102 protein-coding genes and 1 pseudogene (2 of these 103 only partly in view) are annotated in these 113,899 nt (G+C 72.1%); 56 read left to right on the plus strand and 47 right to left on the minus strand.

The genetic code is table 11. The features are described 5' to 3' along the window. A protein-coding gene (locus OG514_RS28260; protein WP_266899583.1) for a polysaccharide deacetylase family protein crosses the window boundary here: on the plus strand, window positions 1–837 show its 3' portion. 30 nt of this gene lie to the left of the window's left edge; only the last 837 of its 867 coding nucleotides appear in the window; its start codon lies off the left edge, out of view; it ends in the stop codon at window positions 835–837. A 59-nt stretch (window positions 838–896) separates the two neighbouring features. Here OG514_RS28260 and OG514_RS28265 read toward each other — a convergent pair whose 3' ends face one another. Further along, window positions 897–1,559 (minus strand): class F sortase, encoded by a 663-nt coding sequence (locus OG514_RS28265; RefSeq protein WP_266899585.1) that lies wholly within the window; start codon window positions 1,557–1,559, stop codon window positions 897–899. A 413-nt stretch (window positions 1,560–1,972) separates the two neighbouring features. On the opposite strand from OG514_RS28265, the gene OG514_RS28270 reads away from it, so the two are divergent. Then, window positions 1,973–2,491: a hypothetical protein gene (locus tag OG514_RS28270; protein ID WP_266899587.1), complete on the plus strand. Its 519-nt coding sequence runs from the start codon at window positions 1,973–1,975 to the stop codon at window positions 2,489–2,491. 120 nt (window positions 2,492–2,611) lie between these two features. Here OG514_RS28270 and OG514_RS28275 read toward each other — a convergent pair whose 3' ends face one another. The 3 genes from OG514_RS28275 to OG514_RS28285 all read right to left on the minus strand — a co-directional run bounded on the left by OG514_RS28275 (window position 2,612) and on the right by OG514_RS28285 (window position 4,878). Continuing rightward, the gene (locus OG514_RS28275) at window positions 2,612–3,169 is read right to left on the minus strand and encodes a hypothetical protein (RefSeq protein ID WP_266899589.1); all 558 of its coding nucleotides are present in this window, start codon (window positions 3,167–3,169) and stop codon (window positions 2,612–2,614) included. Window positions 3,170–3,336: 167 nt separating this feature from the next. Beyond that, a complete protein-coding gene (locus tag OG514_RS28280; protein WP_266899591.1) occupies window positions 3,337–4,101 on the minus strand; it encodes a DUF4239 domain-containing protein in 765 nt (254 codons plus the stop codon). A gap of 51 nt (window positions 4,102–4,152) precedes the next feature. Beyond that, window positions 4,153–4,878, minus strand: a complete 726-nt coding sequence (locus tag OG514_RS28285) for a hypothetical protein (protein ID WP_266899593.1) — start codon at window positions 4,876–4,878, stop codon at window positions 4,153–4,155. Window positions 4,879–5,432: 554 nt separating this feature from the next. Here OG514_RS28285 and OG514_RS28290 point away from each other — a divergent pair. Next, entirely contained in the window at window positions 5,433–6,245 is an 813-nt protein-coding gene (locus tag OG514_RS28290; protein ID WP_266899594.1) for an SAM-dependent methyltransferase, read from the plus strand. Continuing rightward, window positions 6,242–8,407 carry a bifunctional diguanylate cyclase/phosphodiesterase gene (locus OG514_RS28295; RefSeq protein ID WP_266899596.1) on the plus strand — a complete coding sequence of 722 codons (2,166 nt, stop codon included), beginning with the start codon at window positions 6,242–6,244 and terminating at the stop codon, window positions 8,405–8,407. The genes OG514_RS28290 and OG514_RS28295 overlap by 4 nt, the downstream gene beginning before the upstream one ends. A gap of 140 nt (window positions 8,408–8,547) precedes the next feature. On the opposite strand, the gene OG514_RS28300 is transcribed toward OG514_RS28295, so the two are convergent. Continuing rightward, window positions 8,548–10,725, minus strand: coding sequence for a hypothetical protein (locus tag OG514_RS28300; RefSeq protein WP_266899598.1), 2,178 nt, complete (start codon window positions 10,723–10,725; stop codon window positions 8,548–8,550). 86 nt (window positions 10,726–10,811) lie between these two features. Then, a complete protein-coding gene (locus tag OG514_RS28305; protein ID WP_266899600.1) occupies window positions 10,812–11,723 on the minus strand; it encodes a LysR family transcriptional regulator in 912 nt (303 codons plus the stop codon). 196 nt (window positions 11,724–11,919) lie between these two features. Here OG514_RS28305 and OG514_RS28310 point away from each other — a divergent pair, with 196 nt between their 5' ends. The 5 genes from OG514_RS28310 (at window position 11,920) to OG514_RS28330 (ending at window position 16,792) form a co-directional block, all read left to right on the plus strand. Beyond that, complete coding sequence (locus tag OG514_RS28310) at window positions 11,920–12,546, plus strand: succinate dehydrogenase (protein ID WP_266900991.1); 627 nt, start codon at window positions 11,920–11,922, stop codon at window positions 12,544–12,546. Window position 12,547: 1 nt separating this feature from the next. Then, entirely contained in the window at window positions 12,548–14,491 is a 1,944-nt protein-coding gene (locus OG514_RS28315; RefSeq protein ID WP_266899602.1) for a fumarate reductase/succinate dehydrogenase flavoprotein subunit, read from the plus strand. Then, on the plus strand, window positions 14,488–15,234 hold the full coding sequence (locus OG514_RS28320) for a succinate dehydrogenase/fumarate reductase iron-sulfur subunit (protein ID WP_266899604.1): 747 nt from the start codon (window positions 14,488–14,490) through the stop codon (window positions 15,232–15,234). The genes OG514_RS28315 and OG514_RS28320 overlap by 4 nt, the downstream gene beginning before the upstream one ends. 314 nt (window positions 15,235–15,548) lie before the next feature. Beyond that, window positions 15,549–15,941 (plus strand): tyrosinase cofactor, encoded by a 393-nt coding sequence (locus tag OG514_RS28325; RefSeq protein WP_266899606.1) that lies wholly within the window; start codon window positions 15,549–15,551, stop codon window positions 15,939–15,941. Window positions 15,942–15,964: 23 nt separating this feature from the next. Beyond that, window positions 15,965–16,792 (plus strand): tyrosinase family protein, encoded by an 828-nt coding sequence (locus OG514_RS28330; RefSeq protein WP_266899608.1) that lies wholly within the window; start codon window positions 15,965–15,967, stop codon window positions 16,790–16,792. A gap of 16 nt (window positions 16,793–16,808) precedes the next feature. Here OG514_RS28330 and OG514_RS28335 read toward each other — a convergent pair whose 3' ends face one another. Continuing rightward, on the minus strand, window positions 16,809–19,169 hold the full coding sequence (locus tag OG514_RS28335) for an excinuclease ABC subunit UvrA (protein WP_266899610.1): 2,361 nt from the start codon (window positions 19,167–19,169) through the stop codon (window positions 16,809–16,811). A gap of 36 nt (window positions 19,170–19,205) precedes the next feature. Continuing rightward, a complete protein-coding gene (locus OG514_RS28340; protein ID WP_266899612.1) occupies window positions 19,206–20,231 on the minus strand; it encodes an LLM class flavin-dependent oxidoreductase in 1,026 nt (341 codons plus the stop codon). Between the two features lie 112 nt (window positions 20,232–20,343). Between OG514_RS28340 and OG514_RS28345 the strand changes: the two genes are divergently transcribed. The 3 genes from OG514_RS28345 to OG514_RS28355 all read left to right on the plus strand — a co-directional run bounded on the left by OG514_RS28345 (window position 20,344) and on the right by OG514_RS28355 (window position 21,661). Then, the gene (locus OG514_RS28345; protein ID WP_266899614.1) at window positions 20,344–20,832 is read left to right on the plus strand and encodes a hypothetical protein; all 489 of its coding nucleotides are present in this window, start codon (window positions 20,344–20,346) and stop codon (window positions 20,830–20,832) included. Next, window positions 20,832–21,356, plus strand: coding sequence for a GNAT family N-acetyltransferase (locus OG514_RS28350; protein ID WP_266899616.1), 525 nt, complete (start codon window positions 20,832–20,834; stop codon window positions 21,354–21,356). Before OG514_RS28345 ends, OG514_RS28350 begins: the two co-directional genes overlap by 1 nt. An 86-nt stretch (window positions 21,357–21,442) precedes the next feature. Beyond that, a complete protein-coding gene (locus OG514_RS28355; protein WP_266899618.1) occupies window positions 21,443–21,661 on the plus strand; it encodes a dodecin in 219 nt (72 codons plus the stop codon). A 97-nt stretch (window positions 21,662–21,758) separates the two neighbouring features. On the opposite strand, the gene OG514_RS28360 is transcribed toward OG514_RS28355, so the two are convergent. Continuing rightward, complete coding sequence (locus OG514_RS28360; protein ID WP_266899620.1) at window positions 21,759–22,799, minus strand: vWA domain-containing protein; 1,041 nt, start codon at window positions 22,797–22,799, stop codon at window positions 21,759–21,761. Window positions 22,800–22,903: 104 nt separating this feature from the next. Between OG514_RS28360 and OG514_RS28365 the strand changes: the two genes are divergently transcribed. From OG514_RS28365 to OG514_RS28380, 4 genes are all read left to right on the plus strand, one after another. Continuing rightward, the gene (locus tag OG514_RS28365; RefSeq protein ID WP_266899622.1) at window positions 22,904–23,740 is read left to right on the plus strand and encodes a hypothetical protein; all 837 of its coding nucleotides are present in this window, start codon (window positions 22,904–22,906) and stop codon (window positions 23,738–23,740) included. A gap of 207 nt (window positions 23,741–23,947) precedes the next feature. After that, window positions 23,948–25,198: an extracellular solute-binding protein gene (locus OG514_RS28370; RefSeq protein WP_266899624.1), complete on the plus strand. Its 1,251-nt coding sequence runs from the start codon at window positions 23,948–23,950 to the stop codon at window positions 25,196–25,198. A gap of 138 nt (window positions 25,199–25,336) precedes the next feature. Beyond that, window positions 25,337–26,227: a GNAT family N-acetyltransferase gene (locus OG514_RS28375; protein ID WP_266899626.1), complete on the plus strand. Its 891-nt coding sequence runs from the start codon at window positions 25,337–25,339 to the stop codon at window positions 26,225–26,227. Next, a complete protein-coding gene (locus OG514_RS28380) occupies window positions 26,224–27,132 on the plus strand; it encodes a 1-acyl-sn-glycerol-3-phosphate acyltransferase (protein ID WP_266899628.1) in 909 nt (302 codons plus the stop codon). The genes OG514_RS28375 and OG514_RS28380 overlap by 4 nt, the downstream gene beginning before the upstream one ends. Here the strand turns inward: OG514_RS28380 and egtD are convergent. The 4 genes from egtD to egtA are packed head-to-tail and all read right to left on the minus strand — an operon-like array spanning window position 27,027 to window position 31,322. Then, the gene (gene egtD / locus OG514_RS28385) at window positions 27,027–27,992 is read right to left on the minus strand and encodes an L-histidine N(alpha)-methyltransferase (protein ID WP_266899630.1); all 966 of its coding nucleotides are present in this window, start codon (window positions 27,990–27,992) and stop codon (window positions 27,027–27,029) included. The genes OG514_RS28380 and egtD overlap by 106 nt on opposite strands. Beyond that, window positions 27,989–28,741, minus strand: coding sequence for an ergothioneine biosynthesis protein EgtC (gene egtC, locus OG514_RS28390; RefSeq protein WP_266899632.1), 753 nt, complete (start codon window positions 28,739–28,741; stop codon window positions 27,989–27,991). Before egtC ends, egtD begins: the two co-directional genes overlap by 4 nt. Further along, window positions 28,741–30,066, minus strand: coding sequence for an ergothioneine biosynthesis protein EgtB (gene egtB / locus OG514_RS28395; RefSeq protein ID WP_266899634.1), 1,326 nt, complete (start codon window positions 30,064–30,066; stop codon window positions 28,741–28,743). Before egtB ends, egtC begins: the two co-directional genes overlap by 1 nt. Next, entirely contained in the window at window positions 30,063–31,322 is a 1,260-nt protein-coding gene (gene egtA, locus OG514_RS28400; RefSeq protein ID WP_266899636.1) for an ergothioneine biosynthesis glutamate--cysteine ligase EgtA, read from the minus strand. Before egtA ends, egtB begins: the two co-directional genes overlap by 4 nt. Before the next feature lie 253 nt (window positions 31,323–31,575). Here egtA and OG514_RS28405 point away from each other — a divergent pair, with 253 nt between their 5' ends. Together OG514_RS28405 and OG514_RS28410 are read left to right on the plus strand one after the other, a co-directional pair. After that, window positions 31,576–32,409, plus strand: a complete 834-nt coding sequence (locus tag OG514_RS28405) for a TIGR02452 family protein (RefSeq protein ID WP_266899638.1) — start codon at window positions 31,576–31,578, stop codon at window positions 32,407–32,409. 77 nt (window positions 32,410–32,486) lie between these two features. Continuing rightward, the gene (locus tag OG514_RS28410) at window positions 32,487–32,657 is read left to right on the plus strand and encodes a hypothetical protein (protein WP_266899640.1); all 171 of its coding nucleotides are present in this window, start codon (window positions 32,487–32,489) and stop codon (window positions 32,655–32,657) included. 189 nt (window positions 32,658–32,846) lie between these two features. On the opposite strand, the gene OG514_RS28415 is transcribed toward OG514_RS28410, so the two are convergent. The 4 genes from OG514_RS28415 to OG514_RS28430 form a co-directional block, all read right to left on the minus strand. Then, window positions 32,847–34,265 carry a flotillin family protein gene (locus OG514_RS28415; RefSeq protein WP_266899642.1) on the minus strand — a complete coding sequence of 473 codons (1,419 nt, stop codon included), beginning with the start codon at window positions 34,263–34,265 and terminating at the stop codon, window positions 32,847–32,849. Window positions 34,266–34,348: 83 nt separating this feature from the next. Continuing rightward, window positions 34,349–34,579, minus strand: coding sequence for a hypothetical protein (locus tag OG514_RS28420; RefSeq protein ID WP_266899644.1), 231 nt, complete (start codon window positions 34,577–34,579; stop codon window positions 34,349–34,351). 14 nt (window positions 34,580–34,593) lie between these two features. Further along, window positions 34,594–35,301 (minus strand): alpha/beta fold hydrolase, encoded by a 708-nt coding sequence (locus OG514_RS28425; RefSeq protein WP_266899646.1) that lies wholly within the window; start codon window positions 35,299–35,301, stop codon window positions 34,594–34,596. Between the two features lie 42 nt (window positions 35,302–35,343). Further along, window positions 35,344–36,651 (minus strand): MFS transporter, encoded by a 1,308-nt coding sequence (locus OG514_RS28430; protein WP_266899648.1) that lies wholly within the window; start codon window positions 36,649–36,651, stop codon window positions 35,344–35,346. 155 nt (window positions 36,652–36,806) lie between these two features. Between OG514_RS28430 and OG514_RS28435 the strand changes: the two genes are divergently transcribed. The 3 genes from OG514_RS28435 to OG514_RS28445 all read left to right on the plus strand — a co-directional run bounded on the left by OG514_RS28435 (window position 36,807) and on the right by OG514_RS28445 (window position 39,667). Continuing rightward, window positions 36,807–37,841 carry a LacI family DNA-binding transcriptional regulator gene (locus OG514_RS28435; RefSeq protein ID WP_266899650.1) on the plus strand — a complete coding sequence of 345 codons (1,035 nt, stop codon included), beginning with the start codon at window positions 36,807–36,809 and terminating at the stop codon, window positions 37,839–37,841. 177 nt (window positions 37,842–38,018) lie between these two features. Continuing rightward, window positions 38,019–38,288, plus strand: coding sequence for a hypothetical protein (locus OG514_RS28440; RefSeq protein WP_266899652.1), 270 nt, complete (start codon window positions 38,019–38,021; stop codon window positions 38,286–38,288). Between the two features lie 191 nt (window positions 38,289–38,479). Beyond that, window positions 38,480–39,667, plus strand: a complete 1,188-nt coding sequence (locus OG514_RS28445) for a thiolase family protein (RefSeq protein WP_266899654.1) — start codon at window positions 38,480–38,482, stop codon at window positions 39,665–39,667. 142 nt (window positions 39,668–39,809) lie between these two features. Here OG514_RS28445 and trxA read toward each other — a convergent pair whose 3' ends face one another. Continuing rightward, complete coding sequence (trxA, locus tag OG514_RS28450) at window positions 39,810–40,175, minus strand: thioredoxin (RefSeq protein WP_266899656.1); 366 nt, start codon at window positions 40,173–40,175, stop codon at window positions 39,810–39,812. Window positions 40,176–40,290: 115 nt separating this feature from the next. Between trxA and OG514_RS28455 the strand changes: the two genes are divergently transcribed. Next, on the plus strand, window positions 40,291–41,739 hold the full coding sequence (locus OG514_RS28455) for an NAD(P)/FAD-dependent oxidoreductase (protein ID WP_266899658.1): 1,449 nt from the start codon (window positions 40,291–40,293) through the stop codon (window positions 41,737–41,739). Window positions 41,740–41,746: 7 nt separating this feature from the next. Here the strand turns inward: OG514_RS28455 and OG514_RS28460 are convergent, their stop codons facing one another. Continuing rightward, window positions 41,747–42,400, minus strand: coding sequence for a TetR/AcrR family transcriptional regulator (locus tag OG514_RS28460; protein WP_266899660.1), 654 nt, complete (start codon window positions 42,398–42,400; stop codon window positions 41,747–41,749). Window positions 42,401–42,553: 153 nt separating this feature from the next. Here OG514_RS28460 and OG514_RS28465 point away from each other — a divergent pair, with 153 nt between their 5' ends. Next, complete coding sequence (locus OG514_RS28465; protein ID WP_266899662.1) at window positions 42,554–43,969, plus strand: cytosine permease; 1,416 nt, start codon at window positions 42,554–42,556, stop codon at window positions 43,967–43,969. Between the two features lie 66 nt (window positions 43,970–44,035). Further along, window positions 44,036–45,709 (plus strand): amidohydrolase, encoded by a 1,674-nt coding sequence (locus OG514_RS28470; RefSeq protein WP_266899664.1) that lies wholly within the window; start codon window positions 44,036–44,038, stop codon window positions 45,707–45,709. A 113-nt stretch (window positions 45,710–45,822) separates the two neighbouring features. On the opposite strand, the gene OG514_RS28475 is transcribed toward OG514_RS28470, so the two are convergent. The 4 genes from OG514_RS28475 to OG514_RS28490 all read right to left on the minus strand — a co-directional run bounded on the left by OG514_RS28475 (window position 45,823) and on the right by OG514_RS28490 (window position 48,550). Then, a complete protein-coding gene (locus tag OG514_RS28475) occupies window positions 45,823–46,740 on the minus strand; it encodes a F510_1955 family glycosylhydrolase (protein WP_266899666.1) in 918 nt (305 codons plus the stop codon). Window positions 46,741–46,850: 110 nt separating this feature from the next. Continuing rightward, window positions 46,851–47,528 carry a DUF305 domain-containing protein gene (locus tag OG514_RS28480; protein WP_266899668.1) on the minus strand — a complete coding sequence of 226 codons (678 nt, stop codon included), beginning with the start codon at window positions 47,526–47,528 and terminating at the stop codon, window positions 46,851–46,853. Between the two features lie 92 nt (window positions 47,529–47,620). After that, window positions 47,621–48,031, minus strand: a complete 411-nt coding sequence (locus OG514_RS28485; RefSeq protein WP_266899670.1) for a DUF6153 family protein — start codon at window positions 48,029–48,031, stop codon at window positions 47,621–47,623. Window positions 48,032–48,202: 171 nt separating this feature from the next. Then, window positions 48,203–48,550, minus strand: a complete 348-nt coding sequence (locus OG514_RS28490) for a M48 family metallopeptidase (protein ID WP_266899672.1) — start codon at window positions 48,548–48,550, stop codon at window positions 48,203–48,205. A 120-nt stretch (window positions 48,551–48,670) separates the two neighbouring features. Between OG514_RS28490 and OG514_RS28495 the strand changes: the two genes are divergently transcribed. The 3 genes from OG514_RS28495 to OG514_RS28505 all read left to right on the plus strand — a co-directional run bounded on the left by OG514_RS28495 (window position 48,671) and on the right by OG514_RS28505 (window position 53,504). Further along, window positions 48,671–49,636, plus strand: a complete 966-nt coding sequence (locus OG514_RS28495; RefSeq protein ID WP_266899674.1) for a pirin family protein — start codon at window positions 48,671–48,673, stop codon at window positions 49,634–49,636. A gap of 965 nt (window positions 49,637–50,601) precedes the next feature. Beyond that, entirely contained in the window at window positions 50,602–51,912 is a 1,311-nt protein-coding gene (locus tag OG514_RS28500; protein ID WP_266899676.1) for an alpha/beta fold hydrolase, read from the plus strand. Then, a complete protein-coding gene (locus tag OG514_RS28505; RefSeq protein WP_266899678.1) occupies window positions 51,909–53,504 on the plus strand; it encodes an alpha/beta fold hydrolase in 1,596 nt (531 codons plus the stop codon). The genes OG514_RS28500 and OG514_RS28505 overlap by 4 nt, the downstream gene beginning before the upstream one ends. Here OG514_RS28505 and OG514_RS28510 read toward each other — a convergent pair. Then, window positions 53,494–54,483 (minus strand): DUF4436 family protein, encoded by a 990-nt coding sequence (locus OG514_RS28510; protein WP_266899680.1) that lies wholly within the window; start codon window positions 54,481–54,483, stop codon window positions 53,494–53,496. The genes OG514_RS28505 and OG514_RS28510 overlap by 11 nt on opposite strands. Window positions 54,484–54,659: 176 nt before the next feature. Here OG514_RS28510 and OG514_RS28515 point away from each other — a divergent pair, with 176 nt between their 5' ends. From OG514_RS28515 to OG514_RS28530, 4 genes and pseudogenes are all read left to right on the plus strand, one after another. Then, entirely contained in the window at window positions 54,660–55,715 is a 1,056-nt protein-coding gene (locus OG514_RS28515; RefSeq protein WP_266899682.1) for a magnesium and cobalt transport protein CorA, read from the plus strand. A 103-nt stretch (window positions 55,716–55,818) separates the two neighbouring features. After that, a complete protein-coding gene (locus tag OG514_RS28520) occupies window positions 55,819–59,328 on the plus strand; it encodes a hypothetical protein (protein WP_266899684.1) in 3,510 nt (1,169 codons plus the stop codon). A 67-nt stretch (window positions 59,329–59,395) separates the two neighbouring features. Next, window positions 59,396–60,130, plus strand: a complete 735-nt coding sequence (locus tag OG514_RS28525; protein ID WP_266899686.1) for a hypothetical protein — start codon at window positions 59,396–59,398, stop codon at window positions 60,128–60,130. A gap of 35 nt (window positions 60,131–60,165) precedes the next feature. After that, window positions 60,166–60,253 (plus strand): annotated as a pseudogene (locus OG514_RS28530). A gap of 467 nt (window positions 60,254–60,720) precedes the next feature. On the opposite strand, the gene OG514_RS28535 reads toward OG514_RS28530, so the two are convergent. The 9 genes from OG514_RS28535 to OG514_RS28575 form a co-directional block, all read right to left on the minus strand. Further along, the gene (locus OG514_RS28535; RefSeq protein WP_266899688.1) at window positions 60,721–61,176 is read right to left on the minus strand and encodes a DUF2690 domain-containing protein; all 456 of its coding nucleotides are present in this window, start codon (window positions 61,174–61,176) and stop codon (window positions 60,721–60,723) included. 272 nt (window positions 61,177–61,448) lie between these two features. Next, entirely contained in the window at window positions 61,449–61,922 is a 474-nt protein-coding gene (locus OG514_RS28540) for a PH domain-containing protein (RefSeq protein ID WP_266899690.1), read from the minus strand. A gap of 140 nt (window positions 61,923–62,062) precedes the next feature. Further along, window positions 62,063–62,251, minus strand: a complete 189-nt coding sequence (locus tag OG514_RS28545; RefSeq protein WP_266899692.1) for a CsbD family protein — start codon at window positions 62,249–62,251, stop codon at window positions 62,063–62,065. 24 nt (window positions 62,252–62,275) lie between these two features. Continuing rightward, window positions 62,276–62,824, minus strand: coding sequence for a type 1 glutamine amidotransferase domain-containing protein (locus tag OG514_RS28550; protein ID WP_266900992.1), 549 nt, complete (start codon window positions 62,822–62,824; stop codon window positions 62,276–62,278). Between the two features lie 311 nt (window positions 62,825–63,135). Further along, entirely contained in the window at window positions 63,136–63,495 is a 360-nt protein-coding gene (locus tag OG514_RS28555; RefSeq protein ID WP_266899694.1) for a hypothetical protein, read from the minus strand. Window positions 63,496–63,639: 144 nt separating this feature from the next. Beyond that, window positions 63,640–64,920: an MFS transporter gene (locus OG514_RS28560; RefSeq protein ID WP_266899696.1), complete on the minus strand. Its 1,281-nt coding sequence runs from the start codon at window positions 64,918–64,920 to the stop codon at window positions 63,640–63,642. Between the two features lies 1 nt (window position 64,921). Beyond that, a complete protein-coding gene (locus tag OG514_RS28565) occupies window positions 64,922–66,784 on the minus strand; it encodes a condensation domain-containing protein (RefSeq protein WP_266899698.1) in 1,863 nt (620 codons plus the stop codon). Continuing rightward, the gene (locus OG514_RS28570) at window positions 66,781–68,115 is read right to left on the minus strand and encodes a DUF6271 family protein (RefSeq protein ID WP_266899700.1); all 1,335 of its coding nucleotides are present in this window, start codon (window positions 68,113–68,115) and stop codon (window positions 66,781–66,783) included. The genes OG514_RS28565 and OG514_RS28570 overlap by 4 nt, the downstream gene beginning before the upstream one ends. Continuing rightward, window positions 68,097–69,200 carry a phytanoyl-CoA dioxygenase family protein gene (locus OG514_RS28575; RefSeq protein ID WP_266900993.1) on the minus strand — a complete coding sequence of 368 codons (1,104 nt, stop codon included), beginning with the start codon at window positions 69,198–69,200 and terminating at the stop codon, window positions 68,097–68,099. Before OG514_RS28575 ends, OG514_RS28570 begins: the two co-directional genes overlap by 19 nt. Before the next feature lie 491 nt (window positions 69,201–69,691). Between OG514_RS28575 and OG514_RS28580 the strand changes: the two genes are divergently transcribed. The 9 genes from OG514_RS28580 to OG514_RS28620 all read left to right on the plus strand — a co-directional run bounded on the left by OG514_RS28580 (window position 69,692) and on the right by OG514_RS28620 (window position 80,581). Continuing rightward, on the plus strand, window positions 69,692–70,549 hold the full coding sequence (locus OG514_RS28580; RefSeq protein ID WP_266899702.1) for a hypothetical protein: 858 nt from the start codon (window positions 69,692–69,694) through the stop codon (window positions 70,547–70,549). Between the two features lie 75 nt (window positions 70,550–70,624). Next, entirely contained in the window at window positions 70,625–70,858 is a 234-nt protein-coding gene (locus OG514_RS28585) for an acyl carrier protein (RefSeq protein WP_266899704.1), read from the plus strand. Window positions 70,859–70,871: 13 nt separating this feature from the next. Then, the gene (locus tag OG514_RS28590) at window positions 70,872–71,489 is read left to right on the plus strand and encodes a 4'-phosphopantetheinyl transferase superfamily protein (protein WP_266899706.1); all 618 of its coding nucleotides are present in this window, start codon (window positions 70,872–70,874) and stop codon (window positions 71,487–71,489) included. Between the two features lie 203 nt (window positions 71,490–71,692). Beyond that, on the plus strand, window positions 71,693–72,682 hold the full coding sequence (locus OG514_RS28595; RefSeq protein ID WP_266899708.1) for an alpha/beta hydrolase family protein: 990 nt from the start codon (window positions 71,693–71,695) through the stop codon (window positions 72,680–72,682). A 181-nt stretch (window positions 72,683–72,863) separates the two neighbouring features. Continuing rightward, window positions 72,864–74,339: a peptidoglycan DD-metalloendopeptidase family protein gene (locus OG514_RS28600; RefSeq protein WP_266900994.1), complete on the plus strand. Its 1,476-nt coding sequence runs from the start codon at window positions 72,864–72,866 to the stop codon at window positions 74,337–74,339. Window positions 74,340–74,368: 29 nt separating this feature from the next. Beyond that, entirely contained in the window at window positions 74,369–75,862 is a 1,494-nt protein-coding gene (locus tag OG514_RS28605) for a hypothetical protein (protein WP_266899710.1), read from the plus strand. A 91-nt stretch (window positions 75,863–75,953) separates the two neighbouring features. Beyond that, the gene (locus OG514_RS28610; protein ID WP_266899712.1) at window positions 75,954–78,002 is read left to right on the plus strand and encodes a family 43 glycosylhydrolase; all 2,049 of its coding nucleotides are present in this window, start codon (window positions 75,954–75,956) and stop codon (window positions 78,000–78,002) included. A gap of 363 nt (window positions 78,003–78,365) precedes the next feature. Beyond that, entirely contained in the window at window positions 78,366–79,163 is a 798-nt protein-coding gene (locus OG514_RS28615; RefSeq protein WP_266900995.1) for a serine/threonine protein kinase, read from the plus strand. Between the two features lie 77 nt (window positions 79,164–79,240). After that, the gene (locus OG514_RS28620) at window positions 79,241–80,581 is read left to right on the plus strand and encodes a serine/threonine-protein kinase (protein ID WP_266899714.1); all 1,341 of its coding nucleotides are present in this window, start codon (window positions 79,241–79,243) and stop codon (window positions 80,579–80,581) included. A gap of 82 nt (window positions 80,582–80,663) precedes the next feature. Here OG514_RS28620 and OG514_RS28625 read toward each other — a convergent pair whose 3' ends face one another. Beyond that, complete coding sequence (locus tag OG514_RS28625) at window positions 80,664–81,320, minus strand: hypothetical protein (RefSeq protein WP_266899716.1); 657 nt, start codon at window positions 81,318–81,320, stop codon at window positions 80,664–80,666. 172 nt (window positions 81,321–81,492) lie between these two features. Here OG514_RS28625 and OG514_RS28630 point away from each other — a divergent pair, with 172 nt between their 5' ends. Next, entirely contained in the window at window positions 81,493–82,563 is a 1,071-nt protein-coding gene (locus OG514_RS28630) for an AI-2E family transporter (protein ID WP_266899718.1), read from the plus strand. A gap of 55 nt (window positions 82,564–82,618) precedes the next feature. Here the strand turns inward: OG514_RS28630 and OG514_RS28635 are convergent, their stop codons facing one another. Continuing rightward, a complete protein-coding gene (locus OG514_RS28635) occupies window positions 82,619–86,347 on the minus strand; it encodes an FG-GAP-like repeat-containing protein (RefSeq protein WP_266899720.1) in 3,729 nt (1,242 codons plus the stop codon). 265 nt (window positions 86,348–86,612) lie between these two features. Between OG514_RS28635 and OG514_RS28640 the strand changes: the two genes are divergently transcribed. Together OG514_RS28640 and OG514_RS28645 are read left to right on the plus strand one after the other, a co-directional pair. Further along, complete coding sequence (locus OG514_RS28640; protein ID WP_266899722.1) at window positions 86,613–87,824, plus strand: serine hydrolase; 1,212 nt, start codon at window positions 86,613–86,615, stop codon at window positions 87,822–87,824. Window positions 87,825–87,970: 146 nt separating this feature from the next. Next, on the plus strand, window positions 87,971–89,617 hold the full coding sequence (locus OG514_RS28645; protein WP_266899724.1) for a glycosyl hydrolase family 8: 1,647 nt from the start codon (window positions 87,971–87,973) through the stop codon (window positions 89,615–89,617). Between the two features lie 6 nt (window positions 89,618–89,623). On the opposite strand, the gene OG514_RS28650 is transcribed toward OG514_RS28645, so the two are convergent. Further along, the gene (locus tag OG514_RS28650; RefSeq protein ID WP_266900996.1) at window positions 89,624–91,321 is read right to left on the minus strand and encodes an FAD-dependent monooxygenase; all 1,698 of its coding nucleotides are present in this window, start codon (window positions 91,319–91,321) and stop codon (window positions 89,624–89,626) included. A 143-nt stretch (window positions 91,322–91,464) separates the two neighbouring features. Here OG514_RS28650 and OG514_RS28655 point away from each other — a divergent pair, with 143 nt between their 5' ends. From OG514_RS28655 to OG514_RS28670, 4 genes are all read left to right on the plus strand, one after another. Further along, complete coding sequence (locus OG514_RS28655; protein ID WP_266899726.1) at window positions 91,465–91,830, plus strand: hypothetical protein; 366 nt, start codon at window positions 91,465–91,467, stop codon at window positions 91,828–91,830. A 68-nt stretch (window positions 91,831–91,898) separates the two neighbouring features. Next, window positions 91,899–92,390 carry an SAM-dependent methyltransferase gene (locus OG514_RS28660; protein ID WP_266899728.1) on the plus strand — a complete coding sequence of 164 codons (492 nt, stop codon included), beginning with the start codon at window positions 91,899–91,901 and terminating at the stop codon, window positions 92,388–92,390. 104 nt (window positions 92,391–92,494) lie between these two features. Then, on the plus strand, window positions 92,495–93,259 hold the full coding sequence (locus OG514_RS28665) for a response regulator transcription factor (RefSeq protein WP_266899730.1): 765 nt from the start codon (window positions 92,495–92,497) through the stop codon (window positions 93,257–93,259). Next, window positions 93,256–94,695 carry a HAMP domain-containing sensor histidine kinase gene (locus tag OG514_RS28670; RefSeq protein WP_266899732.1) on the plus strand — a complete coding sequence of 480 codons (1,440 nt, stop codon included), beginning with the start codon at window positions 93,256–93,258 and terminating at the stop codon, window positions 94,693–94,695. Before OG514_RS28665 ends, OG514_RS28670 begins: the two co-directional genes overlap by 4 nt. Here the strand turns inward: OG514_RS28670 and OG514_RS28675 are convergent. The 6 genes from OG514_RS28675 to OG514_RS28700 form a co-directional block, all read right to left on the minus strand. Beyond that, on the minus strand, window positions 94,658–95,170 hold the full coding sequence (locus tag OG514_RS28675; RefSeq protein ID WP_266899734.1) for an SgcJ/EcaC family oxidoreductase: 513 nt from the start codon (window positions 95,168–95,170) through the stop codon (window positions 94,658–94,660). The two genes, OG514_RS28670 and OG514_RS28675, sit on opposite strands and share 38 nt — an antisense overlap. Window positions 95,171–95,336: 166 nt before the next feature. Beyond that, window positions 95,337–96,677, minus strand: a complete 1,341-nt coding sequence (locus OG514_RS28680) for a carboxyl transferase domain-containing protein (protein ID WP_266899736.1) — start codon at window positions 96,675–96,677, stop codon at window positions 95,337–95,339. Window positions 96,678–96,766: 89 nt separating this feature from the next. After that, window positions 96,767–98,080: an alpha/beta hydrolase gene (locus OG514_RS28685; protein WP_266899738.1), complete on the minus strand. Its 1,314-nt coding sequence runs from the start codon at window positions 98,078–98,080 to the stop codon at window positions 96,767–96,769. 185 nt (window positions 98,081–98,265) lie between these two features. Then, window positions 98,266–98,718 (minus strand): DUF6114 domain-containing protein, encoded by a 453-nt coding sequence (locus OG514_RS28690; RefSeq protein ID WP_266899740.1) that lies wholly within the window; start codon window positions 98,716–98,718, stop codon window positions 98,266–98,268. A gap of 2 nt (window positions 98,719–98,720) precedes the next feature. Beyond that, on the minus strand, window positions 98,721–99,380 hold the full coding sequence (locus OG514_RS28695) for a DUF6230 family protein (protein WP_266899742.1): 660 nt from the start codon (window positions 99,378–99,380) through the stop codon (window positions 98,721–98,723). 196 nt (window positions 99,381–99,576) lie between these two features. Beyond that, window positions 99,577–100,251 (minus strand): TetR/AcrR family transcriptional regulator, encoded by a 675-nt coding sequence (locus OG514_RS28700; RefSeq protein ID WP_266899744.1) that lies wholly within the window; start codon window positions 100,249–100,251, stop codon window positions 99,577–99,579. 539 nt (window positions 100,252–100,790) lie between these two features. Between OG514_RS28700 and OG514_RS28705 the strand changes: the two genes are divergently transcribed. Then, complete coding sequence (locus OG514_RS28705) at window positions 100,791–101,456, plus strand: Tat pathway signal sequence domain protein (protein ID WP_266899746.1); 666 nt, start codon at window positions 100,791–100,793, stop codon at window positions 101,454–101,456. A 49-nt stretch (window positions 101,457–101,505) separates the two neighbouring features. Here the strand turns inward: OG514_RS28705 and OG514_RS28710 are convergent, their stop codons facing one another. Then, on the minus strand, window positions 101,506–101,964 hold the full coding sequence (locus OG514_RS28710; protein WP_266899748.1) for a Crp/Fnr family transcriptional regulator: 459 nt from the start codon (window positions 101,962–101,964) through the stop codon (window positions 101,506–101,508). 259 nt (window positions 101,965–102,223) lie between these two features. On the opposite strand from OG514_RS28710, the gene OG514_RS28715 reads away from it, so the two are divergent. From OG514_RS28715 to OG514_RS28735, 5 genes are all read left to right on the plus strand, one after another. Continuing rightward, window positions 102,224–102,919 carry an alpha/beta hydrolase gene (locus OG514_RS28715; protein WP_266899750.1) on the plus strand — a complete coding sequence of 232 codons (696 nt, stop codon included), beginning with the start codon at window positions 102,224–102,226 and terminating at the stop codon, window positions 102,917–102,919. Between the two features lie 190 nt (window positions 102,920–103,109). After that, complete coding sequence (locus tag OG514_RS28720; protein ID WP_266899752.1) at window positions 103,110–103,865, plus strand: amino acid ABC transporter ATP-binding protein; 756 nt, start codon at window positions 103,110–103,112, stop codon at window positions 103,863–103,865. Window positions 103,866–103,916: 51 nt separating this feature from the next. Beyond that, window positions 103,917–104,786 (plus strand): glutamate ABC transporter substrate-binding protein, encoded by an 870-nt coding sequence (locus OG514_RS28725; protein WP_266899754.1) that lies wholly within the window; start codon window positions 103,917–103,919, stop codon window positions 104,784–104,786. Window positions 104,787–104,796: 10 nt separating this feature from the next. Further along, complete coding sequence (locus OG514_RS28730; RefSeq protein ID WP_266899756.1) at window positions 104,797–105,462, plus strand: amino acid ABC transporter permease; 666 nt, start codon at window positions 104,797–104,799, stop codon at window positions 105,460–105,462. Continuing rightward, window positions 105,459–106,373, plus strand: coding sequence for an amino acid ABC transporter permease (locus OG514_RS28735; RefSeq protein WP_266899758.1), 915 nt, complete (start codon window positions 105,459–105,461; stop codon window positions 106,371–106,373). Before OG514_RS28730 ends, OG514_RS28735 begins: the two co-directional genes overlap by 4 nt. A gap of 94 nt (window positions 106,374–106,467) precedes the next feature. Here the strand turns inward: OG514_RS28735 and OG514_RS28740 are convergent, their stop codons facing one another. Both OG514_RS28740 and OG514_RS28745 read right to left on the minus strand, forming a co-directional pair. Further along, a complete protein-coding gene (locus tag OG514_RS28740; RefSeq protein ID WP_266899760.1) occupies window positions 106,468–107,223 on the minus strand; it encodes an anti-sigma factor in 756 nt (251 codons plus the stop codon). Beyond that, window positions 107,220–107,804: a sigma-70 family RNA polymerase sigma factor gene (locus OG514_RS28745; protein WP_030313081.1), complete on the minus strand. Its 585-nt coding sequence runs from the start codon at window positions 107,802–107,804 to the stop codon at window positions 107,220–107,222. The genes OG514_RS28740 and OG514_RS28745 overlap by 4 nt, the downstream gene beginning before the upstream one ends. 222 nt (window positions 107,805–108,026) lie before the next feature. Between OG514_RS28745 and OG514_RS28750 the strand changes: the two genes are divergently transcribed. After that, entirely contained in the window at window positions 108,027–108,656 is a 630-nt protein-coding gene (locus OG514_RS28750) for a fasciclin domain-containing protein (protein WP_266899766.1), read from the plus strand. Here the strand turns inward: OG514_RS28750 and OG514_RS28755 are convergent. Together OG514_RS28755 and OG514_RS28760 are read right to left on the minus strand one after the other, a co-directional pair. Continuing rightward, a complete protein-coding gene (locus OG514_RS28755) occupies window positions 108,649–110,778 on the minus strand; it encodes an MMPL family transporter (RefSeq protein ID WP_266899768.1) in 2,130 nt (709 codons plus the stop codon). The genes OG514_RS28750 and OG514_RS28755 overlap by 8 nt on opposite strands. A 248-nt stretch (window positions 110,779–111,026) precedes the next feature. Continuing rightward, a complete protein-coding gene (locus OG514_RS28760; protein ID WP_266899770.1) occupies window positions 111,027–111,521 on the minus strand; it encodes a MarR family winged helix-turn-helix transcriptional regulator in 495 nt (164 codons plus the stop codon). Window positions 111,522–111,669: 148 nt separating this feature from the next. Here OG514_RS28760 and OG514_RS28765 point away from each other — a divergent pair, with 148 nt between their 5' ends. Together OG514_RS28765 and OG514_RS28770 are read left to right on the plus strand one after the other, a co-directional pair. Next, on the plus strand, window positions 111,670–113,244 hold the full coding sequence (locus OG514_RS28765) for an SDR family oxidoreductase (RefSeq protein ID WP_266899772.1): 1,575 nt from the start codon (window positions 111,670–111,672) through the stop codon (window positions 113,242–113,244). 82 nt (window positions 113,245–113,326) lie between these two features. After that, window positions 113,327–113,899, plus strand: the 5' portion of a protein-coding gene (locus OG514_RS28770; RefSeq protein ID WP_266899774.1) for a deoxyribodipyrimidine photo-lyase. 801 nt of this gene lie beyond the right edge of the window; the window shows 573 of its 1,374 coding nt (coding positions 1–573); the start codon lies at window positions 113,327–113,329; the stop codon falls past the right edge of the window.

Raw genomic sequence — 113,899 nt, forward strand, 5'->3', positions numbered from 1 at the left:
CTCGCCGCCGCCCTCGGGGCCACCGCCACCGTCGGCGCCATCGCGGCGGACCGGTTCGCGCCGTCTGAAGGGGCCTCCGGAGCCGCCGCACCTCCGGCCCCGCCCGGGCGGGGAGGTGTCGGAGCGGGCCCGGCCGCCGGCCCGCAGGCCCAGGCCGCCCGGCTGCGGCCCACCTCGTACCGGCTCCAGCCGATGACCGCGTACGCGCCTCCGGCCTTCCGGCACGCGGTCCCGCCGGTGCGGCAGCGGCCCTTCCTCAGCATGTCCGGCGTCGGCCGCTCGATGGTGCTGAGCTTCGACGACGGCCCGGACCCCCGCTACACCCCGGGCATCCTGGAGACCCTGCGCCACTACGACTGCCGCGCCATGTTCTTCGTCTGCGGCGAGATGGCGGTCGAGAACCCGGACCTGCTGCGGGAGATGGCCGACGACGGTCATGTCGTCGGCAACCACTCCTGGTCCCATCCGCTCATCCCGAAGCTGCGGCCCTCCCGGATCCGCGACGAGCTCGGATCCACCAGCGAGGTCGTCGAACGGACCCTCGGCACGGCCCCGCTCTGGTACCGCGCGCCCTACGGGGCCTGGAACCGGCACTCCTTCGAGATCGGGGCCGCACTCGGCATGGAGCCGCTCGCCTGGACCGTCGACACCCTGGACTGGAAGGAACCCGCCGCCGCCGGCGCCATCGTCCGCCGGGTCCTCGGCGGCGCCGCCCCCGGCGCCGTCGTCCTCTCCCACGACGCCGGCGGCAACCGCGCCCAGACCGTGACCGCGCTCCGCCGCTATCTGCCCGAACTCCTCGACTCCGGCTACCACATCACCGTGCCCCGGCGCTGACCGTGCCACGGCGAAGAGCCCCGGCACCTCAGGTGCCGGGGCTCTTCGCCGTGGCGCGGTCAGCGAGAGCCGACCATGCGCGCGTACACGACGACGTTCCCGTCGTACCCACGCGCGCGCGTGTAGCCGCCGCCGCAGGTGATGACCCGCAGTTCGGGCTCACCGGTGTCGGCGTACACCTGCACGCCCGGGAAGTTGTCCTTCGAGTACACCTCGAGCCCGTAGATCTCGAAGACCGCGACCCGGCCGTCGTAGCGCTCGACCTCGATGTGCTGGCCCTTCTCCAGGGAGCCCAGGCCGTAGAAGACCGCGGGGCCCTGCGCGTTGTCGACATGACCGACGACGACCGCGGTGCCGCGCTGGCCGGGGGAGATGCCGTTCTGGTACCAGCCGGCGAGGTTGGTGTCCTGGGGCGGCGGGGCCGCCACCCAGCCGTCCGGGTCGAGGCCCACGTCCATGATCGGGGCCGCGACCTGGATCGCGGGGATCTTGATGCGGGAGGCGGGGGCGAAGGGCAGCGGCTCCAGCCCCTCGGTCGCCGCGTCCTGCGGCGGCGCGACGGGGCGCGCCACCGGACGGGCCGCCGCGGCGGGCTGCGGGGGCCCCAGCGCGACGTCCACTCCGTTGCGCATCATCGCGATCCCGGACAGCATGGCGAGGGCCAGGACGCCCCAGGGTTGGCGTCTCCTACGCTCGAAGACGCGGAAGTCCTTCGGGGGCATGGTTCTCCCTTCGTGGCGTCGTCAGAACGGTAAGGGCGACCTGACGGACCGTCGCGCCGGGCGGTGCGAACGGGTGGGGGCCGCCGCCGGACGGGTGTCGGAGCGCGGGTACGGGGGTGCGCCCCGTCCCCTGCCCCCGGGGCAGCGGGGAGCGCGCCCGGTGAGGCGGGCTGCCGACAGGTGGGTGACACGGGGCTGACCCATCCGAGTAATCGTCAGATAAGCGGCCCAGTCGGCTCTGACCTGCGGTTCTTCCTCCTCCAAGGGTCCGATTCCGGGCGTGTCGCCTCACCGGGGTGGACCAGTGCCGAAATGCACAGCTGGCCATGACTTGTGATGGTTCGTCATGGAAGGCGTACTCGTCGAAACTCCCGGAGCACCGCTTTGGGGCGTCTTCCACTGGAGGTTCAACCATGCGTGCTGCACGCACTCTGGCGGTGACCGCCACCGCGATCGCGGCGGTCGGCCTTGCGGCCCCCCTCGCCGCCGCCACCTACGGTCCGGGCAATGTGCTCAGCGGTGGCTCGAACAACACCCCGAGCAACGTCACCGTCAGCCCCTTCGAGGTCCACCCCGGGTCGACGCTCACCATCACCGCCAGGGGCTGCAACCGTGGTGGCACGGTCACGTCCAACGCCTTCCCGGACGCCACCCTCTCGGGCGGCAACGGCGTTTCCACCGCCGTCGCCCGCGTCTACAACAACGCCACTCCCGGCAACTACAACCTGGCCGTCAGGTGCAACGGCGGCTCCAACGTGGTCACGGAGCCGTTCCGGGTCCTCCCGGGCCGCGGCGCCCAGGGCGGCCTCGGCGGCTCGCTGGCCCCCAGCTCTACGGAGATGGCCGTCGGCGGCAGCCTGGTCGCCGCCGCCGCGCTCGGCGGCGGGCTCTTCATCGTCCGCCGTCGCCGTATGACCGGTGCGGGGGTCTGACCGGTCGAACCTCCCGGTCGGCCCACCCCGCCCGTCGCCCCCGGGTCCCTGCAGGGACCCGGGGGCGACGGGCGTCCGTGGACGACGGGCACCCGCACCGGACCGGGCCACGACGGCCGCTCAGTGGCGACGGGTCGAGCCGGAGCGGCGACGGACCACGTACACGCCTCCGAGGACCGCGGCGAGCACCAGCGCACCGCCGCCGGCCAGTTCGAGCGGCTCCAAGCCGCCCACCGAACCGCCCAGACCACCCTGTACCCCGCGCGGGGGAGTGAGGATGGTGGAGCTGATCGTCGGGGTGGCGGTCGGAACGCCGCTGATCGTCAGATCGACGGTGTCCGAGATCCCGCCGGTGCAGTTGAACGACACGGTGTACACGGCGCCTCGTCGGGCGTCCGCGTCCACGGTGGCGATGGCCGCCGAGCCCGGTGCGATGGTGACGGTGTCGAAGATGCCGGCCGAGGCCCTCGCCGTACTGGCGCAGCCGGGGGCACTGAGCGTCACCCGTCCGCCCGGGGAGACGAGCGAGGGCGACACGACGAAATCGCCCGGTGCCTTGGCTCGCGCTGCCCGCGGGTTCGGTGCGGGAGCGCCGTCCGCCGCGACGGCGGCGGGGGCGGCCAGGGCGAGGGCGGCCGCCCCCAGCAGGGCAGTGGTCGCGGCACGTATCGCGCGCATGGTGAATCCTCCGGGTCCCGAGGGGCAGCCGCGGAAGGGGGCTTCCGCGAAAGACCGTGCGTGCACCTCGATGTCCGAAACGCTAGGAGCGCACTACCACAGCCGCGATTCCAGACGTGCGAATGGGGCATGGATGTCCCCCGACCGGCCTACACGGGCGTGTCGCCTCACGGTGTGAGCTGCGGAAACAGATCGGTGAACGGCGCGGCGGTGGCCGAGATGCCCCGGCCGAACGGCGCGTCGAAGTCCCAGATGAGGAACAGCAGGAACGCGATCAGCACACTGAAGAGTCCGGCGAGCAGCAGTTCGCGCCCGGTTCTGCGGATCTGCAGGGTGAAGATCAGGCCGACCGTCACCAGGGCGCCGATGATCAGGCCGAACCACACCACCCCCGGCATGGTCGCCCCCGCGTTCTGCCCCCGGGACCCCCGGGCGTCGTCGGCCACGGCCACCTGGTCGACCAGCGGCTGGTACGCCTGCCCCTCGAAGTCGTTGGCCGGCTGGTAGTCGGTGACGCTGCGCCGCACCTTCTCCAGGAGCGCGGTGCCCTCCTCGCTCAGCTCGCCGTGCTCCGCCATGTACGTCCACTCGTCGTTGACCACATAGGCGACGTAGGCGTCGACATCGGCGCGGATGCGCTCGCGGACCACCTGCGGGTACACCTCGACGCGGGCCGAGATCTCGTGCATCGCCTGGGCCTCCTGCCGCACGGTCTCCTGGGCGGCCCCGCGGGCCTCCCAGACACCGGCGATGGCGAGACCGAGGACGATCGCGTAGATCACGCCGATCATCATCGTCATGTATTCGATGACGTCCGGGGTCTCGCTGGGGTCGTCGTCCTCGGGGATCCGGCGGTTGTTGATGACGACGATCGTGAGCACGACAGCGCACGCGGCAGCCATCGCAAGGGTGAGAACAAGCCATTCAGACATGGATTCCTCTTGCGGGATTCGGAGAGACGAAGGGGCCGATGGGTCGGCGGGTCACTTGGACCGGGGGCGCAGGATCGCCGTCGCGAGCACCGCGGGCGCGGTGATCATGAGGGTCGCGGTGACGACGGAGGTGCCGTTCTTCGGCTTGGTGTGCGTGGCGCGGCGGTAGTGGGGCAGTGCCACGGGGCCGGGTGCCGGGGTCCGTGGCCGCACGGTGGGCGGCGGCGTCGGGCTCGGGCTCGGCGGCGGGGGAGGCGGGGGCGGCGCGGGCGCGGGCTCCGGCGGCCTCGTGGTCGGAGGGGCGGGCGGCGGCGGCTCCGGGCGGGGTGCCGGCTTGGTGGCCGGTGGCTTCGGCGCGGGCCGGGGCGGGAGAGGGGTGGGCGGAGGCGGCTTCGGTGACGGCGAGGGCGTCGGGGACGGGGACGGGGAGGGGGACGGCGGTTCGGGCGTCGGCGTCGGCGTGGGAGTAGGCGTGGGCGTCGGCTCGGGCGTGGGGGACGGGCACGGCGGGGGCGGCTCGGTGGGGCAGGGCTTCGGGTGGTGATGGCCGTGCCCCTTTCCCTTGCCGTGGCCCTTCCCGTGACCCTTGCCCTTCCCTGAGCTGCCGTCGCCGTCGTGGTGGCCGTCGCCGGCGATCGCCACCGCGACGTGGGAACCGCCCGGGCCGGTCGAGGCGTAGGCGCAGGCGTCCGCGGCGGCGGGCACCGGGGTGGCGAGCAGCCACACCAGTCCGAGGGCCGCCAGCGGCCGCGCGAGGAGTGATCCGTACAGAGACACGCCGTCGAGCTTGATCACAGACGCGGCGCGCCGGGGCGGAATCGAGCGGGATTCGCCGGATGGAGCGGATCTCCGGAGGCGCCGGTTTGACGTTTCGCCACGATCGAAGGCGGCGGGGGCGACTCGACCGTCTCCATGCCCGCGTATCGCGGGGTAGATGGATTCCGGAAGGCGGCGGACCGGGTCCGTTCCGGCCTCGGATCGATAACTGTCCGGTTGTCGCCCTGTCGGACGGGAAGGTGAACGGGGCATCCTGCACCGGCGACCAGGCCCCTCCGGCAGTAACAGCCGAGGTACGGGCGGGACCTGGGCGTCCTTCGCGGGGAACCGCGCTCGGCCGAAAGAGCCGACGCACACTCATATGCACGTGAATTTGCACAGCCTGAAGGCGTGAACTCTTCGTTCCGGGAGCACGTGCCAATGGCGTGTGACCAAGAACGGACCGCGAATTTCCGTTTCTACTCGCTCTCTCGGCGGGCGATCAGTAGCCTCACCTCGAACACCGGCCGCGAACACCTGGCCGCATCCCCCATGGCGACTTGTTGGAGACATTGATGGAGCGTCCCGCCTGGGCTCCGCCTGGTATCGACATTTCGGTGCCGAGCGTGTCCCGTATGTACGACTTCTATCTGGGCGGCTCGCACAATTTCGAAGTGGACCGGGAAGCGGCGCGCAAGGCCATGGAGTTCATGCCTGGCCTGCCCAAGGTCATGCAGGCGAACCGTGCCTTCATGCGGCGCGCCGTCCGCCACGCCGTTGACAACGACGTCACCCAGTTCCTGGACATCGGCTCCGGCATACCCACCTTCGGCAATGTGCACGAGGTCGCCCGGACCGCCGACCCCTCCGCGCGCGTGGTCTACGTCGACCACGACCCGGTCGCCGTGGCCCACAGCCGCGCCGTCCTGGAGGGTGACGAGGGAGCCGCGGTCGTCGCCGCCGACCTGCGCAAGCCGGCCGACATCCTGTACAGCCCCGAGGTGTCCCGACTCCTCGACCTGGAGCGGCCGGTGGCGCTGCTCCTCGTCGCCGTCCTGCACTTCCTGGAGGACGAGGACCGGCCGTACGCGGCCGTCACCGAACTGCTCGATGCCCTCGCGCCCGGCAGCCTCCTCGTCCTCACCCACGCCTCGTACGAGGGCATCCCGCTCTCCGAGGAACAGGCCGGCGGCACCGTCGGGGTCTACCGGAACATCCGCAGCCCCCTGGTGATGCGCTCCGGCGCCGAGATCACCCGCTTCTTCGAGGGCACCGAACTGATCGAGCCCGGCCTCGTCCCGATGCCCCTCTGGCGTCCGGACAGCCCGGCCGAGGAGGAGGATCCCTACGCCTTCTCCGGTTTCGCAGGGGTGGGGCGCAAGGCGTGAAGGTCCCGTCTCAGCCGTCCGGCAGCGTTGCCGAAGCCGACGGCCCGGAGGACAGACTCAGGCGGTTCGTCACCATCTGGAGCCGTGCGATCTTCCCGGTGACCGCCACCTCGCTGACCCGCGCCGAGTTCGAGGGTCATCTGCTGCCGCTGGCCCGCACCCTGTACGACGCGCTGCACGCCCGGCCCTTCGACACGGCCCCGGCCCACCGCACCGGCGTGGCCCTCGTCGCCGCCCACTGCACCGACCCGGACGCCCTCGGCCGCAGCCTCGGGGTCGTCGACTCCTACCTGGTGCTCTACTGCGGTACGGAGTCGGACCTGCCGGCCGAGGAGCTCCGGGCCCGCTGCGCCCGGCTCCAGCACGCCATGGCCACCGGCTACGCCCAGGCCCTGCGCGAGCGGACCCGCGCCGAGCAGGAGGCCATCGCACGCTCCGCGCTCTCCGCCCGCAGCGCCGCCGAGATCGCCCTGCACGCCACCGAGAGCCGCTTCCGGGCGGTCTTCGACGGGGCGGCGATCGGCATCGGCATCGCCGACCTCGACGGCAACGTCCTGGAGGTCAACGAGACCCTCACCCGCATGTTCGGCGGGATGGAGGGCCCGCTGCGCAGCCGGAAGGTCAGCGAGTGGGTCCACCCGGAGGACGGCCCGCACGTCTGGAAGCTGTACGAGGAGCTCGTCCGCGGCGACCGCGAGCACTACCGGGTGGAGAAGCCCTACTACCGCGGTGACGGAACGGTTCTCTGGACCAACCTCACCGTCTCGCTCCTCCGCGACGCCGAGGGCAACCCCCAGTACCAGCTGGCCCTCATGGAGGACACCACCGAGCGGCGCCTGCTCCATCTGCGCCTGCGGTACGAGGCCACCCACGACGCGCTGACGGGACTGCCCAACCGCACCCTGTTCTTCGAGCGTCTGGAGAAGGCCCTCGCGCCCGGCGACAACGCCCGCTTCGGCCTCTGCTACCTGGACCTCGACGGCTTCAAGGTCATCAACGACAGCCTCGGCCACTCCACCGGAGACCGGCTGCTCGTCGAGGTCGCCGACCGGCTGCAGACCTGTGTCACCGGGGCCGGCGAGATGGTGGCCCGGCTCGGCGGGGACGAGTTCGTCGCCCTCACCACCGGCGCCGGCGGTGAGCGCGACGTCACCGAACTCGCCGACCGCATCCTCGCGGCCCTCTCCACCCCCCTCCGCATCGACGGCCGCGAACTGACCGTCCGCGGCAGCCTCGGCGTCGTCGAGGGGCCGGCCGGCGAGCGGACCCCGGCCGAGGTGCTGAGGAGCGCCGACATCACCATGTACCGGGCCAAGTCCGCGGGCGGCAACCGCTTCGAGCTCGCCGACGCGGAGGCCGACGCCCGCGCCATCACCCGGCACGGCCTCACCACGGCCCTGCCGACCGCCCTGGAACGCGGCGAGTTCTTCATCGAGTACCAGCCGCTCGTCCACCTCGACGACGGCAGCGTCCACGGCGCCGAGGCACTCGTACGGTGGTGCCACCCGCAGCACGGCGTCCTCGGCCCCGACCGCTTCATCCCGCTCGCCGAGGACACCGGCCTCATCGTGCCGCTCGGCCGCTGGGTGCTCCAGGAGGCCGTGCGCCAGGCCCGCTTCTGGCAGACCCGGCACTCCGACGGCGGCCCGCTGCGGATCAACGTCAACCTCTCCCCGACCCAGCTCCACCACCCGCGCCTGGTCGCCGACACCGTCGACGTCCTGGAACGGTCGGGGCTCGAACCGGGCGCGCTCTGCCTGGAGGTGACCGAATCGGCGCTCATCGGCGCCGACGAGGACCTTCTCAAGCCGCTGCGGCAGCTCGCCGAGATGGGCGTGGACATCGCGCTCGACGACTTCGGCACCGGCTACTCGAACCTGGCCAACCTGCGCCGGCTGCCGGTGAGCGTCCTCAAGCTCGACCGCTCCTTCACCCGGGGCATGCAGCAGCACCCGGTGGACCCGGTCGACCTCAAGATCGTCGAGGGGATCGTCTCCCTGGCGCACAGTCTTGAACTCGCCGTCACCGTCGAGGGCGTGGAGACCGGAGCCCAGGCCCGCCAGCTCCGCGACCTCGGCTGCGACACGGCCCAGGGCTGGTACTACGCCCGCCCCGGCGCCCCCGACCGCATCCACTCGCTGCTCCTGGCGGACGCGGTCTGAGACCCGAACGTACGAAACCGGCCTCCCCGCGCGAAGCGGGGAGGCCGGGAAGAGTGCGGGGGAGGAAAGCGGAGAGGCTAATTCATTGGAGTATGAGAAGGAAGCCTCTCCATGGCCTCGCCCCGGAACGACCGTAACACTCAGGCGGGCAGCAGGTCGCGCAGATTTTCCGGGGTGATCACGGACGAACCGGGAGCGAGGCCGTCCGGCCGCTCCAGGCCGATGTACGTCACCGGGGCGTCCGGCACCGTCCGGCCGTCCCACAGGGTCGTCGACGCCCCCGACTCCTCCATCAGCGCCACCAGGTGACGAACCGTCAGTGGCGTCCGGGCGAAGAGCCCGCGCAACAGGACCGCGATCGACACCCGGTGCTCCTCTACCCGGTTCCCCGACGGCGCCCCCCGCAGATACAGATGCAGCCAGTGCGCGTGCCAGCGGCCCTCCTCGTCCCGCCGGAAGGCGAGCGGCAGTGCCACCCGGCCGGGGCCGCGCAGATCCGACTTCATCCGCACGGTACGCGGCTCGAACGGCCGGCCGCCCTGCTCGCCCTCGCGCAGCATGAACCCGAAGAAGCCCTCCGCCACCTGGTCGAAGCCCTCACCCGAGAAGACGTGCACCTGCGGGACGATGAACGTGCCCCGCACCGCGCCGAGCCGCAGATCGATGAACTCCGATGCCCCGTCCGGGGCTTCGGTGATGTCACCCGAGTGCCGGCCCTCGACGTCGGTCAGCGCCGTGTACGACAGCCAGGTGATCGTCGCGTAGTTCTCGTCCAGGACGGCCGCCGACAGGTCCAGGTCGGTCGTGTGTCGCGCCTCCCGCCAGTACGTGAAGAAGCGCAGCAGCTCCCCCTCGACCGGCGAGACCGAGCCGCGCGGCAGCACGCCGAGCCCCGCCGAGGCGGCCCGGCCGCTCAACGGCAGCGCGACGTCCAGCACGTCGGGGTCGATCAACAGGTGCCCCGGGGCCGGGAGTCGGCGCCGGGTCTCGGCATCGAGGACCGCGATGAGGCGCTCGCGGTCGGTGTCCGCCAGCGCCGGACGCGTGTCGGCGGTGACCCAGGCCTTGCCCTCCCGGTTCACGAACACCCGGCGCTCCCCACCGCTCGCGCCCGCGCGGTTCTGCAGGTGCTCGCGCACCGACAGGACGACCCGGCCCGACACCTCCGGCGCGGCCCGCTCGACGGCCGCGAGGACCGCTTCCCGCTCCTTGCCGTCCGCCGCACCGCGAAGGAGCCGGTCCAGGGCGCGGAACAGGCGACCCGGTGCGTGGGACGCCAGCAGCTCCGCGGCGGCCGTGACATCACTCCGACCGAGCATCTCCTCCATTCGGCTGTCGAACGACGGCACCTTCCGCTCGCCCCGGGCCACGGCGAACACCTCTGCCGCGTGCGGCCAGTGCGGGTACTCGTGGGGGTGCAGCCGCTCCCCGAGCCGCTTCCACGCCTCGGCGTGCGCGGACACGTCCGCGAGCTTGGCCGGGGACGCCGCCACGACCGCGTCGAGGCCCGCGAGCAAGGCGCGGCGGTACGGGCGGGACAGCGCGCGGAAACGGGTCGGCTCGCGCAGGGTGACATCGCCCTCCGCGAGGGCGCAGGCCAGCCGCAGGACATCGGTCACGGTGTCGAGCAACGGAGCCGCGCCCGCCCGCAGCCGGGCGTGGTTGACGACGGCGCGGTTCTCCCGGACCGTGATCGTCTCGGGCTGGGGACCGTCCGCGCAGTGCTCGGCGAGCACGGCCAGATCGCGCAGATGCTCCTCGCCGAGCGGGGTCGTGCTGCCGGCCAGGGCCAGATAGACCCCGGTGACCTCGGCGTCGCCGTCCGCGCCCGGGTGGAGCACCGTCAGCCGGTCACCGGCCGTCGCGATCAGCTCGTCGTGGGCGGCGAGCATCTCCTCGTACGTGTGCCGGTAGCGGCCGTACGACGGGAGGGTCAGCAGGTCGAGGACGCCGGCGCGCAGCCGGTCGACCGCGCCCGCGCGGGCATCGACGTCGTCGAGCGCCTCGGCCACGCACGCCATCCAGAAGTCGAGCGTGTCCGGCACGTTGGCCGGGAAGTCGACGAAGTAGACGTTGTGCCGCACATGGTCGCCGACGAGTTCGCGGACCGTGGCCAGGGTGCGTACCGCGGTCTCGACGACCGTCGGCTCGGCGAATCCCGACAGGCGCTCGATCAGCTCGGCCGAGAGCTTGAAGCCGGCGGTCATCAGGGCCGCGTCGAACCTGCGAACGGCGGCTGCCCCGTCCCCGGCCGGACCGGTGGGGGAGGGGAGACGGTGGGTGTGCCGGACGACCAGGTGTTCGAGAGCGTGGACCATAGGGGCATGTTCGCAGTCGCCCGACGTCGGTCGCACGCGGATTTACGGCGGTTCAGGAGAGGCGGGCCACTCGGGCGACGGCCGTCTCAGCCGACGTCCATCGCCCGTTCGGGGCCACCCCGGCGCGCGGCGAGCAGCATCCGCTGGAGTTCCCGCGCCGCCCGTGGAGGCGCCACATCGCTCCGGTGTGCCAGAGCGATCGTCCGGCGCAGGCCCGGCCGGGCGAGGGCGGTCACGCGGAGGTCCCGGCCGGCGCGTGCTGCCACCATCGCGGGGACGACCGCGAGCCCGAGCCCGGCCCGTACGAAACCGAGGACCGCGTCCAGCTCGCCGCCCTCGACCGTGAAGGTCGGCTCGAAGCCCTCCGCCCGGCAGGCCGCCACGGTCAGTTCCCGCAGGTCGTAGCCGTGCCGGAACATCACGAGCGGCTGGTCCCGCAGGTCCGTGATGCGCACCGGGCGGCGTGGCGCCGGGGCCGACGCCGAGGAGACCACCACCAGGTCCTCCCGGAGCAGCTCGACCGTGGTCAGGGCCGGTGACGGGGTCGGCAGCGGCAGGACGACCAGCGCCAGGTCGAGGGCCCCGCGTGCCAGCTCCCGTACGAGATCGTGCGAGCCGCCCTCCTCGATGAGGAGCTCGATGCCCGGGTGCAGGTCGTGGAAGGCCCGCAGAACGTCCGGCAGCAGCCCCGTGCACAGGCTCGGGGTCGCGCCGAGCCGCACCCGGCCCCGCTTCAACTGGGCCAGCTCCTGCACCTCGATCCGGGCCGTCTCGGTGTCGGCGAGGATGCGTCGGGCGAGCGGCAGCAGGGCCTCGCCCGCGTCCGTGAGCGTGATGTTGCCCCGGGCGCGGCTGAACAGCTCGGCGCCCAACTCCTGTTCCAGGGCCTTGATCTGCTGGGAGAGCGAGGGCTGCGAGACATGGACGCGCTCGGCGGCCCGGGTGAAGTGACGGGTCTCGGCCACGGCGACGAAGTAGAGGAGCTGCTGGAACTGCATGAACACCAGAGTAGGCGACTTTCATAGGGGAGGCCTATCGAGATCAGCCGGACCATGTCTTGGACCTCTCGGGGTCTTCGGCCCTAGCGTCATGAGCATGGCTCTGGCACCCACGAGGGACCGGACGACGGGCCGCCCGCCGTCCCCCACACCGTCACGCGGATTCCTGTCATCGACCCTCGGCAAGAAGACGGTCATGGCCGTCAGCGGGCTGCTCATGCTCGGCTATCTCGTCGCCCATGTCGCAGGCAATCTGAAGGTCTTCTTCGGCCCCGAGGAGTTCAACGCCTACGGCCACTGGCTGCGGGTCATGGGCGCCCCCGTCCTGCACCACGAGTGGGCCCTCTGGCTCGTCCGGATCGTGCTCCTCGCCGCTGTCGTGGCCCACGCCGTCTCGGCGTACCAGCTCAGCCGCCGTGACGTGAAGGCCCGCCCCACCGCGTACGTCCACCGCCGCAAGCGCTCCTCGTACGCCACCCGCACCATGCGCTGGGGCGGGATCATCCTCGCCCTCTTCATCGTCTGGCACGTCCTCGACCTGACCACCGGCACCGTCCACCCCGGCGGCTTCGAGGAGGGCAAGCCCTACCAGAACGTCGTCGACACCTTCTCCACCTGGTACGGCAACGTCATCTACATCGTCGCCATGCTCGCCGTCGGCCTCCACGTCCGGCACGGCTTCTGGAGCGCCGCCCAGACCCTCGGCATCGGCAGCGCCCGCCGCGAGCGCCTCCTGCGAGGTCTCGCCGACGCCCTCGCGCTCGTTCTGACCGCGGGCTTCATCTCCGTCCCCGTCGCCGTCATGACCGGAGTGGTGAGCTGACATGAGCTTCCTCGACTTCACGACCGGTGAGCCGGTCGTCGATCACAAGGCCCCCGCGGGACCCGTCGCCGAACGCTGGGACACCCGCCGCTTCCAGGCCAAGCTGGTCAACCCCGCCAACCGCCGCAAGCACCGCGTCATCGTCGTCGGTACCGGTCTCGCCGGCGGCTCGGCCGGCGCCACCCTCGCCGAACAGGGCTACCACGTCGTCCAGTTCTGCTTCCAGGACTCCCCGCGCCGCGCCCACTCCATCGCCGCCCAGGGTGGCATCAACGCCGCCAAGAACTACCGCAACGACGGCGACTCCATCCACCGCCTCTTCTACGACACCGTCAAGGGCGGCGACTTCCGGGCCCGCGAGTCCAACGTCCACCGCCTCGCCCAGATCTCCGTCGAGATCATCGACCAGTGCGTCGCCCAGGGCGTCCCCTTCGCCCGCGAGTACGGCGGACTCCTCGACACCCGCTCCTTCGGCGGCGTCCAGGTCTCCCGCACCTTCTACGCCCGCGGCCAGACCGGCCAGCAGCTCCTCCTCGGCGCCTACCAGGCACTGTCCCGGCAGATCGCCGCCGGAAACGTCGAGATGCACGCCCGTACGGAGATGCTCGACCTGGTCGTCGTCGACGGGCGGGCCCGGGGCATCGTCGCCCGCGACCTGATCACCGGCGAGATCTCCACCCACTACGCGGACGCGGTCGTCCTCGCCAGCGGCGGCTACGGCAACGTCTTCCACCTGTCGACGAACGCCATGAACTCCAACGCCACCGCCGTCTGGCGGGCCCACCGGCGCGGTGCGTACTTCGCCAATCCCTGCTTCACCCAGATCCACCCCACCTGCATCCCGCGCACCGGCGACCACCAGTCCAAGCTGACGCTGATGAGCGAGTCGCTGCGCAACGACGGCCGCATCTGGGTCCCCAAGGCCAAGGGCGACGCCCGCCCCGCCGCCGACATCCCCGAGGAGGAGCGCGACTACTACCTGGAGCGCATCTACCCCTCCTTCGGCAACCTCGTCCCCCGTGACATCGCCTCCCGCGCCGCCAAGAACGTCTGTGACGAGGGCCGCGGCGTCGGGCCCGGCGGCCAGGGGGTCTACCTCGACTTCGCCGACGCGATCCGCCGCATGGGCCGGGCGGCCGTCGAGGAGAAGTACGGCAACCTCTTCGACATGTACGCGCGGATCACCGCGGAGAACCCGTACGAGGTCCCCATGCGGATCTACCCCGCCGTCCACTACACGATGGGCGGACTCTGGGTCGACTACGACCTGCAGACCACCGTCCCCGGCCTCTTCGCCATCGGCGAGGCCAACTTCTCCGACCACGGAGCCAACCGGCTCGGCGCCTCCGCCCTCATGCAGGGCCTCGCCGACGGCTACTTCGTCCTCCCGGCCACCATCAACGACTACCTCGCCCGGCACCCCCGCACGGAGCCCGTCACCGACGACCACCCGGCCGTACGGGAGGTGCTCGCCGAGACCGAGGACCGGCTGAACCTCCTCCTGGCCGTCGACGGCGACCGCACCCCCGACTCCTTCCACCGCGAACTCGGCGAACTCATGTGGGAGTACTGCGGGATGGCGCGCACGGAAGCGGGCCTGCGGACTGCGCTGGCCCGCATCCCGGAGATCCGTGAGGAGTTCTGGAGCCGGATCAAGGTCCCCGGAACGGGCCGGGAGTTCAACCAGTCCCTGGAGAAGGCCAACCGCGTCGTCGACTACCTGGAACTCGCCGAGCTCATGTGCCTCGACGCGCTGAACCGGGCCGAGTCCTGTGGCGGCCACTTCCGGGAGGAGTCCCAGACGCCGGACGGCGAGGCGGCCCGACGCGACGAGGAGTTCTCCTACGCCGCGGCCTGGGAGTTCAACGAGGGAGCCGCCCCCGTCCTCCACAAGGAAGACCTCGTCTTCGAGTACGTCCACCCCACCCAGCGGAGCTACGCATGAAGCTCACCCTGCGCGTCTGGCGCCAGAAGAACGCCGACGCCGTCGGCGCCATGTCCACGTACGACGTCGACGGCATCTCCGCCGACATGTCCTTCCTGGAGATGCTCGACACCCTCAACGAAGCTCTCATCCTGCGGGGCGAGGACCCCGTCGCCTTCGACCACGACTGCCGCGAGGGCATCTGCGGCGCGTGCAGCCTCGTCATCAACGGCGACGCCCACGGTCCGGAGCGCACCACGACCTGTCAGCTCCACATGCGGTCCTTCTACGACGGCGACACCATCGACATCGAGCCGTGGCGCGCCTCCGCCTTCCCGGTCGTCAAGGACCTGGTCGTCGACCGCTCCGCCTTCGACCGCATCATCCAGGCCGGCGGCTACGTCAGCGCCCCGACGGGCTCGGCCCCCGAGGCCCACGCCACACCGGTCCCGAAGGCCGACGCCGACTTCGCGTTCGAGCACGCCGAATGCATCGGCTGCGGAGCCTGTGTGGCGGCCTGCCCGAACGGCTCGGCGATGCTCTTCACCTCGGCCAAGGTCAACCATCTCAACGTCCTGCCCCAGGGCGCCCCGGAGCGCGAGACACGCGTCCTGGACATGGTGGGCCAGATGGACGCGGAAGGCTTCGGCGGCTGCACCCTGACGGGCGAGTGCGCGACGGCCTGCCCGAAGGGGATCCCGTTGCCGTCGATCGCGGCGATGAACAGGGAGTGGTTGCGGGCGCAGCGAAAGGTGAAGGGGTAGAGAGGCGTCGACTCGGGGCGGAGTCCGGATCAGGACAGTCTTCGGGCGTGGGCTCCGCCACACGGCGCACCCCGAGTCGAAAGATCATTCACGAAATGATCACTTTCTCCGTAAGATCTTCGCCCCGGGGCCCTGTCGACCATGCGGACAGCAAGATCAACTCCGTTCAACTCTGTACATTTCATGGCACGTTGTCCACTTCGCGGCCAACCGACTTCCGGCGATTTCCACCCCACCCTCACCCCCGGGTACTGATGAGGACTGCCGGGGGCATATGACCAAACCCCCGGTCGCACAGACCATTTGGGGGTTTCATGTCCAGCATCACCCGCCGCCGGGTTCTCGGCGTCGCGGCAGGAGCCGCAGGGGCCGCCGCGGGCCTCGCCCTGGCCGGCTCCGCCGTCGCCGACGCTCCCCGAGCCACCGCTCCCGCGGCCGGCCCGGCCCCGGCGTCCTTCGACGAGGTCTACCAGGGCCGCCGCATCCAGGGCGGGCCCGCCCACGGCGGAGGCCACCACGGGGGGCACCACGGAAGCGGCTACTCCGTGACGATCGACGGCGAGGAACTGCACGTCATGCAGAACGCCGACGGCACCTGGATCAGCGTGATCAACCACTACGAGCCCGTCGCCACGCCCAAATCGCTGGCCCGCGCGGCCGTCCGCGAACTCCAGGGCGCCCCGCTCGTACCCCTCACCCTCGGCTGATCGATCCAGGAGCGGCACGCACCATGACCGTACGCAAGAACCAGGCCTCCCTCACCGCCGACGAGAAGCGGCGCTTCGTCAGCGCCCTCGTGGAGCTCAAGCGCTCCGGGCGGTACGACACCTTCGTCACCACGCACAACGCCTTCATCATGAGCGACACCGACAACGGCGACCGCGTCGGCCACCGGTCGCCGTCGTTCCTGCCCTGGCACCGGCGCTTCCTCATAGAGTTCGAGCAGGCGCTGCAGTCCGTCGACCCGACGGTCAACCTCCCCTACTGGGACTGGACGGCCGACCGGACCTCCCGCTCCTCGCTCTGGGCGCCCGACTTCCTCGGCGGCACCGGGCGCGCCCGCGACGGCCAGGTGCTCGACGGCCCGTTCGCCCGCAGCGGCAACCGCTGGACGATCAACGTCCGCGTCGACGGCCGCGACTACCTTCGGCGCGACCTCGGCGCCGCCGGCCGCCAGCTCCCCACCCGCGCCGAGGTGGACTCCGTCCTCGCCATGGAGACCTACGACACGGCCCCGTGGAACAGCTCGTCGGACGGCTTCCGCAACCACCTCGAAGGGTGGCGCGGTGTGAACCTCCACAACCGAGTCCATGTCTGGGTCGGCGGTCAGATGGGCACCGGAGTCTCCCCGAACGACCCCGTGTTCTGGCTGCACCACGCCTTCATCGACAAGCTGTGGGCCGACTGGCAGGCCCGCCACCCCCGGTCCCCGTACCTGCCGGCCGCGGGCACCGCGAACGTCGTCGACCTCGGCGACACCATGCGCCCGTGGAACGACGTGACCCCGGCGGACATGCTGGACCACACCCGCCACTACACGTTCGACACGGCGGCCTGACCTCGCCGGACGGACCTCAGCTCCGTCCGGCAGGACCCAGGGCCCGGAGCAGATACGGCGCGGTGCGGCTCTCCGCCGCCCGCGCCACCCGCTCCGGGGGGCCCGTGGCCACGATCCGGCCGCCCTCCTCGCCGCCGCCCGGCCCGAGGTCGAGCACCCAGTCCGCGGTGGCGACCACGTCCATGTCGTGTTCGACGACGACCACCGAATGCCCGGCGTCGACGAGCCCGTGCAACTGGCTCATCAACACCTCGACATCGGCCGGGTGGAGGCCGGTCGTCGGCTCGTCCAGGACGTAGAGGGTGTGGCCACGGCGCAGCCGCTGGAGCTCGGAGGCGAGTTTGATGCGCTGCGCCTCGCCGCCGGAGAGCTCCGTCGCGGGCTGACCGAGCCGCAGGTAGCCGAGGCCCACATCGAGCAGGGTGCGCAGACTGCGCGCGGCGGCCGGGGTGTCGGCGAAGAACCCGGCCGCGGCCTCGACCGTGAGGTCGAGCACCTCGGCGATGGTGAGCCCCCGCAGCCGGACCTCCAGGGTCTCCGGGTTGTACCGGGCCCCGTGGCAGTCGGGGCAGGGTGCGTACGTACTGGGCAGGAAGAGGAGCTCCACGGAGACGAAGCCCTCGCCCTGGCAGGTCTCGCAGCGCCCGCCCGGCACGTTGAACGAGAAGCGGCCGGCCTTGTAGCCGCGCGCCCCGGCCTCCTCCGTCTCGGTGAAGAGCTTCCGTACGACGTCGAAGAGGCCGGTGTACGTGGCCAGGTTGGAGCGGGGTGTGCGGCCGATGGGTCGCTGGTCCACCGTCACGAGCCGTCCCACTCCGGAGAGTTCCTCGGTCAGCGCGCCGACGAGCGTCGACTTTCCGGAACCCGACACACCCGTGACGGCCGTGAGGACCCCGACCGGGAAGGCCGCGTCGACCGCGCGCAGGTTGTGCCGGGTGATCGGACCCGTACGCAGCCAGCCGACCGGCGCCCGCACCTCCCGCTCGGGCACGGGCTTCCGGTCGAAGAGGAACCGCCGCGTGGCGGACGCCTCGACGTCCGCCAGTCCGCGCGGTGGTCCGCTGTGCAGCACCCGCCCGCCGTGCACCCCGGCGAGGGGGCCGACGTCCACGAGCCAGTCGGCGTGCCGGACCACGTCGAGGTGGTGCTCGACGACGAAGACGGAGTTCCCGGCGGCCTTGAGCCGGTCGAGGACCACGAGCAGGGCCTCGGTGTCGGCCGGGTGCAGCCCGGCGGACGGCTCGTCGAGGACGTACACCACACCGAAGAGCCCTGACCGCAGCTGGGTGGCGAGCCGCAGCCGCTGGAGTTCGCCGTTGGACAGGGTGGGGGTGGCGCGGTCCAGGCCGAGGTAGCCGAGACCCAGTTCGGTCACGGTCGCGATCCGGGCGACGAGGTCCTCGGTGAGGACGCGCGCGGTCTCCCCGTCCCCGGACCTCGTGGTGGAGAGCAGCCCGGACAGTTCCGTCAGCGGCAGCGACGCGAGCTCGGCGATGGTCCGGCCCGCGAAGGTCACCGCGAGTGCCTCCGGCCGCAGGCGCCCGCCCCCGCACACCGGGCAGGGAGCGCTGGTGAGGAACCGCTCGGCCTTGGCCCGCAGCGTCGGGCTCTTCGAGTCGGAGAAGGTGCGCAGGACATAACGCCGGGCACTCATGTACGTGCCCTGGTAGGGGCGTTGGATGCGATCGGCATCCCGCACCGGATGGACGGTGACGACCGGCTGCTCGTCCGTGAAGAGGATCCACTCCCGGTCCTTCGCGTCCAGCTCGCGCCAGGGCCGGTCGACGTCGTACCCGAGGGCGTCGAGGACGTCCCGCAGGTTCTTCCCCTGCCAGGCGCCGGGCCAGGCGGCGATCGCGCCCTGACGGATCGACAGCTCAGGCTCCGGTACGAGGAGTTCCTCGCCGGTCTCGTGAACCCGCCCGAGTCCGTGACACGAAGGGCAGGCCCCCGCAGCCGTATTGGGGGAGAAGGCGTCGGAGTCGAGCCGCTCGGCACCCTCCGGATAGCGGCCGGCCCGCGAGAACAGCATCCGGAGGGAGTTGGAGAGGGTGGTGACCGTGCCGACGGAGGAGCGGGCGTTCGGCGAGGACCTGCGCTGCTCCAGGGACACGGCCGGCGGCAGCCCCGTGATCTCGCCGACCGCGGGCGCCCCCACCTGGTGGATCAGCCGCCGCGCGTACGGCGCGACCGACTCGAAGTAGCGCCGCTGGGCCTCCGCGTAGATCGTGCCGAAGGCCAGCGACGACTTGCCGGATCCGGAGACCCCGGTGAAGACGACGAGCGCGTCGCGGGGGATGTCGACGTCCACCCCGGCGAGGTTGTGCTCACGGGCACCGCGGACGCGGACGTACGGATCATGCGGACTGTCGTGCATAGGGGGATGTTATCCATTGGTCCGCATCTGTCCTGGTCAGGAGGACGGCGCGGGTGCCGTCAGACCGACGGCGTGCGCGAGCCTGCGGTACGACCCGCTCAGCGCGGCCCGGTCGTACGTGCTCGTGGTGACCAGGACCTCCTGTGCCCCGGTCTCCTTCACGGCCCGCTCCAGGGCCTCGGCCACCTGCTCCTCCGTGCCGTGCACATGGCCGTCGAGCCCCGACTCGTAGAAACCGCGCTGCTTCTCCGTCATCGTGAGTCCCTCGATCGCCTCGGGTGCGACGAGCGGCGGGAAGACGCCCTGGGTGCGCGAGTACGCCAGGGACCAGGCCTCCGGCATCAGCAGCCGCCGGGCCTCGGACTCGGTCGCGGCCACCGCGACCGTCCCGGCGATGATCACGTACGGCTCGGCGGCCCACGGGGAGGGGCGGAAGCCGGAGCGGTAGGTGTCGACGGCGGCGAGCAGCCGGTCACGGCCGCGCAGGTCGCCGATGACCAGCGGCAGCCCGGCCTTGGCGGCGATCGTCGCGCCCTCGCCGGTCGCCAGGACGAACGGCGGGACCCGCAGCCCCTCGGCGGGCCGTGCGTGCACCTGCGGGTGGGCGGTCTGCTCGCCGGTGAACCAGCCGAGCAGTTCGGAGAGCTGCTCGCCGAAGCGGTCGGCGTCGTCCTTGTCACGGCCGAGCGCCCGGCGGATGCCGTCGGTGAAGCCGACCGAACGGCCGACGCCCATGTCGATCCGGCCGGGGAACAGGGACTCCAGCACACCGAACTGTTCGGCCACGACCATGGGTTGGTGATTGGGGAGCATCACACCACCCGTGCCGACCCGGATGCCCGACGTGGCGGCGGCCACGGCGGCGGCGAGGATCGTCGGCGCCGATCCGGCGACCCCGGGCACGCTGTGGTGCTCCGACACCCAGAAGCGGTGGTAGCCGAGGGCCTCCACCTCCTGGGCGAGGCGCACGGTGTCGCGCAGGGCCTGGGGGGCGTCCTCGCCGTCCCGGGTGCGCGAGCGGTCGAGGACGGAGAAGCGGATGTCGGCGGGAAAGGTGCTCACAAGGGCTTCAACGTTCGAGGCGGGGAGGGATTCCCGAATCGCCGACCCGGCATCGCACACGTGATCCACCGGGGCGAGGTGCTCCTGTCGCCCGCCTCCTAGGCTGGGGCCCGTGACAGCCGACAACCGGCCTCTGGCCGTCTTCGACCTCGACAACACGCTCGCGGCGACCGCCCACCGTGAGCACTTCCTGGAGCGGCGCCCGAAGGACTGGGACGCCTTCTTCGCCGCGGCGCCCGACGATCCGCCGCTCGACGAGGGGATCGCCCTGTGCCGGGAGGCGGCCGAGGAGTGCGACGTCGTCTACCTCACCGGGCGGCCGGAGCGCTGCCGCCGGGACACCCTGGCCTGGCTGGCCGCGCAGGGGCTCCCGGAGGGGCCGATCCACATGCGCCGCAACCGGGACTTCCGGCCCGCCCGGGTGACCAAGGTGGAGATCCTGCGCCGACTGGGCGCCGACCGCGCGATCAGGATGCTCGTCGACGACGACCTGCTGGTCTGCGACGCGGCCGAGGAGGCCGGGTTTCCCGTCGTGCGCGCCCTCTGGGCGACCCCGTCCGAGGAGCTGAGGGACGCCCAGGAGAAGGAGGGCCGGACCTGATGAGCGTGGATCGGTATGCCGCGGCGCCGGCCGTGGTCCGGCTGGAGAGCTACGAGCAGTCCGAGATCTTCGGGGACACCGTCGATCCGTTCGGGGTGGCCGAGTGGGGTCTGGTCTGGCGGCTCAAGGAGCACCACTTCGGGATCAGGGAGGACGACCGGCTCGTCGCCCACGCGGGGCTGCTCGTCCTGCCGCTGTCGGCCGGCGGGATCCGGATGGATGTGGCGGGCCTCGGAGGCGTCGCCGTCGCGCCGGACCAGCGGGGCCGCGGGCTGGCCGCTCGGGTCGTGAGCGGGGCCCTCGAACACGCCCGAACGCTGGGGCCCGAGTTCGCGCTGCTGTTCTGCCGGCCGGACGTGGCCGGTCTCTACGCCCGGCTCGGCTGGCGGGAGGTGGCCGGCGAGGTGGAGGTGGAGCAGCCCGACGGTCCGGCGGGGATGCCCCTGCGGACGATGTGGTTCCCGCTACGGGAGGGAAGCCGCTGGCCCGAGGGGCCGGTTCGGCTGCATTCCCGTCCGATGTGACGGCAGGTGGGTGACCCACCTCGACTCGCGGCGGTCCCCGGTTCCGTGCAGTGTGGATGGAGTCGGAACGCGAAGGAGAGGCCGCCATGGGAGACCACGTTTACCGCGTCACGGAGATCGTCGGATCGTCCTCGGAAGGCGTGGACACCGCCATCCAGAACGGGATCACTCGCGCCTGCGAAACACTCCGTGCGGTGGATTGGTTCGAGGTCACGGAAGTCCGCGGTCATGTCGAGAACGGCCGGATCGCGCACTACCAGGTCGGCATGAAGATCGGCTTCCGGCTGGAAGAGCCGGGCGCCTAGAGACTTTCCGGCGGACCAACCGCATCGGCCGGGACCGGCCCCCGGGCACGCTCGGTGCCGGGGGCCGGTCCGGGGTGCGGGCGCGCGGCAGGTGCTGTCAGAGCATGAGCAGCAGCCGCGTGTTCGGTACCAGCTTCCGGTTCACGCTCGTGCTCTGTACGAAGATCGTGAAGTCGTCGTTGTGGTCCGGCCTGACGCGGGCCTCCACGTCCGGCAGACCGAGCAGGGCCCGGGCCTCGGGCCCCGTGAACACCCGGTCCGTCTTCTTCTCCAGGACCGCGATCCGCTTCCGCGCCTGGATCTTCTCCGACTTGCTCAGCTGGTAGAACGCGCCGCCGGTACGGTAGGTGTGCCCGGATTCGACGACCCAGTCCCGGATGGCCGCGTCACGTGCCACCGGGATCAGCTGGTACCCCGACGGATCCACCGGAGCGAGGCCGGCCGCCTTGACGGTGTCCGAGTTCACCGTGTCCGCGCCCGTGGAGAACACCGCCCGCGATCCCCGGATGCCCTTGGTGCGGCCCACCATGAACTTCTCGGTGGCCTCCTGGATGACCTGCCCGGCCTCCTCCAGGCCCTGGGTGCTGGTGGCGTCCCAGATGGCGACGTTGTCCTTCGGGAAGCCGCTCTGCATGGCCTCGCGCTTGCCCATCTGGTCCGGCACGAGGACGGCCAGCGTCCAGTTGTCCTCCTGCGTCTCGATCATCCGGGCCACGGCCCCGACGAGCTCGCGCGCGTTCTTGGTGGGGGCGTCGGGGCAGCGATGGCTCGCGTTCTCCTGACCGTCGGTGAGCACGAAGGTCAGGAAGCTGTGGTCGCCGTACAGCTGGGCCGTCTGCGCGAGTTCCCGCTGCGACTTCAGCGCGGCCGCCAGCAGGGCCGTCATGCCGCCGACCCGGTACAGCTGCTTCAGCGACGGCATCCGCAGCACGTCCTTGTCGTAGATGACGCACTCCACCTTGTCGGCGAAGACGTACACCGTGACGCGGGTCTCCTGGTCCAGCTCCCTCGACCGGCGGGCGAGATACGCGATCTGCTGGTCGGCGACGTCGACGACCTTGCGGCTCAGATGCGACATGGACGAACTGGCATCCAGCACGAGAGCGACGTGATTGATGTAGTTCTGGGTTCCGGACATGGCAACTCCCCCTGTTTTCCGAGCTTTCCGACCCGATGCGCCTACCGTCTCACCCACCACTGACAATCGAACTCTTGTCGGTTCGGTGCGCTTCACTGTCCGTCATGGAGCTCACGCAGATGACCATCAACGACCTGCTGGACCGGATCGGGCCGGGCGACGGCTACGTGTACCTGCCCGGCGACGTGCCCCCGCGGGAGCTGGCCAACCTGCTCGACGGCAGGTACGGCGCCCCACGCACTCTGGTCCTGGACGGCTTCACCGATCCGACCGCCGACGAGTCCAGGGGTGCTGCTCTCCTCGCCCCCTTCGAGGGCCGTGTCGTGATGATGCGGGCGTGGGCGTACGGGGATCAGTGGGTCGGCACGGGCGCGGTGCGGGACTCCGAGGGGACCGAGCGGCCGGTACTGGTGGTCGCTCGCAGGGCGGTGCCGGAACCCTTGCCGGTCGCGCCGGCCCCGGGCTCGGGTGAGGGCCCGGGTGACTGCTCGGGTGAGGGCTTCGACTGGAACGAGCGGCTCGAACGGGTCACCGGCTGGACGGGGCCCGCCCGGCGGCCGGACGTGGACTGGGCTGATGTGGAGGCGCGCCTGGGCGGCGCGCTGCCGGGCGACTACAAGCGCATGGTCGAGACCTTCGGCGAGGGCGCGTTCGACGGATTCCTCGGCCTGAACCAGGAGCCGTGGACCGATCTCAGGAAGGAGGGTCTGCTGATCTGGGCGGGAACGGAGCACGAAGACCTGTACTGCTGGAGGGTCGACGGTGACGACCCCGACCGGTGGCCCGTCGTGGTCCGGTCCTTCGACGGCGGGGACGTCCCCTTCGGCTGCGGGGCCGCGGAGTTCGTCTGCCGCGTCCTCACCGACACGCGGCACCCGTTCACGATGGCCCGCTATTTCGACACGCACTGGTTCATGAGCTACCGGGAACCGGTCGACTAAAAGTGACCGACGGGTAGTTACCGTCGGTAACGGAACAGATGGTGCGTCCACGGCGCGGAACGGGATGGTCAAGGACTTGACCATCCCGTTGGTCCAGACCAGAATCCAGGCCACATACCCGCGCGAACACCCCGTTCGGTCCCCCCATGTCGGGTCAGCCCCCCCCATGCCGCACGACCCTGTGCTGAACCGCAGAAGGTGACCTACGTGAAGAACCGCCATCTCGCCTGCCCCCTGGCAGCCGCCACCGCGCTCGCCCTCGCCGGCTGCGGGATGCTGCCGGGCGGGGGCGGCGGGACGAAGACCGTCAATATCTGGCTCATGCGGGACAGCGCCAGCGAGGACTTCCTCACCCGCTTCACCGAGGCGTACGAGGAGGAGCACGACGGCGTCGAACTCCAGATCACCATCCAGGACTGGACGGGCATCGGGAAGAAGGTCACCGAGGCGATCCAGGGCTCCGGCGGACCGGACGTCATCGAGGTCGGCAACACCCAGGTCGCCCAGTACGCCGACACCGAGAAGCTGTTCGACCTCACCCTGGAGTCGGTCCGCGACCTCGGCAGCGAGGACTGGCTGCCCGGTCTCGCCGAGCCCGGCAGCATCGGCGGAGCCCAGTACGGCATCCCCTGGTACGCGGCCAACCGCATCGTCATCTACAACAAGGACCTGTTCGCCGACGCAGGCATCGACAAGCCCCCGGCCACCCGCGCCGAGTGGCTCGCCGACACCGAGAAGCTCAACAGCAAGGGCTCACAGGGCATCTACCTGGCCGGACAGGACTGGTACACCCTCGCCGGCTTCATCTGGGACGAGGGCGGTGAACTCGCCACCGACAGGGGCGGAGAGTGGACCGGCGCGCTGCACAGCCCGGCCGCCCAGCGCGGCATGGCCTACTACAAGGAGCTCCAGTCCCTCGGCTCGGGACCGAAGGACGCCGACGAGCAGAACCCGCCGCAGGCCGAGGTCTTCGCCAAGGGCGACGTGGCCCAGCTCGTCGCCGTGCCCAACACCATCGCCACCATCCTCAAGGCCAACCCGGGACTCAAGGACAAGCTCGGCTACTTCCCGGTACCCGGTTCGAAGCCGGGTCAGCCCTGCGCCGTGTTCACGGGTGGTTCCGACCTCATCATCCCGGAGAACGCACCCCAGCGCGGGGCCGCCCTGGAGGTCGTCAAGGAGCTCGCCGGCGAGAAGTGGCAGTCCGAACTCGCCCGCGCCATGGGCTACGTGCCCAACAAGAAGGGCCTCGCCTCCGTCGTCGCCGGCCAGGAGGCCACCGCCGTCATGGCCAAGGGCGCCGTGCGCGGCCGGGCCACCCCGAACTCCCCCCAATGGGCCGACGTGGAGGGCGACAACCCCATCAAGCCCTACATGACCGCCGTCCTCCGGGGCGAGGACCCCTTGAAGGCCGCCAAGAAGGCCTCGGCCGCGATCACGGACACCCTCGCCGAATAGCATTCAGCGCCTCCACACCCGCGAGCCCCCGGACGGTCATGTCGAATCCAGCCGGTCACGGAAGAAGTAAGGAGCCGGGCCGCCGCTCACACGGCCCGGCGCCGCCCCTTCCCCTTCCGTACGCCGGAGGAGCCCGACATGGCCGCACCGACCCCCACGCTCGCCGTCCCCGGGCAGCCGCTCGCCACCCCCGGGCAGCCGCTCGCCGTTCCCGCCCAGCCCCAGGCCCCCGCCGCGCCGCCGGTGCCCCGGGCCCTCGTCGAGCCGCCCACGCCGCAGGCCCCCGCCGAGGAGCCCACACCCCGGTACCTCGTCGGACTCGCCCGCGACCAGGAGGATGTCCGCGCCGCCCAGCGGCTGCGCCACCAGGTCTTCGCCGGTGAACTCGGCGCCCGGCTCGACGGCCCCGAGCCCGGCCTCGACACCGACGCCTTCGACGCGTACTGCGACCACCTCCTCGTACGGGAGGAGACCACCGGCGAGATCGTCGGCACCTACCGCATCCTGCCGCCCGACCGGGCCGCCGTCGCCGGGCGCCTCTACTCCGAGAGCGAGTTCGACCTCACCCGGCTCGCCCCGATCCGCCACGACCTGGTCGAGGTCGGCCGCTCCTGCGTCCACCCCGCCCACCGCAACGGCGCCGTCATCGCCCTCATCTGGGCCGGGCTCGCCCGCTACATGACGAGCACCGGGCACAACTGGCTCGCCGGCTGCTGCTCCCTCCCGCTCGCCGACGGCGGCACCCTCGCCGCCGCCACCTGGGACACGGTCAAGACCAAGCACCTCGCCCCGGAGGAGTACTGGGTCACCCCGCACAAGCTCTGGAGCCCCGAGGGCATCACCCGCCCCGAGGGCCGCACCGAGCTGCCGCCGCTGCTCCGCGGCTACCTCCGGCTCGGCGCCTGGGTCTGCGGCGCCCCCGCGCACGACCCCGACTTCGGTGTCGCCGACCTCTACGTCCTGCTCTCGCTGCGCCGGACCAATCCCCGCTACCTCAACCACTTCCTCTCGCTCGCCCCGACCGGGTGAACGGGACCACGGCCCCCTCGCCGTGGCTCCCCACGGCGCCCTGCACCCCGGGCCACTGCGCCACCCACCCCGAGTCCGCCCGGCGTCGGCGCGGCGCCGAAGCGGACCGGGCCGGGGCCGTCCGGGCCGTGGTCCGGCTGGTCGCCGGACTCGGCACCGTCCTCCTCGGCCTCCTGCTCGCCCCCGCCACCGGCCTCCTCCCGGCCGCAACCCGACTCGCCCTCGTCCGCACCTGGATGCGGGCGGTGGTCCGCGCCTTCGGCGTCCACGTCCGGTACGAGGGAGCGGCCGCCCCGGCCGACGGCCCGCTCCTCGTCGTCGCCAACCACGTCTCCTGGCTCGACATACCGCTGATCGCGGCCGCCCTGCCCGGCCGGATGGTCGCCAAGTCGGAGGTGCGCCGCTGGCCCGTCCTCGGCACGCTCGCCGCCCTCGGCGGCACTCTCTTCATCGACCGGGACGGCCTGAGGGCCTTGCCCGGCACGGTGCGGACGATGGCGGGGGTGCTCGCGGGCGGCGGCCGGGTGGTCGTCTTCCCCGAGGGCTCGACCTGGTGTGGGCGGGAACGCGGCCGGTTCCGCCCGGCCGCGTTCCAGGCCGCCCTCGACGCCGGCTGCGCCGTGCAGCCGGTACGGATCGACTACCGGCCCACGGACGCCGCCGCGTACGTCGGGGACGATCCGCTCGGCTCATCCCTGTGGCGGGTCGTCTCCACCCGTCGGCTCACCGCCGTCGTCCGACTCCGGGAGCCCCTTCCCGGCGCCCTGTACCCGGACCGCCGGGCCCTGGCTGCCGCCGCTCAGCGGGCCGTCGCGAGGGACAGCGCGAACCTGCCCTCGCTGTCGGTCCACCAGCGGTCCAGGTCGAGCTCCGCCTCCGCGAGCTCGGCCCGGACGCCCGCCTGACGGAACTTCGCGGACACCTCCGTCCGCATCTCCTCGCCCGCCGCGAAGGGCACCACGAGATCCAGCTCCGGGATCTTCACGGTCAGCGCGCGGCGGGCCCGCAGCCGCATCTCGATCCACTCCCGCTCGCGGTCCCACACCGCCACGTGGTCGAAGGCGTCCGGGTCGAAGTCCGCGCCCAGCTCCCGGTCGATCACCGCGAGCACGTTCTTGTTGAAGGCGGTCGTCACCCCGGCCGAGTCGTCGTAGGCGGCCACGAGCGTCGCCTCGTCCTTCACCAGGTCCGTGCCGAGCAGCAGCGCGTCGCCCGGCGTGAGCATCGCCCGTACGGAGCTGAGGAAGGTCCGCCGCTCGTCGGGCAGCAGATTGCCGATGGTGCCGCCGAGGAAGGCCACCAGACGCGGCCCCGGCGTCCCGGGCAGCGCGAGCCCCCGGGTGAAGTCGGCCACGAGCGCGTGCACGTGCAGACCGGGGCGCTCGGCCAGCAGCGACTCGGCCGCCCCGGTCAGCGCGGACTCGCTCACGTCGACAGGCACATAGGCGTCCAGACCGGGCAGCAGCGCGTCGATCAGGAACCGGGTCTTCTCGGAGGAACCGGAGCCCAGCTCCACCAGGGTCCTGGCCCCGGTGGCGGCGGCGATCTCCGGCGCCCGCTTCTTCAGGATCTCCCGCTCGGCGCGCGTCGGGTAGTACTCGGGCAGCCGGGTGATCTCCTCGAACAGCTCGCTGCCCCGGGCGTCGTAGAACCACTTCGGGGGCAGCTCCTTGGGGGAGCGGTTGAGCCCGTGGAGGACGTCGGCGCGCAGATCGGCGCCGGCGGCGTCCGGGGCGAGGGTACGGGTCAGCTGGAACGGGCTCACGCGGAGGGCTCCTTGAGCGGGGTGAGGGTGACGTCGGCGCGGGTGGCGGTCACGAGCGTGCGCTCGGGGACCTCCTGCCAGCGCGGATCGTCGTCGTACGGTTCGGAGGCCACGACCACCCGGTCGGGGCCCGTCAGGTACCAGAGGCTGTTCTCCCAGGCGGTCGCGGCGATCAGCGCCCCGTCGGTGAGCAGCAGGTTGAGGCCGGAGCCGGGGGCCGCCTCGGCGGCCTCCCGCACCGTGTCGGCGAGGGCGGGGCCCGGCGCGTCACCGGCCCGCAGCCGGTGCAGGACGAGCGCCCAGAGCAGCGCCGAGTCGGTACGGGCCTCAAGGCCGAGCAGCTCGCCGGCCGGGAGGGTCGCGGCGAGCGGCGTGAGCGAGCCCGGCCAGCCCCTGACGGCGCCGTTGTGGCTGAACAGCCAGGGCCCGGCGGCGAACGGCGCGGCCGCGGCCTCCCCGTCCGCGCCCGGCAGCGTCGCCCCCCGGACCGCCGCGAGCAGCGCCCCGGAGCGCACCACCCGCGCGAGGTCCGCGAAGGAGAGGTCGCCCCAGATGGGGCCGGAGCGCCGGTAGCGGGCCGGCACCGGATCGCCCTCGGCGTACCACCCCACCCCGAAGCCGTCGGCGTTCACCACACCGCTGGTCTGTGTACGGGGCTCCCAGGACTGGCGCAGCAGAGCGTGCTCCGGCCGGACGATCAGCTCTCCGAGGGCCACCGGTTCGCCCACGTAGGCGATATGACGGCACATCAGTCGAACTCCGCGTTCCGGGCGGTACGGAAGCCGGCGAAGATCTGGCGCCGCACCGGCAGGTCCCAGTTGCGGAAGGTGCCCCGGCAGGCCACCGGGTCGACGGCGAAGGAGCCACCGCGCAGCACCTTGTGGTCGGGCCCGAAGAAGACCTCCGAGTACTCCTTGTACGGGAAGACGGTGAACCCCGGGTACGGCAGGAAGTCGCTGGCCGTCCACTCCCACACGTCACCGATCAACTGCCGTACGCCTTGCGGCGAGGCGCCCTCCGGATAGCTGCCCGCGGCCGCCGGGCGCAGGTGGCGCTGCCCGAGGTTGGCGTGCTCGGGACCCGGATCGGCGTCACCCCACGGATAGCGGCGCGAGCGCCCCGAGTCCGGGTCGTACCGGGCGGCCTTCTCCCACTCGGCCTCGGTGGGCAGCCGCCGCCCCGCCCAGCGCGCGTAGGCGTCCGCCTCGTACCAGCTCACGTGCAGGACCGGCTCGTCCTCGGGCACCGGCTCCGTCACCCCGAACCGGCGGCGCAGCCACTGGCCGCCGTCCCGGCGCCAGAACAGCGGGGCCACGATGCCGTGCTCCCTGATCTGCGCCCAGCCCTCGGGCCGCCACCAGCGCGGATCGGTGTAGCCGCCGTCGGCCATGAAGGCCAGATAGGCCCCGTTGGTGACCGGAACGGTGTCGATGTGGAAGGCGGGCACGACCCGGGTGTGTGCCGGACGCTCGTTGTCCAGGGCCCACGGCTCGTCCGAGGTCCCCATGGTGAACGGGCCGCCGGGGACCAGGACTTCGGCGGGCAACGGGGCGCTCCGCAGGGGCGGCGGCGGGGGAGCGGTGAGCGCGGCGGGCCCCTTCCGCAGCTGATGGGTGATCAGCATCGTCTCGTCGTGCTGCTGTTCGTGCTGGGCGACCAGACCGAAGGCGAAGCCGGCGTGGAGCAGCGGCCGCCCGTCGAACTCGGCGTGCTCCAGCACGTCGAGGACCCGCAGTCGCACGTCCGCCGCGTAGGTCCGGGCCTCGCCCGGCGCCAGCAGCGGAAGCGACGGGCGGGTGGCCCGGGGATGCTCGAAGGCGTCGTAGAGCGAGTCGATCTCGGGTCGCAGTGCGTCCTTCCCCGCGACGGCCCGCCAGAGCCACAGCTCCTCCTGGTTCCCGATGTGAGCCAGGTCCCAGACCAGCGGCGACATCAAGGGGGAGTGCTGGGCGGTGAGTTCGCCGTCCTCGACGCAGGAGGTGAGCAGCGCCGTACGGGCCCGCGCGGCGGTGAGCGTCTCCAGAGCCTTCCGGCGCAGGGCCTCGGGGCCGAGTTCCGTCCGGGTCTCCGTCATGACGTCACCACCTCCAGCTCGTCGGCCGGGCAGCTCCCGGGGATCACGTACCGCTCGTGGAAGGCGGCGACCGCCCGCCGCACCTCCTCGCTCGCCCCGATCCGGGGCAGCGCCTCCATCGCCGTGGCGAACACCGCGAGGGCCGCGGAGTGGAGCTCGGGGTCGGTGAGCCCGTCACGGGCGGCCGCGAGCCAGAGCGGATTGCGCGGGGCGGGAGCGACGCCGGCCCGTTCCGCGAGCGGCTTCATCGCCCGGTACACGGTCTCCGCGGCCGCCGGGTCGTCGAACACCGCCGTCGTCACGGCCACCGGCACCATCCAGCCGTCCGCGCCCGGCTGCGCGTCGACCATCCGTAGCTCCAGATGGCCGCGCGGCCGCACCGGAGGGAAGAGCGTCGTCATGTGATAGCGCAGGTCGTCGGCGTCGGCCGGCCGGGGCAGACCCGTGCGCAGCCAGTCGCGGAAGGTCAGCCCCTCCGGTACGTCCCACGGCCCCTCGTCGGCCCGTACGCACATCACCGGGGTGTCCAGGACGTGCGCCGCGTACTCCGCGCGCGGGTCCCCGTCCGGCGTGGGCGCGAGGGCCCGTCGGGGGTCCAGGTCCGTCCACAGCGCCTGCCGCGTCGAGCGCCAGCCGGTACGACGGCCGCCGTGCAGCGGGGAGTTGGCGAAGACGGCCACCAGTACCGCGCCCAGGAGATGGGCGAGCCGCCAGCGCCGGTGGTAGCCGAGCGGCCCCGGCTCCTCATGACCGGCGTCGAGACAGATCTGCACCGAGGCCGAGTCGCACATCATCGCCCGGCCGGCCGGGCCCGTGCGGTCGAGCGCGGCCTCCATGGCGTCGTACCGCGGCTCGTGGAGCACCCGGCCGCGCGGCGCGTGCCAGGGGTCCACCCCGTATCCGCTGAGGGCGAGGCCGAGCGGTCCGAGCGCCGACCGCACCGCCCTGAGGTCGGCGGCGACGGAGTCGAGACATTCCATGAGCGATCCGGCGGGGCGCGAGCTGAGCTCCAGCTGCCCGCCGGGTTCGAACGTCAGGGCCGACACCAGCGGCAGCGACCGCACGGTGTCCAGGGCCGCCGCGAGCCGCGGCGGCCTCACGGGGAGCCGGGGGTCACGCAGCTCGTGCACGAGCCATTCCAGCTCCACCCCCACGGTGCGGGGCGGGCCGGTCTTGAAGCAGATACATCGCAGCAGGTCCTCTGCCTCCGCCTCGGTGAGAGCGGGTCCGCCGCGCGGTATGCCGCTGGACGACATCCGTACACCTCCTGGTCGTCGGGCCGGTCGTCGGGGCCGGTCCCGGGGAGTTGCTGCTTCCACCTAAAGCCACCTCCGAGCGGCGTGCAAGAGCGCCCCGGACCGACCGAACGCGCCCCGTGTGCCCCCGCCCGGCCGAAACTGCCCGCTCCCACGCCGTCCCCGGAAGCCCGCCGGCGCATCCCGGGAGGTCCCGTCCGTGTCCCGGGAAATCCTGTTGTCCCGACCGGGACGAAACGATCATCCTGAGGTCATGAGTGCACGACTGCGCGCGATCGCGCGGCAGACCGAGGAGATCGTTGCCGCAGGCCACTACCAGGCACCCGACGGCCGGACCGTCTCCGTCGCCGACGACCTGACCGCCGCCCTGGCCGGAACGCGCCTCCACGGCCCCGAACCCGTCACCGTCATCCCCGACACCGACCGGACGCCCACCGTCGTCGTCACCGGCGAGAGCAGCCTCGCCGCGGCCCGGCGCATGACCGCGGCCGACGCGACCCGCCCCGTGGCCGTCCTGAACTTCGCCTCCGCCCGCAACCCCGGCGGCGGTTACCTCAACGGCGCCCAGGCCCAGGAAGAGGCGCTCTGCCGCTCCTCCGCCCTCCACGCCACCCTGCTGCGCGCCCCCGACTTCTACGCCCACCACCGTGAGGACCGGGACGTCTTCTACACCGACCGGGTCATCCACTCGCCCCGCGTCCCCGTCTTCCGCGACGACCGGGGCGTCCTCCTCGCCGAGCCCTTCACCGTCGGCTTCCTCACCTCGCCCGCGCCCAACGCCGGTGTCGTCCGCCGCCGCACCCCCGAGCACACCGGTCGCCTGCCGGCCGCCCTCGCCTCCCGCGCCGAGCGGGTCCTGGAGACGGCCGCCGCGGCCGGCTACCGACGGCTGGTGCTCGGTGCCTGGGGCTGCGGGGTCTTCCAGAACGACCCCGAGCAGGTCGCCGGCGCGTTCACGGCGCTGCTCACCGGGGACGGCCGCTTCGCCGGCCACTTCGAGGAGATCGTCTTCGCCGTGCTGGACCGCGCCGCGGGCACGCCGACGCTGACCGCCTTCGCCCGGGTCGTCGGGCCGGCCGCCGTCTGACATGCGGTGCCCGCACCCCCGTGCCAGGCTGAGGGGATACGGACCACAGTCCGACACCCGTCACGGGAGGCACGATCGTGGGCAAGAAACAGACCCGGACGAACCGGGGAGCCCGTACCGGCGGCCATGAACACCGCGCCGAGGCAGCCACGAAGGAACAGACCTCGGCGGCTCCCAAGAGCGAGACGTCGATGCCCCTCGTGGAGCACGCGTCGCACCGCAAGGAACGGAAGTTCGGCCACAACTGAGGCAGAGCCGAACGGAATCGAGCTGAGCCGAGGCGAACCGAGCAGACCCGGGCCGAGCAGAACCGAGCCCGAGCGTGGCGGCCCGGCGGAGTACGGAGCGAGGCGGGGAGCCGACGGGGGTACGAGGCCGGGGCCCGGCGCCGTCACGGCGCCGGGCCCCGGCCCGTACCCCTCGCTGCCGCTACCCGTCTACTCCTCGTCGCCGACGGTGATCCGAACGCTCTCCTCCGACGCCCTGGGTGCCGGAGGCACCACCGTGGTGCCCAGCCGCTCCTGAGTACCCGGATTCATCGTGGAGAGCAGCTGCCTGGCCAGACCGAGCCCGGTCCCGCCCATGGTCAGCGCCTTGGCGAACACGTCCGCCATGCCGTCGGCGCCGTTGAGCAGCACCATCTGGTCCACGTTCCCGAACGCCGACGCGCCCGCGGAGACGATCTCCGGCCATTTCTCGGCCAGCTGCTGGGCGACCACGGCCTCCTGGTTCTCCGCGAGCGCCGCCGCACGGGCCTTGATCGACTCGGCCTCCGCCAGACCCTTCGCCCGGGTCGCCTCGGCGACCGCGAGCCCCTTGGCGTGCTGCGCCGCCGCCTCCGCCTCACCGGTGAGCCGGGTCGCCGTGGCCTTGGCCGCGCTCGCCAGCTCGGTCTCCTTCGCGTCGGCCTCGGCCGCCGAGATCCGGGCGTCACGCTCGGCCGCGGCCAGCGTCCGGGTCTCGTACGCCAGCGCGTCCGCCGGCTTGCGGACCTCCGCCTGGAGCTGCTGCTCCTTGCGGTGTCCCTCCAGCTCGGCGACCCGGGTCTCCTGGACGACGACCTCCTGGCGCGAGGCCGCCTCGGCCAGCGGACCGGCCTGCCGGGCTGTCGCGGAGGCCTGGTCCCGCTCGGCCTGGTAACCGGCCTGGAGGATCTCGCTGTCGCGGGTCGCCTCCGACATGCGCGCCGCGGCCTGCTGCTCGGCCTCGGTCGCCCGGCGGTTCGCCTCCGCCTGCGCGATCCGCGCGTCCCGCTGGACGGCGGCGGCGTGCGGGGCGGCCAGGTTCTTGATGTACCCGGTCGGGTCCTCGATCTCGTGGATCTGCAGCGAGTCGACGATCAGACCGAGCTTCTCCATCTCCGTGCCACAGGCCGAACGCGCCTGCCCGGTCAGCTTCTCCCGGTCACGGATCATGTCCTCCACGGTCAACCCGCCCACGATGGCGCGGAGATGACCGGCGAAGACGATGTGCACCCGCTCGCTCATCAGCTTCTGCTGATCGAGGAAGCGGCGGGCGGCGTTGGCGATCGACACGAAGTCGTCACCGACCTTGAAGATCACCACACCGCGAACCTTGAGCGGAATGCCCTGGTGGGTGACGCACTCGACGGACAGCTGAGTCTCGTTGAGGTCGAGCGAGAGCTTGCGGACCGCCTGCACGCCCGGCAGGACGAGCGTGCCGCGGCCGGTCACGATGCGGAACCCCATGCCCGCGCCGAGACCCTCGTTCTTGTGGTTGGAACCGGAGATGATCAGCGCCTCGTTGGGTTCCGCGACGCGCCACATCGACTTGAAGACAGCGATGAGAACGGCGAAGGCGCCGACGACGACGCCCGCGAGAATGCCGATGCCCATGGACAAGGTCCCCCTTCACCGGATCCGGTGCGGATCCGGTGAAGGGAGTGTGCGCCTGTGGCGGGCGCCACTCAACGGTTGCGTCAACTGTCGTACGCGGCTGTGACATAGACGGTGCGTGGAGGGAGATGTTCCATGACCATCACCACCGTTCCGACGTCGATCCGCTCCTTCGAGGAGGCCGGATGGGCGAGGAAGTGCTCGGCACCGCCCCGGATCCGGACGATCACCTCACCGACGAGACCGGGCCCGATCGTGCCGGTCACCCGGCCGAGCAGTCCCACCATCGAGGAGTCCATCGACGCGTCGTCCATGCCTGAACGGTACGTCAGATCCAGTCGTCCAGCGCGGACATGAACCCGTCGAAGTCGTCCCGGTGGACCGTATGACCCGCCTTCGCCACCGAACGGACCGTGAATCCGCGGCCCGACAGCATCCGGGCGTCCTCGGGCCAGACCAGCGCGCTCGGGTCGGCCCGGACGATCAGCGACGGGACGGTGGCACGGGCGGGCCACAGATCGGCCCCCACGAAGTCCTGCAGACCGTACGCAGACCGCTCGTCCCAGCCCCGTACCGACGCCATCTCGGTGTCCAGGTCCTCGTCCGACCAGTCCGGGTTGAAGCCGCGGATCTGCTCCCGGGTCATCGTCGTGCCCCGGACGAAGGCCTCGGCACGATAACCGGCGGGCCCCGCCCTCAGGTGCCAGGCCGGGTCGGAGTAGACCGCGCGGGCCGGCTTCAGGCGTTCGAGCGCGAGGGCCAGGACCAGCCCGCCGAGCGAGTGCCCGACGGCCAGCTCCACTCCGGCCGGGAGGGTCTCGACGAGATCGTCGGCGTAGTCCTCCGGCCGGTACTCCCCGGGCCCCGCGGCCCGCCCGCTGGCCCCGTGCCCCCGCAGATCCACCGCGACCACCCGGTAACCGCGGTCCGCGAGCGCCGGGCCGACCCGCCGCCAGGTGCGGTGGTCGGCCATGAGTCCGTGGACGAGCAGGGCGATCCGGTCACCCGAACCCCACGTGGTCGTGTGCAGGCGCACGGTGCTGCCTCTCTGACGGTGCTCGGCGGACGCCGACCGGGGTCAGCGCACGCTGCGGATGGGGCGCACGGCGAGCGCGCCGAGTACCGACAGTACGGCGGCGATCAAGAACAGTGCCGTGTACCCACCGCTCAGGGAGACGATCAGCGAGGCCACGAACGGGGCGACGATCTGCGGCCCCGCGTTGGCGACGTTGAGGACACCCATGTCACGGGCCGCGTCCTCGGCCTTCGGCAGCACCATGGTCACCAGGGCGGTGTCCACCGCCATGTAGCAGCCGAAACCGAGGCCGTTGACGGCGGAGAAGGCGAGCATCGCCGTCCAGCTCGTCGAGGCGGCCGGGATGAGCAGGGCCAGGGCGGCGAGCACGGCGGAGGCGCCGACGAAGAGCTTGCGTCGGTCGTAGCGGTCCGACAGCCAGCCGCCGAGCACGGTGGAGACCACCATGGCGACGGCGTTGAGCGGCATGAGGATCGCCACCGCGTCCTCGGGGCTCAGTCCGGCGGGCAGCTCGGTGTGGTCCTTGAGGATGTACAGCTGGAATCCGGCGACGGCGAAGTAGCCGAGGATCAGCAGGGCGCGGCCGATGAAGGCCCAGCGGAAGTCGTGGTTCTTGAGGGCGCTGCCGAAGGCCGCGAGCTGCTCCTTGACCGGCAGCGGGGCCTTCGGAGGCATGCGTCGTTCGCGGGCGCAGGCCGTGAACAGCACGGCGGTGGCCGCGACGATCGCGCCGAAGACGAGGTAGCCGGTCCGGTAGTCCTCGGAGAAGGCGGCGCCGACGAGGGCGCCGATCGTCGAGCCGATGGGGAGACCGAGGCCGACGGCCGCCGAGGCCTTGCCCCGGGCAGCCATGGGCACCCGGTCGGGCACCACGGAGGTGAGGGCCGCCTGGTAGACGTTCATGACGGCCTGGCCGAGGCACCAGGCGATGGTCACCAGCAGGATCGTGTGGACGCTGCCGAGGAGCAGCATCACCGGCAGGGCGAGGAGGCCGCCGGCGAGGATCCACGGGTTGCGGCGGCCCGAGCGGTCCGAGAGGGCACCCGCGACCGGGTTGAAGACGGTGGCGAAGATCGCCGATATGCCGGAGACGAGGCCGAAGTTCGCCACCTTGTCGGCGGGGTCGATGTCCTCGATCTGGAGTGCGAGGAGCATCCCGGGAACGCCGACGTACAAGGCGTACATCGCGGTGTTCCCGCCGAGGAGCAGGGGCAGCAGGCCGCGCGTCGGCCGACCGGCGGGGGAGCCGGGGCCCGGAGCACCGGTCTCCGAGGTGGTGGAGCCGGACGGGTCGGCGGGAGTACCGGACGAGCCGGTCTCGGAGCCGGTCCCGGCGGAGGAAAGGGCCACGGTGCCCTCCTGGGGAGATCGCCCGACGAGCGGGCGAGAAGCGGATCGAACGAGGTAGTGACACGTGTCAATGACACGTGTGAGCATTGTGTAGCACTCGTTTCCGGCCATCCGCCAGACCCCGGGCCGGATTGTTCTGGAAAGATGCCGGAGCGATGAGCCAGCCAACCGAACGCACTCCCGAACGCCCCACCGGGCGCGCGGTCCCGACCAGCGCCGATGTCGCCCGCCTCGCGGGCGTCTCCCGGGCCACCGTCTCGTACGTCCTGAACAACACCTCGGCCGTCCGCATCAGCGAGCCCACCCGCCGCCGGGTGCGCGAGGCGGCCGAGGAACTGGGGTACGTGCCGCACGCCGCCGCCCGCAGCCTGCGCGCCGGCCACAGCCGGATGGTGCTGCTGCCGACCTCGCACGTCCCGGTCGGGCCCCTCTACAGCCAGTTCTTCAACGAGTTCCAGTGGGCCCTGCGACGCCTGGACTACACGGTGGTCCAGTACGGCAGCGTCGGCCTCGAAGGCGAGGAGGCCGCCCGCGCCTGGGCCGAGCTCCGCCCGGTGGCCGTGGTCTCGCTCGGCGAGGTCCGGCTCACCGGCCAGGGCGTCGAGATCCTCAAGCGGTCCGGGGCACGGGCGGTGATCACCCTCGGCACCCAGGGCGTCGAGGGCACCCACGCCCTCGTCATGGACCAGGGACGGGTCGGCGAGGTGGCCACCGCCCACCTCGTGGAGAGCGGGCGGCGCCGGATCGGGGTCGTCATCCCCGAGGAGCCGGGCCTGGCGATGTTCTCCGGTCCCCGCCTCGAAGGCGCGCGGCGCGCCGTCGAGGGCACCGGCGCCGGCGTCGTACCCCTGCCGCTGCGGTACGAGGAGGAGTCGGCGAACGCCCTCGCGGCGCGCTGGCGCGAGCTGGGCCTCGACGCGGTCTTCGCGTACAACGACGAGTACGCGATGCTCCTCATGCGGGCGCTCCAGGACGCGGGCGTCGCCGTGCCGGAGGACACCGCCGTCGTCGGCGCGGACGACCTGCTCCTGGGCCGGCTGCTCCGGCCCCGGCTCAGTACCGTACGGATCGACATGGTGCTCGGACGCGAACTGGCGGAGCTGGTCGACCGGGCCGTACGGGAACCGGAGGTCCCGCCCCGCACCCGCGCCCTCCTCGCCTCGGAGGTCGTCCGGCGGGAGTCGAGCTGACCGGTCGTCCGGCAGGTTCACCGGCCGGGCGCCCGTCCGGTGAAGGGCCTCCGGTCCGGTCGTCCCGCGGTACGTTCCGGGCCGTTCGCCGGGCGGAACGCGCGGGGAGACCTCGTCCGGCGGGGCCGCCGGACCGGTCGTCCGGCGGGAGGCCCGTCGAGCGCTTAGCGTCGGTGCATGAGCACAGTTCCGCAGCGTTTCGAGATCCTGCTGGTACCGGCGCACGTCGAGGACCGGGGCGGCGCCTCCGTCACGGACAGCGCGGTCCGTACGGCCGTCGTCGAAGCCACCGGACGGCACGGCGAGTCGGGCTATCCGATCTACGAGGGCCACGGAATGAGGGCCGACATCGACCCCGAGACGCGCACGGTGGAGGCGCTGCTCGTCGACGGACGCGAGCTCGACTACGGCCTCACGGCCCTCGCCCGCCCGGCGGCACGCGACTGACCTGGGGCGCCTCCTCGCGTCATCCCCTCGGCTCCCTCCCGGGCTCCCACGGCCGTGTCCCGAAACGGCCCGTTGACATGGCGGTTTTTCGGGCAGAGACTCTGCGCGCGCGCCAAGACGAAAGTCTTTAGGGCGAAAGTCCTTTCACCAGGCGAACAGAGTCGTTCCGAAGGTCACGTGGGAGAGAACCGATGAGCATCCGCGACGTCTACATCGTCGACGCCGTCCGCACCCCGATCGGGAAGTTCGGGGGCTCGCTCGCCCCGGTCCGCCCGGACGACCTCGCGGCGCACGTCGTCCGGGCCCTCGTGGACCGCTCGCCCGCGCTCGACCCGGCGCGCGTCGACGACGTCTACTTCGGCGACGCCAACGGCGCCGGCGAGGACAACCGCGACGTGGCACGGATGGCCGTCCTGCTCGCCGGGCTGCCCGTCTCCGTGCCCGGCGTCACCGTCAACCGCCTCTGCGGCTCCGGTCTCGAGGCCGTCGTCCAGGCGGCCCGCGCCATCGCCCTCGGCGACGCCTCCGTGGCCATCGCCGGGGGCGTCGAGTCGATGTCCCGCGCCCCCTGGGTCCTGCAGAAGCCCGAGCGGGCCTTCCCCGCCGGCCATCAGCAGCTCCACTCGACGACCCTCGGCTGGCGCATGACGAACCCGCGCATGCCCGCCGAGTGGACGGTCGCCCTCGGCGAGGGCGCGGAACTCGTCGCCGACAAGCACGGCATCACCCGCGAGCAGCAGGACGCCTTCGCCCTCGCCAGCCACCGCAAGGCGGCCGAGGCCTGGGCGAAGGGTCTGTACGACGACGAGGTCGTCCCCTACCCGTCGGTGGACCTCGCCCGCGACGAGTGCATCCGCGACTCGACGTCCATGGAGGCCCTCGCCAAGCTGAAGCCCTCCTTCCGACCCGAGGGAGGCACCGTCACGGCGGGCAACTCCTCCCCGCTCAACGACGGCGCGGCGGCCCTGCTGCTCGTCGACGAGGACGGACTGCGCGAGACCGGCCGGGAGCCGCTCGCCCGGATCCGCACCTCCGCCGTCACCGGCATCGAACCGCAGCTCTTCGGTCTCGGACCGGTCGAGGCGGTCCGCCGGGCCCTGGAGAAGGCGGGGCGCTCCTTCGCCGACCTACGGACCTTCGAGCTCAACGAGGCCTTCGCGGCCCAGTCGCTCGGCTGCCTCGCGGAATGGCCGGAACTCGACCCCGAGATCGTGAACCCGCGCGGCGGCGCCCTCGCCATCGGCCACCCGCTGGGTGCCTCGGGCGCCCGCCTCGCCGGATCGGTGGCCCACCAGCTGGCGGCGGCCGGCTCGGGCACCGGCCTCGCCGCCCTCTGCATCGGTGTCGGTCAGGGGCTCGCCCTGGTCCTGGAGCGCTGAGGCCCCACTCGCCCGCGCCGCACGCCGGTGCGCGACGCGGGAACACACCCGGACAGCACGCGAGGGGGCGCGGCAGCCGAGCCCCCGGGGACAGCACGCGAGGGGGGTACGGGAGCGACTCCCGTACCCCCCTCGCGGTGGGTCACTGCTGCTTGGCGTCCTCGACGGACTTGCGGACCTCGTCCATGTCCAGCTTCCGGGCCTGGCCGATGACGTCCTCGAGCGCGGCCTCGGGCAGCGCGCCGGGCTGCGAGAAGATCGCCACGTTGTCGCGCACGATCATCAGCGTCGGGATCGAGCGGATCTCGAACGCCGCCGCCAGCTCCGGCTGGGCCTCGGTGTCCACCTTGGCGAAGACCAGGTCCTCGTGACGCTTCGAGGCGGCCTCGTAGACCGGACCGAACTGACGGCAGGGACCGCACCAGGAAGCCCAGAAGTCGATCAGGACGAATTCGTTGCCGCTCACGACCTCGTCGAAGTTGTCCTTGGTGAGCTCTACGGTGCTCATGCTTCCTACCTTTCGGGGATCTCCTGGCGGTGTCCTCACGGTCCCCTGGGGACTCGCCCGGCACAACGGCGTATCGAGCCGCGCTATTCCGCACCGCTGAGCCAGACTGTTACCCATGACGCGAACGGTGGAAAGCGAGCACGAGTACGAGTACGACGTGGTGGTCCTGGGCGCGGGTCCGGTGGGGGAGAACGTCGTCGACCGGGTACGGGCCGCCGGCCTCAGCGCCGCGATCGTCGAGAGCGAGCTGATCGGCGGCGAGTGCTCGTACTGGGCCTGCATGCCCAGCAAGGCGCTCCTCCGCCCCGTGCTCGCCCGCTCCGACGCCCGAAAGGTCGCCGGCCTGCGCGAGTCGGTCTACGGTCCGCTCGACGCCCTTGAGGTCTTCGCCCACCGGGACGCCGTCGTCGGCGACTGGACCGACGACGGCCAGGTGGACTGGCTGGACTCGATCGGCGTACGGATCTTCCGGGGCCACGGCCGCCTCCTCGGGCCGCGCCGGGTCGAGGTCGCGGGGCCGGAGGGCGAGCGCCATGTCCTGACCGCCCGGCACGCGGTCGTCGTCTGCACCGGCAGCCGCGCCGTCCTTCCCGACCTGCCGGGCCTGACCGGGGCACGGCCCTGGACCAGCCGCGAGGCGACCAGCTCCGACCGGGTGCCCGGGCGGCTGATCGTGGTCGGCGGGGGAGTGGTGGGCGTGGAGATGGCCACCGCCTGGCACGCCCTCGGTGCCAAGGTCACGATGCTCGTACGGGGCGAGCGACTGCTGCCCCGGATGGAACCCTTCGTCGGCGAGCACGTGGCCGCAGCGCTCACCGCGCGCGGCGCGGACGTCCGTACCGGCGTCACGGTCAGCGCGGTGGTACGCGACGGGGGTACCGGACCGGTCACCGTCGTCCTGGAGGGCGGCGACCACGTCGAGGGCGACCAGGTGCTCTTCGCGACCGGCCGGGCCCCTCGCACCGAGGACATCGGCCTGGAGAAGGTCGGTCTGAAGCCGGGCTCCTGGCTCGACGTCGACGACAGCCTCAAGGTGACCGGCAGCGACTGGCTCTACGCCGTCGGGGACGTCAACCACCGAGCGCTCCTGACCCACCAGGGCAAGTACCAGGCCCGGATCGCCGGTGCCGCGATCGCCGCCCGCGCCGGGAACACCGAGCCCCTGGACGGGGCGAGCTGGGGTCCGCACGCGGCCACCGCCGACCACACCGCCGTACCGCAGGTGGTGTTCAGCGACCCCGAGGCGGCCGCCGTCGGCCTCTCGCTGGCCGAGGCCGAGCGTGCCGGGTACCGGGTCCGGGCCGTGGACCTCGACATGCGTCAGGTCGCCGGGGCAGGGCTCTACGCCCAGGGCTACCGCGGGCACGCCCGGATGGTCGTCGACCTCGACCGGGAGGTAGTCCTGGGCGTGTCCTTCGTCGGCCCGGGCATCGGCGAGCTGCTCCACTCGGCGACGGTCGCGGTCGTCGGCGAGGTCCCGATCGCCCGCCTGTGGCACGCCGTTCCGTCGTACCCGACCCTGAGCGAGGCGTGGCTGCGTCTGCTTGAGGCCTACCGGGGCTGACGCGCCGTCAATCCGTGGTGCCGCCCGGGGCGCCGTCCGCATCGGAGGCACGGGAGGCGTACGGGGCGACGAGCGCCCGTGCGGCCGACCGGGCGGCCTCCAGGGCGGGCCGAGGATCGCGGCCGGACTCCTGGCCCAGGACGACCCGGGTGCTCAACCCGTCGAGCAGGGCCAGGAGTTCGGAGGCGCGGGCACGGACGTCGAGCGGGGCGAAACGCCGTCGGGCGACCCCCGCCGCGAGCAGGGCCTCCAGGTCCTCCTGCCAGCCCCGGTCCAGTTCTTCCTGTGCCTCGCCGAGCGCGCTGTTGCCGGGGGTGCGCGCCCACAGCTCGATCCACAGGGTCCAGCGCGGATCGCGCGGGCCGTGCGGCAGATAGAGCCGGAGGAACTGGTCGAGCTTGCGCTCGGCCGTGGTCCGCCGCGACAGCAGCGCGCGGCGCTCCTCGGCGAGCGCGGCCTCGCTCCACCGGAGCGCGGCGAGCAGCAGCAGGTCCTTGCTGCCGAAGTAGTACAGGATGTGGCCGCCGCTGGTGCCCAGCCGTTCCGCGAGGGCCGACATCGTGAGCGAGGAGAGGCCGTCCTCGGCGATCGCCGTCATGGCCTCCTCCAGCATCCGTTCCTGGGTGACGTGCCCGTCCCGCCGTCGTGCCGACCCTGCCACCGCCACAGTCCCCGTTCCGCCGATCCGCCGGTGCGTTCGCTCCGGGTCGACCCTAATCGCAACCCCCGAAGGTCTTGACGTGGCCGGAACCCATCGCACATCTTGAATGCCATTCTAAAACTTAGAACGGCATTCAAGATCAGGAGGTGCGGTGTGCTCGGACACGAGACGGCGCCGGCGACCACGGGGGCCACGGCGACCACGGCCCGGGACGAGGTGTTCCAGGTCGAGGAGCACGGGATCGACCCCATACCCGACGCCGAACGCCACGGCAGCGCCAAGGACGTCTTCTGGCTCTGGTTCGGCTCCAACCTCACCTTCACCTACGTGATCAACGGCGCCCTCGCCGTCGCCTTCGGCCTTTCCTTCTGGCAGGCCACCGCCGTCGTCGTGATCGGCGGCCTCTCCTTCCTCGCCATCGGCGCGGCCGGACTCAGCGGCGTCCGCACCGGCACCGCCACCCTCGTCATCTCCCGCGCGGCCTTCGGCCGACGCGGCAACTGGCCGGCCGGCCTGCTCAACTGGATCGTCAGCATCGGCTACACGATCGTGAACACCGTGGTGGGCACCCTCGCCCTCGAAGCCTTCTTCGCCGACCTCGGCTGGAGCGGCGGATCCGCCGCCCGGGCGCTCGCCCTCGGCGTCACCCTCGCGCTGACCTTCGCCGTCGCCCTCTGGGGCCACGCCACCGTCCAGTTCGCCGAACGCTGGATGGCCTACGTCCTGGCCGCGGGATTCGCCGCCCTGCTCGTCCTCGTACTGCCCGGCGCCGACACCTCCGCCCCCTCCGCCGCGCCCGGCGCCGCCGGCTGGAGCCTCGCCTTCGTGGTGATGCTCGCGGGCCCCTTCTCCTACCTCCCCATGCCCGCCGACTACACCCGCTATCTGCCCCGCACGACCTCCCTCAAGGCCGTGACCTGGAGCGGAGCCCTCGGCGGCTTCGTCTCCTCCGTCGCCCTGGGCGTCGCCGGGGTGGCCGCGGCGACGCAGGTCGACATGACCGACGCCGTCGCCGGCACCGAGAGCCTGCTCCCCGGCTGGTTCCAGCCGCTCTTCCTGGCCCTGGTCCTCGGCGGGTCGGTCACCAACTCGATCATCACGCTCTACTCGTCGAGCCTGAACCTCCAGGTCCTCGGCATCCCCTGGAGCCGGGCCCGCGCCATCGTCATCAGTGCCGCCGTGACGGCCGTCGGCTCCCTCGGCGCCCTCTTCCTCACCGACTTCACCACCTCGCTCCTCTCCTTCCTCTCCCTCCTGATCATCGTCTTCGCCCCCTGGGGCGGCGTCTTCCTCGCCGACATGGTGCTCCGCCGCTGCACGTACGACTCCGCCGGACTGCACGCGAGCACCGGCGGGACGTACTGGTACCGCTCCGGCTGGCACCCGGCGGGCCTGATCGCGCTCGCCTCCGGCCTCCTCTTCTCGGCGCTCACCTGCGACTCCGAGCTGTGGACCGGCCCGCTCGTCACCCCGCTCGGCGGCGCGGACCTCACGCTGCTCGGTGCGGGAGTCTCGGCCCTGGTGTACGTGCTCCTCGCCCGACGGACCGTGGCGCCGGTACGCGGCTGAGGCCCCCCACTCCGCCCCGGCAACCCCTTCACCACCCCTCGTACGCACGTCACGGAGTCACCCCGCATGAACAGCACCACCCCCGCCACCGCGAACACTCCCGTCCCCGCCGACCTCCTCCTCACCGGCGCCCGGATCCACACCGTCGACCCCGCGCTCCCCGAGGCCGAGGCCCTCGCGGTACGTGACGGCCGGATCGTCTGGATCGGCTCCGACGCCGAGGCCGGCGCCTGGGCCGGGCCCGGCACCCGGGTCCTCGACGGCGGCGGACGGCTCGTCCTGCCCGGCTTCGTCGACGCCCACAACCACGTCCGCCTCGGCTCCGACGACGCCTGCGTCCAACTCGCCGGCGCCCGCACCCTCGACGCGATCCACGACCGCATCCGCACCTGGCACACCGCACACCCGGACGCCGAGTGGATCGAGGCCGAGGCCTTCGACTACTCCGCCGTCCCCGACGGTCGCATGCCCACCGCCGCCGACCTCGACCCGGCCACCGGCGACACCCCCGCCCTCGTGCTCAGCTACGACGTCCACACCGCCTGGCTCAACACCGCCGCCCTCCGGCGGCTCGGCGTCGACCGCGACCACACCGACCTCCCCTTCGGGCGGGCCGTCACGGACCCGACGACCGGCGAACCCACCGGTTTCGTCAAGGACTTCGCGGTCAGGGGACTCTCCCGCGACGGCCACCGCTCCCTTCGTGAACTCGGCGTCCCGTGGGCCTCCCCGGACCGGCAGTACGGCCGCCTCGCCAAGAGCCTCGACGACGCCATCGCCTTCGGCATCACCACCGTCGTCGAACCCCAGAACTCGCTCGACGACCTCGCCCTCTTCCAGCGCGCCCGTGCCGAGGGCCGTCTGCGCTCCCGGATCGTCGCCGCGCTGTTCCACCCCCGCGGCACGACCGACACCGACCTGGACGAATTCCAGTCCGTGGCAAAGGAGTTCGCGGACGACCGGCTGCGGGTCGGCCCGCTCAAGCTGTACATCGACGACGTCGTGGAACCCCGTACGGCCGCCCTCCTGGAACCGTACGCCGGCTGCTCCCACCACCGCGGCGACACCTTCTACCCGCCCGAGGAGTTCGCCGACCTGCTCACCCGGCTCGACGCGCGCGGCTTCCAGTGCTTCGTCCACGCCACCGGCGACCGGGGCATCCGTACCGTCCTCGACGCCGTCGAGCGGGCCCGGGCCGCCAACGGGCCGCGTGACGCCCGCCACCAGATCGTCCACGTGGAGTGCCTCGACCCGGCCGACACCCCGCGCTTCGCCGCACTCGGCGTCGTCGCCTGCATGCAGCCCCGGCACGCCGCCCCGGACATCGCGGGACCGGGCCAGGACTGGGCCGAGAACGTCGGCCCCGGCCGCTGGCACAAGGCCTGGCCGCTGCGCAGCCTGAGCGAGGCGGGCGCCGTCCTCGCCCTCTCCAGCGACTGGAACGTGGCCGAGATGGACCCCATGGTCGGTATCCACGCCGCCGTGACCCGTCGCCCGCCCGGTGGCGGGGAGGCCTGGACGGCGGGCGAGACGATCGACGTCGTCGCCGCCGTCGAGGGTTACACGATGGGCTCCGCGTACGCCAACTTCCTGGAGCATGAGCGAGGTTCGCTGACGGTCGGCAAGCTGGCCGACTTCGTCGTCCTTTCCCGCGACATCCTGCGCATCGCCCCGGAGGAGATCCCGGGCACGGTGGCGGAGACGGTCGTGGTGGGCGGGGAAGTGGTCGTGGAGCACTGAGCCGGGGAGGCGGCGCGGAGCACCCGTGGGGGTGAACGGCCGCCGGGTCCGGGTGACCCGGCGGCCTCCGCCGTGAGGATGCCGGTGTCGTGCGACGCCGATGCCGCCGTCGGTCAGTGGCCGTCGTTCCCGGACTTCACCACCATCCGCCGATCGAAGGTGAGGCCCGCGTTCCGGGACTCGTACACGCCGTCCTGAGTCGCGACGAGCAGACGGCGGGCGTCCACGACCGTGAGCGCCTGCGGGCCTCCGCCCGGGACGGTGGAGACGCGCGTCCATCCGGTGCCGCCGCCCGTACCGCGGAAGAGGACGCCGTTCGGATCGATGCCGAAGAGGGCGTCGGGGGCACCCCAGGAGACGTGCGCGAGGACCCGGCCCGCACCCGGGGCGAAGCTCCGGCCGCCGTCCGTGCTGCGGGCCACTCCGGTTTCGGTGGTCGCGAGGACGGTGCCCGGGGCGGTGGGGGAGACGGCGATGTCGACGGCGCGCAGCGTGGCACGGTCGCCCCAGGTGACGCCGTCCGCGCTGACCCGCAACAGGCCGTTGGTGCTGTCGTACCCGTAGACGGTGGAGTCGGCTGCGGTGTCCAGGGCGTGGAAGTCGACCTTCCCGGCGAGTGACTTCTCCTGCCAGGTGCGTCCGGAGTCCGTCGACGCGATGAGACCGAGGTCGGCGGGCCCGTCGCCGCCGGGGGCGGGGTGGCCGCTTGCGAGGAAGGCTCCCCCGGCCGTGACGGTGAAACCCATGAAGTCGTCGCGGCGGTCGCCGACCGGGGTCGGCCGGCCGTCGGCGTCCGGGGTGTGGAGCCCTTGGTGGGTGGCTACGTAGAGGGTTTCGCCGCGGACGCCGAGGCCGTGGATGTGACTGAGGGCCGCACCGGACCCGCCCTCGGGGGCCGGGTCCCCGGACGACGAACACGCGGTGAGGGCCAGGGCCATGGTGACGGCGGTGGCAGCGGCGGTGAGGGTGGGGGTGCGGCGGAGGGGAAGGGGGAGAGTGAGGGCCGAGAGGCCGGAGAAAGGCTTCTTCATCGTTCTTTCGCCTGTGGATCAGGGGAGGCGGCGGGGGGCGGCCCGCCCCGGGGAGGGACGGGCCGCCTGCGCCACGCGCGCGTGTACGGGAAGGGTGGAGCCGGGCCGGGTCAGAGGCGGGCGAGGACCTTCTTCAAGGTGGCGACCTCGGCGGACTGGGTCCGTACGACGTCGTCGGCGAGCGCCTTGGCCGTGGCGTTCCGGCCGTTCTTCTGTTCGTCCTCGGCCATGTCGACGGCGCCGTCGTGGTGGGCGATCATCAGCTCGGCGAACGTGCGGTCGAAGGCCTTGCCCTTGACGGCGGCCAGATCCTTCATGTCCTGCTCGGACATCATCCCGGCCATGCCGTGACCGCCCCCGCCGCCGGAGCCGTGACCGGCGGACTCGGGCTTGCCCCAGCCCTTGAGCCATGCCTTCATCTTCTGGATCTCCGGGTCCTGGGCCTGCTCGATGGCGGTGACCAGCTTCTTGACCTCGGGGTCCTCGGCCCGGCCCTCGGCGAGCTTCGCCATCTCCAGGGCCTGCTCGTGGTGGGGGATCATCATCTGCGCGAACATGGCGTCCGCGTCGTTGAAGGCGCCGGGGGCGGCGGCCGCGGTGGCGGAAGCCGAGGCGGAACCGGGGGTGGAAGCCGCTGCGGACGGGGACGGGGACGCGGACGAGGACGCGCCGTGGTCCATTCCGGTCTTGCCGTCGTCGGTGCCGCAGGCGGTGAGCAGGAGCCCGGTCGCGGTGGCGGCGCCGAGGAGGGCGAGCTTCCTGGCGCTGCGGTGGGTGAAGGAACGCATGGGTGATACCTCGGGTGCTGGTCGTACAGACGGAAATGGGCAGGCCGAAGGCGTTCACGGGCAGCGCGAGGCGCCCGCGGTGGCGGTACGGCCTAGATCCGCAGGACGGACAGCCGGGCGAGGTCGGGAGGTCGGGGCGGGGGTGCGTGCGGCCCCAGTGCGGGGGTGAGCCGCGCGAGGAGGAGGGCCATCCAGTCGGGGCGTCGTCCGAGCGCGGCTCTGACGAGCCCCATGAGCAGCCAGCCGGTGAGGACGGCCACGCACAGCGTGGTCATGTCCATCCCCGTGCCCGGTTCGTGCCGGGCGTCGGAGTCGTCGCCGTCGTGGGAGGCGGCGCCGGAGTGGTGGGCGGACGCGGAAGGGGGCTCCATGCCGCCGCCGGACCCCTCGGGGTGGCCGACGGCATGCATCAGGAACACCCCGAGCGCGAGCACGACGACGAGCAGAAGGTGCGCCAGGGCGCCTTCTGCTCGTCGACGGCGTTCTGCTCGGTGTGTACCCACGGCCAGGACCTCCTGGCCGCCGAATATACCGGACGGGGGTATCGGGACCGCGTCAGGAGGCGCGTGGCGGATGCCCGCGCCGGAGCGGCGGTGTCACGCGCCGCGTCAGCGCGGCGGTGTCACGCGCCACGCCGAGTCGACGGTGTCACGCGCCGCGTCGGACCGGCCGCGTCAGGCCGGGGGAGTCTCGCCGGTCATCGCGGCGGCCATCCGCAGGTGCGGCGCGGCCTCGTCCGTGCGTCCCAGGCGCTCCAGGGTGCGACCCAGCATCAGCCGGGCGTAGTGCTCGACCGGGTCGCGCTCCAGGATCTCCCGCAGTTCCGCCTCGGCGCGGGAGAGCTGGGCGGAGTGGTAGTAGGCCCGTGCGAGGAGGAGTCGCTGGGCCGTCTGCTCCGGGTGCTCGGCGACCAGGCCGCGCAGGACGCGCACGGCGGTTCCGTACTCCTTCGCGTCGAAGAAGAACCGGGCCCGGTCCCAGCGTTCGCCGGCTGTTCCGAACTCGTAGTACGTGTCGCTCACTTGCTCGCCCTTTCCAGAGGCCCGGATCTGCCACCCTGTGGGGTGGTCGACCAGGTCAACAAACCGAGATGGTTGAACATTCCACTATGGTCACTCTCTCCGGACAGGAACAGGTTGAGCATGAGCAATCTTGATCGTCAGGCCGCGCTGACCGTGTGCGGCGGTCGCGGATTCGTCGTCGCCGAGCCGGTACGGGAACTCCTCAGCCCCCGCCACGTTCAGCTCGGGGAGTCGACCGAGGTCCGCCGACTGCTCCCCAACCTGGGCCGCCGGATGGTCGGAGCCTGGGCCTTCGTGGATCACTACGGGCCGGACGACATCGCCGACGAACCGGGCATGCAGGTTCCGCCGCACCCGCACATGGGACTCCAGACCGTCAGCTGGCTCCACGACGGAGAGGTCCTGCACCGGGACTCCACCGGCAGCCTCCAGACCGTCCGGCCGCGCGAACTGGGCCTCATGACCTCGGGCCGGGGCATCTCCCACTCGGAGGAGAGCCCCACGTCGCACGCCCGCTTCCTCCACGGCGCCCAGCTCTGGGTGGCCCTCCCCGACACCCACCGCCATGTGGAGCCGCACTTCCAGCACCATGCCGATCTGCCCCGGGTCACCACCCCGGGCCTCACGGCCACGGTCATCCTCGGCGAGCTCGACGGCGCCGTCTCGCCCGGCACGACGTACACCCCGATCGTCGGCGCCGATCTCGCGCTCACGGCCGGCGCCGAGACGAACCTCCCCCTGGACCCCGACTTCGAGTACGCCGTCCTGGCCATGTCCGGTGAGGCCCATGTCGACGGCGTCCCGGTCCTCCCCGGCTCCATGCTCTACCTGGGCTGCGGCCGCACCGAGCTGCCCCTCCGCGCGGTCTCCGACGCCGGCCTGATGCTCCTCGGCGGCGAGCCCTTCGAGGAGGAGATCGTCATGTGGTGGAACTTCGTGGGTCGCACGGACGAGGAGATCCGCGAGGCGCGGGAGGCCTGGACGGCGAGCGACCGCTTCGGCGAGGTCAAGGGCTACGACGGCGACCGCCTGGACGCCCCGGAGGTCCCCCCGACCCCGCTCAAGGCCCGGGGGCGGGTGCGCTGACCTGGTCCTTCCGCTGCCGGCTGATGTCCTTCTGCCGGCCGATACCCGAACGGGGTGTGCGGGGCCGGGCTGCCCTTCGCCGCCTTGCCGACTGATCGTCAACTCTGTGCTGGGCTCAGAAGCTTCCACCAAGACGAAGATGGACCCGCCGCCGACGAGGCCGGTCCTCTCCGCGTGAGCGGAGGTGGACCGGAGAACCCGCACACGCGAGGCGGCGGTGGTCCCGGCCTTTGCCGTGGGGGCCGCAGGCGGGTCGTTGCGAGCGGCCCCTCCTCGCAACGACCCACCTGAACCGTCATTGAATCCGCGGGTGGCGACGTTTCCGCTGCTGAGACGACGCCCTCGTGCGCGTGAGCACGTTACGCCCCCGCAGTCGAAACCAGCGGCCACGGGTGGCCCTCCACGGAAACCCCCGGTCGGCAGGAGCGCGTCGACACCCGGCCGGATGCCTCCCGTCGCGCCCGGCTGCTCCGGGTGGACCCCACGAGTGGTGGACCTCCCGCCGCGAATTCAGGCTGGTCCACGGCGGTGCCCGCCCGAACCACGCGGCAGCGGGCCGAGCCGGACGGCATCGTCCCAGCCGGGACAGTCGAGAGGGTCAACCACGCGGGAGAGACGGGATCATGACGGAACAGGACGACAGGACGGGCTGCCTACCGGCCGTTCGGGGGAGCGGCTGGTTCGTACGGAAACGGGGGGAACACCACCACGCGCGGCGAACCCCCGGGGACGCGCGCACCAAGGCGGCGGTGGCCGCAGCGGGCCTCGCCTTCCTGGGCGCCGTCGCCCCGACACCGAGCAGCGCCGGGTCGTCAGACCTCCCATGGCCCCCGCCGGGTGGTGCTCCGGCGCGGTTCGTGCCCGGTCCCTGCCCGGACACGCCCGAGCCGATCCCCGGCCGGTGCGGGCTCCTGGAGGTGCCCGAGAACCGGGCCCATCGTGGCGGACGGACCATCAAGCTGACCGTGGCCATCATTCCGGCCACGTCGACCAAGCCCGCCGGAGACCCGGTGGTGTTCATGGAAGGGGGGCCCGGCGGCGACGCGATCGGGGCCATCCCCTTCCTGATCGACTCCAAGGTCAACCGCGACCGCGACCTGATCGTCATGACCCAGCGCGGAGGGCTCCACTCGCGTCCGAACCTCGCCTGCCCGGAGATCGACCGGTTCTACGGGGAGGCCGTCGGGCTGCGCTACGACGCGCCCTCGACCGGACGGCGGCTCGTACGGGCGGCGAAGGAGTGCCGGGACCGGTTGACGGCCGAAGGCGTCGATCTGCGCGCCTACAACACCACCGAGAACGCCGCCGACTTCGCCGACCTGCGCAGGACGCTGGGCGTCGAGCGGTGGAACGTATACGGCTACTCCTACGGCACCGACCTGGCCCTCACCTTGCTGCGCCGGCACCCCCAGGGGATCAGTTCGGTGGCGATCGACTCGGTCGTACCCCCGCAGATCGTCAGCCTGCCGTGGACCTGGGACAGCGCCCGGGAGGGAATCGGTGCGATCTTCGACGCGTGCGCGGCCCAGCCGAGCTGCAAGAGCCGCTACCCGGACCTCCCGCGGACACTGACCGAACAGGTCCGGCGCCTGGAGGCGAACCCCCTGACGCTGACGGTGGAGCCGCCCGGGGGAGGGAACCCGGTGAAGGTCGTCCTCGACGGGGGAACCCTGGTGAACATCCTGGTCACCAACGGCCGCGCCATGCCGGCCGTGGACGTCCCCGCGGCACTCGACGAACTCGCCCGCGGCAACCCCGAGCGCCTCGCGAAGGTACAAGCCGCCGGCGCGACGCCCGTCATCGGCGAGATGGCCCACGGTCTGACGCATTCGGTGGCGTGCAGCGAATGGGTGCCGGGCCATTCGAAGTCCGACCTCCTGGCGGCGGGGCGCCGGGCCTTCCCCGGGTGGCCGGACACGGTCCTCGCCCAAGCACCGCAGCTGCCCTTCGAGCACGACCTGTGCCGCGTCTGGAACGTCCCGGACCGCACCGCGATCCAGCGGGTGGCCACCTTCAGCAAGGTGCCGACGCTCATCGTCTCCGGAACCTTCGACGCCAAGACCGGAGCGAAGTGGGGGCCGTACACGGGACGCACGCTGCCCCGCTCGACCGCCGTGCGGATTCCCGGGATCGGCCACTTCGTGGTTCCCCAGTCGCCCTGCGCGCAGAGCGTCCTGGCGTCCTTCCTCGCGCGTCCGACCGCGCCCGACACCGGTTGCGTCGCAGGACTCGCACCGGCACCGTTCACCATCACCCCCCTCCCGGAGCGAACATGACGTCCCTCTGCCCACCCCCTCGCCGGCGCACGTCGCGCCGCCTCGCGGCCCTGCTCGCCGGGGCCACCGCGAGTGTCCTCGTCGCCGGCCTCGCCGCGATGCCCGCACAAGCCGAGTCCGGCGTCGCGGAGCCGCTCGGCACGGTCGCCCGGACGGCGGGCGACGCCCGCTTCGAGCCCGGCCCCTGCCCGAGGACGGCGGACCCCATCCCCGACCTGGAGCGCGCCCGCTGCGGAACGCTCACCGTGCCCGAGAAGCGTTCCCGCCACAAGGCGCGGAAGAAGATCACCCTCGGTGTCGCGATCATCCCCGCGGCCACCAGCAGACGGGCGTCCGACCCGATCGTGTGGCTCGCCGGCGGGCCCGGCGACGACGCGGTGTCCGAGATCCCGATGGCCGTCGCCGGTGGGCTCAACCGCGACCGTGACGTGATCTTCATGTCCCAGCGGGGGACGTACTCCGCCGACCCGGAGCTCACCTGCCCGAACGTGGACGCGTTCGCCGCGCGTGCCCTCGGTCTCGTCTTCGGCGCGCCGTCCACCGGACGTCTGCACGTCGAGGAGACGCGGGAATGCCGCGACCGGCTGGTGAGCCGCGGAGCCGACCTCAGCGCCTACAACGGCACCGAGAGCGCCGCCGACTACGACGGCCTGCGCAAGGCGCTGGGCATCAAGCAGTGGAACGTCTTCGGCATCTCCTACGGCACCGACCTGGCGCTCCAGTACATGCGCCTGCACCCGAAGGGCATCCGGTCGGTCGGCATCGACGGCGTCCTGCCGCCGTCCCTCGCCGGAGGGGCCGTGACCTGGAAGGCCGCACGAGAGGGCTTCGACGGTATCTTCAAGGCCTGCGCGGAGCAGGCCGCATGCAACGCCCGCTATCCGAACCTCAAGGCCACCTTCGAGCGCCTCGTCCGCGAGCTGGAGGCCCGACCGGTCACCACCACCGTCACGGTCCCGGACCACCCGGAGCCGGTGAAGGTCGTGCTGGACGGCGGACTGCTGGTGAACTGGCTGACCTTCGCCAGTCATCTCGCGGCCGGAGTGCCCCGCTCCCTCGACGAGCTGGCGCACGGCAACCCGCAGCGGATCGCCGAGCAGTTGGCGGGCGGGAGGCTCAGCCCGCAGGCCAACGGGAGGGTTTCCCACGGCCTCGCCTTCGGCGTCTTCTGCAGCGAGTGGACACCGTACGAGAGCGAGGAGGACGTGCTCAGGGCAGGGCGGCAGCTCTTCCCGTCGTTCCCCCGCTCGGTGCTGGCCAACGCTCCGCTGCTCAGCTGGCTCCACGCGGACTGCCGCGCCTGGGACGTCCCCGCGGCACCGCGCTCGATCCGGAAGGTGACGCGCAGCGACATCCCGACGCTCGTCCTGTCCGGCGGGTTCGACGCCCAGACCGCGCCGAGCAGCGGGGCGTACGCCGCCCGTACGCTGAGCCGCTCCACGGCCGTCACGGTCCCCTACGTCGCCCACGTGGTCTTCGCGGACTCTCGGTGCGCGCAGGAGATCACCACCTCCTTCTTCGCCACCCCGAACGCGCCGAACACCGGATGCCTCGCAGGCCTCCAGCCGCCTCAGTTCGAGATCACACCGTAGAAGCCGAGCACCGGCTCCCCTGCCCGGCCCGCTCCCTCGAACCAGAGGGGCGCGGGCCGGGCTCCGTGTCGCGGTGGACGGTGATCGGTGGCTCAGGTGGGGTGGGTGTCGTCCGAGCGGAGGGCGGTGCGGACGCCTGAACGACCACGGTGATCAGGCACAGGGCGATGACGGTCTCGGCCCACAGGAAGGCGAACCAGTCGATCACACAACCGATCGGGGGTGTGCCGGGAGCGGTGTTGCGGAACGCCGCAAGGGCGAACAGCGTGGCGGCCATCCAGGCCATGGCAGGCCAGACCAGGCCCTTGGCGCGGGTCGTCAGGTACCAGGCCCCGAGGAGCACGGACGCCGCCAGCGCCCACATCACGACCATCATGAAGATCGCGAAGACGAGCAGGCTGGGCGATCGGGACAGCCTCAGCGCCACGACGGCCTCCTGCCCGGAGGGCGGGGGCGTCGCCGAGACGGAGAAGAGCGTGCTGTTGTTCGTGAGGAGCATCCGCACCGGCACCTCCTTGCCACCCAGCAGCGCCCAGAACTCGATGTCGGTCTCGTAGGTGTCGAACGGGTAGTCGCCGACCGAACCACCCGTCGTCGCGACCTGCACGTCCTTGGGCGCGAGCCGCTCGTGCGCCTTGAACGCCAGGTCGCTGAGGGTCGCCACGGAGGTCTGGAGGCTGAGATCGGCCACCGGGGCGGTCCCGTCCTCCTCACCGAGGGCCCCGCGCGGGGTGACCCGGACCCGCAGGACGAGCTCTCTGGCCGCGGCGTCGACGCTCTGGACGGTGGCCTCCACATCCACCCGGTCGGCGGCCTGGGATCCGATCGCGTGGACCGTGTCGTTCGCCTCCCGCTCGCTGACCTGCAGCCACGACCCGACGGACACGGCCACCAGGATCAGGACCGCGAGCGGCAGCAGGACCGGCAGGATCGACGTCCCGAAGCGTCGTGGGCGGGGCGATGGCGGGGGTGGGGCCATGGTGACTCCGACGAGGTGAGAAGGGCAACGGGCTCGTCCCGACCGTCGAGTCCGAGCCGGGCAGGCGGGACATTCCCGGTGAGTCGGAGGAGCATCTATGGGTGTGAGGTCGGTACGGCGCACGCGCCGCCGATGGCAGGAGGCGGCGCACGTCGGCCGGCCGAGAGGAGGCGGCCATGATCGTCGACTGCGCTCATTACCGGGACGGGCGTCGGCAGCACGAGGGTGCGATGCCGCTGGAGCAGGCGGCCGCGCGCTGCAGGCTGGGCGGATTCGTCTGGCTGGGCATGTTCGAACCGAGCCCCGAGGAGCTGAGCCGGGTCCGTGAGGTCTTCGGACTGCATGAGCTGGCCGTCGAGGACGCCCGGACGTTCCACCTGCGGCCGAAGGCGGAGCAGTACGAGGACGGCACCGAACTGATCATCCTGCGCACGGCACGCTACGACGACGAGCGGGAGGAGATCGACACCGGCGAGATCAGCATCTTCCTCGCCGAACACTTCGTGATCACGGTTCGCCAGGGCATCGCGAGCGAGCTGAGCGAAGCCCGGAGCCGTCTGGAGAGCCGACCCGAGCTGCTGAAGTCCGGCAGCGCCTCCACGCTGTGGGCCATCTTCGACCAGGTGGTCGACAGCTACGCGCCGGTCGTCGAGGAGCTCGAACGCGACATCGAGCAGATCGAGGCCACCGTGTTCTCCGGGGCGGTCGCCCCGACCCAACGGATCTACTTCCTGCGCCGTGAGGCGACCGACTTCTACCGTGCCGTGCACCCGCTGCTCGCGGTGCTCGGGCGGCGCCTGCAGTCCGGCAAGTCGCCCCCCGCGCTCCTGCCGTACATCCGCGACGTCCACGACCACCTGCTGCTGGTCAACGAGGAGGTCGCGGCCCAGCGCGACCTTCTGACCACCGTCCTGGAGGCGAACATCGCGGTGATCTCCGTCGAGCAGAACAAGATCAATCTCCGGCAGAGCGCCACGATGGAACGGCTCACCATCCTCGCCAGCGTGTTCCTCCCGCTGTCCTTCGTCGTCGGCTACTTCGGGCAGAACTTCGACTGGCTGGTCAGCCACATCAGCGGCTTCCCGGCCTTCCTCGCCCTCACCGTCGGCGGAGTGCTCCTGCCCTGCCTGATGCTCTACGTCTGGCTGCGCCGCCGCCGCGGCCCCCTGCCACAGCCGACGCCGGAGGTGACCAACCCGGTCCAGCGGGACGCGCCGGCCTCCACCGAGTGAGGACGGCGCGGGCGAAACCCGCTCGCCCACCGGCCGGACGTCGCCGTTCCCGTGCGGGGATATTCAGTGGGGTCACGGAGCCCCGTCAGGCACAATGCCCGCGATGATCTCCACTGCCGACCAGCTGCTCGCCGCCCTCGAACCCCTGCCGCACGCCGCCCGGCTCCGGTTCACCGCCGTCACCGCTCACCGGCTCGCCGCCGGAGGCGGACTGCGGCCCCTGCTCACCGCTCTGGCCGCGGGAAGCCCGTACGAACGCCGCCTCGCCGCGCTGGCGGCCCTGACCGGCGGAGAGCCGGATCACCTGGTGGCCCGGCTCGGCGACCCGGACCCCGTGGTCCGTCGGTACGCGCTGCGCGGCGCCCGGCGACTGTCCGTCCCGGACGCCGCTGTCGAGGCCGCCTACGACGACGCGCCCGCCGTGGTCCGCGCCGACCTCGCGCGGCTGTTGCGTGACGGGCGAAGGCCCGGACTCGCCGAGCGGCTCGTGCTCCGGGTGCGCGGCGAGTACGGCGACCGGGACGCGGCACGCCTGCTGCCGGGTTGCTCGACGGAGTTCACGGCACGGCTGCTGCCCGAACTCGCCGGGGCGCTCGCCTTCGAGGGCTGGAGCACACTGGCCGTACGCCATCCCGCCGCCGTCCTCGACCATGCGGAGCGGGAACTCGGGGGCATACCGCAGCGGTTGCGCGACCTCTGGTGGAGGCGGCACGCCGCAGGAATCGCCGCAGCGCTGCCCGCCGCACCGGGTCGCGTCCTGGACCTGCTGGAGCGGTACGGCCCCGACAACCTGCCCGGTCCGCTGCACGACCGGCTGGGCGACCTCGTCGCGGTCGACGCCGAGCGCGTCGTGCGCTGGTTCGCCGCCCCCGACCGGACGGCCGCACGGTGGGAACGGACCCCGGGCCGAGCCGTCATGCGGCAACTGGTGGCGGCGGACCCGCCCTCCCTGCCGACGCTGGGGGCCCGGTGGTTCCACCGGGAGGCCTTCGGCGTGCTGCTGCGATCGATGCCGCCGGGGCGCCGGGCCCGTTTCGTCGACGCGGTCGTCGCCGCGGGTGATCCGCGTGGGAACGTCCGCGCGCACGCGGGGGTGATCGCCCCGCTGCCGCCCTCCGAGCGGCACGCCCGGGCCCGTGCCGCGATCGACGCGGTCCGCGCCGAACCCCATGCGGGATGGGACCTCTGGGGCCTCCTCGCCCTGTTGCCGGCCGCCGAGGCCCGCCCGGAGCTGCTGGCCGGCCTCGGTACCGATGACGCCGACGAGCGCGGGACGATCTGGTACCAGCTGATCGCCAACGCCGGCCACAGCCGTGATCCGGGACAGATCGCGGAGGTCCTCGCGCTGGCCTCCGGACGACTCACGAACGAGCGCGACCCCGTACGCGAGGAAGCCCTGTCCGCCGTCGCCGACCTCCCGGCTCCCGCGCTCGTGGCAGCCCTCGCGATCCGCGCGTCCGCCGGGGGCCGCGCCGGGTCCGCGTCCCTGGAACGGCTGTGCCTCGACGGCCTGAGGGCCCGGGACTGCTCGCACGCGACCCGGGACACGATCCGGACGCTGGCCGTGACGCTCCTCTCCAGCGCCACGGACGAGCGCGCCGCCGACGGCGCGGCCACCACGGACGTGCCCGCCGACGCTGTCGGTGCCACCGCCCTGCGGACCGCCGTCCACCTCGTCGAAGCCCTGACCGCGCACACCGGAGCGGTACGGCTCGGAGGCCTGGGCACCCTGTTGCGCGGCGGCGGAGCGGGCGCCGTGCTCGGCGCGATCGGACCGTGGCTGGACAGGGCCGCCGCCTCCGGAGACGTCGCGCCGCTGCTCGCGCTGGTCAGGTCCGCCGGACGTCGCGCGTACCGGATCCCGGACCTCCAGAAGCGTCTCGAACAGGCCCTGAGCGACTGCCCCGACGGGGTCTTCGGCGAGGTCGCCGTGGCCTGGCTGGCCGACCCGGCGTCGCGGGGCGACCGCGTGGCCCAGTTGCTGGCGCGGGAGCCGTCCGCGGCCTTCGTGCCCCAGGTGCTGGCCGTCCTCGCCGCGGAACGCACCGACCTGCTGGACCGCGCCCTGCTCGGGACACCTCTTCCGGGCGGCAGGTTCCCGGCGGCCGGCGCTCCCCGGCCCTTGCCCCCGTTCCGGTACGCCGACCGGTGGCTGCCCCGGCAGCAGGAGGCCGCGGTCCGGCTGGCCGCGACCGTCATCGCCGATCCCGGCCGGGGCCTTGACGAACGCGCGGCGCTGCTCCGCGCGGTGGCCCCGGTGCCGGAGCACGGCAGGGCCCTCCTCCAGCGGTACACCGCCCCGGTGCCGAGCACGCCCGGGCGCGAGAGGGCGGCGGATCCTTCGACCGACGACGTCGGGTCCCCCTTGACGGCGGCGGCCCTGGACGCGGCCGCCCACACCGACGACCCGGCCTCGGCCCTCGGCGCCCTTCTCGACCACGCGGGCGACGACCGGGCGGCGGCCGCCTGGTCCGCGGCCGCCCGCGCCGCGGCCCACGCCCGGCCCACCCGGGTGGCCGCCCTGCTCCATGATGCCCTGACCCGCGAGACCGGGGTGAAGGTCACCGTCAGGAAGGCGGCCGCCAGGCTCGCCGCCCGTCATCTGCCCCCGGGGGCCGCCACCGCGCTCCTGTCCACCGTCGGCCGTACCCCGGGCATCCACCGGGACGTGCACGCCACCGTCGTCGGCCTGGCCGCGACGCTGCTGCCGGACGAGCGGATGTGGGCCCTGCTGGAGTCGGCGGTCGCCGACGGCCCCGAGGCCGCCCGGAACGCGGTCCTGGACCTGAGCCCGGCGGAACTGGCCCCCGCCCACCGGTCGCGGTACGGGGAGCTCGTCGCCCGGCTGGCCTTCGCCCCCGAGGAACTGACGGCGAACCAAGCCTTGTACGGCCTCCGCGACTGGGCGCCGTACACGCCCGCCGCCGGCAGCGCCCTGGCGGACGTCTACACCGACCTCGCCTCGCCCCTGAGCGTCTATCGGGCGGGGTACGCACTGACGGAGCTCGCCCAGTCCGGACTGCCCCATCCGATCGGTGGTGCGGCGCCCGGCAGCTTTCTGCACGACGTCGTGGACCGTCTGCTGGCGCTCATCGCGGCCGGCGAACCGGAGGGCGGCGGACGCGACGGTGATCTTCCGGCGCGGCGTCGCCTCGACTCCCTCTTCAGCTCGACGATCCGGGACCCTCGGACGTGCGCGGTCCTGGCCCGGCAGCTGGCCGCCGAACCGGCGGTCACCGCCACCCGCACCGCCCTCCTCGTACGGGCGGTCGACCTGGCGGCGGCAGAACCCGAACTGCTGCTCTCTCTGCGTGAGTTGACCGCCGCGATCGAGGGTCGACCCGTCCTCGCGGCTCGGGTGGCCGAGGATGTGGAGGAGGCACACCGGTACGGCAGGCCGCTCGCCGACCCCGCCGCCGTTCTGACCGCGATCAGCGTTCTGAGCGGCGACGGCGGCCTGGTGGAGGGCCTCCTTGCCGTCGGCCTCGCCGCGGCCCTCGGCGCCCGCCTGGACTGGCCGGAGCGTTGCCGAACGGCCCTCGTGGAACTGCGCCGCCACCCGGAGTTGGAGGTCCGGGAGGCCGCGTACGCCACGGTCCTGGGAGGCGGCTGAACCCGCCGCGGGCGCCGGCCGGAAAAAGATTCGATCAGCCGTGGCCTCGCGGTCTAGGGTCAGCGACGTGGCAACGAAACTCAATCAGATCATCGCAGTGGAAAAGGGCGTCAAGTCCCGGGCGCATCAGGACCTGACGGCAGCTCATCACGGACTGCAGAAGCCCGCGTTGCTCGCCGGCATCTCCCGCACCTACCAGCCGAAGGACGAGGAGGGTGAGCAACTGCCGCCCGAGTCCACGCTGGTGCAGGTGAAGGCCGAGGACGTCCTGCGCGACACCGCGCGGGCCCTGACCCGCCTGTTCGATGTGACGGCCACCAAGGACTGGGCGAACTGCGAGGCACGCGCCGACATCACGGTCGACGGGCGTGTGCTCGTGGAGCGGGTGCCCGTGGGGTACCTCCTGTTCCTGGAGAAGCAGCTCACGGACATCAACACCTTCGTGCGCAAGCTTCCGGTGCTGGACGCGGCGGAGTCGTGGACGCAGGACCCGTCGACCGATGCGTGGAAGACCGAGGTCGTGCGCACGGTCCGTACGAAGAAGGTGCCGCGCAACCACGTGAAGGCGGAGGCGACGGACAAGCACCCGGCGCAGGTCGATGTGTACTACGAGGACGTGCCGGTCGGTTACTGGACCACCGTGAAGTTCTCCGGTGCGCTGCCGGCCCGGCGGGTCAACGAACTGCTGGAGCGGGTGGAGAAGCTCCAGCAGGCGGTGAAGTTCGCCCGCGAGGAGGCGAACAGCGCCGAGGTCACCGACCAGCGGGTCGGCGACGCCGTCTTCGGCTACCTCTTCGGGTAGCCGGGACACCACAGACTCCCCGGCCACAGAACACGGCCGGGGTGCGCGAGGAGCGCAAAGCTGAAGCTGAGCCTTGTCGTGACATCCGCGGTTCCAGTGGAGGTTCGAGTCCTCCTCCCGGCACTTCACGCCGGGATGGCCCAACCAGGCAGAGGCAGACCGCGGTCAATCTCAGACTATTGCTCCAGACTCAGCATTCGCCGCTCATCGCCGGATCGACCGGGCCCGGGCCCAGGTGCGTCGAAATGCCAGTTCGAATCTGGTCCGCCGAGCTCGATCGGCGGTGGTCCAAAGGCAGGACGCGACGCAATGACGAATGACCCGGGTTCTCAAGTGTGCCGGCGTGTGATGTGAGTGGCATTGACAGGGTCCGGGGGCAGGCTACGCCCTCGGACCCGCTCCTTTTCCAGACCTGCGGCTCTCGTGGTCGGCGCCGTTGCGCGGGCACGTGCTCCGGACCCCTGTGGTGCGTGCAGCCCTGTGAGGGGTACGGCGTACGAATTCTGGCGCAGAAAAGACTGGAGAATTGACTGGGGGGAATCGTCGGACAGAGAAAAGCGTCCGAATCATCGTCTCCCGGTTCTGATGTCTCAGAACTTCGTGCTGCACTTCATCGGGTACTCGTTGCCGACGAAGGAGACGCAGACGCGGTAGTAGTAGCCGCCCCCGCCCAGCATGTTCGACCAGTCCGAGCCACCCGTGGTGGACGGGACCCGGATGCTGAGCGAACGGATCAGCTTGCCGGACACGTCGTACTTCTCGATGTACCCGAAGGAGTTGTAGAGCGAGTTCGAGGAGTTGTTCGTCACGCGGACCCAGGCCGCGGTGCACCCCATCGACCAGCGCAGTTCGGCCTTGCGGCCGTTGTTGTCGATGGTCCGTTCCGTGGAGACGTTCGCCGTCTCGCAGGCCGTAGCCCTCGGGCCCTGGTTGTCGCAGCCCGCCCCGCTACAGCTCGCGGCGAAGGAGGTGCCGGCCAGGGGAACCATGCTCATCGCGATGACGGCAGAAGAGACGGTCGCGGCACGGGTCAATATCTTGTTCACGAGGACTCCGATTTTAAATCAAGCCATGCGGGCACTTATGTGCGGCGCCGGATGATCATAGGAGCGGAGCGTCGGGCTGGCAATCCTATCCGATGGCGAAAGCGAGATTTTCGGTCGAAGTTCGAGTGGAGGTCATGCGAGTAGATGGCAAATTAAGTCAGCCTTTGCGTTATTTCCACGTTTCCTACCCTTGCTCCGGTATGGCACCTCATGCTGCGGCTCGCCTTTATGGGGTGGAGGCGAACACATCCGTTGACCCGAGGCTTCCTCGGTCAGGCGGGATCGCAGCCACGGCAGGCGGCGCGGTGAACCGCGTGCGCGCCGCTGATGACGTCCAGGTAGGTCTGCGTGGCGCGGGGGGAGTAAGAGGAAATGGCCGGGAGCGGTACCTCGGTCCCGTCGCGCAGGACGAGTGAAGGAGCGCCCGTCCCGGCCGGGCCCGTCCCCCGAAGGCTGGTGGTCACCTCACGCAGCGAGCACCAGGAGACGGTGCGCGAGCGCCCGAGGCCGCGCTCGGTGATCCCGGCCGCGTCGACCCGTACGCCGACGACCGCGCCCCGGACGGCGATCCAGGCGCCGGCGACGCCGATCACCAGGAGCAGGACGATGCCGAACGGGCCATCCGCCTTGAAGAACGCCAGCACGCCGACCAGCGCGAACACGCCCCCCACCGTCGTCAGTACGACTTGCTGCGCGGTGCTGCCCAAGTGGTGCGTGGGTATCGGAAGGTCCGAAGTGGGTTGCATGGTGAGGGACTTTACGTGGACTCTCCCCGTCCGGCCGAGCGATCACCGGATCCGTCGGCGGGTCGGCGGGCCGACGCCGGGAAGGCGGCGGCCCGTGCCGCGGGGCACGGCGGCGACGGTACCGACCACCTTCCGGTCGCTCACGAAGTGCGTCGCTTCATCTCGTCCTGCGCCCTCTGCGCGCTCCGGTGCACCTTCTCGATCCCCTCGCGGGCCGCGGCCGCCATCCGGTCGGCCTTTCCCTCCCACTCCAGGCGTGAGTCGCCGGTCGCCTTGCCCGTGGCCTCCTTGATCTCGCCCTTGACCTTCCCCACGGTGCTCTTGCGCATGATCGGGTTCCTCTCTCGTGGTGCTCAGCCGGCCCGGCCCTCCAGGGTGCGGACGATCGCCGTCGAGAAGGCGTCGAGGTCGCGAGGCCTGCGGGAGGTGATCAGCGGATGGCCGCCGGAGGTGTCGACGACGACCTCCCGGTCCACCCAACCGGCGCCCGCGTTCTCCAGGTCCGGGCGGAGCGACGGATAGGAGGTGAGCTCACGACCCCGGGCCAGACCGCTGTCCACCAGGAGCCAGGGGCCGTGACAGATCGCCGCGACGGGCTTGCCGGCGGCGGCGAAGGCCGCCAGCAGATGCCGCGCCCGGTCGTCGGTGCGCAGCCGGTCGGCGTTCACCGTGCCGCCCGGCACGACGACGGCGTCGTACTCCTCCGCGTCGCCGACATCGGCGAGGGTCGTGTCCGGCATGACGTCGGCGCCCGGCCGCCGGTCCGACACGAGGGTGTGGACGGGTTCGTGCCGCTGGGCGGCGACCGTCACGCGGGCGCCCGCCCCGCGCAGCACCGCGACCGGCCTGTTCAGCTCGTCCTGCTCAGTCCCGTAGTTCGTGGTGAGGACGAGAACGCTCATTCCGTCGAGTGTCACGTCGTCGCTCCTCGGCGCCCGGCACGGTGCCGGGCCTTCTCCCGGCTGCTGCCCCCGTCGCCGTGGTTCATGCGACGGGCCCGGTCCCACCCGGCTGTGCCATGCCCAGGACACGCCGTGCCGGGTGGCCGAGCAGGAGGACGGGGCTGCCGGCTCGGCGATGAGCCAAGCGGGAAGGGGCCTGGTCATGAACATCAGCGAGAGGGCGCCCCGCGTGGTCGTGGGCGTCGACGGCTCGGAGGCGTCGCTGAGGATCGCCGGTCGAGGCCGAGGAGTGATGTCGCGGAGTGAGCGAGTCAGTCCGTTCCCCGTCGTGCCGATACGTTCCTGCGGCGTTCGACCGCGCGCTGCAGGAGCCGTATCAGACATACCGCGGTGACCACCCACACAGCGGCGAAGCACCAGATCGGTGCGGGCGAAGAGGACGCGGCGGCGAGGCCGAACAGGGCCACGCAGGCGATGCCGAGGACGATGGTGCACCAGCCCAGCCGGTTCCGCAGGACCGCGCCCCAGGCGCCTCCCGCACCCTCGTGCCGCCGTGCGTGCGCGAGACCGAGCGTACGCAGCCGGCGGTTGAGGGATTCATCGCCTCGAAGGCCCTCTTCGATGCCTTCGAGGATCATCCGTTCCTGGTGGGTGAGCTTGGGATCGTGCATGACGAACTCCCGTCGAGCGGTCCGGTCACGGTCACGTCCAGGTGGCACGCGGACTGAGTACCGGACCATGTTCCCCGACTCGCCCGCGCCCGGGAATCCCCGCGCACGATTGTTCCCGTTCATGCGTGACCCACAGGACAGCGACTAGGCGTCCGCGACCACCACAGGTGTCTCCTTCGGCGACTCCTCCTTCGGTGAGCGTCCCAGCGCACGGATCGCGGGTAGGGCGAGCATGACGCCGATCAGGGCGATGCCCATGACCGAGGAGAACAGCAGCACCCGGTCCGCGCCGAAGGCGTCCGCCGCCGGGCCGGCCAGGGCTCGCCCCAGGGGGATGACCATGATGGAACCGGCCACGTCGTAGGCCGAGACACGGCTCAGGACCGCGAGGGGAATGTGGGACTGCACGCTCGTCGCCCACATGACGCCCCAGAACGCGAAGCCGCAACCCGCCACGACCCCGGTCAGCGCGGTCACCGTGAACGACCAACCGAGGGCCGGTGCCAGGGGGTTGAGGGCGAAGAAGAACATCGCGCAGGCCCCCGCGACGAGCGGGCGGCGCGGGCGGACCCGCATGCCGAGCAGGCCGCCGATGATGGTTCCGGCGCCGTCGGCCGAGGCGATCCAGCCGTAGCCGCCGGCACCGTGCTGTTCGGTGAGCAGTGCCGCGCCCAGCGGCAGGGCCGGGCCGAAGACGAAGAGGCCGTACACCGCCCATACGGCGATGACCCCCCACAGCCAGGAACGCGACCGGAACTCGTGCCATCCCGTGGCCAGCCGCTGCCACATCGGGTCGTCGCTCTCGTCCTTGGCGGTGCTCAGCTTGCGCAGCGGCGCGAGGCCGAGCGCGCTCAGCGCGTACGCCGCCGCGATGACCACGAAGGAGCCCGCCACGTCCCAGTAGGCCACGAGGAGACCGGCGACGCCCGGACCCAGCAGGGTGCAGATCGCCTCGGAGATCCGCAGCAGCGCGTTGGCCCGCTGGATGTCCTCGGCGACCTGGGGGACCAGGCTCGCCAGACCCGGTTGGAACATCGCGGTCGCGGCGCCGCTGAGCGCCAACAGCGCCATGATCTGCCAGAGTCGTATGTCCGTGGCGATCAGCAGTACCGCGAGCACGAGCATGGCCACCATGCGCACCACATCGGCGCCGACCATCATCACCTGCGGGGTGAACCGGTCGGCGAGCACGCCGCCGAACAGCACGAGCAGCACGATCGGCGCCATCCACGCGGCCAGCGCGTACCCCACCCCCGCAGCCCCGTAGCCCGCGCCGAGGACGGCGGTCGTGAGCGACACCATCAGCATGCCGTCGGCCAGCAGCGAGGTGCTGCGGGCCGTGAAGAACAGCCGGAAGCGACTCGACCGCCACGGGCTGGGGGGAGAGCCCTGCTCCTGCTGCGCGGTTACCTCATCCATCGTCATGTCACATCCGCCGGTCCCGGCCGGTCCCTTCCCTGAGAATCTCCTGCCGGAGCCAGGCGCTGCTCCGGTCCGCCTCCGCCGGCGGGTCCTGGACGATCACGTACCGGCGCGGTGCCAGTACCCCGGGGCGGCCGGGGAGCGCGTCCATGAGTGCGGTGTGGGCCTCTGCCGGTGTCAGCGGGGTGTCACCGGCGGCGATGTACGCCGTCAGGGCGCGCTCCTGCGGCACGCTCTCGTTCGGCGCGTCCACGGTGACGTGGACGGGCAGGCCCTTCAGCGCCTCGCTCAGCGTCTCCGCCACGAGCGGCGGCGAGGTCCAGCAGCCGTCCACCCGGCACCATCGCGGCCCGCGCTCGACCGGACGTACGCCGGTCACCGCGGTGAGCGAAGCGAGGGGTACGTCGTCCGTGGCGGCCGCCTCCAGGAGCCGTACCAGCCCGGTGAGGAAGCCCTCCGCCTCGTCCCGCTTGAACAGCGCGGGATCCACCCACGTGCTCAGATGGATCAGCGGCTCCGTCGCGTAGACGAAGGTCAGGACGCGGGTCGGCAGCACTTGCTCCGGGCCCCACGTCAGTTCCAGTCCGGGGCTGTCGGCCCCCTCCGGTCGCGGGACGGCGGCCCCTTCAGGCTCCGGGCCCGTGCCCCTCTCCGGTTCCGCGTCCGACGACTTCTCCTCGCTCGCGGACGTGACCGAGGCGACGGTCGCGGGCAGGGTGCTGACGTCGTTGAAGACGACATCGCGCGCGAACCGGCTGCCGCGCTCGAAGGTGGCCTCCCCGATCATGTCCCAGAGGCGGACCGCGTCGAACTGGCTGTGCCGGTACGCGTTGAGCGCGGCCCCCCAGGCCTTCTTGAGCAGTGCGTCGAAGGTCGGCACCCGGACGTCGAGGGAGAGCAGCGCGTCCTGGGACAGGGTGTTCACCGAACGGGCGAGCCGGGAGTGGTAGCGGTTGGCGGTGGGGGCGGCGGCCACGCACGTGGTCTGCTCCGTACGGTGGGCGACGAGTACGCACCACACGGTCAGGAGCACGGTGGACGGCATGGCGCCGGTGCGTTCGGCCACGAGCGCGAGCGCACGTGCCGCCCGCCGGGACCGGAGGGTGAGCTGCGGTGCCCGCACCTCGGTACCCTCGGCGCCCGGTTCCGCGAACATGGCCTGGGGCCCGGTGCGGATGATCCGCTCCCAGTACCGCAGTGAGGCCTCGGACTTGCGGAGCCCGGCTGGGGCCGCCTCCTCGGTGGCGAGGTCGAGCGGGGTGAGGGACGTCGGCGGGGGGAGCGTGCCACCGGCGAGCAGGGTCAGCCACTCCTCCTTGAGGACCGCGAGGGCGCTGACGTCGGCCACGGCGTGGCTCGCCGCCATGGCCACGAAGACGGGTGCCCCGGACACGGCGACGAGGGAGATGCGGAGGGGGAAGTCCCGGTCCAGGTGGAAGCGTTCGGCGCGGGCCCTGCGGGCCAGCGACTCGGCGTACCCCGCGGCGTCTCCGGGCAGCTCCTCGTGGTCGAGGACCGTGACCGTGAACACCCCCTCGGTCGCGACCACTTGTTCTCGGGGAGGGCTTCCGGGGGCGCTTCCGGAAGCCTTGCCGGAAGCGCTGCCGGGGGCATGCGGGAAGGTCGTACGCAGTGCTTCGTGCCGTACCGCGAGCGCACGCAGGGCGTCGAGCGCCGCCTCCGTGCGGGTGCCTTCGGGCACCGGCCACACGTCGTGGATGTTGATGTGCTCGGGCTCGTCCCGCAGCATGCAGCGGATCATGTTGGCCTGCCCCATGGTGACGGGGCCCCGGCGCTCCTCGCCGCCCGCGTAGGCGACCGTCAGCGTGTGCGTGCTGTCCGGGGGGCGGTGACGGTGCGGGCTCATGCGGTGCCTCTCGCGGACTCGTGAAGCGGCTCGGGGCGGGAGTGCGGCCGGCTCGCGCGGGTCAAGGCCTCCCAGGCCTCGGTCAGGAGGGCGAACTCCTCCATGTCCTGCCGGGCCTCGTCGAGGAGCTGCTCACGGAGGGAGGCCAGGGCGTCGGCGGCCGTGGTGTAGCGGCCGCCGAGCGTGCGGTACGAGCGGTCGAGGACGGCGAGCCGGTCGGCGTTCTCCGACCGGTCGACGGCGGTGCCGTCCCTGACGAACCCGGCGACGGCGGACGCCCGGATGTGACCCCCGGTGTCCAGCAGCGCGTCACCGGCCTCCTTCATCGCGGCGTACACGGCGTTGAAGTGGGGCGCGGAGAGGAGGAACTTGGCGAAGCGCACCTGGTAGGCGAGGAATCCGGCCTCGGAACGGCGTTCGCCTGTATGGAAGTTGACGATGTGCCGGTTGTGGAGGACCCCTGGCAGCCCGGCGTCCTGGACCAGGTGGATGAGGAAGTAGTCACTGCCGATGGTGTCGGTGGCGGGCGGCAGGGGAACCCGGCCGTACACCTCGCGGTCGAAGGCGATGTTGCACATGTCCACGCGCATCGGGCTGACGCTCATGAGCGTGGTCCGGTCCCCGGTGTACGCGGCGGTCCCGGCGCCCCGGAAGGACTCCGCGATCAGGTTCCTGCGCCAGATCTCGGGGTAGCCGTCCGGGATCGACAGGCCGACGACGTCCTCGTAGACGACGGGATCGAGGCGGCGGATCTCCTCGACGTCCACGGACATCTCGCCGACGAAGGAGCCGCCGACCAGGGCCACCGGCCGGTCCGCGTACGCGGGGTCGAGCCTGCTGCGGGACACCAGACCGGCCACGTCGGCGGCCCGCAGCCCCAGCGTCGACAGTTCGTGGTGGAGCGGGAAGACCGGTTCGCCGTCCAGGTACTGGTAGCGGCTGTCCGAGTCCCGGCGGTGGACCGACGTGCAGCCGAGTGCCTCCGCGATGAGGAAGGCACGGTTGGTGCACGCTCCGTAGGAGACCCGGTCCGGCAGCATCAGAGCGAGCACACGGTCGGGCTCGGCGACGCCGGACCGGGCGATCACGTCCCGCAGCAAGGTCCGCTGCTCGTCCTCGTCGAGGTGGTGCACGGTCACGCCGGGGACCGCGGGCAGCGAGGCCACCGCCTTCCGGTGTGCGGCGAGCACCGTCGCGTCGGAGGAGTCCAGGACGAGGAGACGTACCTCGACGCCGAACCGGCGGGCACCGTACGCGGCCTCCTCGGCCACGGCCCGGATGGTGTCGGCGCAGGACCGGTTGGTGGGGAGGGTCAGACAGACACGGCGCACGTCGGCTCCCCGCCCTGGCCGGGGACGTCCGACCCCTCGGCGCTGCCCCGGTCCTTCCACGAGGTGAGTCCGAGCAGTCGGCTGCCGAGTTCGTTCAGGTCGGCCGTGGGGTACCGCTCGGACTCGTGGCGTACGGGGTCCCCGACCAGCGTGCGGTTCCAGCGAGGGGTCCGCAGGTGGCGCCAGGAGTCGACGCGGGAGCGCTTCAGGCGGTCGTGCTCCTCAAGGGCCGGCATCATCGACAGGTACTGGACCGCCCGCACCTGGTCCCGGGAGACGTTGCGCGCCACGCCGTGGGCGAGGAGGCCGTTCCAGATCAGCAGGTCACCGGGGTGCAGGTCGGGGCGTACGACGGGGTACTCGGTGCGGTCCACGGCGGGGCGGAGGGGGTCACGGTCGGCCGGCTGGTCGATCTTCCATTCCTCGAACCTGCGGAACAGCTCCGGGTTGCACTGGAAACCGCCTGATTCCGGCCGGGTGTCGTTGAGCGCGATGATCCCCTGCACCCGCTGCGGCGGGACCCCGAGCGTGGTGTCGATGTCCCAGTGGAGCTCGATGTCGAAGCCGCGGTCGGTGGGTTCGATCAGGGCGCGGTCACGGTTCCCGACGTTGGGCGGGTTGAGGTTGAGCCGGTCCTGGGTGACCCACAGCTCCTCGCAGTCCCACACGTCCACGAAGGCGTCGTACACGCGCTGGGCCTGCCGGTTGTCCCAGAGGAGCTGGTGGTGGTACGCCTCGACGAAGCCGTAGACGTGCAGCTGCTGGTCCAGTTCGGAGCGGAACGGCCGGTCCTCGTACCAGCTCTCCGGCCTGTCCGGATCGAGGCCCTGGAAGTCCCAGGTGAAGTCGAGGAGGCGCTTCGCCGCCTCCGCGGGGATCGCCTCCCGGACGATCACATAGCCGTACGTCTGCCAGTGGGTGAAGTCCTCCTCGGACAGCACCCGCAGCGGCTGGGACTTCTTCAGCTCCCTCAGGGTGGTCTGGGCGAGATAGGACTCGCCGTCCGCGCTGAAGTACGGCAGGTCCGAGGCCGCCCGGTGGAGATGGGGGCGGCGGCGGGGGCGATGGGGTGCGGGTGTCGTCATGCGGTCCCTCCAGCGGGAGTCGGGGGAGGCGGTTCGGCTCGGCGGCAGCGCGGGCCGGGCCCGGAGCGCGAGGAACCCCTCGTGGAGCACCCGCGGGGCGAGGGGCCGGGCGTCGTCGGTGGCCACGTCGTTCAGAAGAATTGGTTTAGACCATAGCCGCTGTCAAGTGTCATCTCAATATGCGGAGTTGTGACGTCTTCGCGATCCGGATGTGACTCGGACATACTCCCCGCCCCGGCTGCTTTGGTCTAGACAACAGTCGCGTGGCTGGCTTACTGTCCCCCTGCGCAGTCCCGTCCCTGACGGGACATCAGCCGGTTGTTCGCTGCTGCGCGCTGCGGTCAACGGCGACCACATTCAGGGACGTTCGTACGTACCCGCGTACGCGAAGAAGCGCGCACGCGGCACCACGACGACGCCGCAGCGAATTCGTTCCGACCGTCCGGCCGACACCCTTGACTGTTCACCCACGCCCAGAGGGAGCGGTTTCCATGAGCACACCCAGCACCACGGCCCTGCCGGACGGTGGCCTGAAGAGCCCCGGCCCGGGCCTGATCACGCTGGACCCGGTCCGCACCGCGCTCCTGCGCGGTCTGGACGACCTGCTCACCGGACTCGCCGCACGGCTCTCCGCGCCCGAGGTCGTCGGCCCGCCGCTGCTGTCCGTGGACGGCCTGTCCCGGCTCGACTTCTTCCGCAACTTCCCCCATCTCGGCGTCTCCGCAGGGCGGTTCGCCCCGGACGCGCTCGACGGACTCGCGGCCGGAGAGACGCCGGGGGAGCTGCCGCTGCAGCCGACCGGCTACCTGCTGCCGTCCGCCACCTGCTACGGACTGCTCCTCTCCCTCGAAGGCCGTGACGTCGGCGAGGCCGGCCTCCGCCTCTCCGCCGCCGGACGCTGCTTCCGCAACGAGACCCACTACGACGGGCTGCGCCGCCTGTGGGGCTTCCACATGCGCGAGGTCCTGTACCTCGGCACCAAGGAGGGCTCGCTCGAACACCTGGAGAGCGGCGCCGAGTTCATCCTTGAGGCGGCGGCCCTCCTCGGTCTGGAACTGAACAGGGCCGTGGCCGACGACCCGTTCTACGACAAGGGCGGCTCCCGGGCCCGGCTGATGGCACTCGACCCGGTCAAGCACGAGTTCTGCGCCCCCGACGGCACGGCCATCGCCTCCGTGAACCGGCACCGCAACTTCTTCGGCGAACGGCTGGACATCCGCGCCGGCACGCAGGGCCCGGCGTACAGCGCGTGCGTCGCCTTCGGAATCGAGCGCTGGGTCCACGCCATGATCCTCACCCACGGCAGCCCCGAGCGGGCCCTGGACCGGCTCCACGACGCCCGCCGGTGACCCGGCTGCCCGGCACGCCCACCCACCCGCACCCTCACGTGACCCCGCACCACCAGTAAGGAGCGACCCCTCCCCATGGAACGCATCGCCGAGTGGCTTCACGAGAAGAACCCCGGCCTCGACGGCCCGATCGCCAACGACGAGGACCTCATCGAGGCGCGTCTCATCGACTCGATGGACTTCCTGGAGTTCATCGACCTCCTGGAGGAACTCTCCGGGAACACCATCGACCTCCAGGAAGTCACCATCGACGACTTCCGCACCCTCGGCCGCGTCCAGGAACGCTTCCTGAGCGCCGCCGCCGGCTGACCGCCCGCCGGCGGTGACGGACGGTCCGGGGCCCGCCCGGGACACGGCCCTCGCGGTGGTGGCCACCACCCGGGAAGTACTGGCCCGTCCGGACCTTGACGAGGGCCTGCTGACGTCCTGGGAACGGAGCCGCCTCGCGGGGATACGAGTCCCGCGCCGCCGTGACGACGTGATGGCGGCGCGACTCCTCGTCCGCCTGTGCGTCGCCCGCTACACCGGCCTGCCGCCGGCCGCGGCGGACCTCGCCCAACTGTGCCCCGAGTGCGGTCGGCACGGCCACGGACGCCCGTATCTGCGCGACCGCCCCGGGGTGGGCGTCAGCCTCAGCCACGCCGACGGCCTGGTCGCGGCGGCCGTCGGCCCGGACGCGATCGGCATCGACGTCGAGCCCTCGACGCGCCGACCGGGCCCCCTGCGCGTCCTCCGTCGTCTGCTGCCCGAAGCGGAACTCGCCGAGGCCACCGCCCACCCCGACCCCGGCCCGGCGCTGCTCCGCCTCTGGGTCCGCGGAGAAGCCCGACTGAAGGCCGGCCACGACGCCGGCCTCAGGCTGCTGGAGTGGACCGACGGGGACCGCGGGGCCGTCGCGGCGGTGGCCTCCACGACGAGGACCGCGATCTTCTCGGTCTGATGCGGCCCGCTCGGCTGCCCCGGCCTTCCCAGGCTTCCCCGCCTCCCGGCCCACTCGGCCCGGGCGCCCCCGCTTCAGCCTCTACCCCAGTGAGCCCCTCCCTGTCCCTCCGGAAGGTTCCGGGTGCTCCGGCCCGTGGCCCGGTCGCTAACTTCCAAGCGGCCGGAAACCACGTTCGTCACGCTCCCCACCCGGAGGTCACGTTGACCGCGCAGCGCCCCACCCGCAGAAGCATCCTCAAGTCCGCCGGAGGACTCACGGCCGCGATGGCCCTGGGCGCCGGAGGCGTCCTCGCGGGGGCTTCGGCGGCCTCGGCGGCCGGCGACGGCTTCGGTCTGCGCATCGTGGACCGCAACGAGAGCGACCACCGGATGTGGTACTACCGCTTCGCGACCGACGCGATCGGCTGGAACCCCGCCGTGAACGTGCTGCTCCCCGACGACTACCACTGGAGCGGCCGCACGTACCCCGTCCTCTACCTCTTCCACGGCGGCGGCACGGACCAGGACTTCATCACCTTCGACCGCGAGGGCATCCGCGCCTGGACGGCCGGCAAGCCGATCATCGTGGTCATGCCCGACGGCGGTCACGCCGGCTGGTACTCCAACCCCGTCAGCTCCAACGTCGGCCCCCGGAACTGGGAGCACTTCCACATCGCCCAGCTGCTCCCCTGGGTGGAGGCGAACTTCCGTACCTTCGCGGAGTACGACGGCCGCGCGGTGTCGGGGTTCTCGATGGGCGGCTTCGGCGCCCTGAAGTACGCGGCCAAGTACTACGGCCACTTCGCCTCGGTCAGCGCCCACTCCGGCCCCGCCAGCCTGCGCAGGGACAACGGCCTCGTGGGCCACTGGGCCAATGCCTCGGCCGCCGCCCTCGACCTGAACGGCGGCACGATCTACGGGGCCCCGTTCTGGGACGAGGCCCGGGTCAGCGCCGACAACCCGGTGCAGCGGATCGAGAGCTACCGCCACAAGCGCGTCTTCCTCGTGGCCGGCACCAGCCCGGACCCGATCAACTGGTTCGACACCGCGAACGAGACCCAAGTGCTCGCGGGACAGCGTGAGTTCCGTTCCCTGCTCGGCAACGCGGGGATTCCCCACGAGTGGTACGAGCTGCCCGGCGGTCACTTCATCCGCCACGACATGATGCAGCGCGACATCGACGGCATCATCGGCCGACTCCGCAAGGCGTGACCCGCGCGCGCTCCTCGTGCCGCCACCGCGACCATCCCACCCACCCCGAGCCGACCAAGGGGAGGAGCGTCCCGTGCTTCTCGGACTGCCCCCACTGACCCGCCTGTCCCCACCACCCCGCTCATCACTGCCGACCCGCCTGTCACCGCTGTCCCGACGTGCCGTGATCTGCGTTCTCGTGGTGGTCGTCGCCGCACTTCTGCCGGGCCTGGTGGCCACGACTCCCGCCGCCGCCCGGACCGCTACTTCCGCCGCCGCCTGCCCGACCACCGGAGTGGTCACCCAGCCCTATCACAGCGGTCACAACGGCGTGGACATCGGCGACGACCTCGGCACACCGATCTACGCCGTGGGCGACGGCGAAGTGACCATCTCCGGCTACGTCGGCGACTACGGCCAGTGGATCCGCATTCAGCACGCCGACGGGAGGATCTCCGAGTACGGGCACATGTACCAGCGGGACGTCTCCGCCGGCGACCACGTCGTGGCCGGCCAGCGGATCGCCCTGATGGGCTCCGAGGGCAACTCGTCCGGCTCCCACCTGCACCTGCGGATCTGGGGAGACCCGTCCGCCTCGTACGGCATCGACCCCGAGCTCTACCTCGCCGAGGGCGGCATCACCCTGCCGTGCGTCCCGGGTACCGGCGGGCCGCCGCCCAGGCCGCCGCTGGTGTACCCGGCGGAGTCGGGCCGGGTGGTGTCCGCGAGGTCTGCGGACGGGCGCCTTGAGGTGTTCGCCGCGGCTGCCGACGGTGTGCACCACGCCTGGCAGATGCAGTCCAACGGCAACTGGTCCGCGTGGGAGTCGCTCGGCGGTCCGGGCAACGCGGAACTCGCCATCGCCCCCAATGCCGACGGTCGTCTGGAGGTGTTCGCGTTGAACGGGAGCACGTTCCAGCATCGCTATCAGTTGTCTCCGTCGGGTGGTTGGTCGAGTTGGGAGACCTTCGGCGGTGGCGGGCGTGATGTGGCGGCGGGTGTGAACGCGGACGGGCGGATCGAGGTCTATGCCTCGGGTCCGGTCGGGTTGTTCCATCGGTATCAGGCGGCGCCGAACGGCGGTTGGTCTAAGTGGGAGTCCGCTGGTGGTGGGCCTGCCGACAGTCGGGTGGAGATGGAGAAGTCTCCGGACGGTCGTCTGGAGGTGTTCGCCATGAACGGGAGCACGTTCCAGCATCAGTATCAGACGGCCCCGAACGGTGGCTGGTCGCAGTGGGACACCTTCGGGGGCGGTGGGCACGACCTGACTGTCGACCACAACGCCGATGGTCGTCTGGAGGTCTTCGCGTCCGGCCCGGTGGGTGTGTTCCACAAGTATCAGACGAGCCCGACGAGTTGGTCGGAGTGGGAGCCGACCGGGGGTCCCGCGAACGCGCAGCTCAGCAGTGAGCGTACGCCGGACGGTCGTGTCGAGGTCTTCGCCATGAACGGTGAGACGGCGATGCACGCCTGGCAGACCGGGGTCAACGCGCCGTACGGCGACTGGGCCACGTTCGGCACCGGCGGCACGGAGGTCACCGCGACCACCAACGCGGACGGCCGCATCGAGGTCTTCGGGACGAGTCACGCCGGTACGTTCCACCGCTGGCAGACCGGTCCCGCCACCTGGTCCGAATGGGCCTGGGTCAGCAACACCGCGGGCCCTGTCCTCAATTGATCCACCACGCCATCCGAAGGAGGCAGTAGGTGACCAGCGTCCAGCGCTCCTCGCCGACGAGACCCACGTCGTCCCGGCGCGGTGCTCCGCACCGGATCGTCCTGTCGCTGCTGACGTCGCTGCTCGTCGCCGGAGGCCTCCTCGTCGGGGCCTCGCCGGCGCAGGCCGCAGCCAGTGATCTCTGCGCCCGGACCGGCTACGACGCCGGCTTCAGGGGCGACGGCCTGGTGACCGCCGTCGCCGTCGCACTCGCGGAGTCCAGCTGCAACCCGTCGGCGACCAACGTCCAGAACAACACGCCCCCCTCCAGGGACCGCGGCCTGTGGCAGATCAACGACTACTGGCATCCCGAGGTCGACGACGCCTGCGCCTACGACGCCCAGTGCAACGCGAACGCGGCCTTCGAGATCTCGAACGGCGGTACGGACTGGACGCCCTGGTCCACCTTCAACCAGGGCCATCACTGGCGGCACATGGACGAGGCGCAGGCCGCTGTGGACCGCCTCGGGCACCATGAACCGGGGCCCGGCCCGCTGGTGTACCCGGCGGAGTCCGGTCGGGTGGTGTCGGCGCGGGGCGCGGACGGGCGCCTTGAGGTGTTCGCGGCGGCTGCGGACGGTGTGCACCACGCCTGGCAGCTCCAGGCGAACGGTGAGTGGTCGGCTTGGGAGTCCCTGGGTGGTCCGGGCAACGCGGAACTCGCGATCGCGCCGAACGCCGACGGTCGTCTGGAGGTGTTCGCGTTGAACGGGAGCACGTTCCAGCATCGCTATCAGTTGTCTCCGTCGGGTGGTTGGTCGAGTTGGGAGACCTTCGGCGGTGGCGGGCGTGATGTGGCGGCGGGTGTGAACGCGGACGGGCGGATCGAGGTCTATGCCTCGGGTCCGGTCGGGTTGTTCCATCGGTATCAGGCGGCGCCGAACGGCGGTTGGTCTGAGTGGGAGTCCGCTGGTGGTGGGCCTGCCGACAGTCGGGTGGAGATGGAGAAGTCTCCGGACGGTCGTCTGGAGGTGTTCGCCATGAACGGGAGCACGTTCCAGCATCAGTATCAGACGGCCCCGAACGGTGGCTGGTCGCAGTGGGACACCTTCGGGGGCGGTGGGCACGACCTGACTGTCGACCACAACGCCGATGGTCGTCTGGAGGTCTTCGCGTCCGGCCCGGTGGGTGTGTTCCACAAGTATCAGACGAGCCCGACGAGTTGGTCGGAGTGGGAGCCGACCGGGGGTCCCGCGAACGCGCAGCTCAGCAGTGAGCGTACGCCGGACGGTCGTGTCGAGGTCTTCGCCATGAACGGTGAGACGGCGATGCACGCCTGGCAGACCGGGGTCAACGCGCCGTACGGCGACTGGGCCACGTTCGGCACCGGCGGCACGGAGGTCACCACGACCACCAACGCGGACGGCCGCATCGAGGTCTTCGGCACCAACCCGACCGGCACGTACCACCGGTGGCAGACCGGATTCTCGTCCTGGTCCGAGTGGGGCTGGGTGAACAACACCGCTGGTCCTCCCATGAACTGACCCGTCGTCCGACCGCCGCCGAAAGCCCGACCCGTGGCCGGCCGCGCCCCTGTGACGCGGCCGGCCACGAGGGCCCTCTGGAGAGACGAGCATGCATCCGATCAGCCGACGGAACCTGTTGCGCGGCGCCGCAGGGGCGGGCGCGCTCCCTCTGCTGCTCCCCGGCCGAGCCGCCGCGACCACGGCCGGCATCGCGGCCCGCACCCCCGCTGTACCGCCCGCTTCATGGATCGGCGCGGCCGCACCCTTCACCCACGTCTACGACCCGTCCACCCCCACCCGTCCGCGCTATCTCAACGACCACACGGTGATCAAGGCCCAGGGCCGCTGGCACCTGTTCAGCATCGTCGGGGACAGCGCCCCGCCCGGCGAGTCCCCCGACAGCTCGGGGGAGATCGCCTTCGCCCATGCCTCCGCGGCGACTCCGCACGGGCCGTGGACCAGCCACGCCGACGCCCTCACCGTCGACCCCTCCTACTTCGGGGAGGAACATCTGTGGGCGCCGCATGTCGTCGAGGCGGGTGGCACGTTCTGGATGTTCTACGCCGCGGGTGGCGCCGGCGGTGCCGCGATCAACCTCGCGACCTCGACCGACCTGGTCACCTGGACCCGTGAACCGTCCGGTCCCCTCTTCCGGGGGCTCGCGGCCCGCGACCCGATGGTCGTCCGGATCGGCGGCGAGTGGGTCATGTACTACACCGAACTGTCCGGCCCGGGCGGCCACCATGTCGTGTCCCACCGGCGGTCCGCCGACCTGGTCCACTGGAGCGCGCCGGGCGTCGCGTTCACCGACGCGAGCTCGGACGCGACCGTCTCGGTGACCGAGTCGCCGTTCGTCGTCGAACGGGACGGCTGGTACTACCTGTTCATCGGTCCGCGCAACGGCTACGAGGGCACCGACGTGCTGGCCTCGCGCGACCCCTTCCACTTCGACCTGACCGGGTACGCGGGTCACCTCGCCGGTCATGCCGTCGAGGTCTTCGCCGACGGGGAAGCCTGGTACGCGAGCGCCGCCGGATGGTTCCGGCGCGGGCTGTACGTGGCTCCGCTGGCCTGGCGGGACACACCACCGTCGTGGCAGAGCCCGGACAACCCCGTCGCCGGGCTCGACGTCGACGGCCGCCTGACCGTCTTCGCGCTCGACGCCGGTGACCGCTCGATGCTGCGGCGCGTCCAGCTCGACCCGTCCACCGACACGTGGGCGGAGTGGGAGGCCTTCGGCGGGCCGGCCGGGGCCGTGCCCACGCTGGGCCGTGACGCCGACGGCCGTCTGGAGGTCTTCTCGCTCGCCCCGGGTGGCGTCAACCTGCACCACCGGGCGCAGCGCCCGGACGGCGGCTGGCGGGACTGGGAGGAGTTCGGCGGTCCGGCGGGCGCGGCCCCCGCCGTCGCCCGCAACGCCGACGGCCGCCTCGAGGTCTTCGCCCTCGGCCCGGGAGGCGCCTCCGTCGCGCGACGGAGGCAGTCGTCCCCGGGGTCGTCGGTCTGGGAGCCCTGGGCCGCCGGATTCGGCGGTCCGGCCGGTGCGCCGCCCGTTGTCGCGGCCAACGACGACGGCCGCCTGGAGGTGTTCGTCCTGGCGCCGGGCGGGGCGGCGCTCCACCACCGGTGGCAGACGTCGGCCAACGGCCCCTGGGCCGAGTGGAACGCGTTCGGGACCGCGGCCGGCGCCGCGCCCCGCGTGGCCCGTGACGGCAGCGGCAGGCTCGCCGTCGTCGCGATCGGCCCGTCGGGCGTGGGGGCCTTCCACCGCCGCCAGTCCGTGCCCAGCGGCGGCTGGGACGCCTGGCAATCGCTGTTCGGCTGGACGGAGGCGGCCCCGCTGCTCGCGCCCAGCGCCGACGGGCGCCTGGAGGCCTTCGCGCTGTCCCCAGGGGGCGCGCGAATCAGCCACCGGTGGCACCGCACGCCCGGTGGCCCCTGGGATCCCGGCGACGACTTCGGCGAGCCGGGCGTCCTGCTCGCCGGCACGCCGTCGGCCGCGGCCGACGCCACCGGTCGGCTGCACGTCTTCGCGGTGACGGCGGACGGCCGGATCCGTACCCGCGTACAGGACCGGCCCAGCGGCGGCTGGCGCCCCTGGACCTCGTTCGGCGACCGGGCGGTCGCCCCGCTCCGGCCGGGCGTCCCCGCCTACTGACGCCGATGTCTCCCGGCCCGAAGGAGTGCGTTCGACGAAACCGAAACGCCTTCGGCTCTCGTTCGTCCTCGGTGTGGCCGCCGCGCTGCTCGCCGTACCCACGGCCGCCCAGGCCCTGGAGACCGCCGCCCCCGCGCCCACCCTCGCGGCCCTAGAGGAACCCAACGGGAGCGGCGGTCCCGACATCCCCCGTCCGGCGGACGAGTTCGCCCAGGCGGACCGAGCGGAGCCGCTCACCCTTCTCCCGCTTGCGCACGGTTCGGCCGGGGCACGGAAGTGGCCGATGCCATACGGTGAACCTCCGCGTACTACCGGTAGCGTTCTGTGTGCATGACAGCTGTCAACGCGCGGGACGGGGGATCGGTGAGCGGCATAGTCGTCCATCTGCCGCAGGGGAGCGGCGGCGTCGTCGACGGAGAGCCGTACGGTGAGGCGGTGACCCTCAGGCTGGGCCCTGGGGAGCGGGCGCGCTTCGGGCGCGGCTCGTCGCGGACCCCGGTCGAGCTCCGTCTCGCCGACGAGGCGATCTCCCGCCTCGCGGGCGAGATCCGCGTCACGGACGACCACTGGCAGTTGAGCAACCACAGCACGACCCACAGCTATCTCGTGGAGAACCCGGAAGGCGCGGGCGAGTACCTGCGGGTGCCTCCCCGTCGGGCCGGTGCGCCGATCCCGTTCGAGTTCTCCCGGGTGGTGCTGCCCACGCGCCGTGACACCACCGTCTCCTTCCAGGTGTTCGCTCCCGACCACGTCTACCTCGATCCGCACGGCATGAGCGGCTCCTGGGAGAGTCGTACGGTCACGGCGTACTCGCTCGACGAGACGGCCACGTACTTCCTGGTCCTCGCCGCGCTCTGCGAACCCTGGTTACGCGACCAGTCCCCGGTGGCGGTGCCGACGACCCCGCAGGTCGTCGAACGGCTCAGAGGGCACTCCGCCTGCGCCAAGCTCACTCCCCGGGCGGTGAGTTCGCACATCGACTACCTCGCCGAGGAGAAGCTGAGGGTCGGTGGCGGCCCGGTCTCCGACGCGGGCCGGGGGGACCGTCGGCACGGCAAGCGCGAGGCCGTGGTCGGCGTCGCGCTGAGATTCGGGATCGTACGGGAGGAACACCTCGCACTGCTGCCGCCCCGGGCCGAACCGGCCGCACGGGGACGGTAGGGGCGGTGGTGCCGGTGGGGGGCCGGAGCACGTCGTGGGGGAGTGAACGCACGGAACTCCTGCCCGAGGGATACCGGTTGGGGAACTGGCTGGTCGCCGAGCCGATCGGGTCAGGCGGCTGGGCGACCGTGTACGCGGGCCGGCCGGCGGCCGAAGGGGAAGGGCCCGCGGCGCGGGACGAGGTCGCGCTCAAGGTCATGCCGACCGCGGGACTCGCACCCCGCCAAGCGGCTCGCGTGGCCGAAGCGGCCCGGCGTGAGGTCGAACTCGGCCGCGGGGCAGCCCATCCGAGGCTCGTGCGACTGATCGACTCGTTCGTGCTCACCTCACCCGGTCATCCGGCACTGGACGGCGCGATCGTCCTGGTCATGGAGCGCGCCCGCTGCACTCTGCGGGACCTGATCGGCGCCGGGCTGGCCGAGGCCGAGGGCGGTCGGCTGATCGCCGGGATCTGCGAGGGTCTCGCCCATCTGCACGCGGCCGGCTGGGTGCACGCCGACCTCAAGCCGGAGAACGTCCTGATCGGCCAGGACGGTGCGGTGAGGCTCTCGGACTTCGGGCTCGCCACCGAGCTGACGGGAACGCACGGGTACGCACCCCCGATGGGCACCCTGGACTACCTCCCGCCCGAGCGGTGGAAGGGCCCACTGGGAGAGCTGGGCGTGGAGGTCCGGCCGAGCGCCGACATCTGGGCCCTGGGCATCGTGATCCACGAGGTCTTCGCGTCCGGTGCCCCGCCGTTCACCGGCGCCACGCCGATGGCGCGGGGAGCTGCCGTACAGGAGTACGCGCAGGGGCGCGCGCCGCTCCGGATGGACCAGTCGGTCCCGGAGTTCTGGCGGGCCCTGGCCGCCGACTGCCTCGCCCCCACCCACGCCGACCGCGCCGCGCACACGGCCGAGAGTCTGCGCGGGCGGATCGCCGCCCACGAGGCACGAGAGCTCGCGCCGGCGCTCCGTACCGTTCGACGGGGGCGGCGGGCCCGGTCCGTGCTCCTCGCCGCCACGGTGTGCGGGGCGGTCGCCGCGGCGACGTGGACGTACGCGGGACGGGACGGAGGGCCCGGGCGGGGGGACGGTTCTGCCGGATCCCCGGTCCGGATCCGGGTGTTCAACGCCGAGCGGGGCTGCCAGGACCGCGCCGACCGGGACCCACAGTGCAGTCTGGGCCTGGCGATCGACCCCCTGCGGCCGTACACCGCCGAGAACGTCGTCCCCACCCGGGTCTGGCACGGCGACCTCCTCGACGCCGACTGCGAGGTCCCCCGCGGCCGGGCGATCATCGACGAGGAGGACCTGGAGTCGACCCGTTGGTTCCGCGTCCGCCTGCCGGGCGGGCCCGCCCGGCAGGCCTGGCTGCCGGCGGTCCGGACGAAGGACCGCCCGGTGCTCCCGCGATGCGCGCACCCCGCCTCCTGACGGACGGACGGCGCGGAGGCCACGGAAGGCGTGGAGCGCTAGGGCGTGTCTTGCCGATCAGGCCGGATCGGCAAGACACCCCCTAGGGAATGCGGGCGCTGACCGTCCGTGCGACGTGGGTGAGGACCTTGTCGCTCCAGCTCTTCTTCGACTCCGGGTACTCCCCGACGCCGTCCGCCGTGGACATGCCGTCCACCTCGAACTTGTACGGCCCCCGGAAGCAGGTCGGTCCCTCCGAGAGGTCCGGCAGGAAGCAGCCCTCCGCACCCAGCGCGGCCCCGAGGTCGCGGAACTCCTTCTTGAGCCGGGTCGCCTGCTCGCGCGCGTCCTTCATGTCCTCCCCGTAGCTCTCCCGTACGAGGGCGGGGTCGGCGATGGCCGTGAAGGTCAGCTTGATGCTGCTGTTGCGCTTGCTCTCGTACTCGGAGGGAAGCCCGAACTTGTACGAGCAGCCGCCGGCGGCCACGTCGCCGGTCGTGCCGGGAGCGGACTCGGTCAGCGGGTTGAAGTTCATGATGGTGACCTTCAGGGGCTCGCGCTCGAAGTCGGTCGCCTGCGGCAGGATCGCGTGGATCTCCGTGTCGCTCAGCACCTCGCAGGCGTTCGGCCACTGGGCCACGGGCAGCGAGCCGTTGGCCGCGGGCTGCGCGGCGAGCCGGGGGCCCGACGGCTCGGCCGTCCCGAACTCCAGTGCGGGCGGTGGGCTGCTGCAGCCGGCGAGCGCCAGCGGGGCGGTCACGGCAAGGACGACACACCATCGGTTCAGCCTGGACACGTCACATTCCCCCGAGCGTGAGGACTCCGATCGAGTGCCCATTCTTCCCGGGGCCGCACCGCCGATCGGCGGAGTTCCCGGCATCGGACCTGTGATCCTCACGACAGGTGGTCGCCGTGGGTGGTAGGTCGGTGGGATGCAGCCAGGCACAGCACCGACGGTCACCCCCTTCCTTCGTACGGCCGCCGCCTACGCGTGGCGACTGCTCGTCGTCGGCGCGCTCGTGTACAGCCTGTTCGCGGTGCTCGGGCGCTTCCACGAGATCGGCGTGGCCGTGTTCCTGGGGCTCGTGATCACCGCACTGCTCCGCCCCGTGGCCGACGTGGTCGCCCGGGGGCTGCCCCGGCCGCTCGCGGTCGCCCTCACCGTGCTGGGAAGCATCGCGCTCGTCCTCGGCGTGCTGACGCTGGTGGGCGAGGCGGTGGCGGGGGAGCGGACGACCCTCGTGCGCGAGTTCCGTACGGGGATCATCCGGATCGAGGACTGGCTGGAGCGGCCGCCGTTCCGGCTGGAGCCGGGGGCGCTGTCCGACCTCCAGGCCAGGATCGGACAGTTCCTCTCCAGCCACCGCTCGATCCTGGTCAGTACGGCTCTGAGCGGCGCCCATCATGTGGTGGCCGTGCTGACGACGCTGGCCCTCGCGCTGTTCTCCGCGGTGTTCTTCATCCACTCGGGCGACCGGCAGTGGGCCTGGTTCAAGGAACAGCTCCCCGCGTCGGTCCGTGACCGGGTGGCCGTCGGCGGGGGCGCGGCCTGGCGGACCTTCACCGGCTACACCCACGGGATCGTCCTGGTGGCGGCCGTGAACGCGGTGCTCGTCGGGATCGCCCTGTGGCTCCTCGGCGTTCCGCTGGCGGTTCCGCTGGCCCTCCTGGAGTTCCTGGCCGCGTTCGTGCCCCTGATCGGCTCGCCGATCGCCCTCGCGGTCGCCGCCGTCGTGGCGCTGGCCTCGCAGGGGCCGCTGGTGGCCGGGATCGTGGTCGGCCTGATCGTGGTGATCGGTCAGATCGAGGGCCATCTGCTGCACCCGATCGTCATGAGCTGGGCCGTACGGCTCCATCCGCTGGTCGTGGCGATCACGGTGATCGCGGGCTCGATCGCCGCCGGCATCGTGGGCGCCGTGGTGGCCGTACCGCTGGTCTCGGTGGTCTGGTCGGTCCACACGGCGCTGCGGGAGGCCCGTGCGGCGGCGGCGCCGGAGAGCTGATGCGGGGTGGTGAGGGGCGCGGAGCCCCTCACCACCCCCCTTCGGTGCCGACCGGTCAGATGTGGACCTGACTGCCGGGCACCCCCACACCGGAGGCGATCGTGCCGACGGTGGACCAACCGCCGCTGATCGCGGCGCCGTCGTTGATCCAGGCCCGGACGGATCCGTCCGCCCCGACCGTCAGGTAGTCCGTCCGGCCGTCGCCGTTGGCCTCGGCGAACAGCACCTGCGCACCCGGTGCGCCGAGGGCCGGCGCGTACCCGCCGAGGGCCGTCCAGTTGCCGGCCCCGTCCTTGTTGAGCCAGGCCTTCGCGGAGCCGTCGGCGGCGAGGGTGAGGTAGTCGGCCCGCCCGTCCGCGTTGAGGTCCACGAAGCGGACGGTGCTGCCCGCGGCGCCCGTACCGGACGCGATCTGGCCGGCGGCGGTCCAGCCGCCGTTGCCGTTGCCGCCCTGGTTGAGCCAGGCCCGCACCGAGCCGTCGGCGGCGACGGTGAGGTAGTCCGCGCGGCCGTCCGCGTCGATGTCGGCGAGCCGGACCTGGTCACCGGGGGCGCCCGTACCGGAGGCGTACGCCCCCAGGGACGTCCACCCCGCGCCGACGCCGTTGTTGAGCCAGGCACGCAGGGAGCCGTCGGCGGCGACGGTCAGGTAGTCGGCCCGGCCGTCCGCGTTGAGGTCGGCGAAGCGGACCTGGTCGCCGGGGGCGCCCATGGCCGCGATGATCTGGCCGAGCGAGGTCCAGCTCCCGGCGACGCCGTTGTTGAGCCAGGCGCGTACGGAGCCGTCGGCGGCCACGACGAGGTAGTCGTCCCTGCGGTCCGCGTTGACGTCCGCGAACCGCACCTGCGCGGCGGGCACTCCGGCGCCGGTCGCGAGGGTTCCGGCGGCCGTCCAGCCGCCTCCGCCGACACCGCCGCCGTCGCCGCCCTTGTTGAGCCAGGCGCGGACGGCGCCGCCGGCGTCGACGACCAGGTAGTCGGCGCGCCGGTCGGCGTCGATGTCCGCGAACCGCACGGAGGAGCCGGGGGCGTCCGCGCCGGAGGCGATCTGCCCGGCGCTGGTCCAGCCGGCGGTGCCGGTGCCGCCCTTGTTGAGCCAGGCGCGCACGGCGCCGCCGGCGTCGACGACCAGGTAGTCCGCGTACCCGTCGGCGTTGACGTCGGCGAACCGCACCTGGTCGGACGGAACGCCGACGCCGGAGGCGATCTGCCCGGCGGCCGTCCAGCCCGTGATGCCCGTACCGCCCTTGTTGAGCCAGGCGCGCACCGCCCCGTCGGGATCGACGACCACGTAGTCCGCGTACCGGTCCCCGTTGATGTCGGCGAACCGCACCTGACCACCCGCCAGGGTCACGCCCGAGGCGATCTGCCCGGCGGCCGTCCAACCCGCGACGCCCGTACCGCCCTTGTTGAGCCAGGCGCGCACGGCCCCGTTGGGGTCGACGACGAGATAGTCCGCGTATCCGTCGCCGCTGACGTCGGCGAACCGGACCTGGCCGCCCGCCAGCGGCACCCCGGACGCGATCTGCCCCGCGTCGGTCCAGCCGCCGCGGCCGTCACCGCCCTTGTTGAGCCACGCCCGTACGGCGCCGGCGGCGTCGACCGTCAGATAGTCGGCGCGCCCGTCGGCGTTCAGGTCGACCTGGTAGTCACCGAGACCGGCGCGCGGCGGCGCGGGCCGCACCGTCACCTGCGGGCTGATCCAGCCGCCGCGGGCCACCTGTGCGATGCCCTCGGCGAAGACGCCGGCCATCTTCACGTAGCCGCCGTCGTTGGGGTGCAGCCGGTCCCGCAGGTCGCCCACGTTCAGCGACCCCATGCTGACGAGACCGACCTTGTGGCCCTGGGCCTGCCGGGCCGCGACGATCCCGGGGATCTGCGCGTTGTACGCGTCGATCCGGGCCTGCACGGCCGGTGAGGACGAGGGGACGAGGGTGGCGACGACGATCGTGGTCTGCGGGGACGCGGCGATCATCTGGTCGACGAGGGAGGCGAGCCGCGCCGGGGCGGTGGCGACCTGGTGGTCGCGGTCCATGTCGTTCGTGCCGATGTGCAGCAGGACGACATTGGGCTTCGCCGCCTCCAGCCACGTGTCGATGTTCGCGGCGAGGCCCTCGATGAGCCAGCCCGAATGACCTTCGTGGTCGGTGTCCGGCAGCACACCGTGCTTCTGCGAACCGACGAAGTCGAGCAGGTCCGCGCGGGGCACGAGCTGCGGCCAGAGGGCGGCGCGGTAGCTGGACCGGGTGCTGCTTCCGGCGCCTTCGGTGATGGAGTCGCCGAGCGGCATCACGGTCAGGTTCGGGACGTGCCAGTTCTCGCTCTGCACGTCGGGGGTTCCGCCGAAGCCGGGGGTGTCGCTGTGGTCCTCGTACTGGTTGAGCGTTTCGACCGCGCTCATCGGATTGCCGGCGGTGACGGCGTCGACGGCCAGGAAGTTCGGCTTCCTGCGTGCGGCCGGCGTGCAGAACCGCTGTGCCCGGTTCAGTATCTTCTCGTTGTCGTTGCCCGGGGTCACCCCGATGGCGGCGTCACGGAAGTGGTTCATGACGAACAGACGACGGAACTTCGGCTCCTCCCTGGACAGCGGGACGTCGTCCCAGCGGGTGACGCAGGTCCAGTCGGAGTTGCCGGTGGGGGCGCCCATCGACCAGTAGTTCTCGGCCGTCCACGTCTTCTGGTGCATGATCCCCAGGCCGGTCTTGTCGCCCGAGCTGGAGAAGAGCAGCAGCCGGTCGTTCTCCGCGACGAGTTGGGAGATCCGGGGCCAACCCTTGCTCTGGACGTCCCACGGGGTGGCGGAGGGGTTGAACACCAGACCGTCGAGCTGACCGCCGGGGCCGAGGTCGTCGCCGACCTCGGCGGTCATGTCCGCGGCCGAGGTGTAGTCCTCGAAGAAGACCGTGACGATCTCCCGTTCGTTGCCCGGGGCCTTGAGGAAGTCGGCGATCGTGGTGAACACCTCGGACAGGGGCTGGGACGTCGGCGGGCACAGATCCGCGTTCTGGCCCGGGGGGTGGCAGAGCCTGACCCTGCCGTTGCGCTGGTAGGTGTCGAGCATCAGGGCCCGTACGCCCATGTTCAGCTGGGCCCCGACGGGAATCCCCTGGTTCTGGGTCGGGAACATCACACCCATGTCGCCGGGGTTGTTGAAGGCGTTGTGCGCGGTCAGGTACGTCACCTGGTCGAACGTCGGGTCGGCGGGCAGGGCCCGGCGGGTGGGCTCCGCCCGGGAGACGTACCAGAGCTGCCGCTCGCCGGTCGCCTGCGCGGTCGGGAACGTGACATCACTGCTGACCGACCGGTCCAGGGGCGTCTGCAGGAACTCCTGGTAACCGAACGGGCGGATCCGGTACCGCTCGCCCTTCACCTGTTCGAACACCCAGTCCGTGCCGGACCCGGCGCAGTCCCGGAACGCGAGACGCGCCTCGCCCTCGGCGTTGGAGTCCCGTCCCATGCAACGGTCGTCCTTGGTACGGCTCTTCACCTTGTAGGTGCCGTTGCTGTTCGGCGACGTCTGGAGGTACCACCACTGGTCCGACTCGTCCCCCTTGGGAGGCGAGGCCCGGAAGAGGAGTTCGGTCCCCGAGATCTGGTGGCCGCCGCCTCCCCGGCCGTTCTCGGTGTCGTCGCCGACGCTCTGGATCACGACGGTGGTGTCGGTGGGAGGTCCGCCGGCGGCGGGCGCGGCGACCGCGACCGAGGGCGCCACCGAGGCCGCCACTCCGCCGGCGAGCAGCGCACCGGCCAGGGACAGGGCTGTCGCCCTGAGGAAACGTCGCATGAAGGCCCTTTGCGTGGGGGTGGAGTCGGGTCCGTTGGGCACGGTCGGCCACCAGCCTCGCGATCCACGCTGACGTTTCACTGTCGTTCCGCTAACGGCTCCCGGGAGGGAACGGAGGGGCGGGCGTCCAGCCCCCGCGGGGGCGTGGGGTTGTCCCCAGGGAGGATGCAGGAGCTGGCTGGTTGGTTCCGTTGATCTTGGACGGCGAGGCTTGGCGGAGCCGGTGCAGCGAGGTGACCGGCCTGTCGAGCAGGGGAGTTCACCCATGTCCATGCGTACGCGGAAGAGCCGGCCCACAGACGGAACGGGGCCGTCCGGACGCCGCGGGCGGGCGGGCGCCGTGGCCGCGATCGCCGCCGCGCTGGCCGTCGCCGTCTCGGTGCCCGCGACGGCCGCCTCGTCCGCCCCGGCGCACGGGCCGCGCGACGCCGTCCGTGCGGGTCTGGAGCGCGTGGTGACCGAGGACGGCTTCCCCGCCGCACTCCTCGCCACCACCGGGCGCGACGGCCGGACCCGGAACCACACCGCCGGAGTCGGGGACCTCAGGACCGGGGCGAAAGTGCCGGTCGACGGGCAGGTGCGGGTGGGCAGCAACACCAAGACCTTCACGGCCGTGGTGGTCCTGCAGCTGGTGGGTGAGGGGAAGGTCGCGCTCGACGCCCCCGTCGAGCGCTATCTGCCGGGACTGCTGCGCGGTGACGGCATCGACGGCCGGCGCATCACCGTCCGCCAACTGCTGCAGCACACCAGCGGTCTGCCCGAGTACACGAGCGTCCTGATGGACCGGGTCTTCGGCGAGCAGCGGCACACCTACTACCAGCCCCGCACTCTGCTCGACGTGGCCCTGGAGCGCAGGGCCGAGTTCGCCCCCGGGGCGCGCTGGTCGTACAGCAACACCAACTACGTCGTCGCCGGGCTGCTCGTCGAGAAGGTCACCGGTCGCCCGATCGCCGAGCAGATCACGAAGCGGGTCGTCGATCGCGTCGGGCTGCGGCACACCTACTTCCCCGATGTGGGCGAGGAGGGCATCCGGGAGGCGCACCCGCGCGGTTACCACGCGAGCGGGCCCGGGGCGCCGCCGACCGACATCACCAGGATCGACCCGTCGTGGGGATGGGCGGCGGGGCAGCTGGTCTCCACCCCGGGCGACCTCAACCGCTTCTTCTCCGCCCTGATCGGCGGCGAGCTCCTGAAGCCCGCGCAGCTCGCCCAGATGCGTACCACCGTGGAGATCCCGGACGACGGCTCCGGATCCACGCCCGGCAGCCGATACGGCCTCGGGCTCATCAGTACGCCGCTCAGTTGTGGCGGTGTGATGTGGGGACACGGCGGCAACATTCCCGGCTATCACACCTACCCCGGAGTCACCGACCGAGGGCGCGCCGCCACCATCGCCGTCACCGCTCTCCGGCCGCCCACGGCGAAGGGCTTCACCAGCGCGGACGCGGTCGTCGACACGGCGCTGTGCGCGAAGTGACGGACCGTCAAAGGTAGTGCCCGCACCGGAGGGTGGGTCCCGGTTGTCGTGCGGGGTCTTGCGCAGGACTGCCGGTCTCTCTACTCTCCCGGCCAATGGTTAGGAATATTTCCTAACCATTGGCCATGGAGGGAAAGGGAGTTGTCATGCGTCGACGAAGCGTCTCGCTTCTCGGGCTCGCAGGTCTGCTGGCGTTGCCCCTGACGGTGCTGCCACAGGCACAGGCCGCCGACGGTCTGGTGTCCACCGGCAAGACGGTGACGGCCTCGTCCGTCGAGACCTCGGCCTTCGGGCCCGGTCTCGCGGTGGACGGAAACACGGGCACTCGTTGGGCGAGCCTCGAAGGGGTCGACCCGCAGTGGATCCGCATCGACCTCGGGGCCAACCACACGATCTCCCGCATCAAGCTCAACTGGGAGGACGCGTACGGGAAGACCTACCGGATACAGACCTCGGCCGACGGGTCGACCTGGTCGGACGTCTACTCCACCACCGCGGGTGACGGCGCGACCGATGACCTGACGGTCTCCGGCAGCGGCCGCTACGTCCGCATGTACGGCACCGGCCGCGGCACGGCGTACGGCTACTCCCTCTGGGAGTTCGAGGTGTACGGCGCGCCCACCGGCGGCGGCGGGGGCGGCGGGACGGCCGTCCCCTTCGGCAGTCACCTCAAGCCCTACACCGCCGGCATGCTGAAGCCCTCAGGCTCTCAGGCCACGACCGACCAGAAGGTCGTCGAGTACTACAACAAGTGGAAGTCGGCCTTCGTCCGGCAGAACTGCGGCAACGGCTGGTACCAGATCATCTCGCCCGACGCCGATCACCCGTACGTCGCCGAGGCGCAGGGGTACGGCATGGTCGTCACCGCGACCATGGCCGGTGCCGACCCCGACGCGAAGAAGATCTTCGACGGCCTCGTGAAGTGGAAGATCGACCACCCGTCCTCCGTCAACCCGAACCTGCTCGCCGCCGAACAGGACGTCGCCTGCAAGAGCGTCAACGGCGGTGACGGCGCCACCGACGGCGACATGGACGTGGCCTACGGCCTGCTCCTCGCCGACAAGCAGTGGGGCAGCACCGGCACCTACAACTACAAGGACCTCGCGCTCAAGCACATCGCCGCGATCAAGAAGGACGAACTCAACCCCACGACCAAGCTCCTGAAGCTCGGAGACTGGAGCAGCTCCGGCGACCAGTACTACTACATCACCCGTACTTCGGACTGGATGGTCGACCACTTCCGCGCCTTCCGCACGGCCTCGGGCGACACGACCTGGGACGCCGTGCGCACCGCGCACCAGACCCAGATCTCCCGCCTCCAGTCGACCTACGCCTCCGGCACCGGACTCCTCCCCGACTTCGTGGTCGACACCAACACCACGCCCAAGCCCGCACCCGGCCAGGTCCTGGAGGACCCCAACGACGGCGCCTTCTGGTGGAACGCCTGTCGCACCCCCTGGCGCATCGCCGACGACGCGGTGACCAGCGGTGACGCCACCTCGCTGGCGGCCGCCCGGAAGCTCAACAGCTGGATCAAGACCAAGACGGGCGGCGACCCGAACAAGATCGCCATCGGCTACAAGCTCAACGGCACCCAGATCTCCGCGGGCAGCGAGGCCGCCTTCTTCGCCCCGTTCGCTGTGGCGGCCATGACCGACTCGGGCAGCCAGGCCTGGCTGGACGCGCTGTGGAACAAGATGCTGGCCACCCCGATCGACACCAGCAGCTACTTCTCCGCGAGCATCCAGCTCCAGGTCATGATCACGGCCTCGGGCAACCACTGGGTCCCGTAGGGACCGTCAGACAGGACCCAGCGGCACGGGCAGCGCCCTGAGGTAGCCGGACAGGGCCGCCGCGGTCCCGCCGAGCGGGAACCGGGCGGCGAGCTGCCCGTCGGGGCGTACGACGAAGCCGGTGGCGCCGTCGGGGAGATAGAGCCGAGCGAACTCCCCGGCGGCGTCGCGGTACGCCGGAACGCCGAGGGAAACGGGATCCTGTGGATCGCCGGCCGGGGGGAGTACGGCGAGGACGTCGAGGGGAAGCAGCCCACAGCAGGCCCTCGCCTCCGACGCCGCGGCGGCCAGCTCGGGGCCCTCGGCTCCGTACAGCACGACCACATGCCCCGGGCGGCGGCGCAGCACGTCGAGCAGTCGCAGCGGGTAGGCGGCGATCGGCGTGGTCAGCCCGGTGCAGTCAGGGGCCCGGTCGCCGGGCTGCGGCGCGTCGACCGGGCCGTACGGCACGTCGGCGAGCGGACCGTCGCGGTAGCCGACGAGCAGCTGGGCCTCGCGGAGGATCAGGGTCCGCCGGTCGGCCGGGTCGTTCTCGAACCCCCGGGTGGAGTGCCGCACGGTACGGCCCACGACCTCCTCGCCCACCGGCCGGCGCTCGGCGTCATAGCTGCCGAGCAGCGCAGGCCCGGCCTCGCCCCGCACCACGAGGGCGAGCTTCCAGGCCAGATTGGCGGCGTCCTGGACACCGGTGTTCATGCCCTGGGCGCCGGTGGGCGGGTGGATGTGGGCGGCGTCGCCCGCGACGAACACCCGCCCCTCGCCGTAGCGGTCGACGATGCGGTGGCTGACGCGGAAGACCGAGGACCAGCGGAGACCGGAGAGCCGGGTGGGGCGCGGCGCCAGCCGGTCGACGACCGCCTGCAGGTGCGAAAGCTCCGGACCGTCTCCGTCGTCGAGACCGTGGGCGACACCGTCCGACGCCGCCACCGGTGCCGCCAGTTCGGGCGGGACGTTCATGGACATCCGATAGCGGCCTGCTCCCGGCAGCGGGATGCAGACCAGCACGTCGTCGAGGGAACCGTCGTCGGCGCGGTGCTCGGAGCGGAGTGCGTACCCCTGGGGCAGGTCCCAGTCCGCATCGGTCTCGACGTCGCCGAGCATGTACGTGTCCGGGAACGCGCCGCCCTCGTACGACAGGCCGAGCGTCTTGCGGACGATGCTGTGCGCCCCGTCGCAACCGACCAGATACCGGACCCGCAGCTCTTCGGCCGCCCCCGACGCGGTGCGCAACCGTGCGGTGACCCCGTCCGGGTCCTGGGTGAACGAGACCAGCTCGGTGTCGCGTTCGATGACCGTCCCGAGCCCGGCGAGGTACTCCTCCAGGAGCCGCTCGGTCTCGTACTGCGGCAACGCGGCGAAGCCGTACGGCACCTCCGGAGGCAGCTCCAGGTCGAGGCGCGCCGCCTCCCTGCCGTTGACATAGGTCAGTTGGCCGCGCATCGGGACGGCGGCCTCCAGGACGGCACGGACCAGGCCCATCCGGTCCCATACCTCCAGGGTGCGCGGCTGGATCCCGACCGCCTTCGCGTACGGGAGCCGGGCCGGCAACCGGTCGACGAGCCGGCAGCGCACGCCGTGGCGGCGCAGCTCGGCGGCGGCGCTCAGGCCTACCGGCCCCGCGCCCACGATCAGTACGTCGGTGGTGGTGCCGGAGTGCGCCACGGGTTCCTCCAGTGCTGGCCGGCTTCCGGGCAGGGCCCGCATTCCATGGTCACCCGGGTCCGCCCGTTCGGCGAGCCGTGCGGCGGGGCGGCCGCACGCGCGCGTAGGACTGCCGTACCGGTCGGTGATGCCGTACCGAACCGGTGTACGGAACCGGATGGGCATGCCCGGCGTCCCTCCCGGGCATGAGCGAGAACCCCGACCCCGATGCGGACGGCGACGGCCGGACGGAGAGCGCCGTCGGCTGTCTGCTCGCCCTCGCCGGGGCTGTCGCCGCGGCGGTCTTCGCACTGCCCCGGGCCGCGTACAGCGTCGAGGGAGGGTTCGAGGCACACGCACGGGACTGGAGTGTCATCCTCGTCGAGGTACCGCTGATCCTCCTCGCGGGCCTCCTCGTCCCGCCCATGACCTGGGCGGCCGCGACGCGGTGGCTGCGCCCCTGGGCGGCGTTCCTCGTCTGCGCGGCCGTCGTCGCGCTCGGCCTGTGGGCCGTCGCGGCCGTGTGGCATCCGCGCCAGGGCCCCGATCCGGGGTACGGGCCCGGCATCTGACGGCCGTTCGAGGAACGGTACGGTGCCGGTCGGGCACCCCTCGGGGTCGGAGGAAGGACGAGAAACCCATGACACAGGAGCACACCCGGCACGCCCTGCCGACAGTCGTCTCCCACCCGGTGGGCCATGTGGTCGGAGGACGCGACGAGGTACGGGACGACGAGTGGGGCGACGTCGTGTCGGTCATCCGGCTGGACGCGGAGGCCTTCGGCCCCGAGGCGCTCGCCGGTCTCGACGCCTTCTCGCACCTGGAGGTGGTCTACCACTTCGACCGCGTACGACCGGACGCCGTGCAGACCGGCGCCCGCCACCCGCGCGGAAACACGGAGTGGCCGCTGGTCGGGATCTTCGCCCAGCGCGGCAAGAACCGCCCCAACCGCATCGGCGTCTCCCGCTGCCGGCTGCTCCGCACGGAAGGGCTCGACCTTCATGTGCGGGGCCTGGACGCGGTCGCCGGCACGCCGGTCCTCGACATCAAGCCGTACATGACGGAGTTCGGCCCCCAGGGCCCGACCACCCAGCCCGCCTGGGCGGACGAGATCATGCGTCACTACTACTGAGCCGGGAGCCGGGAGCCGGGAGCGGGGAGCGGGGCGAGTCGGACCGCCGAGCCCCCGCTCCCCGGTGGTGAATGTGCGTACGGAACTCGAACTAGGGTTTCCCCGTGCGTGTACTCCTGGTGGAAGACGACGAGCCGGTCGCGGAGTCCCTGCGGCGAGGGCTGCTGCGCTACGGGTTCGAGGTGGAGTGGGTCACCACGGGAGCGGCGGGGCTCGCCGTCACCACGCCGTACGACCTGGTGCTGCTCGATCTCGGCCTGCCCGACACCGACGGGCTCGACGTCTGCCGGGCGCTTCGGCGGCGCGGAGACGTACCCATCATCGTGATCAGCGCCCGCAGCGACGAGACCGATCGGGTCGTCGGCCTGGAGATCGGGGCCGACGACTACGTCTCCAAGCCCTTCGGGGTGCGCGAGGTGATCGCCCGGATCCGGGCCGTGATGCGACGTGTGCGGCCGGCGGACCGGCCCGCGGGGCCCCAGTACTACGGGACCCGGCTGAGCGTCGACCGCAAGGCGGCGCGAGTCCGGCTCGACGGCGCCGAGGTGGCGCTGACGCCCAAGGAGTACGACCTGCTGTCGTTCCTCACCGAGGAACCGGGCGCCTTGATGTCCCGTGAGCAGATCATGGAGGCCGTCTGGGACGCCAACTGGTTCGGCCCGACCAAGACGTTGGACGTGCACGTGGCGGGGCTGCGGCGCAAGCTGGCCGGGGCGGTGTCCATCGAGGCCGTCCGCGGAGTCGGCTTCAGACTGGTCGTCGAGGCCGTCGAGGCCGTCGAGGCCGTCGAGGCCGTCGAGGCCGTCGAGGCCGTCGAGGCCGTCGAGGCCGTCGAGGCCGTCGAATCGGCCCGACCGGATCCGGCGTGATCAAGCGGCTGATCGTCAGCTACGTGGCGCTCGTCGCGGTCGCCCTCGCCGCCTTCACCGTGCCGGTCGCCTTCACGCTCACCGCGCAACTGCGGGGGGACACCGAGGAGTCCGTGCGCCGTGAGGCCACCACGATGGCGCTGCTGCTCGGGGACGGCGACGAGCCCGCCCGGCAGGCGCTGGCCCGGATGGCGGGGGCGTACGCCGACGAGACTCCCGGCACCGTCGAGGTGGTCGCGGCCGACGGCACGAGCGCCGTACCCACGCTGCCCCTGCCGGCGGACCCGGACGACCCCGCGTTCGGCGAGGCGCTCGGGCGGGGGAGGACCACCGTCGACTGGGGTTCGCGGCTCGTGTGGGGGCCCGAGCTGGTGGTCACCGTGCCCGTGTACGCGCGCGGGGAGGCCGTGACGCGGGAGGAACGGATCGTCGGCGCGGTGCGCATCCGGTACGAGACCGCCGACCTCACCGGCCGGCTCTGGCGGATCTGGGGCTTCCGGGCCATCCTCGCGGTCGGCGTGCTCGCGGTCGCGGCCGGGCTCGGCGCGATCGTGGCCCGGTTGCTCACCAAGCCGCTGCGCCAGCTCAACGACATGGCCAGCCGCTTCGGCGACGGCGATCTCACCGCCCGCTCACCCGTGACCGGTCCCCAGGAGACGCAGACCCTGGCCCGTACGCTCAACCAGGGCGCCGAGCGGCTCGACACCCTGGTCGCCTCGCAGCGCATCTTCGTCGCGGACGCCTCGCACCAGCTGCGTACGCCGCTGACGGCGCTGCGGCTCTCGCTCGACAACATCGCGGACGGGGTCGACGACGAGTTCGTCCGCGAGGACGTCGACCAGGCCACCGCCGAGGTCGTGCGGATGAGCCGTCTGGTCAGCGGCCTGCTCGTGCTCGCCCGTGCCGAGGCGAAGGTGTCGGCGCCCGAACCGCTGCCCCTGCGCGAGCTGGTCGAGGAACGGCTGGACGTCTGGCGCCCGGCGGCCGACGAGCGCGGCGTGACCATCGTCCTCACCGGCGACGCCGACGACCGGCTCCGGGTGCTCGCGGGGCCCGGCAACCTCGACCAGGTCCTCGACAACGTCCTCTCCAACGCCCTGGAGGTCTCTCCCGACCGGGGGACGATCACCGTACGGGTGGACGTCGGCGGTCAGGACGAGGCCGTCCTGGAGGTCCTCGACCAGGGCCCCGGCATGTCCGCCGCCGAACAGGCCCGCGCCTTCGACCGGTTCTGGCGCGGCCAGGGGCTGACCGGCCGTACCGGATCCGGTCTCGGCCTCGCCATCGTCAAGCAGCTGGTCACGGACGACGGCGGCGGGGTGGCCCTCCGGGACGCGCCCGGCGGCGGACTGTGCGTACGGATCGGGTTGCGGACGCCGGCCGAGGCGCCCCGGTGGATCAGCCCTCGGCCGGCAGCACCGAGGAGTGGTGGTTGACGATCAGCCACCGGCCGTCCCGCTTCTCGTACGCGTAGGAGTAGCGGGCCTCGACGGCCTGGGTGGCGCCGGTCCTCGGGTCGGTGAGGTGGAAGCGGTAGAGGCCTGCGTCGATCGCCGAGTTCTCGTCCAGGACGGTGATCACCGAGCGGATCTTCTCACCCCGCGGCTTCTTCTGGAGGAAGTGCTCGAAGTAGTCGGCGATGTCCGCGTGGTCGGTACGGATCCGGGGCGAGGCGGTCGGCAGCAGGACGGCGTCCTCGGCGTACCGGTCGGTGACCTTCTCCGCGTCCCCGGTCCGCAGCGCCGCGTTCCACCGGTCGAAGAGGCCGGCGATCTCCCGCTCACCGACCTTGCCGCGCCTGCCGTCCTTCTCGCCCGCCTGGGCGATGCCGACCCCGGCGGTGAGGGTGCCGAGGGTCGCCACGGCGAGTCCGGCGGCCAGGACGGCACGGGTACGGGATATGGGCTTCATCGGGACTCCTGCGTCAGGTGAACGTCCGCCGAACGCCGTTGCGTTCGCGTGCGGCCACTCTCGCGTCGCCCGGTACAGCGCCCGTACAACCCCCGTACAGCACACGGCAAAGGTACGGACAGGACACGCGCAGGCGGCCGCCCGTGGGATCGCCGCCGGGCGGGCCCTACGGCTCCACGACGCCCCGGACGACGCCGAGGTCCAGGAGGTCCCGTGGGCGCAGACGGAGTTGGTCCGCCGTGGTGTCGGACTCCTCCGGCGGGCGCTTGAGGATGGACGCGGCCGCCTCCGGGGCGATCACCGAGAAGTAACTGTCGGGCGTGGCCCAGAGGTTGTCGGGGGCGGCGAGGGCGAGCGCGCCGCCGGAGCCGCCCTCGCCGATGAGGAGGGAGGTGACGGGGACGCGGGCGGAGACCACGGCGGCGAACAGGTCGGCGATCGCGGGGCCCGCTCCGGCGCGCTCCGCCGCCGGGTCGTTGGCCGCCCCCGGCGTGTCGATGAGGGTGAGGACCGGGATCCCCAGCCGGTCGGCGAGCCTCACGAGCCGGGCGGCCGTACGGAAGCCGGCCGGGCGGGTCGCGGTCCCGCACTGCGCGGCGTACGCGACCGTACGGCCGTCGGGGAGCCGCCCGAAGCCGCACCGCATGCCCGGGTCGACGCCCCCGGAGCGGTCGCCCGAGATCTCCTCGCGGACGGAGAAGTGCGCGTCGAGGTACGTGGCGGCCCGGGGCCGCTCGGGGTGCCGGGCGCGGGCCACCGCTTCCCGGCCGCTCGCGGCGGGTGGCGTGACCGGGTCGCCGAGCGCACGCGGCGGAGCGACCGGGCCCTGCGCGGGGCGGGTGAGCAGGGAGAGCCAGCGCCCGAGGGTGCCGGGGAGTGCGTCGGGAGTCACGATCGCGTCGACGTGGCCATGGGCGAGCTGTGCCTCCGCCGTGTACGCGGCAGGGTCCGCGTCCGGCGGGCGGACGCGGGAACCGGCGAAGCCGACCTGGGCTCCGGGCAGCGCGAGGACCACATCCGATCCGGCGCCGAGCGTGGCCCAGCCGCCGCCCGTCGTCGGATCCCTCAGGACGGCGATCTGCGGCAGTCCGGCGGCCCGGGTGAGAGCGGACTCGCGGGCCAGGAACTGGAGTTGGAGAAGGGCGCGCATCCCTTCGTGCATCCGGCTGCCGCCGGTGGCCGGCAGCACGACCACGGGCAGTCGTCGCGCGCGGGCCAGTGCGTGGGCGGCGGCGGCCCGCGCGCCGGTCCGCTCCCCGAGGGAGCCGCCGAGGAACCGGAACTCGAAGGAGATCAGGACCACTTGTACGCCGCCGATCCCGCCCGTCCCGCAGACCACCGACTCGGTCTCGCCGGTGCGGGCGGAGGCACGCGCGTGCGTGTCGGAGTAGCCGGGCCACCCGATCGGCCCGTCGCCGGTCAAAGGGCCCTCGGTGAAGGGGAGTTCGGTGAAGTCGTCGCCGGTGACGAGACTGATCGCCTCGCGTGCCGTCGTCGGGTCGCTCATCCGGGCCTCGCAGCTCGTCGACGGGGTGTGGGGGAGGGGCGGACCGGGGGCGTGGAGCCTCCCGGATCTTGCCCTCCCACCGTACCGTCCTACCGCGCGCCGCCCCCGCCGCCCCGCGCCGCACGGGCGTCCATCGCGTCGAACCATTCCGCGATCCGCGGTACGGACGTCCCGAACGCCCCGAAGTGGTTCACCGCCCCCTGGTCGACGACGGTCGCCTTCCGCCCGTGCCGGGCCAGGTCCGCCGCGCAGGCCCGGGAGTTGGCGATCGGCACGTCCCGGTCGCCGGTGGCCGTGTACAGGCGTACGGGCGCCTCCGGTCGCCAGTCGCAGGTGCCGTCGTTGGCGCGGAACGTGCGCAGCAGCTCGCCCGAGGGGTGCCGCAGCTTCTCCAGGAAGTCCGCGGTGAACAGCTCCTCCAGCGTGCCCGGCAGCCGTTCGGTGATCTCCTCCTCGCCGTGTGCGCCGTCGAAGAGGTCCTCGACGAACCCGGCGTACGGCGCCCGGAACACCTCGGCCGGGTCCCGGTAGAGCGGCCGGAGCCGGTTCTGGGCGGTGAGGAAGTAGGAGAAGTAGAAGACGGCGCTCCGGGGCTCCACGCGCCCGTCGAGGGCTCCGGGGGTCTCGCTGCCCTCGATGTCGTACGGTCCGCTGATCGGGGCGAGGGCCCGCAGCCGGAACCCGCGGTCGGCCCCGCCGGCCAGCTCGCGGCCGAGTCCCATCGCCACCTGCCCGCCCTGGGAGAAGCCCGTCGCGTACACGTCGCCGGTGAGCGGCCGGTCGAGCCGCCGGGCGGCCTGCCGGGCCGCGCGCAGCATGTCGAGCGAGGCGGAGACGGAGGAGCGGGTGTCCATGTACGGGTGGCGGCCGGGGCCCCGGCCGAGCCCCAGGTAGTCGGGAGCGGCGACGGCGCGGCCCCCGGCGGCGTACAGATAGGGGGAGAGCCGGCCGAAGCCCTCGCCCACCGACGGCGCGTAGTCGCGGTGCACCATCGTGCCGTGCGTGTCGGAGACCAGGGAGAGCCGGTGCGGGCCGCCCCGGGGCAGGACGAGGAGACCGGTGGCCGTGGTCGGCGCCCCCGTGGGGGTGACGGTGCGGTAGGTGAGCCGGTGGGCCGTCACCCCGTACCGCACGCCGCGTGCGTCGATCCCGGGCCCGGAGACGAACGCGGCCACCTCTTCCCGGTCGAGGGCGGCGACCGGGGTGATGTCGAGGAGGGTGCCGCGGCGGGTTTCGCCCTGCCGGTCCGCCGTGATCGCGGTGGCTGCCCCGGCGGGGCCGGACGCGGTGGCGGCGGGGGCGGCCGCGAGCAGGGTCATGACCAGGAGGGTTCCGGCGGCGACGGTACGCCGGGCGGTACGGCGCCGCCCCGCCCGGACCGGAGAACGTGTGTCGGTTGTCATGGCGACGACGCTAGGGGTCGCCACCGCGTCGCGGACATCCCGTGGGCCCCCGGACGAGGGGTGGGGTTGGCCTCAACGGCCGGAGGGGGCAGGCAGGTTCAGCCGGAACCCCGCTACCGGTGTTCGGAACCCCCGTACTCCAGGGGGCCGTTGCCCGGCAGCGGCGGTTTCGGGGGCGTCGGCCGTCAACCGGCCGTCGCCGGCGTCTCCGTGCCGGTGTGTCGCCCGGCCGTCCCCGTCTTGCGGCGCCAGGGGCGCCACCCGCCGCGCGGGGGCCGGTCTGGCAGCCAGCCGAAGGCGAGCGAGCTGCCGATCAGCCCCAGCATCATCCCCACGAAGAATCCGCCCAGGTTGGACGTCACCCAGCTCCCCAGGGACGCCAGCACGCCGACGACCGAGTAGAAGAGCCGCTGGCGCGGATTGAGGACGACGAGCAGTCCACAGATGACCATGAGCACGGGCAGGACGTAGCCGACCAGGCTGTCGGCCCCCGCCGTGAGGATCACGTTGATGCTCGCCCGCTGGGTCAGCAGGATCTCGCCTCCGCCCAGGGCGAGGGCGAGACCGGCGCCGAAGGGCCGCCGGTGCCGCCAGCGCCGGAAGGTCCGCCAGAGCTGCCGGGGACGGCCGGGCGCCATGCTCAGCAGCCCTTCGAGCTGAAGCTCATGTGCAGGTCGGGGAGGGTGAACCGGACGGCGGTCGTGGCGTAGTTGGTCTGCCGCAGGTCCTTGATGGTGACGGTGTCGGCCTGCTGCCCGAAGGAGCCGAGCGGGCCCTTGACCGGCGGTTTCTCGAAGGTGCTGGCGTCGCCGCCGATCTCGATGTTGTCGAAGTCGGCGAGCTTGCCGGAGATGTCGGTGGAGTCGGTGGTGAGCCCCGTGGCCTTCACGGGGGTGCCCTTGCCGCCCGCCGTGATGTGCAGGAACGTGCCGCCGAGTTCCACGCTCTGGCAGAGTTTGGTGAGTTCGGCCTCGCGGATCGCGGTGACGATGACGAGCACCTGACCGCCGGTGTCGCCGGCGTTGGGGCTGCCCTCCGCCATGTTGTCGAGGGCTCCGAACTGTCCGAAGCCCCTGCCCTCCATGGAGTCGGCGGTGACCGTGAACGGCATGCCGGAGATGGCGAACTGGGCGGCGAGCGCTCCTTGCGCGGTCAGCACCACGAGGGTGGCGGCCGCGGCCAGGGCGGGGACGCCCATCAGGGCGGCACGGCGGAAGCGGACCCGGCCGCGTCTGCCCGAACCGCCTTCGGGTAACGAGGTGTTCGTGTTCTCTTCGGGGGTGTCTTCGGACAGGGCCATGCGGTGCTCCTGACGTGAGTGAGGAAACAGACCTGCGCGGCGACGTCCTGGCGCGGACAGTTCCCCAACCTGCCTGGGTCTTCCTCGCGTGGTGCGGAGGCAGACGTGCCGCAGGGAACCTTTCGGACCGTAAGGCTTGCTGTTACCCGGGGTCAACCACCGTGCATCGGTGGTGTGCCGGGGCCCTGACGATCGATCATTCGGAGGTGAAGGGGGCCACCACGACATGCACGAGACTGTCCAGGAGCAGGGGAAGATCGGCGGTCCGCCCCTCGTCGACCGCCCGGTGCACCGCGGCGTGGACGGCACCCACCACGGTGTCCACCAGCTCGCCCCTCGCGACCCACGGCGGCCCCGGCGGGGCATCCGTGAAGAACCGTCGAAAACTGGCCAGAAGTTCGGCGCGGGCCCGGCGCCCCGCGGGCCCCAGCGACTCGATCTCGACCACCATCGTGGCGAACGCCGGCGTCTGGGTGAGGAGGGTCAGTAACACCCGCAGCCCGGCCCGTACCGAGCTCGGCCAGTCCGTCGCCCCGCCCGTCTCGTCGTACGCCCGCTGCATGGCCCGCACCACCTGCTGCGTGCCGCCCCGGTACGCGGCGATGACGGCGTCCTCCTTGCCGGAGAACAGCTCGTAGAAGACGGGGCGGGTCACTCCGGCGGCCCGGCAGATGTCACTGATCCGTGCTCCCGCGTAGCCGTTCTCCGCGACCGTCCTGGCGACGCCGTCCAGCAGCCGCTCCCGCTGCCGGGAGGCCACCTGCTCGGGCGTGAGCCGGCGCGGCCCGGGGCGCAGCGAGCGCTCCGGCTCACGTCCTGAGCGGGCCCCCGGCAGGACGAGCCCCTCCTCGGTTCCGTGAGCACTCGTCATCGGCCACATCCTCCGCGGGTTGTTGACGTCACATACTCGACAGGATTACAACCCTGATGGGTTTTCCTCTCGGCGCGTCCCCACCGCGCACCGCACCGAGTATCACGCTCCCGCACCTCTCGCGTCACCGCTGCCGGACATCCGTGGCGCCGGATCGTTCCGGCGGTGGTCGCGCACCGCCCGTACCGCCGCTCACCCCTGCGCGGAGCCGCTCGACCCGACACGGATCCGTACCTGGATCCGACACACGGATCCGGATGCGGATCCGGCACACGGATCCGCATCCGGATCCGCTCGCTCCCCGTGGGAGCCGCTCGACCCCAGGCGGAGCCGTTCACCCCTGTCGCTCACCCCTGCGCACAGCTGCCCGTCCTCGCCTGCCGCTCCTGGCTCCCGCAGATCCCCGTACTCCCCGCCGGACCCACGCACACCGCCGAGTACGGCAGCCGTACGGCCGCACACAACCTCGTACGGCAGCAGCACCGTCGCAGTACAGCCGAGTTCCGCACCCCCACCTCCGTACGGAAGGAAGCACCCTCATGCGCAAGCGCGCTCTCCTCCTCACCCTCGGCCTCGCCGTCACCGCCGGCCTGGCCGCGACCACCCAGGCCGGCGCCACCGCCGCCGCCGGCAACGTCCTCACCACCGGCGGCCCGGGCGGCACCGCCGTCGCCGTCGGCGACGTCCTCAACGCCACGCTCCCCGCCGGGACGCAGGCCCGGATCGCCACCACCTCCGGCGGCAGCACCGGCATCACCTGCAACACCTCGGCGTTCACCGCCACCGTCACCGGCAACCCCGCCGCGCCCGGCACCGCCACCGAGTCCGCCACGGCCCACACGCTGAGCAGCTGCACCACCAACATCATCGGAGCGACGGGCGTCCAGAGCATCACGGTGAACAACCTGCCGTTCGCCACCGCCGTCGTGTCCGGCGGCGCGCTCACCGTCACCGCGGGTGCCACCGGCCCGATCCAGACCACCCTGAAGATCAACACCATCCTCGGTGTGACGACCTGCGTCTACCGGGCCACCAGCCTCACGGCCACACCGTCGAACACCGACAACTCGCTCACCTTCACCAACCAGCAGTTCACCAAGTTCAGCGGCCCCGGCACCTGCCCGGCCAACGGCTTCTTCTCCGCCAAGTACGGACCCGTCCGGGACACCAGCCAGGCCGGCAGCCCCGCCGTCTTCGTGAACTGACCCCCGAGCTCCGGCCCCCTCGTACTCGGGTACGAGAGGGCCGGAGCGCTCACGCCAGGATGCCGCTCCCGTGCGGGGCGTACAGATCGAGGAGCCGGACCCGGGTCACATGGAGGCGATGGGCCAGGATCGCGCCCACCCAGAACATGACCGAGGCCCCGAACTCCATGTCCGTATGGCACATCGAGCGGACGGCGGGGGCGTCGAACTCGTGCGCCCGGACCGGCGTCATCGCCTCGGCACCCGACTGGCACAGATACGGCGGGAACAGCCACGACAGGCCGACCAGCTCACCGTGGCGCAAGGTCTCGATCACGGGCGCCCCGCGCCCCGGCACCTTCGCGTCGAGCGTCACCGCGCCCGTCTTCACGATCCAGAACCGGTCGGCGTGCTGCTGTTCCTCGAACAGCCGGTGACCGGATTCGAAGTGCACGTCCTCGGCGAAGGCCATCAGCCGCTCCCGGTGCTCCGGCGGCAACGTGCTGACCTTGGGTGCGGCACTGCTCATGGCGGACCCTCCTCGCACAGTCGGCTCCCACCCCCAGTGTCCGCCAGGCCGCCCCCACGCGCGCCTGCTCCGGTCGTCCGCGTGCGCTGCCGCTGTACGCGCGCGTGCTTCGGCCGGACGAGGTGCGGGCGCTGCCGCCGTACCCGCGCGTGCTCCGGTCGGAGGTGCGGGCCCGGCACCCCTCCCGTAGCGTGACGGCGGGGTTACGGGGCGGGAGCAGGGGCGGGATTCATTCCTCACGCAGATCGGTACGGAACCCATGGCAGACAAGCCCGCGATCGTCCTTGTCCACGGCTTCTGGGGCGGCGCCGCCCACTGGTCGAAGGTGATCACCGAACTCCACCGGCGCGGCCACGACCGCCTCCACGCCGTCGAGAACCCGCTGACCTCGCTCGCCCACGACGCCGAGCGCACCCGGAAGATGGTCAAGCAGGTCGACGGGCCCGTGCTGCTCGTCGGCCACTCCTACGGCGGCGCCGTCATCACCGAGGCGGGCGACCTGCCGAACGTGACCGGCCTCGTCTACATCGCGGCGTTCGCCCCGGATGCCGGGGAGAGCCCCGGACAGATCAGCGAGGAGCACCCGTCGGCCGCCTTCGAGAACATCGTCCCCGACTCCGACGGCTATCTCTGGGTCAAGCAGGACAAGTTCCACGACAGCTTCGCCCAGGACCTGAGCCAGGATGAGGCCCTGGTCATGGCCGTCACCCAGAAGGCACCGCTCGCCTCCACCTTCGGCGACAACGTCGCCGCCCCGGCCTGGCGGGCCAAGCCCACGTACTACCAGGTCTCCACCGAGGACCGCATGATCCACCCGGACAACGAGCGCCGCATGGCCGCGCGCATGAACCCGCGCAAGACCATCGAGCTCGACGCGAGCCACGCCTCGCTCGCCTCCCGGCCCGCCGAGGTCTGCGACCTGATCGAGCTGGCCGTACGCGAGACCGGGGCCTGACCGCCCGGCCGGTCCTCCCTTCCGCGACGTGACCCCCGGCCCCGGCCGGGGGTCACGTCGCGGCGTACCCGCTCACCCTCCGTGCACCCCCTCCGGCGTGCGGGGGCAGGGCGGAGGGCGGAGCATGAACGTGAGGAGGAAGCGGCAAGCGGGGGCGTGAGCGAACGACAGCGCGAGCCAGGAGGGTGCCATGCCCGTCCCGGAAGGCGGAGACGCGCTCGTCGTGCTGCGCGGGGTCGACAAGCACTTCGGCGCCCTGCACGTCCTCCAGTCCATCGACCTGACGATCCACCGCGGCGAGGTCGTGGTCGTCATCGGGCCGTCCGGATCGGGGAAGTCGACGCTCTGCCGCGCGATCAACCGCCTGGAGACCATCGACAACGGCGAGATCGTCGTCGACGGACGCCCCCTGCCGGCCGAGGGGCGTGAACTCGCGGCCCTGCGGGCCGACGTCGGCATGGTCTTCCAGTCCTTCAACCTCTTCGCGCACAAGACGGTGCTCGGCAACGTCACCCTGGGCCAGATCAAGGTCCGTAAGAAGGACAAGAAGGCGGCCGAGGAACGCGCCCGCGCGCTCCTCGACCGGGTCGGTGTCGCCTCGCAGGCGGACAAGTACCCGGCCCAGCTCTCCGGCGGCCAGCAACAGCGTGTGGCGATCGCCCGCGCCCTCGCCATGGATCCGAAAGTGATGCTCTTCGACGAGCCGACCTCCGCGCTCGACCCCGAGATGATCAACGAGGTCTTGGAGGTCATGCAGCAACTCGCCCGGGACGGCATGACGATGGTGGTCGTCACCCATGAGATGGGCTTCGCCCGTTCCGCCGCCAACCGCGTCGTCTTCATGGCCGACGGACGGATCGTCGAGGAGACGACCCCGGACGAGTTCTTCAGCAACCCGCGCAGCGACCGTGCCAAGGACTTCCTGTCCAAGATCCTCCACCACTGAGCCCGCCCGGCACGGCCGTCGCCCGACCAGCAGCCCCCAGGGGTGATCCTCATGAACACGACCAGGACCCGCAGGGCCACCGTCCGGACCGGCAGGGCCACCGTGGCCGTCGCCGCGGCCGTCGTCCTCTCCTTCACCTCCGCCGGATTCGCGAACGGCGCGACCGGTGCCGTGCCACGCGACCACGGCGGCGACGAGATCACCGTCGGCATCAAGTACGACCAGCCCGGCATCGGCCTGAAGACCCCCGACGGCACCTACACCGGCTTCGACGTCGACGTGGCCACGTACATCGCCAAGGAGCTCGGCCACGACCCGTCCGACATCGTGTGGAAGGAGGCCAAGAGCGCCGACCGGGAGACGCTGCTCCAGCGCGGTGACGTGGACTTCATCGCGGCCTCCTACTCGATCAACGACAAGCGGGCCGAGAAGGTCGACTTCGCCGGCCCCTACCTCCTCGCCCACCAGGACGTGCTGATCCGCGCCGACGACGACTCGATCAAGCAGCCGTCCGACCTGAACAACAAGAAGCTCTGCTCGGTCACCGGCTCGACGTCCGCGCAGAACGTCAAGGACAAGATCGCCCCGGACGCCCAACTCCAGGAGTACGGCGGCTACTCCGAGTGCCTGACCGGTCTGGAGAACGGTGTCATCGACGCCCTCACCACCGACGACTCGATCCTCGCCGGGTACGCGTCGCAGGACGAGTTCAAGGGCAAGTTCAAGCTCGGCGGATTCAAGCTGAGCAACGAGAACTACGGCATCGGCGTCCAGAAGGGCAGCGACCTCAAGGCCAAGATCAACACAGCCCTGGAGAAGATGGTCGCCGACGGTTCCTGGGACGCGGCGGTGAAGAAGAACTTCGGCCCCGCCAACTACCAGAACGAACCCGCCCCCGAGATCGGCGTCATCGTGAAGTGAGCGGGCCGTCGTGTTCGACTTCCTCCAGGGGTACGACCTGCTCGGAGCCTTCTGGGTGACGGTGCAGCTCACCGTCTACTCGGCGATCGGCTCCCTCGTCTGGGGGACGCTGCTGGCCGCGATGCGCGTCAGCCCCGTCCCCCTCATGCGGGGCTTCGGCACCGCCTACATCAACATCGTCCGCAACATCCCCCTCACCGTCATCATCGTCTTCACCTCGCTCGGCCTCTTCCAGACCCTCGGCGTCGACATGGGCGCCGACCGCTTCACCACGATCAACTTCCGGCTCGCCGTCCTCGGTCTCACCGCGTACACCAGCGCCTTCGTCTGCGAGGCACTGCGCTCCGGCATCAACACCGTCCCCCTCGGGCAGGTCGAGGCCGCCCGCGCCATCGGCCTCAGCTTCCCCCAGGTCCTCCGCATCGTCGTGCTCCCGCAGGCCTTCCGCTCCGTCGTCGGCCCCCTCGCCAACGTCCTCATCGCCCTCACCAAGAACACCACCGTGGCCGCCGCCATCGGAGTCGCCGAAGCGGCCCTGCTGATGCGGGAGATGATCGAGAACGAGGCCCAGCTCATCCTCATCTCCGCGATCTTCGCCGTCGGCTTCATCTGTCTGACCCTGCCCACCGGACTCTTCCTCGGCTGGGTGGCCAAGAAGGTGGCGGTGAAACGGTGAAGACCAAGCCCACCGTCCTCTACGACGTCCCCGGGCCCCGCGCCCGGCGGCGCAACCTCCTGTGGACGCTGCTGTTCCTGGTCGCGCTGGCCGCGGTCGCGTGGTGGGTCGTGGCGAGCCTCGCCGACAAGGGCCAGCTCGAATGGTCCAAGTGGGCCCCCTTCTTCACCGACGCCCGCGTCTGGGAGACGTACATCCTCCCCGCGCTCAAGAACACCGTGATCGCCGCCGGACTCGCCATGGTGATCGCCCTGCCCCTCGGCGCCCTCCTCGGCATCTCCCGCCTCTCCGACCACCGGGCCGTCCGCGGCACGGCGGGAACCGTCGTCGAGTTCTTCCGCGCGATCCCCGTCCTGATCCTCATGCTCTTCGCCAACGCGGCCTACTCCGAGTTCTTCGACATCAGCCCGGACGTCCGCCCGCTGTACGCCGTCGTCACCGGCCTCGTCCTCTACAACGCCTCCGTTCTCGCCGAGGTCGTCCGCGCCGGCATCCTCGCTCTCCCCGCCGGCCAGACCGACGCGGCGAAGGCCATCGGCATGCGCAAGGGCCAGACCATGACGTACGTGCTCCTCCCGCAGTCGGTCACGGCCATGCTGCCCGCGCTCGTCAGCCAGCTCGTCGTCATCGTCAAGGACACCGCGCTCGGCGGCGCGATGCTCGGCTTCTCCGAACTCCTCGCCTCCGTCCGACCGATGAGCGCCAACTACGGGGCCAACGCGATCGCCTGCTTCACCGTCGTCGCCGTGCTCTTCGTCATCCTCAACTTCGCGCTCACCACCTTCGCCTCCTGGCTCGAAGGCCGGCTGCGGCGCGGCAAGAAGTCCACGGGCGCGGTCGTCGGCGTGGGCGCGGTCGAGGAACTGGCCACGCCGGGCGAACACATGGGTCCGACCGACGAGACCAAATGATCCTCAGGGCAGGCAGGCAGGCAGGGCAGGGGGAGGCCAAGGCGGAGCGGAGTGGGAGCACGCGTGCGCGTGCCCCCACTCCGCGTGCCACCGGTCAGGTCCGGGGGAGGGCGAGCACCGCCACCGGTGCGGAGGTCGGACTCGGCGAGCCACCGGCCGGCTCGACGGTGACCCCCACCCCGGACGCCCGGTTCACCGGACCGTCGAGGAGGGTCGCCTCGGCGGTGGCACCCGGGTCCATCAGCCCTGCGGACCGCATGGTGCCCCCGTCGTCGTACCAGAGCTGGTAGACCTTGCCGGCCGGTGGCGGCGCCATGCCGGAGGCGGCGAACACCGCCCGGTCGAGCGAGGCCGAGACGACGACCGTGCCCACCGCGCCTCCCCCGAGCCGGCTGGTGGAGACGCGGGCGTCCGGGGCCGCGAGGACCTCGGCGACGGCGTCGTTCGCCTCGCGTGCGCGGGCCGTCTCCTGCCGGGCGTCCTCGGCCAGTCCGTGCTGCCAGACCGCGGCCCCGCCGAGTCCGACGGCTCCGGCGAGACAGGCCGCCAGCGCCCAGTGCGACCACCGGCGCAGGCCGCGCCGCCCGCGCGGGGCCCGCGAGGCCCTCGCGGTCTCCGGCGGCTCCTGGCGTACGGTCGCGATCCGCTCCAGGACGCCCGTCCGCAGCGTGGCGGTCGGCGTCACGGCGACGGCGAGACCGAGCCGGACGACGGTCTCGGAGAACTCCCGGACCTCCTGGGCGCACGACGGACACTCCGCCAGATGACGCCGTACGGCCTCGTGCTCCTCGGGGTCCAGCGCGTCGAGCGCATACGCGCCGGTCATCGTGTGCGGATCCGCGGCGTTCACACGCCCACCCCCAGACAGTCCCTGAGCCGGATGAGCCCGTCGCGCATCCGCGCCTTGACCGTGCCCAGCGGCACGGCCAGCAGTTCGGCGACCTCGCGATAGGTGAGGCCCCGGTAGTACGCCAGGTTCACCGACTGGCGCTGCAACTCGGTGAGGCCCCGCAGACAGCGCCGGACCTGCTCCCGCTCCAGCCGGCCCTCCACCTGCTCCACCACCTCGTCGTAGGCGGCCGTGTGCTCCAGCAGAGCCACCCGCTTCTCCCGGTTCGACGCCGCCTGTTCGGACCGCACACGGTCGACGGCCCTGCGGTGCGCGAGCGTCATGACCCAGGCCAGGACCGACCCCCGGGCGGGCTCGTAGCGGGCCGCGGTCCGCCACACCTCGACCAGCACCTCCTGGGCGACCTCCTCCGACTGGGCGGGGTCCCGCAGCACGGTGCGGACGAGGCCGAGCACCGGCCCTGAGACGGCCTCGAAGACGGCCGTGAAGGCCTGCTGGTCGCCGAGTGCCACGCGCCCCATCAGCTCGGGAAGGTCCGGAGCCGCTGGTCGGACGTCGCCGATCCACACGTTCTCTCTCACCGGCGGTTTCCTCCAGGAATCACTTGAGTACAGGAGGTGTTCGGAGCCGACGGCCCGGCGGACGGGTCGCGCCGGGGGCTTTTCCGCACAGCTCCGCCGGCCGAGGCGCGCCAGCCGATCCTCATCACTCATTCGGGTGAGGGGAGCCATCCGGACGCGGCCGCGCACCGAATGACCGGTGAGGGGCCGCCGACCGGTGGACCCGAAGCCCCAGGAGTGATCATGAACACCCAGACCTTCCGTCGCGCCACCGTCGCCGTGACCGCCGCCGTGCTGTTGCCGCTGGGCCTGACCGCCTGTTCGGCCGAGGCGAGCGGTGACGGAGCGGCCGCCCCCGCGGCGGCGCCCTCGCAGTCCACGGCGACCGCCATCACGGGCGACGGTCCCTTCGGACCCGGGTGCGCCTCGGTGCCGAAGGACGGCGCCGGTTCCTTCGACGGCATGGCCAAGGACCCGGTGGCCACGGCCGCCTCGAACAACCCCGAGCTGTCGACGCTGGTCACCGCCGTGAAGCAGGCAGGGCTTGTCGACACGCTGAACAACGCCGCGAACATCACGGTGTTCGCGCCGACCAACGCCGCCTTCGCCAAGATCCCGAAGGCGGACCTGGACAAGGTCCTCGCCGACAAGGCGATGCTGACGGACATCCTCACGTACCACGTCGTGGGCCAGAAGCTGACCCCGAAGCAGCTGGAGAACGGCTCCTTCGAGACCCTCCAGAAGGGCAGGCTGACCACCCGGGGCTCCGGCGAGTCCTTCACGGTCAACGACTCCGCGAAGGTGGTCTGCGGCAACGTTCCCACCGCCAACGCCACCGTCTACATCATCGACACGGTGCTGACGCCTAAGTAGCGGAGGCGTTCTTCCGGGAGGCACCGCCCTCCGGCCCCGTCGCCTTCCGGCTGAGCGCACCCGGCCACCATGCGACGGGGCCGAGGTCCCGTACGAGGGCGGGCACGAGCAGCGAGCGGACGACGAGGGTGTCCAGGAGGACGCCGAACGCCACGATGAAGGCGATCTGCACCAGGAAGGCGAGCGGAATGACGCCCAGCGCCGCGAACGTGGCGGCGAGCACCACACCGGCGGACGTGATGACACCGCCGGTGGCGGTCAGCCCGCGCAGCACGCCTTCGCGGACCCCGTGCCGCAGCGACTCCTCCCGCACGCGGGACATCAGGAAGATGTTGTAGTCCACGCCGAGCGCGACCAGGAACACGAATCCGTAGAGCGGAACCGAGGAGTCCGTGCCGCTGAAGCCGAAGACGTACCTGAAGACCAGGGCCGAGACCCCGAGGGTGGCGAGGAAGTTCAGCGCCACCGTGGCCACGAGCAGCAGCGGCATCAGGACCGAGCGGAGGAGGAGCACGAGGATGGCCAGAATGACGGCGAGCACCACCGGCACGATCAGCATCCGGTCGCGCTCGGCGGTCCGCTGGGTGTCGTACCGCTGCGCCGTGTAGCCGCCGACGAGGGCGTCCGCCCCCGGCACCGCGTGCACGGATGTGCGGAGCCGGGCCACCGCCGCCTTGGCCGCGTCGCTGTCGGCGGCGTCGGTCAGGGTGACGTCGATCCGGACCCGTCCGTCGACGACCAGCGGTGCTCCGGCCCCCGGCCGGCCGGAGGCGGTGACGGCCGCGGCCGAGTCCACACCCTCGACCCGCTCCGCGGCCGCGGTCACCCGGGCCGCCGCGTCCGCGTCGGCGATGACGATCGCCGGGTTGCCGGCTCCACCGGGGAAGTGCCGTCCGAGTTGCTCCTGCGCGGCGACGGACGGGGCGTCGTTCACGAAGATCTCGTCGAGGGGAACCCCCTTGGACTCCAGGACCGGCGCGAAGGCGGCACAGGCGAGGAGCCCGGCGAGCGTCACCGCCCACACCTTGCGGGGAGCACGGTCCACCAGTGCGGCCACGCGGCGCCAGATCCCGTGGCCGCCGCCCTCGGACTCGGACGGGCGGGGCCGGGAGGGCCAGTACGCGGCGCGGCCGAGCAGGACCAGGACGGCGGGCAGGAAGGTCAGCGTGCTCAGCACGGCGCAGACGATGCCGATGGCTCCCACCGGGCCGAGGGCCCGGTTGTTGGTCAGATCGCTGAACAGCAGGGCGAGCAGGGCGAGCGCGACGGTGGCCGCGCTGGCCGTGATGGGGCCGGCGGACTGGCGCAGCGCCGCGCGCATGGCGGGGACGCGTTCTCCGCCGAGCCGGGCGAGCTCCTCGCGGTAGCGGGCGGCGAGGAGCAGCGCGTAGTCGGTCGCGGCGCCGATGACCAGGATCGACAGGATGCCCTGGACCTGTCCGTCGACCCGGACGACGTCGTGGTCGGCGAGCACGTACACCACGGCGCAGGCGAGGGCGAGCGCGAGCACCGCGCCGACGATGATGATCAGGGGCAACAGCACGCTGCGGTACACGAGCAGCAGGATGAGCAGCACCGTGACCAGGGCGACCGCGAGCAGCAGCCCGTCGATGCCGGCGAAGGCGTCCGACAGATCGGCCTGGGTGGCGGCGGGACCGGCGAGCCACACGGTCGTCCCGGGCACCGCGGAGGCCGCCCGGTCGATCTCCTCCAGCGTGGGCGTGAGCTCGTCAGCGAGGTCGGGGCGGAGCTGAACGACTCCGCGCAGCGCCTTCCCGTCCTCGGAGGGCAGTGCCGGGGTCGGGGTGCCGACGACACCGGGCTGTCCGGTGAGCGTCGCCAGCGCGCGGGTGGCGGCGGCCCGGGTCCCGGGGTCGATCGGTCCGCCGCCCGGTGAGGTCCAGACGACGAGCGCGGGGAGCGTCTCGTCCTGGCGGAAGGCCCGCTGGGCCTCGATCACCCGGGTGGACTCGGCGCTTCGGGGGAGGAAGGCGGCCTGGTCGTTGGTGGCCACCTCGCCGAGCTTGCCCGCGTAAGGGCCGAGCCCGCCGCCGACGGCGAGCCAGAGGACGAGCAGGACGAGGGGCAACAGACGGGCGGCCCATCGTGTGGGGCGGGGCATGCGGACTCCAGGGCAGGGGTCTCTCGACACGGAAGGAAGTGTCTCAAGGAGAAAGAATCTCAATGATTGAGAGAGATTGAAGCACGGGGAGACCGAGCGAGCGGCATGGGGTGCCCAGGGCTCGCCGGGGGAGAGAGGGCCGGAGGAGAGAGACGAGGGCTCTCCGGTGGAGAGAAGGCGGGAGGCGAGGGCTCGCCGGGGGGGAGCGCGTGGGAGGCGAGGGCTCGCCGGGGCGGCGGCTGCTTCGGTCAGCGGCGCGGGACGTGCAGGTCGCCGAGTTCCTCGTTCAACGCATCCAGGAAGCGCACGGCCACGGCCAGCTCCTCCGTGTCGAACCGCAGCCGGGCCCGCTCCGCCGCCTGCGCCAGCGGCATGAAGTAGCTGCGTGCGGCGGCCTTCGCCCCCTCCACGTAATGCACATGGACGACCCTGCGATCGGCGCTCTCCCGGGAGCGGCGGATGTGCCCGGCCCGTTCGAGCCGGTCGAGACAGGCTGTGACCGCCCCCGAGGTCAACCCCAGGTGCTCCCTCAGACGACCCGGCGTCAGCGGCTCCGGACTGTCCAGGACGACCGAGAGCGCCTGCACGTCCGTGGGATGCAGTCCCTGCGCGAGCGCGAAACCATGGACCAGCCGATTGATCTCACCGTTCGTCCGCCGCAGCGCGCGGGCGAAGCTCTGCGCATCACCCGGCACGCGCCCGGGGGCGGTCCCACCGGTCTCGGGTTCCTCTGTACTGGCCACACGATCAGCCTATAGAAACCGGCCCCGTGCATCCGCGGCGGCCGCACCTCCGGAAGGGAACAGGAGGAAGCCGCACCCCCGGCCGATGGGGGAGCGCGGCACCCCCACCGACGGCGGACCTCCACCGACAACGGAACGGAGCAGATCCATGAGCGACGCGTCAGGGCACGAGACCCCGGGACCGCTGTGCCTGGTCACCGGCGCCAGCGGCTACATCGGCGGCCGCCTCGTCCCCGAACTCCTGGAGGCGGGTTTCCGGGTGCGGTGCCTGGCCCGCACCCCCGCGAAACTGCGCGACCACCCCTGGGCCGGGGAAGTGGAGATCGTCCGGGGTGACGTCACCGACGCCGACACCCTCGCGCCCGCCTTCCGCGGCGTCGACGTCGCGTACTACCTGGTGCACGCCCTGGGCGCCGGGCACGGCTTCGAGCGCACCGACCGTACGGCGGCCGAGAACTTCGCCCGAGAGGCCCGTGCCGCCGGTGTCGGCCGCATCGTCTACCTCGGCGGTCTCACCCCTCGTGGCGTGCCCGACCAGGAGTTGTCGCCGCATCTGCGTTCACGCGCCGAGGTGGGCCGCATCCTCCTGGAATCCGGGGTTCCCACCACGGTGCTCCGCGCCGCCGTCATCATCGGATCCGGCTCTGCCTCGTTCGAGATGCTCCGGTACCTCACGGAACGCCTGCCCGTGATGGTCACCCCGAGCTGGGTCCGTACCCGCATCCAGCCGATCGCCGTCCGGGACGTCCTGCGCTATCTGGTCGGCAGCGCGCGGATGCCCGCGGAGGTCAGCCGGACCTTCGACATCGGCGGCCCCGACGTCCTCACGTACCTCGGGATGATGCGCCGCTACGCCGCCGTCGCCGGACTGCCCCGGCGGCTCATCTTCCCCGTGCCGGTCCTCACGCCCCGGCTGTCCAGCCACTGGATCGGCCTTGTCACCCCGGTGCCCCGGTCCATCGCCCGCCCGCTCGCGGAGTCGCTGCGGTACGAGGTCGTCTGCGACGAGCACGACATCGCCGACCTGGTGCCGGACCCGCCCGGCGCCCCTCTCGGATTCGACCGAGCGCTGTCCCTGGCCCTCCAACGGGTCCGCGAGGCCCGGACCACCACCCGTTGGTCCTCCGCCTCCGTACCGGGCGCGCCGAGCGACCCGCTGCCCACCGACCCCGACTGGGCGGGCGGCAGCCTGTACACCGACGAGCGCGAACTCACCGTCGGTGCGTCACCGCAGGCGCTGTGGCGGGTCGTCGAGGGCGTCGGAGGCGAGAACGGCTGGTACTCCTTCCCCCTCGCCTGGGCCGTCCGGGGCTGGCTCGACCGGCTCGTCGGAGGCGTCGGTCTGCGCCGGGGCCGGCGCGACGCCCTGCATCTGAGAGCCGGGGACTCGCTGGACTTCTGGCGGGTGGAGGAGATCGAACGGGGCCGGCTGCTGCGGCTGCGCGCCGAGATGAGGCTCCCCGGCCTCGCCTGGCTGGAGATGTACGCCGAGCGCGACGGTGGCGGGGTGACCCGCTACCGCCAGCGCGCCCTGTTCCATCCCCACGGCCTGGCCGGCCACGCGTACTGGTGGAGCGTCGCGCCGTTCCACGCCGTGGTCTTCGGCGGTATGGCCCGCAACATCGCGCTGACGGCGGAGGCGAGCGAGGCGGCGGGGACGGCGGGCCCGTCGCCGGTGCCCGGCTCGTCGTCCGCATCCGGATCGCCCCCGCAGGGCGAATGACCTCCGCACGCACGTCACCACAGCGACCACCGGGCCGGAGCCTCGCCGTCACGGTCGGTGGCCCCATGCCAGGAGCGGTGCCATGAACGTCTCGGTCGTCCTGTTCACCTCGGACCTCCGTGTCCACGACCATCCGCCCCTGCGTGCCGCGCTGGGCCGGGGGAACGAGGTCGTCCCGCTGTTCGTACGAGATCCGGCCGTGGCCCGCGCGGGCCACTCGGCGCCGAACCGGAACGCCTTCCTCGCGGACTGCCTCGCCGGTCTCGACGACGAACTGCGCGAGCGCGGCGGCCGCCTCGTGGTGCGCTCGGGCGACCCCGTCGCCGAGGTGTGCGCCGTCGTGCGGGAGGCCGACGCCGACGACGTCCACATGGCGGCCGGCTGCAGTGGGTTCGCCCGGCGCCGTGAGGACCGGCTGCGCCGCGCCCTGGAGGCGGACGGGCGGCGCCTGTACGTCCACGACGCCGTCGTCACCGCGCTGCCCACGGGCGCGGTGACACCGAGCGGATCGGACCACTACGCGGTCTTCACCCCCTATTTCCGGCGCTGGTCGCGCGAGCGGCTGCGCGAGCCGCTGGCGGCGCCGCGAGCGGTCCGGACACCCCCGGAGATCGGCTCCGAGGACCTTCCGTCCCGCACGGACGTCCCGTACGTC

Source organism: Streptomyces sp. NBC_00572, from assembly GCF_026341815.1.
GTDB lineage: Bacteria > Actinomycetota > Actinomycetes > Streptomycetales > Streptomycetaceae > Streptomyces.

Bases quoted from the DNA above. Each gene is read 5' to 3' on its own strand.
- OG514_RS28265 (WP_266899585.1), bottom strand. From the start codon at position 1,559: ATGCCCCCGAAGGACTTCCGCGTCTTCGAGCGTAGGAGACGCCAACCC.
- OG514_RS28270 (WP_266899587.1), top strand. From the start codon at position 1,973: ATGCGTGCTGCACGCACTCTGGCGGTGACCGCCACCGCGATCGCGGCG.
- OG514_RS28275 (WP_266899589.1), bottom strand. From the start codon at position 3,169: ATGCGCGCGATACGTGCCGCGACCACTGCCCTGCTGGGGGCGGCCGCC.
- OG514_RS28280 (WP_266899591.1), bottom strand. From the start codon at position 4,101: ATGTCTGAATGGCTTGTTCTCACCCTTGCGATGGCTGCCGCGTGCGCT.
- OG514_RS28290 (WP_266899594.1), top strand. From the start codon at position 5,433: ATGGAGCGTCCCGCCTGGGCTCCGCCTGGTATCGACATTTCGGTGCCG.
- OG514_RS28300 (WP_266899598.1), bottom strand. From the start codon at position 10,725: ATGGTCCACGCTCTCGAACACCTGGTCGTCCGGCACACCCACCGTCTC.
- OG514_RS28305 (WP_266899600.1), bottom strand. From the start codon at position 11,723: ATGCAGTTCCAGCAGCTCCTCTACTTCGTCGCCGTGGCCGAGACCCGT.
- OG514_RS28310 (WP_266900991.1), top strand. From the start codon at position 11,920: ATGGCCGTCAGCGGGCTGCTCATGCTCGGCTATCTCGTCGCCCATGTC.
- OG514_RS28315 (WP_266899602.1), top strand. From the start codon at position 12,548: ATGAGCTTCCTCGACTTCACGACCGGTGAGCCGGTCGTCGATCACAAG.
- OG514_RS28320 (WP_266899604.1), top strand. From the start codon at position 14,488: ATGAAGCTCACCCTGCGCGTCTGGCGCCAGAAGAACGCCGACGCCGTC.
- OG514_RS28325 (WP_266899606.1), top strand. From the start codon at position 15,549: ATGTCCAGCATCACCCGCCGCCGGGTTCTCGGCGTCGCGGCAGGAGCC.
- OG514_RS28330 (WP_266899608.1), top strand. From the start codon at position 15,965: ATGACCGTACGCAAGAACCAGGCCTCCCTCACCGCCGACGAGAAGCGG.
- OG514_RS28335 (WP_266899610.1), bottom strand. From the start codon at position 19,169: ATGCACGACAGTCCGCATGATCCGTACGTCCGCGTCCGCGGTGCCCGT.
- OG514_RS28350 (WP_266899616.1), top strand. From the start codon at position 20,832: ATGAGCGTGGATCGGTATGCCGCGGCGCCGGCCGTGGTCCGGCTGGAG.
- OG514_RS28355 (WP_266899618.1), top strand. From the start codon at position 21,443: ATGGGAGACCACGTTTACCGCGTCACGGAGATCGTCGGATCGTCCTCG.
- OG514_RS28360 (WP_266899620.1), bottom strand. From the start codon at position 22,799: ATGTCCGGAACCCAGAACTACATCAATCACGTCGCTCTCGTGCTGGAT.
- OG514_RS28365 (WP_266899622.1), top strand. From the start codon at position 22,904: ATGGAGCTCACGCAGATGACCATCAACGACCTGCTGGACCGGATCGGG.
- OG514_RS28375 (WP_266899626.1), top strand. From the start codon at position 25,337: ATGGCCGCACCGACCCCCACGCTCGCCGTCCCCGGGCAGCCGCTCGCC.
- egtC (WP_266899632.1), bottom strand. From the start codon at position 28,741: ATGTGCCGTCATATCGCCTACGTGGGCGAACCGGTGGCCCTCGGAGAG.
- egtB (WP_266899634.1), bottom strand. From the start codon at position 30,066: ATGACGGAGACCCGGACGGAACTCGGCCCCGAGGCCCTGCGCCGGAAG.
- egtA (WP_266899636.1), bottom strand. From the start codon at position 31,322: ATGTCGTCCAGCGGCATACCGCGCGGCGGACCCGCTCTCACCGAGGCG.
- OG514_RS28405 (WP_266899638.1), top strand. From the start codon at position 31,576: ATGAGTGCACGACTGCGCGCGATCGCGCGGCAGACCGAGGAGATCGTT.
- OG514_RS28415 (WP_266899642.1), bottom strand. From the start codon at position 34,265: ATGGGCATCGGCATTCTCGCGGGCGTCGTCGTCGGCGCCTTCGCCGTT.
- OG514_RS28420 (WP_266899644.1), bottom strand. From the start codon at position 34,579: ATGGACGACGCGTCGATGGACTCCTCGATGGTGGGACTGCTCGGCCGG.
- OG514_RS28435 (WP_266899650.1), top strand. From the start codon at position 36,807: ATGAGCCAGCCAACCGAACGCACTCCCGAACGCCCCACCGGGCGCGCG.
- OG514_RS28440 (WP_266899652.1), top strand. From the start codon at position 38,019: ATGAGCACAGTTCCGCAGCGTTTCGAGATCCTGCTGGTACCGGCGCAC.
- OG514_RS28445 (WP_266899654.1), top strand. From the start codon at position 38,480: ATGAGCATCCGCGACGTCTACATCGTCGACGCCGTCCGCACCCCGATC.
- trxA (WP_266899656.1), bottom strand. From the start codon at position 40,175: ATGAGCACCGTAGAGCTCACCAAGGACAACTTCGACGAGGTCGTGAGC.
- OG514_RS28455 (WP_266899658.1), top strand. From the start codon at position 40,291: ATGACGCGAACGGTGGAAAGCGAGCACGAGTACGAGTACGACGTGGTG.
- OG514_RS28470 (WP_266899664.1), top strand. From the start codon at position 44,036: ATGAACAGCACCACCCCCGCCACCGCGAACACTCCCGTCCCCGCCGAC.
- OG514_RS28475 (WP_266899666.1), bottom strand. From the start codon at position 46,740: ATGAAGAAGCCTTTCTCCGGCCTCTCGGCCCTCACTCTCCCCCTTCCC.
- OG514_RS28480 (WP_266899668.1), bottom strand. From the start codon at position 47,528: ATGCGTTCCTTCACCCACCGCAGCGCCAGGAAGCTCGCCCTCCTCGGC.
- OG514_RS28495 (WP_266899674.1), top strand. From the start codon at position 48,671: ATGAGCAATCTTGATCGTCAGGCCGCGCTGACCGTGTGCGGCGGTCGC.
- OG514_RS28505 (WP_266899678.1), top strand. From the start codon at position 51,909: ATGACGTCCCTCTGCCCACCCCCTCGCCGGCGCACGTCGCGCCGCCTC.
- OG514_RS28510 (WP_266899680.1), bottom strand. From the start codon at position 54,483: ATGGCCCCACCCCCGCCATCGCCCCGCCCACGACGCTTCGGGACGTCG.
- OG514_RS28515 (WP_266899682.1), top strand. From the start codon at position 54,660: ATGATCGTCGACTGCGCTCATTACCGGGACGGGCGTCGGCAGCACGAG.
- OG514_RS28520 (WP_266899684.1), top strand. From the start codon at position 55,819: ATGATCTCCACTGCCGACCAGCTGCTCGCCGCCCTCGAACCCCTGCCG.
- OG514_RS28540 (WP_266899690.1), bottom strand. From the start codon at position 61,922: ATGCAACCCACTTCGGACCTTCCGATACCCACGCACCACTTGGGCAGC.
- OG514_RS28545 (WP_266899692.1), bottom strand. From the start codon at position 62,251: ATGCGCAAGAGCACCGTGGGGAAGGTCAAGGGCGAGATCAAGGAGGCC.
- OG514_RS28550 (WP_266900992.1), bottom strand. From the start codon at position 62,824: ATGAGCGTTCTCGTCCTCACCACGAACTACGGGACTGAGCAGGACGAG.
- OG514_RS28555 (WP_266899694.1), bottom strand. From the start codon at position 63,495: ATGCACGATCCCAAGCTCACCCACCAGGAACGGATGATCCTCGAAGGC.
- OG514_RS28560 (WP_266899696.1), bottom strand. From the start codon at position 64,920: ATGACGATGGATGAGGTAACCGCGCAGCAGGAGCAGGGCTCTCCCCCC.
- OG514_RS28565 (WP_266899698.1), bottom strand. From the start codon at position 66,784: ATGAGCCCGCACCGTCACCGCCCCCCGGACAGCACGCACACGCTGACG.
- OG514_RS28575 (WP_266900993.1), bottom strand. From the start codon at position 69,200: ATGACGACACCCGCACCCCATCGCCCCCGCCGCCGCCCCCATCTCCAC.
- OG514_RS28580 (WP_266899702.1), top strand. From the start codon at position 69,692: ATGAGCACACCCAGCACCACGGCCCTGCCGGACGGTGGCCTGAAGAGC.
- OG514_RS28585 (WP_266899704.1), top strand. From the start codon at position 70,625: ATGGAACGCATCGCCGAGTGGCTTCACGAGAAGAACCCCGGCCTCGAC.
- OG514_RS28610 (WP_266899712.1), top strand. From the start codon at position 75,954: ATGCATCCGATCAGCCGACGGAACCTGTTGCGCGGCGCCGCAGGGGCG.
- OG514_RS28630 (WP_266899718.1), top strand. From the start codon at position 81,493: ATGCAGCCAGGCACAGCACCGACGGTCACCCCCTTCCTTCGTACGGCC.
- OG514_RS28635 (WP_266899720.1), bottom strand. From the start codon at position 86,347: ATGCGACGTTTCCTCAGGGCGACAGCCCTGTCCCTGGCCGGTGCGCTG.
- OG514_RS28640 (WP_266899722.1), top strand. From the start codon at position 86,613: ATGTCCATGCGTACGCGGAAGAGCCGGCCCACAGACGGAACGGGGCCG.
- OG514_RS28645 (WP_266899724.1), top strand. From the start codon at position 87,971: ATGCGTCGACGAAGCGTCTCGCTTCTCGGGCTCGCAGGTCTGCTGGCG.
- OG514_RS28650 (WP_266900996.1), bottom strand. From the start codon at position 91,321: ATGCGGGCCCTGCCCGGAAGCCGGCCAGCACTGGAGGAACCCGTGGCG.
- OG514_RS28655 (WP_266899726.1), top strand. From the start codon at position 91,465: ATGAGCGAGAACCCCGACCCCGATGCGGACGGCGACGGCCGGACGGAG.
- OG514_RS28660 (WP_266899728.1), top strand. From the start codon at position 91,899: ATGACACAGGAGCACACCCGGCACGCCCTGCCGACAGTCGTCTCCCAC.
- OG514_RS28675 (WP_266899734.1), bottom strand. From the start codon at position 95,170: ATGAAGCCCATATCCCGTACCCGTGCCGTCCTGGCCGCCGGACTCGCC.
- OG514_RS28680 (WP_266899736.1), bottom strand. From the start codon at position 96,677: ATGAGCGACCCGACGACGGCACGCGAGGCGATCAGTCTCGTCACCGGC.
- OG514_RS28685 (WP_266899738.1), bottom strand. From the start codon at position 98,080: ATGACAACCGACACACGTTCTCCGGTCCGGGCGGGGCGGCGCCGTACC.
- OG514_RS28690 (WP_266899740.1), bottom strand. From the start codon at position 98,718: ATGGCGCCCGGCCGTCCCCGGCAGCTCTGGCGGACCTTCCGGCGCTGG.
- OG514_RS28695 (WP_266899742.1), bottom strand. From the start codon at position 99,380: ATGGCCCTGTCCGAAGACACCCCCGAAGAGAACACGAACACCTCGTTA.
- OG514_RS28700 (WP_266899744.1), bottom strand. From the start codon at position 100,251: ATGACGAGTGCTCACGGAACCGAGGAGGGGCTCGTCCTGCCGGGGGCC.
- OG514_RS28705 (WP_266899746.1), top strand. From the start codon at position 100,791: ATGCGCAAGCGCGCTCTCCTCCTCACCCTCGGCCTCGCCGTCACCGCC.
- OG514_RS28710 (WP_266899748.1), bottom strand. From the start codon at position 101,964: ATGAGCAGTGCCGCACCCAAGGTCAGCACGTTGCCGCCGGAGCACCGG.
- OG514_RS28715 (WP_266899750.1), top strand. From the start codon at position 102,224: ATGGCAGACAAGCCCGCGATCGTCCTTGTCCACGGCTTCTGGGGCGGC.
- OG514_RS28720 (WP_266899752.1), top strand. From the start codon at position 103,110: ATGCCCGTCCCGGAAGGCGGAGACGCGCTCGTCGTGCTGCGCGGGGTC.
- OG514_RS28725 (WP_266899754.1), top strand. From the start codon at position 103,917: ATGAACACGACCAGGACCCGCAGGGCCACCGTCCGGACCGGCAGGGCC.
- OG514_RS28750 (WP_266899766.1), top strand. From the start codon at position 108,027: ATGAACACCCAGACCTTCCGTCGCGCCACCGTCGCCGTGACCGCCGCC.
- OG514_RS28755 (WP_266899768.1), bottom strand. From the start codon at position 110,778: ATGCCCCGCCCCACACGATGGGCCGCCCGTCTGTTGCCCCTCGTCCTG.
- OG514_RS28765 (WP_266899772.1), top strand. From the start codon at position 111,670: ATGAGCGACGCGTCAGGGCACGAGACCCCGGGACCGCTGTGCCTGGTC.